Here is a 115,343-nt window from a genome sequence, read left to right as displayed (position 1 = left end):
AGAATCCGGTGGCGAGGGTCCGCGTGCCGTTGGGCGCCAGCAGCAGGGTTGCGGTCAGCTCATTGGTGATTGCCAGAAACACCAGCGCTGCACCTGCCGCCGCGCCGGGGGCCGCCAGGCGCACGGTGATCAGCCACAATGCGCGTATCGGCGAGCGGCCAAGGCTTTGTGCGATGTTTTCCAGCTCGACCGGGGCCTGCGCGAAACCGGCACGCATGCTGACCAGTGCTCGCGGCAAGAACATCAGCAGGTAAGCCAGCAGCACGGTGATGGTGGTCTGGTAGATCGGCCGGGCGAAATGGATGGTCACAGTGACCAACGCCAGCGCGACGACAATGCCGGGCAGGGAGCTGGTGATGTAGTTGCAGCCTTCCAGCAAGCGCTGCAGTTTGCCCGGCGAGCGGATCGACAGCCACGCGATGGGAATCGCCGCGACACTGGTCAGCAATGCGCCGGCCACTCCGTAAGACAAGGTCTGCAGCAGCGCCGGCAGCAACTCGTCACCTTCCCAGACCTGCACGCCACCGGCCAGCAGCCAGCGGCCCAGCGTGAGCAACGGCACACCGAGTGCCAGCAGGCAGGTCAAGGTTTGCAGCAATAAAGCCAGGGTTGTCACGCCTCGGCCCAGTTGCACGCTGCGCTGATCCCGGGCGCTGCCGGAACCGACTCGCGCATAGCGGGCGTTGCCACGGGCGGCAGATTCGGCGGTGAGCATCGCCAGACAGCACAGCGCCAGAACGCCAGCGAGCATGTTGGCCGCCGGGCCGTTAAACGTCGATTTGAACTGATCGAAGATCGCCGTGGTGAAGGTGTCGAAACGGATCATCGCGTACAAGCCGTACTCGGCCAGCAAATGCAGACCGACCAACAACGCGCCACCGCAGATTGCCAGGCGCAATTGCGGCAACACCACCCGAAAGAACACCGCCCACGGCTTGAGTCCCAAGGATTGCGCGACGTCTTCAATCGCCGGATCGAGACGGCGCAAGGTCGCGGCAATCGGCAAATACAGAAACGGGAAATAGGCGATCACCGACACCAGCACACCGGCCGGCAGACCGTGGATCGACGGAATCAGGCTGACCCACGCATAACTGTGGACGAACGCCGGCACCGCCAGCGGTGCGACCGCCAGCACTGACCACAAGCGTCGGCCGGGAAGATTGCTGCGCTCGGTCAGCCAGGCCAGGGTGGTTCCGAGCAGGATGCACAGCGGCAGGGTGATCAGCACCAGCAGAACGGTGTTGATCAGCAATTCGCCGACCCGCGGGCGAAATATCAGGGCTTCGATGGTTGCCCAACCGGTGTACCACGCCACGCCGATGACGAACGCAATCGGCAGCAGTGACAGCAATGACACCAGCACCGCCGAGCTCACCACCCACGAACTGCCACGCCCGGCCAGCGTACGGGGCGGGTGAAGGAGGCTGGCGGCGGCCGTCGCAACGGCCGGTGCAGGCAAGGTTTCGGGCATCACTTAGAGCAATCCGGCCTGGGTCATCAGCTCGACGGCTTTTTTGCTGTCGAGGGTCGACGCATCGACTTTCGGCGCGTCGAGGGTTTTCAGCGGAGTGAGCTTCGGATTGGACGGCGCGTCTTTACCCACGGCGTATTCGAAGGAGGTGCCGGTTTCGAGAACTACCTGACCTTCCTTGCTGGTGATGTATTTGACGAACTTCTGCGCTTCATCCTGATGCTTGCTCGAGGCCAGCACGCCGGCGCCGGAGGTACTGACGAACGCGCCCGGATCCTGATGTTTGAAGTAGTACAGCTTGGTGTTTTTGCTGTTTTCGCCGGTCTTGGACTGATCGACGAAGCTGTAATAGTGGTAGATCACACCGCTGTCGATCTGCCCGGCGTTCACCGCTTTGAGCACCGCACTGTTGCCGCGATAGATCGTGGCGTTGGTCTTCATGCCCTTGAGCCATTCCAGCGTGGCAGCTTCACCTTTCTGTTGCAGGACAGCGGCGACGATCGCCTGGAAGTCCGCGCCAGCCGGGGAGGCGGCCCAACGGCCTTTCCAGGCCGGGGTGGCGAGGTCGAGCAGGGATTTGGGCAGGTCTTTTTCAGTCAGTTTGCTTGGGTTGTAGACGAACACGGTGGAACGGGCGGCGATGCCGACCCAATTGCCGTGGGCCGGACGGTAGGCGGAATCGACTTGCTCAAGGGTAGCGGGCGCCAGAGGGGCGAACAGTTTGGCGTTGTCCACCAGCACCATCGCCGGCGAGTTTTCGGTGAGGAATACGTCTGCCGGCGAGGCGGCGCCTTCCTGCACGAGCTGGTTGCCCATCTCGGTGTCATCGCCGTTGCGAATGGTCACCGGAATGCCGGTTTCCTCGGTGAAGCCGGCCACCCAGGCCTTGGTCAGCGTTTCATGCTGCGCGTTGTAGACCACCAGACCCACCGAATCGGCGGCAAAAGCCTGCCCGGTGCCGAGCAACGCAGTGGCCAGCAATGCGCGCTTGAAGAAGGATGGAAAGCGTGGATTCATTCGGGCAGCTCCTGTTTTCAGACGTTATGAGCAAACCCTCGCAGGAAACAATGCGAACGATTTGCAAGTGTCGAGTCGCGGCAATGTAGGGTGGCAAATGAGAAAAAAACGTCAAAGAAGCCGTTAATACTTGTCATTGCCATTCAAATTTACCGCGACTCTCCACTTTTGTCTTAACGTCATTGCTCAGGAGTGGGGGATGTAAGCCACGCTCTGGTCTTCACGCCCGTGGAATAGCTGCTCGCCACGGGTCGGGGTGGTGGTGATGACCTGGTGATCAGCCTTCAGCGCATCCAGTGGCACGGCGTCACCGGAACGATATTGCGCGACGAAGATCGTGCGTTGCGGATCCCAATGTTCCCCGCTGGTCCTTTCCAGCCAGGCGATCAGCGTCGCTGTGTCGCCATTGTGCGGGAAGTCCTCGATCGTTTCCGGCACGTAGTAGAACGGTGCACCACCGGTTTGCAGATACATCGGTACTTTGTTGTCGACCTCGATCATGACCATGCGCCATTGATTCAATGGTGCCTGCTGACTGGCCTGTTCGCGAACCTGCTCGCCGAAGCGGATGACACCGCCGCCGCTGTTGGTCCATGGGTAAAGCACACCCAGTACCGCAGCGAGCAACATAGTAGTGACAGCGAAGCCGATCTTCAGCCCACGGCCTTCGCTGTTGCGGGCGGCCATGCGCCGGGTCACCCACCAGGCACCCAGCAATTGCGCGAAGGGCACCAGCGGCAAGACGTAGTAGCTGCGGCGACTGCCACTGGCGGTGAAGAACAGCATCAGCAGCGCGAGCCCTTGAATCAGCCAGCGGGTATCCGGTTCGATGTGCTTCCAGTGGCGCGCGGCCACCCACAAGGCGATCAACCAGCACGGCGCCCATGGCAGGGTGTAGACCGGCAGGTAGATCAAGTAGGTGTAAATCGGCCCGAACTGATCGAACGGCTGGAAAAACCGCACGACGTTTTCACGCAGCACCAGGCCGAGGCCGCTTTGTTCGTAGTTGGGCGCACCGTAGAGGTGAGACAACAGGAACGGCGCCATGTAAAACGCCCCGGCGATCAAGAGCGCGCCGAACAGTCGCAGGTTCAGGTGACGTTTCCAGCGGTGTTCGCTGAGCAGGTGCGGCAGCAGCACCAGCCCCGGCAGGATGAAACCGATCAGGCCTTTGAACAGCGAGGTCAGCGACAGCAGGCCGAAGAACACCACGTAGCGCCAGAAGCGGGTGTCATCCGGGCCGCGCCAATACCACCAGACGGCCGCCAGCACGCCGCAGACGGTGAGAATGTCGGCGGTGGCGACTCGCGCCCAGAACACGAAATAGAAGGTGGTCGCCAGCATCCAGCCGGCGATCAGCCCGGTGCCTTTGCGAAACAGTTGCTCGCCGAGCAGGTACACCAGCCACACGCTAAGCCACGCGGAAATCACCGAAGACAGGCGTAACGACCAATGTCCCAGTCCGCCAGTGAACCAGGAGGTGGCGGTGATCAGCCAGTACGACAGCAGCGGTTTGTCGTAATAAGGACTGCCCTTGAGATAGGGGTCGAAATAATCGCCGCTTTGCAGCATCTGCAAGGCGATGTTGGCCCAGCGGGTTTCCGGCCCCCACAGCTCGCGACTGCCCAGGCCGAGCAATAACAGCAGGGCAGTCGCCGTCAGCAGAAGCAGCAATTGCCTCCGTTCAGTCCTGGTCCGGGTCATGGCTGGCTCTGGCTGAAGATGAGGATTTCGATCTGGCCACGGCGGTAGTGCTTGCCGTCTATCGGCAACAGCTCCAGTTGCTGCTCGTCAGAGGTGCTGTTGACGCGCATCACCACGCCCACCGAGCCTTTTTTGCGCGCTTCGGTCATCCATTCGCCTACGCCGTCGAGGCTGACCTTGCGTGAGGCCATGGCCGGGTCATCGAGGCCGTACTTGAGCTCGCCAACGGTGTTGAACAGGTCGACTTGCGGGCGGCGTAAACGCCATGACAATGCGGAAGCGGCTCCCAGGTCGTTACTCAGCAACGAGCTGGTTTCGCTCAGTTCCTGCTGATGTTCGGCAATGAACTGATCCGGCATCTTGCTGTTGACGATGGTCGCCGGCATCGCCGCTGGCAGCAATGCGACGAGCAGGCCGATGCCCAACGCCGGCATCGCCCACAGCGCCAGAGGGCGCAAGGCTTGCAGCGATCCGGCAATCAGCCAGCCGAGCAGCACGATATAGCCCAGCGACAGGCTGAACATTTCGGTGTGTTCGTAAATTTCACGGGTCGCTTGCAGATAAATCAGCGCGATCAGTGCGGCGATGGCCAGCACTACGTTGACCACACCGTTGATGCGTAAGACGCGGCCGTTCTGGTCAGCTATCCAGTTCATCACGGTGTAGCCCATCAACAGAGCCAATGGCAGCAGGCACGGCATGATGTAAGTCGGCAGTTTGCCGCTGCTCGCACTGAAAAAAGCCAGCGGCAGCAGGAACCACAAGGCGAGGAAGGCGATTTTCGGATCACGCTTTTCGCGCCAGGTACGCAGCAGCGTCGAAGGCAACAGCAGTGCCCACGGCAAGGTGGACGCAAACAGCAGCGGCAGGTAGAACCACCATGGTCGTGCGTGCTGTGCGTCTTCACCGGCGGCGAAGCGGCGGATGTGTTCGTGCCAGAAGAAGAACCGCCAGAAATCCGGTTCACGGGCATGCACGGCCAGTGCCCATGGCACGCTGACCAGCGCGGCCACCGCCACGGCAACCAGTCCATAACGCACCAGTTCACCGAAGCGCCGTTGCCAGATCATGTAGGGCAGGGCGATCAGCACCGGCAGCATCAGGGCGAGGAAACCTTTGGTCATCAGGCCCATGCCGCAGGCAAATCCCAACAAAGCCCAGCCGCCCAGGCGCGCGCGCGGGGTGTTGCTGTCGATGGCAAACCAGATCGCCACCAGACTCAGGTTGACCCACAAGGTGAACTGCGGATCGAGGTTGGCATAGCCGGCTTGTCCTGCGATCAGGCCGAAGCTCATATAAAGGAGGGCGCACGCGGCGCTGATTCGCGGGTTGTTCCACAGGCGCCGGGCCAACAGGTAGGCCAGCCACACGCTAACCCCGGAGCTGAGTGCCGAGGCGATGCGCACGCCGAACAGGTTTTCACCGAAAATCGCCTGGCCGATGGCGATCATCCAGTAGCCGGCGATCGGTTTTTCGAAGTAGCGAATGCCCATGAAGTGCGGCGCCACCCAGTTGCCGCTCTGCAGCATTTCCTGGCTGATCTGCCCATAACGGGTTTCATCGGGAATCCACAGACCGTGAGTCATCAGCGGCAGCAGATAAAACACCACGAATGCCAGCACCAGACCGGGTATCGCAAAGCGTTCGATCAGGGAGCTCTGGTGGAGGCGCGGCAAATTCAGCGCTGCATGGTGCAGCGGTTTGTTCTCAGACGTCATGACTGGACCTTGGTGCAGTACAAAGTGTGCGTTTCAGTGACGGCCCGGCGATTTCCGTAGCAGGCGCGGCACTGGGTTGAATGAATGCAGAGGCGAGCATGGCCGAGGGGCGTGTCCTGCATTCAGAGAACGGGTCTGCTTCCAGCTTTAAGTTCTCCTCGGGAAGACAAGCTTTAAAATGAAATATTTCCAGTTTTTCAGTCTGAAAAACATTTCTTATTACAACTTCATGCGCGCCAATACCCTGCGCCAGAGCATTGGCCGAGCTGTTTAGTGCTTGATTAAGTTTGCTGGTTACTTGGTCAATCGCTGCCAGCCTTCGGGGTTCATGATGCCGATTACATCAAGTTTTCCTTGTGCATCTATCCGGGCCAAAACAGTGCTGCCATATTCGGCGGCGACCGCGCGCGGGTAACCGGTCTGCCGTTCAAAGTCGGCGATGCAGCCGCTGTGGGTTACCAGAATCATGTTCTGTCCCGGGGTCTTGTGCGCCACCAATTCATTGCGCATCGTCGGGCCACAGGTTTCCAGCCATTCCGCCGCCACTGCATCGTGGCCGAGCATGTAATGCGCAGTCTGCATGGTGCGCGTCAACGGGCTGCTGAAGAACTGGGTCTTTTCCAGACCCAGTTGCGTAAAGCCACGGCCGACGTCGGCTGCAGCAATGCTGCCAGCCTGGGTGATACCGTCTGCCGGCCCCAGACAGGGATTGGTCGAGCGGTCGCAACGTTCGGTATGTCGCACCAGTGCGACGACCTCACCGGCCTGCCAGGCCTTCACCCATTCCTGGGTAGCCGACGCACTCGCATAGCGCAGGTTGGGGGGCGAACGTTGCATCCAGACGAAGCCGCAAATCAGTGCGATCAGCAGCAAACCGACGGCAATGATTGCCCAAGTGCGCGGACGAGACAGGTCCCATCGCTTGGACGCTGATTGTACTTGTACTAATTCAACCACAACGTTGCCCCTTGTCATTCCCGAGTTCCATTCAGTCAACACGCAAAGTGCAACGTAAGCTCCAGGAGATTAGTTACTTTACGGGGATCTGCTTGAATGGCTGCTGAACACTACGTTCAGAGTCGTGGCGGGGCAGTGAAGAACATGTGAAAAATTTGCGAGAGAAGCGCAGGTATTAGCGGAAAAGTCTATTTGATAACTAAACTCAAATAGTCGTTTTGTTTGTTTTGGCCACTTAACAATGGCGCCAGTGGAGGCGAAGCTGCGACTTTGGATAACGTCGTGGCGCAGCTGCTTTCAGCCCCCGACATCAGCACTGGAGTCATTGAACCGGATGGACCTCAAGCAAAGCCTCGCCAATCGGATCGTGATTGTGTTCGCCTTGATGAGCGCGGTGGTGGCCGGTGTCTTCGCGATGGGCATTGTGGCTACCGTGCATGTCGTGGAGCACAAGTTGACCATGACCGCCCTCAGCGGTGGGCTGCGCCGGTTGTTGGCGATGGACGACATCAACCAGTGGCGCCACGAGCCGGAAAAGAGCGAACTGTTTTTTTTCGAGAACGGCCCGGGGCCCATGGCGCTGACGCCGCAACTGGCGGAACTGCCCGTGGGGTTTCAAGAGATCACGTTCAACGGCGACGACTTCTATGCGATGGTCGAGGCGGTCGGTGGCCGCAAATATGTGCTGTTGCGCAATCAGGAAAGCTTCGAACAGCGTGAACACCTGCTGTTCGTGGTGGTGATTGTCGGGTTCATCCTCAGCGTCATGCTGGCCGTCGCGCTCGGCAGGCTGCTGGCGCGGCAGGTCATGGCGCCGGTGATTCGCCTGGCAGGGCAGGTGCGGCATCGTGATCAGTTGATCGCGTTGGCGCCGGCCCTGCATCCGGATTACGCCGATGATGAAGTAGGGGAGCTGGCCCTGTCTTTCGACCAGACACTCGGCCGGTTACGCGAAACCCTGAACCGCGAAAAACTCTTCACCAGTGATGTCAGTCATGAACTGCGCACACCGTTGATGATTCTGGCCAGCTCCTGCGAGCTGTTGCTGGCCAACCCCTCGCTGGATCAGCGTTCCACTCAGCAGGTCACACGCATTGCCCGGGCCAGCGCTGAAATGCGCCAACTGGTCGAAACCTTCTTGATGCTGGCGCGCAAGCCGGAAGAGCTTGGCACCGAATCCACTTGCACACTCAAATCGATCGCCGACGCCCAGGTGGAAATCTGGGGGCGACTCATTCGTGAAAAGGGCCTGGAATTCATCTACGAGCCGCAACTGGCGGGCACCACGCGTTATGACCTGACGTTCTTGCAGTCGGTCATGGGCAATCTGTTGCGCAATGCCTGGCACTACACCGATCAGGGCTTTGTAAGGTTGACCCTGCTCAAGGGCAGCTTCGTGGTCGAGGACAGCGGCATCGGTATTCCGGAGGAGAAACGTCACGCGATGTTCCAGCCATTCGTGCGCGGTGACGAACAGCGCGGTGAAGGCCTTGGGCTGGGATTGTCGCTGGTGCAGCGGATTTGCAGCCATCAGCGCTGGCAGGTTCAGTTGGTGACTCGCGAACCCAACGGCTGCCGTTTCACCGTCACGCTGTCGGCGGCTCAGGAGGCCGAAGGGCAGACGCGAGAATTGCCCGCCGCCTGATTGATCAGAGCAGCCAGGCGCTTGACGTTGTTCTGTTGCGCGGCCACCAGTTCGTCGATGCTCGGGCCGGACGGAGTTTGCAAGGTTGAATGGCAGGTCAGCAGAGCATTGTCCGCCGCACCGCTGGGACGCAGGCGCCATTTGACGTCGATCAGCCCGTACTGGCCGGGGATCGAGTCGAAACGCTGCACATCGATGCGCACCGAGACGTTGCCGCGACTGCCGGTATTGCTCAGTTGATCGTTCAAGGCACTGCGCAGCTCATCCGCCAGACTCGCCCCCCACCACTGGGTTTCCAGAATCGCCAGGCCATTGTTGCCCTGACGGATGACGATTTGCGGGCGGTCGACCTGCGGCGGCACGCTGATCCCCTCGATCGGAATCTGCGCGCCCGAGCGGGACGGCGGCAGTTGCACCGGGGTCAGGGTGTGAAAGTTGATCGGCTCGCTGCGGCAGGCGCCCAGCAGCATGAACGCAGCGAGCACGGTGATCTTCAGCGGTAAAGCCATGGGGGAGCTCCTGTGCTCAATTGCGCGGCGGTCCTTTCAGATCAAGCGGCGCCGCGTTGTCGGGACGACCGCGAATCAGCGATTCCGGATGGCGACCGAGATAATCCGACAGCTCACGCAGCGAACGCGACATGCGCCCGAGTTCGTCGAGGGTCTCGGTGAGTTTCTCGCGCTGTGGCGAATCTTCGGCCAGGGTCGAGCTGGCGGACTGCAAGGTCTTGCTGACGTCGGCCAGGGTGGTCTGCACGCTTGGCAGGGTTTTCGCGTTGAACTGGGTCAGGCCTTTGCGCAGCTCGACGAGGTTGCTGTCGAGGTTGCCGGCAATCCGTTCGACCGGCAGTTTGTTGAGCTTGTCGACCACGGCTTCGAGTTTTTCCTGCAACTGTTCGAGGCTGCCGGGCACGGTTGGCAAGACCACCGGCCGAGCCGTCGCGTCGAACGCAACTTTCTCGGCTTTCGGGAAGAAATCCAGCGCAATGTACAGTTGCCCGGTCAGCAGGTTGCCGCTGCGGGCCTGGGCGCGCAGACCGTTGTCGACGAAGGTGCCGAGCAAACGAATGCCGGCGGCTTCGTCGTCGGGATCGTGCTTGAATTCGGTCAGCATCTTTTTGTAGGCCTGCCCCAGGCGCTGGGGGTAAATGACGATGCCGACGTTAAGCGGGAAGCTGCGTTTTTTCGCGTCGAAGTCCAGGTTGATCCCGACGACCCGGCCGATCTCCATGCCGAGAAACTCTACCGGTGCATCGACCTTGAGCCCGCGCAAGGACTGTTCGAAGCGCAGCACCATGTATTGCGCCTTGCCGTTGGGCGGGGCGAGGGCGGTCTGCTGATCGGCGAACAGTTCGAAATCCTTGTCGTCGGCGGCTGCCACATCGTTGGGGCTGTAATCCGGCGCACGGAAGGCAATGCCGCCGACCAGCATGGTCGACAGCGATTCGGTCTTCACTGCAAAGCCGTTGGCGCCGACATTGATGTCGATGCCGCTGGCGTTCCAGAACCGGGTGTTTTCGGTGACGAACGCGTCGTTCGGCGAATGGATGAACACCTCGATGTCCACGCCCTTGCCCTCGGGGTTGAGCGTGTAGGTCACCACCTGACCGACCGGAATCTTGCGGTAGTAAACCGGCGAACCAATGTCCAGCGAGCCGAGATCCGGCGCATGCAGCATGAAGCGCTTGCCCGGTTCGCCGTAAGTGATCGGGGGCGGGTTCTCCAGGCCCTTGAAGTGTTTGGCGCGGCTGTCGGACTGGCCGATGTCGGCGCCGATGTAGTCGCCGGAGAGCAGGGTGTCGATGCCCGACACACCACCTGCGCCGATGCGCGGGCGCACGACCCAGAAGTGCGAGTCTTCGCGGGTAAAGGTTTCGGCCTGCTTGGCCAGTTTGATCGTGGCGTCGACGCTCTTCTGATCGCCGCTCAACTCGACGTCAGTCACCTGACCGATCACCACATTGCGGTATTTGACCTCGGTCTTGTTGGCGGTCAGGCCACTGCCGGTCTTGAAGTTGACGACGATGGTCGGGCCTTCCTGCATCAGGTTGTGCACCACCAGCGAAATACCGACCAGCACCGCGACGATCGGCACGATCCACACCAGTGAAATACTGAAGCGACGCGTCTTGATCGGCGCTTGGCCCGGTGCTCGTGGCTCATCGGCGGCTGACGACTTCATCCATGTCCTCCTCGGTTTTGTGGATGCTGAGCGTCAGGAACGCAAAAGCACTTCATCAATATAGAAGTGCTTGGCGATAGAGCAAATAAGCGAGGAGATGGTTACGTGGTGGATGCCTCAGCCGAGGATTTCACGCAGGCGATACCAGAACATGCCCAGTGCCAGCAGCGGCGAACGCAGGGCCGGGCCGCCGGGGAAGGTCATGTGCGGCACCGCGCTGAACACATCCATGCCCTGACTGTGGCCGGCGTGAATCGCTTCGCCCAGCAGCTTGGCGCACCAGTGCGTGACGTTGAGGCCGTGCCCGGAGTAACCCTGAGCGTAGAACACGTTCGGCTGCTGCTGGAGCCGGCCGACCTGCGGGAAACGGTTGGCGGTGATGCCGATCTTGCCACCCCATTGATAGTCGATGCGCACGTCCGCCAGTTGCGGGAAGACCTTGAGCATCTTCGGCCGCATGTAGGCAGCGATGTCTGCCGGATCGCGTCCGGAATAATGACAGGCGCCGCCAAACAGCAGGCGTCGATCCGCCGAGAGCCGGTAGTAATCGAGGCCGACTTTCTGGTCGCACAACGCGAGGTTGTGCGGGATCAATTGCGCGGCACGTTCCTCGGACAGCGGCTCGGTGGCGATGATGTAACTGCCGGCGGGCAGGACCTTGCCGCTGAGTTGCTGTTCGAGTTCATCCAGATGCGCATTGCAACCGAGCACCAGACTGCCGGCGCGGACGCTGCCAGTGGCGCAGCGCACTTCAACGGTTTCGCCACGAATGATCTGCAGCACCGGGCTTTGCTCGAAGATTCGCACACCGAGGGACGCCGCCAGACGCGCTTCGCCTTGCACCAGATCCAGCGGGTGCAGATGACCGGACCCCATGTCGATCAGACCACCCGCGTAGATGTCGGCGTTGACCACTTGCTGACGGATCAGCTCCGGGCCGACCAGACGGGTCTGGTGTTGATAACCGAGTTTGTCGAGGCTGACCTGTTCGTCCTTGAACGCTGCGAATTGCGCCGGAGTGTTGGCCAGCTCGCAGAAGCCCCAACGCAGGTCGCACTCGATGGCGTTCTCGGTGATGCGCTGGCGCACCAGTTCCACCGAGTCGATCCCGGCGCGCTGCAAGTAACGCACGCCGTCATTGCCGACGTAACGGGCAAAGCCTTCGACCTCATGACCGATACCGCGAATCAACTGACCGCCGTTGCGCCCGCTGGCGCCCCAGCCAATGCGTCGGGCTTCAATCAACACCACCGACAGCCCGCGCTGCGCCAGTTCAATCGCGGTGTTGACCCCGGTGAAGCCGCCGCCGATCACGCAGACATCGGCGGTGAGGTCACCGTCGAGTGCCGGCCAGGGCGTACTGGCCCGGGCCGAAGCTGCGTAATAGGAGCGGGCGTGTTCTTTGCTGTACTGGTTCATTTGTTCGACTTCACTTTGCTCCAGGACCGGGTCATCAGACGCATGATCGACTGGGGCGGGGTAGAGGAGATGTAGAGCTTGTCCAGCACCGCCTGCGACGGGTAGACCTCGGGATTGTTCACCAGCGCCTGATCCATGTACTGCTTGGCGGCCGGGTTCGGGTTGGCGTAACCGACCGAAGCGCTGACCTTGGCGATCACTTGCGGATCGAGCAGGTAATTGATGAAGGCGTGGGCTTCCTTGGTGTTGCTGGCGTCGGCCGGGATCGCCAGCAGGTCGAACCACAGGTTGGCGCCTTCCTTCGGAATCGCATAAGCGATGTTCACCCCGTTCTTGGCTTCCTTGGCGCGGTTGGCCGCCTGGAACACATCGCCGGAGTAACCGAAGGCTACGCAGATATCGCCATTGGCCAGATCGGAAACGTATTTCGAGGAGTGGAAATAGGTGATGTACGGGCGAATGCTCAGCAGTTTCGCTTCAGCCTTTTTATAGTCTTCCGGGTTTTCGCTGCGTGGGTCCATGCCCATGTAGTTGAGGATCGCCGGAAACACTTCGTCCGCCGAGTCCATCATTGACACGCCGCACTGGGTGAGTTTCTTCAGGTTTTCCGGCTCGAACAGCACGGCCCAGGAGTCGATGTGATCGATGCCGAGCACAGCCTTGACCTTGTCGACGTTGTAGCCGATGCCGTTGGTGCCCCACAGGTATGGGACCGAGTGCTGATTGCCCGGGTCGTTCTTTTCGAGCAGTTCAAGCAGCTTGGGATCGAGATTTTTCCAGTTCGGCAACTGCTCGCGATCGAGTTTGAGGAACGCGCCGGCCTTCACCTGACGCGCGAGGAAGTGGTTGGACGGCACCACCACGTCATAGCCGGTACGGCCGGCGAGCAGCTTGCCTTCCAGGGTTTCATTGGAGTCGAAAACGTCGTAGATCACCTTGATCCCGGTCTTGGCCTGGAAGTCGGCGAGGGTGGTTTCACCGATGTAGTCGGTCCAGTTGTAGACGCTGACCTGTGGCTGGGCCAGGGCTGCGGTGCTGCACAGCAGCGCCAGTGCGGCGGGAACCATGGATTTCAATAGACGCATATCGACACCTCTTGGAATTATTGGAGTTTTTCAGGTGGTTCTGGATTTTCAGATGGATCATTGTTCCCCTGCTCTTTGTGGGAGGGGGCTTGCTCCCGAAGAGGCCGGTACCTCCAACATTACAGCTGGCTGATACACCGCTTTCGGGAGCAAGCCCCCTCCCACAAAAAGCCATGCCATGGAGGAAGGGGATTTGTGCTGGAGTCAGACGCTCAGCAGCAGAAACTCGCGCTCCCACGAACTGATCACGCGCTTGAAGTTTTCATGCTCGGCGCGTTTGACCGCGACGTAGCCGCGCACGAATTTGTTGCCCAGGTAACGCGCAACGGTGTCGCATTCTTCCATTTGCGTCAGCGCGTCTTCGATGGTGATCGGCAGGCGCAGGTTGCGGCGTTCGTAGGCGCGGCCTTCGACGGCGGCACTCGGTTCGATGCCTTCGACCATGCCGATGTAGCCACACAGCAGGCTCGCGGCGATCGCCAGATACGGGTTGGCATCGGCGCCCGGCAGGCGGTTTTCCACGCGCATGGCTTCCGGCCCGGAGGTCGGCACACGCAGGCCGACGGTGCGGTTTTCTTCGCCCCACTCGACGTTGACCGGTGCCGAAGTGTCCGGCAGGAAGCGGCGTAACGAGTTCACGTTCGGCGCGAACATCGGCAGCACTTTCGGGATGTACTTTTGCAGGCCGCCGATGTGATGGCGGAACAGCTCGCTCATCTTGCCGTCGGCATCGGCGAAAATCGGCTTGCCGGTGGCGATCTCCACCACGCTCTGGTGCAGGTGCATGGCGCTGCCGGGTTCGTCGCCAATTGGCTTGGCCATGAACGTGGCAGTGACGTTGTGCTTGAGCGCCGCTTCGCGCAGGGTGCGTTTGAACACGGTGATCTGGTCGGCCAGATCCAGTGCGTCGCCGTGCCGGAAGTTGATTTCCATCTGCGCCGGGCCGTCTTCATGGATCAGCGTGTCCAGATCCAGACCTTGCAGCTCGCACCAGTCGTAGACGTCTTCGAACAGCGGATCGAATTCGTTGGCGGCATCGATCGAGAACGATTGCCGACCGCTTTCAGCCCTGCCCGAACGCCCCAGTGGTGCCTTGAGTGGCAGGTCCGGGTCTTCGCAGCGCTGGGTCAGGTAGAACTCCATTTCCGGCGCCACGATCGGCTTCCAGCCCTTGTCGGTGTACAGCTGCAGGACTTTTTTCAGCACGTTGCGCGGCGACAGTTCGATCGGGTTGCCGAACTTGTCGAAGGTGTCGTGGATGACGATGGCGGTCGGCTCGATCGCCCATGGAATCACATACACGGCGTCGCTCACCGGTTTGCAGACCATGTCGATGTCGGCCGGGTCGAGCAGGTCGTAGTAGATATCGTCGTCGACAAAATCCCCGGTTACCGTTTGCAGCAGCACACTTTCCGGCAGGCGCATGCCTCGCTCATGCAGGAACTTGTTGGTCGGTGCGATCTTGCCGCGGGCGATGCCGGTCAGGTCGCTGACCACACATTCAACTTCGGTAATCTTGTGATCTTTCAGCCACGTGAACAGCTGATCGAAAGGGGCATTCATAAAGACCTCGTTATTGGTTTTATAGACGCCGGGGAGGGCGGGTTTCATCTTCCGCCCCTTCCCCTGTGGCGCGTTGACGACTATCTTGGGCGTGCCTTGCCGTTCCATCTATCCACTTTAAGCAGCACCAAAGCGCACCAAAAGAGTGCGCAAGGTCTCCCATGACAACGTGTAATCCGCTACAGGTTCAGGCTTTCAATACCGCTGATGTCACCGAGCAAATCCGCGCCACGCCGGGTTGGGTCCAGCATTACCAGCAGATGTCTCCCGGACATTTCGCCGGGCAGATTCGCTATCTGGACCTGGAGGGTGTGCAGGTCTACGAAGAACAGATGAACACTCGCGTCGAGCAGACATTCAGCGCGCCATCGGGGGCCTTGGCCTTCTGTTTCGATCGCAGTGACAACGCGCTGTATCTGCTCAACGAAGACAGCCGCAACATCTGGATCACCCCGGAGAACTACCAGGAAATTGCCGTGGTGTTCGGCCCGGAATTCGTCCGTCAGCACGGTCTGGATGTGGCGAGACTCGAAGGATTGTTCATGGCACCGCTTAACTGCGGGCAGAACGCCTTGTTCAGTCGCTGGTTAAGCTCAACTCTCACGAAGTTGTCGCAAGCTGTTGATCCGTTTGATAAAGACTCACTGACTCAGCAGTTACTCGAAGACTGCCTGTTCATCCTCGACAACGCACACACCCGTCTTGATCGCGGCGGATTACAGCGGCGTAGCGAAGAACGGATGATCATGAAGCGAGTAGGGGAGTGGGCGGCAGATTCGCCGGAAGACACCGTCAATCTGCTCGAACTGTCGAAGGTCGCAGGGGTGCCGTTGCGGCAACTACAGCAGGCGTTCAAGGCCTACACCGGGATGACCCCGAGTCACTGGTTGCGCCTGCGCCGGCTGAACAGTGCACACCGCGAATTGCTCAAGCGCCGGCCCACGGAAACCACCGTGGCTGAGGTGGCGATGCGCTGGTCGTTCTGGCATCTGGGGCGGTTTTCCAGCAGTTATCGGGCGCTGTTCAAAGAGCTGCCGAGCGAGACGCTGAAACGCTAGAGATTGCAGTAACGGGCAAAAAGATCTTTGTGTCCCAAGCGAAGTTAAATAGAATCAGTCTCATTTGAATCTAACTTCGCGCAGGGTCTCTTGAGATGATTGAAGCCGCCACGCCATCTGAGCAGAGCCTGCACGCGCTGTACCGCGATCACCGAGGCTGGCTGGAAACATGGCTGCGTCGACGCATGGGCAACGCGTGGGATGCGGCGGATCTGAGCCAGGACACCTTCATGCGCGTGCTGTGCAGCGCGCAACCGATTGCCGACATGCGTGAGCCCCGCGCCTATCTGCTGACCGTGGGCAAGCGTCTACTGAGCAACTTCTACAGCCGCCGCAGTCTGGAAAAAGCCTACCTCGAAGCCCTCGCGCAACTGCCGGACGAGTGCGTGCCATCGCCCGAGCAGCGTTGGCTGCTGCTGGAAACCCTGCAAGCGCTGGATGAATTGCTTGATGGTTTGCCGCGAGCAGTGCGCCGGGCGTTTTTGTGGAGTCAGCTTGAAGGCCTCGGTTACCGCGAAATCGCCGAGCGCCTGCAAGTGTCCGAGCGCACCGTCAAACGTTACATGGCGCAGGCCTACGAGCATTGTCTGCTGGTGGATCTTTGATGCGCGTTGCCCCCAGCGATGAAGCCCGCGAAGTCGCCCGCGCCGCCGCGCAATGGTTGGCGTTGATTGAGTCCGGCGAAGCGGGCGCTGACGATCATGCGCAATTGCAGGTCTGGCGCAACAGCGATAGCCGGCATGAACACGCGTGGCAGAAAATCCAGCGCTTGCGCGAACGGTTTTCCGCTCTGCCTTCTGCGCTGGCCATGGCTACGCTGGATCGTCCGGACGCTGCGCGTCGGGCCGCGCTGAAACGCGCGCTCGGCATCGCGGCACTGGTGCCGGCGGCCTGGCTGATCAGTCGGCAACTGCCGCTGGATGTCTGGCGCGCGGATTTGCACACCAGCACTGGTGAACACAAGCGATTGCGGCTCGCGGATGGCAGTTCGTTGCAGCTCAATACCGACAGCGCCGTCAATGTGGATCTTGCTGCCGGTCAGTTGACACTGGTGCGTGGCGAGATGGCGCTTGACGTGCCAGGCGACTCAGCCCTGATCATCAATGTGCCGTACGGGCGGATCATCGTCAGTCACAGTGAGATTTGCGTGCGTCTCAATGAGCGTGACTGCAATGTGTCGGTGGTCCGTGGCTCGGTGCAGTTGCAACCGTCAAGCGGGCTAGCGCTGTTACTCAATCAGGGACAGCAGATCAGGCTGCAGGCTTCTGGCGCGGGTTCTGTCCGAGCGTTTGACGCCTCGATGCCGAGCTGGCGCGACGGTGTACTGATGGCGCAAAACCAGCCGCTGGGGGATTTTCTGCGTGAATTGAGCCGTTACCGCCCAGGCGTGCTGCGCTGGGATCCGGAGCTGGAGGCGCTGCGCATCACCGGCAGTTTTCGCCTGGATAACACCGATCAAGTGCTCTCGCTATTGGCTGCCAGCCTGCCGATCGACGTGCAGAAACGCACGCGCTTTTGGGTCTCTCTCGTTCCGCGAAAATTGTCCCAGTCCAAAAAAACAGTCTGAGACCTGTCCCTTTTTTTCGCCTCGCTGGTCATTCCAGGCAAGTGAACCAAATCGAGAGCTTTTTCCTATGCCTGCAGTATTTCCAGGTCGTTTGCGTCCGTTGTTGCAGTTGAGCCTTTTGTTGAGCCTGAGTGCCAGCCCCCTGTTGATCCCCAGCAGTTGGGCGGAAAGCGCCGACCGCCGCGGTTATCAGGTGCCGGCCGGCAGTCTGGGTGCTGCGCTGACCCGTTTTGCCGGACTGGCCGGGGTCAATCTGTCGGTAGATCCGGCCTTGGTCAGCGGGCGCAACAGCAATGGTTTGTCGGGTGAGTTTGGCGTGGAGGAGGGCTTTACCCGGTTGTTGCTGGGGTCCGGTCTACAGCTGCAACCGGCGGGCGACCGCGCTTTCACAGTCATTCCTGCGCCGGACGGCGGCAGTCTGGAACTGGCACCCACTTCGATTCTTGGATCGACGGGTGGCACGGATTCAGAGGTTTTTGCCGGTGGCCAGGTGGCGCGCCGTGGTTCGCAAGGACTGCTGGGTTCCAGGGATTTCATGGAGACCCCGTTCAGCATGACCACCTACACCAGCGAAACGGTGAAAAACCAGCAGGCCCGCACTCTGGGCGACGTGATCGCCAGCGATCCCTCGGTGCGTGCGACCAACCCCGCAGGCGGCCGTTATGAGCAATTCACCATCCGCGGTTTCAGCCTGTTCAACAGTGATGTTTCCTACAACGGGCTCTACGGGGTTCTGCCCACTTACACGATCGACATGGAAATGGCCGAGCGCGTCGACATCCTCAAGGGCCCGAGCCAACTGATCAACGGCATTTCGCCGCGGGGCAGTGTAGGAGGGGGGATCAACGTGGTGCCCAAGCGCGCCGGCGATCAGCCAAATACATCGCTGACGGCCAGTTACGCCTCGAACAATCAGCTCGGCGGCGCCGTCGACATCGGCCGTCGCTTTGGTGAGGACAACCAGTTCGGCCTGCGTTTCAACGGCGTCAAACAAGCGGGTGACACTGAATGGGATCACCAGAGCGTCGATCGCGACATGGCAGTGCTGGGCCTGGATTTTCGCGGTGAGCGCCTGCGGCTTTCCACCGATATCGGTCACACCGAGCGCGATACCGATGCACCGCAAGAACGTGTGCAGGTCGGTGCAAACGCGAAAGTTCCGGATGCTGATGATGTGCGCGACAACTACGCGCAACCCTGGAGCCAGGCGCGAACCAAAGATACGTTTGGCACGCTCAATGGCGAGTTCGACGTCAGCGATTCGGTCATGTTGTATGGCGGCGTCGGCGCCCGTAAAAGTAACCACGATTTCCTTCGGCATGCGGTGTCGGTGACCAACGACGCCGGCGACTTCAGTGTTCAACCGCGGGATTTCACCCGTGACGAAAATGTCCGAACCGCCACGGCGGGTGTACGCAGCTGGTTCCACACCGGACCGGTCAGCCACGAGGTCAACCTGGCGGCCAGTTACTTCTACATGGATTTCGAAAATGGTGGCGCGCGGTATGCGGCAGGGCGCAGCAATCTGTATGACCCGGTGGAAACCGCAAAGCCGCGCACGCCTACACGCTACGACGCCAGGGTCTACACGGAAAACCGATTCAGCGGCGTCGCACTGTCCGATACGCTGGGGTTCTTCGATGATCGCCTGTTGCTGACCCTTGGCGCTCGCTGGCAAAGGGTTCAAGTCGACGACTGGAGCGATGATGTGAAGGGTGACACAGCCTATGACGAAGAAAAACTCTCGCCATCGGGCGGCATTCTGTTCAAGGCGACGGACAAGCTCTCGCTCTACGCCAACTACATGGAAGGCCTCAGCCAAGGGAAAATTGCGCCATCGACGTCGATCAACGAGGATGAAATCTTCCCGCCTTTTATCAGCCGACAAGTCGAAGTCGGGGCCAAATATGACGCGGGTTCGTATGCGCTTACAGCGTCTGTGTTCCGGATCAAACAACCTGCTTATGAAACCAACGCCTCGACACGAGTCTTCGGCCCGAACGGCAAACGACAGAACGATGGTGTGGAATTGAGTGTGTTCGGCGAGCCGTTCAAAGGGTTTCGATTGCTCGGCGGCGTGATGTATATCGACAGCGAACTGACCCAGACCACCAATGGAACCTTTGACGGTAACCGCGCGCCCGCGACACCCAAATACAACGTCAATCTTGGCGCAGAGTGGGATGTACCCAATGTGCAGGGGCTGACGCTGACAGGCCGTGGAATCTATTCGAGTTCGCAGTATCTGGATCAGTCCAACCAGAAGGAAATCGACTCATGGGAGCGATTCGACGTGGGGACGCGTTACGCCTTTAAACTGGACGACAAGACCATCACCGTACGCGCCAATGTCGAGAACGTATTGGATAAACGCTACTGGAGTTCCGCGGGCGCATCAGATGACAGTGAACCCGGTTTGACGCTTTCGACGCCACGGACTTATCTGCTATCGGCAACGGTGGATTTCTGAATTGCTTTCTTGAATAAAAGGGTCACTTAAAAGGAGGGTAAAATCTTCTAAATTCAGCGATCTACTGTTAACTACACTAAATAGCCGTTTAGTAGAGCTATCGTAAAATAAGCCGCCATCCACCGGAGCAGACCATGTCTCAACGCACAGTAAACGCACAGGCCTTGATTCAGGCGCTGGATCTGCAATCTCACGTGGAAGGCGGTTATTTTCGCAGAACCTATCAGGCCGATCATAGAGAGATGCTCGATACCGTCGGTGGCCCACGGTACCTGATGACATCGATTTACTACCTGTTGACCGAACAATCACCAGTGGGCCAGTTTCATTTCAATCATTCCGACATTGTGCATTTTTTCCATCTGGGCGATCCCATCGAGTACAGCATGATCCATGCTGACGGCTCGCTGGAAACGCTGGTAATGGGCAACGACATTCTGGCGGGACAGCATCTGCAAATGCACGTGCCTGGCGGAATCTGGAAAGCTTCGCGACTGCTCGAGGGAGAACATGGATTTGGCTTGATCAGCGAGGCCGTGTCGCCGGGATTTGATTTTGCGGATATGGAGATGGGTGATCGACGCAAACTGATTGCGCAATTTCCACAGCACCGGATGCTGATTGAAAAACTGACGCGGGATGCTGATTGAAGGTCGCCAATTGCAGGCAAGGCCGAGGTTTTGAAAAGAGGACTCAGGGTAAAACTCTGGATTGAAATCTGGCGTGCAACCGGGCTAACCCTGAAACATCTTGTTACGTGTAATGTATATTATGTTAAATCACGTATTACGCTACGCGCCTTCCTGCACCAACATCTGTCTCCACTCCAACAATCACCCCAGCACCCTATAAATCTCAGAAACCACCTGCATCGTAGTGTCTTCGATTGTTCCCTCATTACGGCACAGAACCCAACCGTGCTCCTTGACCGCTTGCTCGAACATCTCCGTACACGACAAATGCTCTGCGTACTTCTGAATCACAGTGCCGCCCAATCCTCGCGATCTTGTCGCAGCCCTTGCCCATGAAATATCCGGATCGGTGACGACGCCAACATGCAGATCCGGCACGCGCACATCTCGATCCAGGTTCAACTGGAGAATCTCGGCAAACGGGATAGATCGGCGAAACGCTGCATCAGACGGATACCAGCGATCAATCAGGATAATGCTGTCCAGCGGCTGCTGCGTCAGTACGTGTCGGGAAATCCAGCGCCGACTATCAGCCAGGCGCTGGCACACAGCCCATTCCAGATCCCGGGAAGGATTTCTGACAAGCGAGTTGATCAGGGCCATGGTTTCACCCCGGAAAGGATCGCTTTTTCTCTCGCAGAGCCGGATGACTTTCCTGTTGCCGGCCCTTAGCAGCTTCGTAACGGCCTCCAACAGCGTGGTTTTGCCGGTGCCTTTGGGCCCATCCAGAGAAACAAACAGCGGACGATTCATTGTTCACATAACGATGGATTTACGGAGGGGTACTCTAACCGCATTCCTGGCATTCCAATGGCTGAATTGTCATTTCCAATGGCATGGCCCTGCCCTCACCCTACTTCACCGCCCTCCTCAGCTTGTTGCTGGAGAAATGACTGGAGACTGTTGTGGCCGTCTACGATCAGTCCTCTAACAAGCGCCTCATAGTGTTCGGCAGTAGTGAGATCTTGCAGATCGAAGCTTGCAGACCAACGGATGAACGTCTTTGACTGTCCAGTCAGCGAGGCTAATTGAACGGTAGCTACATAGTTGTCCAACGGTAACGGAGCCTCCTCGAAGCGATAAGACAGCATCGTATTGCGATCATCTACCGACAAAAGACGCTCCCTGACCACCGCACCGTCGACCAACGTGAGTTTGCGAATACAGCCAACCAATCCATCGGGCTGGTTGTCCTCAATGCTGCTTTCCAAAATGGAGGGATGCCATTTACCAATCTCACCAAACCTCTTCAACACGCTCCAGGCGTGCGCTATATCGCTGTCCAGAACAGCGGAGAACTCAACTAGCGGCATCGTGTACACCCTCAAAATCAACTGCTTTCGAACCTGACCTCTGCGCACGTCAGGTGGATGAACTCCGGTCCCGGTATGGATCAACCGGGATCGGAAGACGCTCAACCTTCGAACTGGTGATAAACCTTGGCAATGACCTTCCAGGCCCCGTCGATTTTGATCAGGGTCAGGTAATCGTTGTAATCAGCGCCGATTGCATCCTGTTCCATATCGACACGAACCACGGCGGTGGTTGGCGTGATCGCCAGTACGTCGAGTCGGGTGATGATGTTCGGGGCATCGCCGTTCTTCTCTACGAAATCAAACAGATTCCTGATCGGGCCGCCCAGCAGTTCACCATTGGTGAATCCGTACATCACAGCGTCTTTATGAAACGCCTGCGCAACGCTCTGTGCACTGCCCACACGCAGCCCTTCAACATACTGATTGGCAATGGCGATGACAGCGTTGTACTCAGCGGTGGGTACTGCCTTGATGTTTTTCGACATGGGTCTGTTCTTCCAGTAAGGACGAGGCGCGACGCACCTCGCCAATTGCATTCAACGGCTTAGGCGCTTGGGTGGGTGTGGTAGATCTTGCTGACAATCGTCCACTGACCTTCAACCTTCAGCAGGTTGAAAAAATCGGTGAAACGAAATCCTGAAACATTGTCGGTGTCGACCCGGGCGCTGGCTGCCGAGCCTACGATGTCGATGCGAACGATCGCTGCTTGCGCTTCCGGAGATGGGCGGAACGCGTTATCGATGACGTCGTACAGGTTCTGGATCGCACCGCCGACGAGCTTGCCTTCGTCGACCCCGAACATGGTGGCCTGCTGGTTGAATGCGGGCTTCATCAAGGCGCTGTCAGCTTTGGTACCACCTTCGTTGTACTGGCTGAGCACGTCGACGATTGCGTTGTATTCCTGAACATAAGTTGAAGTGGACATGAGGTATTCCTGAGTTGGTAAATGGCTGAAGAAAGCAAGGAAGGTTTACGGACGAGGCTCGGTAAACAGTCACCAATCCTGGCGCGTCGGCGAGATGATCAAGTCGTTGACGGTGACGTTTTCCGGTTGGTTGAGCGCGTAAATCACGGCCCCCGCGATATCGTCGGGGGCGATGGCAACTCGGTTGAGCGCTTGGGCAGCCTTGCGCCCTTCAGGATCACTGACCTTGTCGGCCCAGCCGGTATTGATGACACCCGGGCTGACCGTGTTGACGCGGATGCCGTGCTGCACACCGAGCTCCTTGCGCATGGACTCGGTCATGGCCTGAACGAAAAATTTTGTTGCGCTGTAAACACCGGCCGCCGGTCCGACCTGATGACCGGCAACAGAGTCCATATTGAGAATCTGCCCGGACTTGCGCTCCAGCATGAAAGGCAGCACCGCCGCCGTAGTGTTGAGGTAGCCTTTGATATTCACGTCGATCATCTTTTCCCAGTCCTGTACCGCCAGGTCGACCCAGTTGGAAAAAAGCATCAGCCCGGCGTTGTTCACCAGAATGTCTACGGTGCCGTAGGTCTCATGCGCAAATTGCGCGAGCGCTTGGGTTTGATGCGCCTGAGTCACGTCGGTGGTAAAAGCGACCACTTCGTTACCGCCCGCCCGCAACTCGGCGACAAAGCTTTCCAGACCCTGTTCATCCAGTGCAGCGGCCACTACGCGCACGCCTTGGGCGACAAGCGCGCGGGTGGTGGCGGCGCCGATACCGGAAGACGCGCCGGTGACGATGGCTACCTTGTTTTGCAGATAATTCATGCTCATTACCTCTTATCGATAAATGCCGTCGTTCAGGCGTTCGCGGTTGGCCAGTCGATGTAACCCTTGGCACCGCCGCCGTAGTAACTCTCGCGTGGCGCGATGGTGAGCTCGATCCCGCGACGCAAGCGCTCCACGAGGTCGGGGTTGGCAATGAACAAACGACCAAACGCCACCGCATCGATCCGCCCCTGCGCACGACGCTCTAGCGCCATCGGCAGGTCGTAGTTGTTATTGCCAATGAATGGCCCTTCGAACTGCGCACTCAGCGCGTCCAGATCCACGCCTTCCGGGACCGTGCGGGAGGTCGCCGTGGCGCCTTCGACAAAATGCAGATAAGCCAGATTGAATTGATTGAGCTGCTGAATCAGGTAACCGTAAGTCGCCATGACATTGCTGTCGGGAGGTGTATTTCCGGCATCGGGTGTGACTGGCGAGAGGCGAATACCGACCCGATCGCTACCCCAGATCGAAATCACGGCGGCGGTGACTTCCAGCGTCAGTCGAGCCCGGTTCTCGATGGAGCCGCCATATGGGTCAGTGCGTTGATTGGTGGAGTCGCGCAGGAACTGGTCAAGCAGATAGCTGTTGGCGGAATGCACTTCCACACCATCGAAACCGGCTCGCCGGGCATTCTCTGCGGCCAGCTTGTACTGCTGGATGATTCCAGGGATCTCCGAGGTTTCCAGTGCGCGAGGCATCGACACCTCGACAAAGCCTTTCTCGGTGTAAGTGCTGCCTTCGGCCTTGATCGCCGAAGGCGCTACTGGCGCTTCGCCGTTGGGTTGTAGCTCGACACTCGAAAAGCGCCCCACGTGCCACAACTGACTGACGATTTTGCCGCCCGCCGCGTGCACCGCGTCAGTGACTTTTTTCCAGCCAGCTACCTGTGCCTCCGACCAGATACCCGGGGTCATGGCGTAACCCCGCCCCTGGGGAGAAATATTGGTCGCTTCGGCGATGATCAAGCCTGCACTGGCGCGCTGGGCGTAGTAAGTCGCGTGCATTTCATTCGGTACGCCGTCTTCGGCCATTCGGCTGCGTGTCACAGGTGCCATGACAATTCGGTTAGCCAATTGGAGTGCGCCCATTTGCATGGGCGAAAAAAGGTCGGTGTCAAACGTGTTAGCCGTCATAAAGTCCTCGATTGAATAGACCGGTCGTCTAGTGAAGGGTTAAAAAAATACGCCTCTTTGTCAGCAGGCGTTTGCTGGTGATGATGCTGTTTCAAAAGCTGCCATCGTGTTCACGACTGTTACCGGCAGCGTTGCACCTGGTCACACAGGTGGTCGTTTGTATGACCCGTTCGTGAAGGCTCTAGCGCGACTTTCTCCCACTTGCTGATAACCAGCGGCGCAATCGCATTGCCCAGTACATTGAGCGTGGTGGTGCCGCTGTCGATAATCCTGAAAATGCCGGCGATCAATGCCACACCTTCCAACGGAAGACCGGCAGAGGCCAAGGTGGCTGACAAGATCACGATTGCAAACCCAGGCACACCTGCGGCGCCCTTCGAGGTCAGTACCATCGTCACGACCAACAGAATCTGCTGTGACAGAGACAGGTCGATCCCATAGAGTTGCGCCACAAAAATGGTCGCCACACCGAGAAAAATCGATGCGCCATCGAGATTGAACGCATACCCCACCGGCACCACAAAACTGACGATCCGACGCGGTACACCGTAGCTTTCCAGTTTGGTCATCAGTTGCGGCATGACGGCGGCTGAGGCGGCACTGGAAAACGCCAGAATCAACTCATTACGGAAGTAGCGGATCAACTTGAAGATGTTTTCGCCAATCAAATAACAAATGCCACCCAGTACCACTAAAGCGAACACCATCAGCGCCAGATACACCACCCCAATCAACTTGAGCAGCGGCAGCAGCGAGGCAAAACCAAACGTCGCGACGGTCGCGCCGATCATGCCAAACACCCCTATCGGCGCGTAGGCCATCACAATGGAAACCACCTTGAACATCGCATCGGAAAGGCTCTGAACAACCGCAATAAATGGCGCGCTTTTGTCTTTGGGCAAAGCATTCAACGCCAGCCCCAACAGCACAGCGAAGAACAGTACCGACAGCAACTTCGCTTCTGACATTGCCACTATCACGTTGTCTGGAACGATGTTCTGCAAAATCACCAGCGCCCCTTTGGACGGCTCAAGCGTGATCGATGCAGCGCCATGCGAAAGGCCTGAAATATCGGTTCCTCGTCCTGGTTCGAAGAGGTTGGCAAAACACAGGCCTATGACGATGGCCAGCGCGGTAATCGCAAAGAAGTAGCCGAGCGACTTCACACCCATACGCCCGAACGATTTGCTGTCACCGCCGCCCGCGATCCCCAAAATCATGCAACAGAACACGATCGGAACAACCACCATCTTCATCATCTTGATAAAGATGTCACCGAGCGGTTTGAGGATCTCCGCACTCACCCATGTCTGATAGTGCGGATGCGTATTGAAGTACCAACCTGCAAGCACGCCAAGCAATAGCCCGGCAACGATTTGCCACACCAAGGGAATACGTTTCATGTCTAGCCTTCTTGTTGGAATGAAAGGTCTGCGTCTATTCGCAGTTGCTAGAGTCATGAGCTTCCAGCTCACTTGAGATCGAATGGCACAAACGGGTTGTGCCATGCGTGTTCCTATTTAGCGAAGAGCTGGCTCATATCCTTGAACGCCTTGAATTCAAGAGCGTTGCCGCACGGGTCAAAGAGAAACATGGTGGCTTGCTCGCCTACCTGGCCTTTAAACCGAATGTACGGTTCGATCACAAACTCGGTACCAAACGACTTCAGACGTTCGGCCAGCGCTTCCCATTGTTCCCAACCCAAAATGATGCCGAAGTGCGGAACCGGGACATCGTGTCCGTCGACCGGGTTGCTGTGAACGCTCTCTTGTGAGGCTGTTTTCGGATGTTCGTGGATCACCAGTTGGTGACCATAAAAATCGAAATCGACCCATTGCGTGCTGGAGCGCCCTTCTTCAAGACCAAAGACCTCACCGTAGAAGGTGCGCGCCGCAGCCAGGTCATAAACAGGGATCGCGAGGTGAAATGGCGAGAGGCTCATCAGAACTCCAAATATTTTTTGTTGGTTGGCGAACATTTCCACCGTCATCAGCTCTCTGGGTTCAGCCGGTGCCGGGGATGGAAAACATCCTAGGACGGAAAACCAAACATAAAAATCAATATATATTTCTCAGAAACACAATTAATATTTGTGAATGATCAAAGAACTGAAAACACTCATTGCGGTGGCGCGGGAAGGCACATTCGCCGCTGCCGGGAACAAAATCGGCCTGACCCAGGCCGCTGTCAGCGCGCAGATTCAGCGCCTGGAAACCGAACTCGGTTTTGAGATTTTCGACAGGAAAGGACGTTCGGCCCATCTGAACAAAATGGGTCACCAGATACTTCTGCAGGCGCAGGAGTTACTCAGGCTATACGACAATCTGGGTTCCACTGCGCAGGGCCAACCTACCAACATACTCATCAACATCGGTGCGATCGCATCCGTGCAACGTTCCTATTTGCCCGATGCGCTGACGAAGTTTCACCAGCAGTGTCCGCAATGCCGCACACGTGTCATTCCAGGGCTTTCAATGGAGATGGTGAACCTCGTAGACGCCGGCGAAATCGACATGGCTGTCATCATTCGACCGCCTTTCTCTCTTCAAAGTGACCTGCGCTGGACGACGCTGGCGCGAGAGCCCTACCGACTGATCGTGCCACGCGAGCTGGAGGGAGAAGACTGGTCGGAACTGCTGTCCAGCCAGCCATTCATTCGCTATGACCGATCATCTTTTGGCGGCCGGCAGGTTGATCGTTTCCTGCGACAGATGCATTTCACCTTGCAGGAAGTTTGCGAACTGGATGAACTGGAGGCCATCATCAAACTGGTGGAAAAAGGTGTAGGCATAGCGCTGGTGCCACAGACAGAGCCCCATCAGGAATGGCCCGAAGGTGTACGAGCGATCGATTTGGGACAACACACCTTTCACCGGGATATCGGGCTGGTACATCGGTCTCGACAGAGTTTCACCGAGCCTGTGCGAATTTTGGCTCAGCTTATAAGTGATCAGGTAACCGCCGTTGCAGAATAATAGTCGCCAAGCGCGGATCGAAATGCTGCGCAGCGACGACGCCAGCAATGCCAGAGCTTCGTCGCCGACATCACTTGGCTCGAAGTGCATCTTGCACGACTACTGCCAACACCTGCGACGTCTGCAATAATGCCGACCACAGCGGCGCGAAGGCATATCGAGTGCTCGTGCCCACATCTGCTTTTCGGGTTTGGAGGACTTCATGCAGGACATTATTGACGGCTTTCTGCGCTTTCAGCGCGAGGTTTATCCGCAACGCGTCGAGCTGTTCAAGCAGCTCGCGACAGAACAGAATCCAAAGGCGTTGTTCGTCACCTGCTCGGACAGCCGTGTGGTGCCGGAACTCCTTACGCAGCGCGAGCCGGGCGAACTGTTCGTGATTCGTAACGCCGGCAACATTGTGCCGTCTTACGGCCCTGAACCGGGTGGCGTGTCGGCGACCGTCGAGTATGCGGTCGCCGTGCTCGGGGTACAGGATATTGTGATCTGCGGCCACTCGGACTGCGGGGCGATGGGCGCGATTTCACGCTGCACGTGCCTGGACCATCTTCCGGCGGTCGCTAACTGGCTACGTCACTCGGACGCCGCGAAAGCGATTAACGCAGCACATGAGTTCGACACCCCCCGCGCCAAGCTTGATGGTCTGGTGCGGGAAAACGTGATCGCGCAACTGGCGAATCTGCGGACGCATCCATCGGTGGCCCTGGCGCTTGAGCAGGGACGCATGAATCTGCACGGCTGGGTCTACGACATCGAAGCGGGATGCATCGATGCTCTGGATGGCGCGACCCGCAAATTCGTGTCACTGGCTGATTCGCCGACCACCGTTGCGATCGCTGCGCGTAACGGCAAACAGATGTGATGGCGACAGATAAGTAAGGCAGAAGCCGCCTGGGGCGGCTTCTTGTCGACTCGCTTTCTTCATCAGTGACCGGCGCTTTGGCCGCCATCGACATGCAGGATTTCGCCAGTGACGAAGTTGGCGCTGTCCAGGTACAGCACCGCCGCAACGATGTCTTGCACCTCGCCCATGTGTCCGACCGGATGCAGGCTGCCCAGAGCGGCGTGATTTTCCTCGCCATGCATCGGGGTCTTGATGATGCCAGGCGATACGGCGTTAACGCGGATGCCGCGCTTGGCGTACTCGATCGCCAGGGATTTGGTCGCGGCGTTCATGCCACCTTTGGTCAGCGACGCCAGCACCGACGGCACCCCATCGATGGCATGATCGACCAGCGATGTGGTGATGCTGACCACGTGTCCACCCTCACCTTGTTTCTCCATCTGGGCAATCGCCTGCTGCGACATGTGGAAGAAGCTGCCCATGTTGGTGGCCACAGTATTTACATACTCTTCGCGGGTATAGGCTGTGAACGGTTTGGCGAGGAAGATCCCGGCGTTGTTCACCAACGTGTCAATGCGGCCGAAACGCGCTACGCCTTCGCGGATGATTTTCTCGGCAGTCACCGGATCGGCAATGTCACCGGCGACGGTCAGGATGTCCGGATCCGCTGACGGTTTGATGGAACGCGAAGTCGCCACCACTTGATAGCCGAGTTTGCGAAAACCTTCAACGATGCCTGCGCCCAGCCCTTGGGATGCGCCAGTGACCACAACGACTTTTTTTGAATGGCTCATGATAATTCCTCAATAGTTTACGAAAGGGGTTTCACACACAGACGAGCCTGATGGCGTCATTACTTGGGCTCCACCAGCGACTGGCGGTACTCGGTAGTGGTTATTCCTGCGTAGCCCCAGTTATCGGTATCGACTTCCTCGATCACGATGTGCGTCAGGTGCGGATCCTTGTTGAGCACCGTCTGCATGGTTTTGGTGATCTCGGCGATGACCTGGGCTTTCTGTTCTTTGGTAACGCCGTCGCGGGTGATACGAACGCTGATGAAAGGCACGGGAGAGTCTCCAGTTCGCGCCTCATCGGCATGAGGAGGCGGCAGTGGAGTGAACTCTAGGAGGTTGCCTTCAATGAATAAATACGGGTGCGGTTACTTCATTTGTGACGCGGTGTAATGAATCGATCCGCGATCCTCGCCACTGCATCATCGACATCGGTATGCTTTCGGGCACTTCGCAAATACCCGGTGTGATTAATATGAAACGCCATTTTGATGACCTGCAGTTAGGCAGCATCGAGCTGTTTTGCCTCGCCTCGGAAACCGGCAGTTTTACCGCAGCCGCGCAGGTCGCCGGTGTGACGCCTGCGGCAGTAAGCCGATCGATTTTGCGTCTTGAGGAGCGTTTGGGATCACGCCTGTTCGTGAGAACCACGCGCAGCATCCGGATGACTGAACCGGGGCGGGTGTTCTACGAACAATGCCGACAGGCCCTGACTCAATTGGTGGAAGCGCAGCAAGAAGTCATGGGCGCTCAATCGAAGCCTTCAGGGCGGCTGCGTATCAGTCTTCCGACCACCTATGGGCATCATCGGATCTTGCCGCTTCTGCCGAAGTTTCGAGCGCTTTATCCAGACGTCACCGTAGATATCCACTTGGGTAACCGAAATATCGACTTCGTGGCGGAGGGCTATGACCTGGCGATTCGGGTTCGCGCTCAACCGGACTCGACCCTGATTGCGCGCTTGCTCGAAGACGCACAACTGGTCGTGGTCGCAACACCTGAATACCTGAGCAAGGCCGGCACGCCAACGACAGTGGATGACCTCGTCGCTCACGAGTGCATTCAATTTGAACTGCCGAGCAGCGGTCGACGCATCTCATGGCTGTTCGACGTCGAGGGCAAACATCGGGAGATCTTCACTGAGGGCAGCTATTGCTGCTCGGATGATGTGCTGGGCGGCGTTACCCTGGCCAAACACAGTGCGGGTCTGTTCCAGACTTACAAATTCATTGTCGAGCGCGAACTGGCCGATGGCAGCCTCATCGAGGTACTCCAGCCCTACAATGGACGCTCCAGGCCTTACACCCTGCTCTACCCCCATGGCCGCTATGTTCCTCAGCGGGTTCGGGCATTCGTCGACTTCCTGTTGCAGTATCGAGCCGATTGGGCGGCGAACTGAGCGACGGGATGGATTGGGCGGCGCGCTCATCTTCCAGAACATCATCCACTATCACTGAGAAGAACACTGCATTTCCCGCGCATTGAGCGGGATGTCGTTGAATCCATAACGTCCATGAAAGGCCGGTTAAAAAAAAGAGCCCCTAAGGGCCCTTTCCTTTAATTCAATTTTCCTGTCTTTCAACGTCTGGTGAAAAACCCGGTCACTCACTCAGCGACGAAAAATTCGGTTTATCAGGATCAATGCCGCAGCACCTATCGCGATTGCAGCTATCGGTTTTTCTTTGACGAAGGTCGATACGTTATCCAGTGCATCGCCGTAGGATTTAGTCAGCTGTCCAGCTGCCTGATGTCCGGCACCTTCAGCTTCCATCTTCGAATCACCCATCAGTTTCCCGACCGCGCTCTGCGCCTTGCCAGCCAACTTTTCCGCTACGCCTTCTACCTGTTCACTCTTCATGATTCATAAACCTTCGTGTAAGTGGGAAGCTCTGAGTCTCGACAGAAAAGTTGACTGGTGGCTGTGAGTTGTAGTTCCACTTTTTATGGCTGCCGCTCGTCAGTGGTGCTCAAAAAGGTAATCGCCGCGCCCGCGGCACGCGTTTCATTCCATACACAATTTGGGGGTGACACGGATGTCTTGTGCTGGTTGCCTCCCGACGCTGGGCGCCGCGTCCCTCTGTGCCTTTAACTCGACGGGGTATGGACCGGTCTGCGCCAGAGCGGCTCGTACCTTGGTGATGAAGGCCTCATCGCTTTGCGTATAGAAGATCCACTCCCGCTGTTGCCCACCGGTGGCTGTGCATACCCACTTCGCCAGCCCGTTTTCCTGCACCGCCGCCATGATCAGCACCTGCATTTTCTCCATCTGCAGGGCGTCCCGGCGCTCTGGCTGGAGGCTCGGTGAAGAATATTTCCAGACTATCCGGGCTTTGAACGGCAGCGCTTGCTTTTCAGCCAGCGAAATCGAATCCACTCCCCTGTAGGACATGGGGATGGGCGTATCCGGGAAATCAGAAGATTGGTACTTGCTCTCGGGCATTTCGATGATTTGCAAGTGCTGCAGATGAGCCGGGTCATCGTCAAGCAGCGCTTCAAGTGCTTCCTTCCTTTGGCGATCCCGCTCAGCCACACAGTGATCGTACCCGAGACTGTTTACCGGGCCTGCGTCGAGGCAAGGGTCGCGCTCGACAGGTCGGGGCACCGTGTGGCTGGAGCAGCCGCTGAGAAGCACGCCGGCCAATGCCAAGATGCAACCTGTTGGCATGTGAAAAAAAGGAGTATGTCGCAGGCCCATTTACGCTTCCTTGGCGGGTCGGGAGAAAGGGTTGTGGGGGTCCTCAGCTTTGCAAAAGCTGTTTGGTCATCACCATCGACGTCTGCAGCGACTGCCCCGTGCGCTGCAGTTTGTTCAACAGACTCGCCCCCAACCAGAGTTGATACAGGGTTTCTGCCAGTTGCCGAGCGTCAGTCTGCGGCAAACTTTTATCCAGCTGCCCTTCTTCCAGGCACGTCGTAATTCGTGCAACGATGCGCTCGGCGCCGTCGCGCAAGGTCAGGCGCATCGACTCGGACAGGTCGGCGACTTCCGCGCTCAACTTCACCACCAGGCATTCATCACCATGGCCTTCCAGGGTGCAGCGGTTCTGCCAGCCCTGCCAGTAATCCATCAGCCGCTCATAGGCACTGAGCCCAGGCAGGGTCAGGCGTCGCTCCATGTCCGCGAGGTAGCCGACAAAGTAGTCCTCCAGCAGCGCCTGGCCGTAGAGTTCCTTGGATTTGAAGTAGTGATAGAACGAGCCCTTGGGCACACCGGCGGTCTGCAGGATCTCGCTCAGGCCAACGCTGGTGAAGCCCTTTTCGGCCATCATGCGGTGGCCGGTGTCGAGCAGGTGTTGGCGGGTATCGTCGTAGGTCGGTTTCATGGGGCGCAAAATACCAAACATTAGACCAGTCGTATATTTCTGATGAGCAGGAGTTTGCCACAGTGATGGCGCGGAAACACGAGCGTAAAAATTTACTAGACGACCGGTCTAATATGAATCTATTCTGTGGCCGTCACTCCTTCTGAGGTGTCGCAGACGAACCCGTCGAGGACACCAGACCAACACAGGGCGCTCTATGAAAATCTTGATGGTTCTGACTTCCCACGATCAACTTGGCAACACTGACAAGAAAACCGGCTTCTGGCTCGAAGAGTTCGCAGCTCCCTACTACGCCTTCAAGGATGCCGGTGCGCAAATCACCTTGGTATCGCCGGCCGGCGGCCAGCCACCGCTCGATCCGAAAAGCGATGAGCCCGATGCGCAAACCGCTGAAACCGACCGCTTCCGCCAGGACCCTGCTGCTCAGCAGGCGCTGGCCAATACCGGGCGCCTGGCGGATGTCAGCGCTGAGGATTTCGATGCCGTGTTTTATCCCGGTGGCCATGGCCCGCTGTGGGATCTGGCCGATGACAAACACTCGATTGCGCTGATCGAAGCGTTCGACCGCAGCAACAAACCTCACGGTTTCGTCTGCCATGCGCCGGGCGTTCTGCGTCGCGTGGTGGCTGCCGATGGCAAGCCGTTGATTCAAGGCCGGGACGTCACCGGTTTCACCAACGCTGAAGAAGCCGCGGTAGGCCTGACCGATGTCGTGCCGTTCCTGATCGAAGACGAATTCCAGCGTCTCGGCGGTCGCTACTCCAAGGTCGCTGACTGGCAGGTTCACGTGGTGACCGATGGCCAACTGGTGACGGGTCAAAACCCTGCCAGCTCGGCAGCCGTCGCCGAAAAACTGCTGAAACTGTTGGCCTGAGCCCTCCAGCGTCCAGACACCGTGCGCATCCCGCACGGTGTTTTTTTACCGCATTACTAGTCGACTGGTCTAATAAGGCCAAAACAGGAATCACATGAACAACAGCCCTTACTTCACCCCCGTCAAACTGGGCCTGCACACCCTGAAGAACCGCATCGTCCTGCCGCCCCTCACCCGCCAGCGCAGCACACAACCGGGCAATGTCGCCAACGCATTGATGGCCGAGTATTACCAGCAACGCGCCGGCGCCGGTCTGCTGGTCACCGAAGGCACGCAGATCGAGCCTCGCGGTCAGGGCTACGCCTGGACTCCCGGCATTCACACCCCTGAGCAAATTGCCGGATGGCGCACAGTCACCGAAGCGGTGCATGCACAGGACGGCGTGATATTCGCCCAGCTTTGGCACGTCGGCCGTGTGTCCCACACCGCGCTGCAGCCTGATGGGGCGGCACCGGTTTCAGCGTCCGCCATCGCCACCGAGCGAGTCAGCGTGTTCATCGAAACTGCGCCGGGCGCCGGCGAACTGGTTACGCCATCCGCGCCGCGAGCACTGAGCACCGATGAAGTCCAAGAACTGGTTCAGCTCTATATACAGGCGGCGCGCAATGCGATGGACGCCGGCTTCGACGGGATCGAACTGCACTGCGCCAATGGCTATCTGGTGAACCAGTTCATTTCTGCCCACAGCAATGTGCGCACCGATCAATACGGTGGCTCGCTGCACAATCGCCTGCGCTTTCTGCGCGAAGTGGTGTCGGGTGTCGCCGAGTGCATCGGCAAGGAGAAAGTCGGCGTGCGTTTCGCGCCGCTGTTCACCACCACCGATGAAGCGCGCACCTATCTGGGCATGGTCGAAGAGGACCCGCACACCACTTACATCGAAGCGATCAAAGTACTTGAGGATGTGGGCATCGCCTACCTGTCCATCGCCGAAGCGGACTGGGACGACGCGCCCGCGATGCCGCAAACCTTCCGCCGTGCGGTGCGCGATACCTTCAGTGGCGCGATCATCTACGCCGGGCGTTACAACGCTGACTCCGGTGCGCAGTTGCTTGAATCGGGACTGGCTGATCTGGTGGCTTTCGGCCGTCCGTTCATGGCTAACCCGGACCTGCCGGCGCGCATCGCCAATGACTGGCCGCTCAATCCACTGAATCCCGCGACGGTCTACGGCGGCAATGCCGAAGGCTATGTGGATTACCCGACCTACAGCGAATAATTCCGCGAATTCGCCCAGCGCTCCCACTCACCGGGAGCGCTTCCTCTTCTCCCCCGCTACACCCGCAACCTCGCGCGCTGCGCTGCGAGGTTTTCGCATCTGCACAAAAAAGATTGCCGATTGATTGTCAGGTTTATTTTTTCAGCCTATCTTGAATAAAACCTATACAAGACACTTCTTTACGTACAACTCTTGCGCTACGGATTGGCCCCCACGCACAGCACTGCCGCGAGCACCCTGAATGAACCCACTACTAGCCAGCCATCTAGCCAGCCATTACCGCGAAATCCTCGTCGGTGTCGGTGAAAATCCCGAACGCGAAGGTCTGCTCGACACGCCCCAACGTGCGGCCAAAGCAATGCAGTATCTGTGCAACGGCTACTCGATGAGCCTGGAAGACGTCACCAACGGTGCCCTGTTCGAATCGCAAAGCGATGAGATGGTCATCGTCAGTGACATCGAGCTCTATTCCTTGTGCGAGCACCATATGCTGCCTTTCATCGGCAAGGCACACGTGGCGTACATCCCCACCGGCAGGGTGCTGGGACTGTCGAAAGTAGCGCGCGTGGTGGACATGTTCGCCCGCCGTCTGCAGATCCAGGAAAACCTCACCCGGCAAATCGCCGAGGCGATCCAGCAGATCACCGATGCCGCCGGCGTGGCCGTGGTCATTGAAGCCAGGCACATGTGCATGATGATGCGCGGCGTCGAAAAGCAGAATTCGATCATGACCTCTTCGGTGATGCTCGGTGCTTTTCGCGACAGCTCCACGACGCGTCAGGAGTTCCTGCAATTGATCGGGCGGCGAAGTTGATTTCCGACCTTCGACAGGCGCGATAAACCTGTACACGATAAACCCACTGTACAAGCACGATATTCCCAACTTCACCCCCATACCTGTGCACTCAGGGAGAACGGCAATGGCCCGACTTGTGCTCTTACTGGCTCTGGCACTCGGCGTTGCAAGCTGCGGCAGCGTGGATGTCAGCCACTATGCCGATCAGCAACCGGCGCTGGATCTGCAACGCTTTTTCAGCAAACCCGTGAAAGCCTGGGGGATGTTTCAGAAGCGCTCCGGGGAAGTGGTCAAGCGCTTTGAGGTCAACATCGTCAGCCATCGTGAAGGCGACAACCTGATTCTCGATGAGCGCTTCCTGTACAGCGACGGCACGCGCCAACGCCGCGTCTGGACCCTGACGCCCGAGGGCCAGGGACGCTGGAGTGGGCGTGCGGGTGATGTGGTGGGTGTCGCTACAGGTCAGGTCGCTGGCAATGCGCTGCACTGGCGTTATCGCCTGAATCTGCCGGTCGACGGCTCAACCTATGAAATGAGCATGGACGACTGGATGTACCAGATGGACGAGGACACGCTGATCAACCGCACCAGCATGTCCAAACTCGGTGTTGAAGTCGGTCAGGTGACCTTGTTCTTCCGTCGCCAGGGCGCGGGGGAAAACCAATGAACAGTGCTGAATTGATAGGCAAGGAGTGAAGCATGAATCTGCAAACCCTGACCGAACGTGCGGCCAACAGCGAAATACGTGAGCTGGAGCTGCTGTCGCTTGAAGGTGGTTTTTATCTGGCCCGCATCCGTCTGGATCACGGCCAGTTCACCTTGCTCGACGATGCAGCCAAACCGATGCATCTGCGCTCGATCACCCATCTGCGTGACCTGCTACAGACTGTGCCGGCATTCCCCTGCGTGCTGGTGCAGCAATGCGTGCACGACGAAATGTGCGGGCGTGATAGCGGGCCCGTCGAAGAGCTGCGGATTCCGTTTTCCTTGGCCACATCGCTATGAAACGGATGCTGTGAATGAACCAGAACCGTCGGTTGTGCCTGGTACTGGGCGATCAGTTGTCCTTTGATCTGGCTTCATTGCAGACGCTTGATAGCGAGCGCGACAGCGTGCTGCTGGTCGAGGTCATGGAAGAAGCCAGCCATGTGCCGCACCATCCACAAAAGATTGCCCTGATCTTCAGTGCCATGCGCCATTTCGCTCAGACACTGCGAGACCAGGGTGTTCGTGTCGAATACGTGACCCTGGATGATCCGCACAATAGCGGCTCGGTGCCGGGGGAATTACGCCGCTGGCAACAGCGGTTGCAGGTCGAGGAAGTGCACGTCACCGAGTGCGGGGATTGGCGCCTGGAGCAATCGATCAGGGACTGTGGCCTGCCTATCCATTGGCACGCCGATACGCGTTTTCTGTGCAGTCGCAGCGAGTTCGCCGCCTGGGCCGCCGGCAAAAAGCAGTTGCGCATGGAGTTCTTCTATCGCGAGATGCGCCGCAAGAGTCGCCTGCTGCTCAATGGCGACGGCACGCCGGTGGGTGGTGCGTGGAATTTCGATGCAGAGAACCGCAAGTCCCTGCCCAAAGGCGTGAAAGCCCCCTACCCGATCCGTTTCGGTAATGACGCCATCACCCGCGAAGTGCTGGACCTGGTGAAGGCCCGTTTCAGTCAGCATTACGGCGCACTCGACGACTTCAACTACCCGGTCACCCATGCCGACGCGCAGGCGCTCTGGGAGTATTTTCTGGACTATGGCCTGGCAGGTTTCGGCGACTATCAGGACGCCATGGCCAGTGACGAACCGTTTCTGTTTCATGCGCGCATCAGCGCTGCGCTCAACATAGGCCTGCTGGATTTGCGGCAGTTGTGCAGCGACGTCGAGTCGGCCTATTGGGCCGGCAGGATTGCCCTGAATGCCGCCGAAGGCTTCATTCGGCAACTGATCGGCTGGCGGGAATATGTGCGCGGCGTGTACTGGCTGAAAATGCCGGACTACGCACTGGGCAATGTATTCGGCAACGACCGGCCACTGCCCGAGTTCTACTGGACCGGTGCGACGCAGATGAACTGCATGCGCCAGGCCATTGGCCAGAGTCTGCAGCACGCCTACGCGCATCACATCCAGCGGCTGATGGTCACCGGTAATTTTGCCCTGCTCGCCGGCATTGCGCCGAGCCAGATCTGTGAGTGGTACCTGGCGATCTATATGGACGCCTTCGACTGGGTCGAGCTGCCCAACACCTTGGGCATGGTCATGCATGCCGATGGCGGTTACCTCGGTTCCAAACCCTATTGCGCCAGTGGCCAATACATCAATCGCATGTCCGACTACTGCCGAAGCTGCGCCTACAAGGTCAGCGAAAGTACCGCGGACAATGCCTGCCCGTTCAATGCGTTGTATTGGCATTTTCTGATGCGCCACGGTGAACAACTGCGCGGCAATCAGCGCATGGCGATGATGTACAAGAACCTCGACCGCATGCCGCCAGCCAAGCAGGAGGCGCTGTGGCAACGCGGGCAGAACCTGTTGGCGCGCCTGGATAACGGCGAATCGATCTGAAATGAGCGTTCGCTTGCGCGGGTGGTGAAACTTAAGCACAGCGCGCCCGGTCAACGGATGATTGGCGCTCGAGTCCACTGCGAGCGCGACGTTCACTGCTCGCGTTGTGCCTACGCGCTCTATGAAGCCAGCCCCTGAACATTCAATAAAGCAGGTCACATGGATACCCTTGAACACCTTAGTCGCGAAGCGCTTGAGTCAGAGGTAAGGCGATTGCGCGCGGCGCTTCAGAGCACCCTGGTCGACACGCAGGACGTTGACCTCGATCGCGACATGGCGGCGCAACTGCAAGCCAGTCGGGATGCGCTCGCACGTAGCGAGGCACGCTTCATCACCATTCTGGAAACCATCGAATCGGCGTTCGCCATCGTCAAGGTCAAATTCGACGCTGACGATAAACCCGTCGATTACTACTTCGTCGAAGCCAACCCGGCGTTCGAACACCAGTGCGGGGTCAACCTGCGCGGCAAATGGGTCACCGAGTTCGCGCCCAATCTGGAAAGCTTCTGGTTCGAAACCTACGGCCATGTGGCCAAAACCGGAGAGCCGGCGAACTTCGAAAATTACGCCAACACCTTCGAACGCTGGTTCGACGTGCGCGCGGTACGGGTCGGCGATCCGGCCGACCGGCAGATCGCGATCCTGTTCAACGACGTCACCCAGCGGCGCGACGCCGAAGAGCGTTTGCGTGCCAGTGAAGCGCTGGCGCGGGAGAACGTCGAGCGTGTGCAACTGGCGCTCGCCGCCGGTGCGATCATCGGCACCTGGCACTGGGACCTGCTCACCGATCGTTTCGCCGTGGACGAAGCGTTCGCCCGGGTGTTTGATCTCAACCCGGCGCTGGGCCGCGAAGGGCTCAGCCTCGAACAAGTCATGGTGACCGTGCATCCCGAAGACCAGGATGGACTGACCACCGCGATCAACGAAGCCATAGGCCGTGGTGGCGCCTACTCCCACCAGTACCGTGTGCGCCGCACAGACGGCAAATATCAGTGGATCGAGGCCAACGGCCGTGTTGAGTGTGCCGATGATGGAACGCCGCTGCGCTTTCCCGGCGTGCTGATCGATGTCGAGGAACGGCGCAATGTCGAAGCGGAGCGCGACCGCGCCATCGCCGCGTTGCGCGCGCTCAACGATACGCTGGAGCAGCGCGTGTCATCGCGCACTTCAGAGCTGATGCAAGCCGAAGAGAAACTGCGTCAGTCGCAGAAAATGGAAGCCGTCGGCCAACTGACCGGGGGCCTGGCGCATGACTTCAACAATTTGCTGGCCGGCATTTCCGGCGCGCTGGAGTTGATGGGCGCGCGCATCAGCCAGGGCCGGCTGAATGAGGTCGACAAATACATGGTGACCGCCCAGGGCGCGGTCAAGCGCGCCGCCGCCCTGACCCACCGTCTGCTGGCGTTTTCCAGACGCCAGACCCTCGATCCGCGGCCGACCGATGTCAACACGCTGATGACCGGCATGACCGAGCTGATCCAGCGTACGGTCGGCCCCAGCATCGTTCTGGAAACCCGCGCCGCGCCGGGGCTCTGGCCAACGCTGGTGGACGCCAGCCAGTTGGAGAACGCCCTGCTCAACCTGTGCATCAACGCGCGCGATGCGATGCCGGATGGCGGGCGCATCACCATCGAAACAGCCAACCGTGCGCTGGACTGCGAGACGGCGCGCACCCTGGACATGCCCGAGGGCGAATACCTGTGCCTGTGCGTGACCGATACCGGCACCGGTATGACCGCCGATGTGATCGCCAAGGCCTTTGACCCGTTCTTCACCACCAAACCGCTGGGCCAGGGCACCGGGTTGGGGCTGTCGATGATCTACGGTTTCGCCAAGCAGTCCGGTGGCCAGGTGCGCGTGCATTCGCAGGTCGGTCAGGGCACCGAGATGTGCATTTATCTGCCGCGCTACCATGGCGAGCCCGTGCCTAACCAGGATCACAAGGACAACGCGCCGGCAGCCTTGCCCAAGTCTGGCGAGACGATTCTGGTGGTGGACGACGAGCCTACGGTGCGAGCGCTGCTGACTGACGTGCTCGGCGATCTCGGCTACACCTTGATAGAGGCCGCCGACAGTGTGGTCGGGCTGAAGATGTTGCGCTCGGACATACACATCGACTTGTTGATCACCGATGTCGGCTTGCCGGGTGGCATGAACGGTCGGCAACTGGCCGATGCCGGCCGGGAAATCCGCCAGAATCTGAAGACCCTGTTCATTACCGGGTACGCGGAAAACGCGGTGATTGGTGCCGGTCAATTGGGCCCGGACATGCAGGTGCTGACCAAGCCGTTTGCCGTCGACACGCTGGTGGCGCGGGTCAGCGACCTGATGGCGATGAAATCCGAATGAGCGACCGTTGCGGCGCTGTAATCCCAGAGAGAGTGGCTGCGGCCAAGGAGTGAAAAATGGTGACGTTTCTGATTTTTCTGATCGCGTGCGGCGCTGCGGCGACTACCGGGGTGATTTTCAAACCCGGGCCATGGTACGAAGGGCTCAATAAACCCGGATTTACGCCACCCAATTGGGCGTTTCCGGTGGCCTGGACAATAATCTATCTATTGCTGGCCTGGGCCGGTTATCGCTTGAGCCTGATTCCTGGCAGTCAGACGGTACTGGCGCTGTGGGCGGCGCAGATTGCGCTGAACACGTTGTGGACGCCGGTGTTCTTCGGCGCGCATCAGGTGGCCGCCGCCATGGTGATTCTGCTGCTGTTGTGGCTGGTGGTCGCGGTGATGGTGTTTATGGCGTTGCGCCTGGATTTGATCACCGGGTTGATCCTGTTTCCTTATCTGGCCTGGTTGTGTGTGGCGGCGGCGTTGAATTTCTCGATTCTGCGCAATAACCGTGGTTGATGACGGCAGCTGTCATAACTCCCATTTTTTCTGACAAAAAGGCTCTTTTTCAGGCATTCAAAATATCTTTCCAGGCCCTTGAAAGCGCAGGTCCCCGCTCAGGACGGGGATTTCGCAATGAACAACAGTTCATTACTGAATTAGTGATTTAACTAGGTAGTTACCTATCTATATAATGCACGCCTCATTTCAACGGGACATTCAACGTGAAGCAGAGTCAACGCCTCTCGGGCATATCAAAATTCATTCTGGTCGGGCTGGGGGTGATCATCGCCCTGCTCGGCCTGGCACTTGCGGCTGGCGGAGTGAAGCTGGTCAGCCTGGGAGGGTCGTGGTACTTCCTCGTGGGCGGTCTGGTGATGGCCGTTTCCGGTCTGCTGATCGCTCGCTTCAAGACGGCCGGCGCCTGGCTGTTTGCAGCGTTTCTGGTGGGGACAGCGATCTGGGCGGTGAGCGATGCCGGGCTGGTGTTCTGGCCGGTGTTCTCGCGTCTGTTCATGTTCAGCGCCGTGGGTCTGGCGGTGACGCTGGTCTATCCGCTGCTCAAGCGTGCCAACGGTGATGTTCCGGGTCGTGGCGCTTACGGCGTTGCCGCTGTCCTGGCCGTGGGACTGGCGGTGGCTGCCGGCAATATGTTCGTTGCGCACCCGACCGTCGCTGCCACCGGCACTGGCCCGGGCCTGACCCCGGTTGAGCCAGACAAGGCGCAAAAAGACTGGGCGCACTACGGCAATACCGAGGGCGGCAGCCGCTTTGCTGCGCTGGACCAGATCAACCGCAACAACGTCGACAAGCTGAAAGTAGCCTGGACCTACCACACCGGTGACGTCGCCGAGAGCGATGGCAACGGTGCCGAAGACCAGCTCACTCCGCTGCAGATCGGCAACAAAGTGTTCATCTGCACCCCGCACAACAACCTGATCGCGCTGGATGCCGACACCGGCAAAGAGCTGTGGAAGAACGCGATCAACGCCAAATCCAAAGTCTGGCAGCGTTGCCGTGGCATGGCCTATTTCGATGCGACCAAAAGCATCGCTCAACCAAGCAATTCGAGCATCATCGAAGCCAAGCCTGCGCCGGCCGCCAACTGCCAGCGCCGTCTGCTGACCAACACCATCGACGCCCGCCTGATCGCGGTCGATGCCGATACCGGCGAGTTCTGCCAGGGTTTCGGCAACAACGGTCAGGTTGACCTGAAGGCCGGTCTCGGTGACGTGCCGGACAGCTACTACCAGCTCTCCTCCGCGCCGCTGATGGCCGGCACCACTGTGGTGGTCGGTGGTCGTGTAGCCGACAACGTACAAACCGACATGCCGGGCGGCGTGATCCGTGGTTTCGACGTGATCACCGGCGCCATGCGTTGGGCCTTCGACCCGGGCAACCCGCAGGACAAAAAGGCCCCGGCCGACGGCAGCACGTATGTGCGCAGCACGCCGAACAGCTGGGCGCCGATGTCCTACGATCCGGCAACCAACACCGTGTTCCTGCCAATGGGCAGCTCGTCCACCGACATCTATGGTGTCGAGCGCAGCAAACTCGATCACACCTACGGCGCCTCGATCCTCGCGCTGGACGCCACCACCGGTGATGAACGCTGGGTGTTCCAGACCGTGCACAACGATCTCTGGGACTTCGACCTGCCGATGCAGCCGAGCCTGATCGACTTCACCAAGGACGGCAAAAGCGTTCCGGCGCTGGTCATCGGCACCAAGGCCGGGCAGATCTACGTGCTCGATCGTGCCACCGGCAAACCGTTGACCGAGGTTAAAGAAGTCCCGGTCAAAGCCGCGAACATCCCGAACGAACCGTACTCGCCAACCCAGCCAAAATCGGTGGGCATGCCGCAGATCGGTGCCCAGCATCTGACTGAGTCGGACATGTGGGGCGCCACCCCGTACGACCAGTTGCTGTGCCGGATTGATTTCAAATCGATGCGTTACGACGGCCTGTACACCGCGCCCGGTACCGATAAATCCCTGAGCTTCCCGGGTTCCCTGGGCGGCATGAACTGGGGCAGCATCTCCACTGACCCGGTGCACGGTTTCATCTTCGTCAACGACATGCGCCTGGGTCTGTGGATTCAGATGATCCCGTCGCAGAACAAGGCTCAAGCTTCCTCCGGTGGCGAAGCGTTGAACACCGGTATGGGCGCGGTACCGCTCAAAGGCACGCCTTACGCGGTCAACAAAAACCGCTTCCTGTCGGTGGCCGGCATTCCGTGCCAGGCTCCGCCGTTCGGCACTCTGACCGCGATCGACATGAAGACCCAGAAAGTCGCGTGGCAGGTTCCGGTCGGTACCGTTGAAGACACAGGTCCCTTGGGCATCCGCATGCACCTGCCGATCAAGATCGGTCTGCCGACCCTCGGCGGCACCCTGTCGACCCAAGGTGGCCTGATTTTTATCGCCGGCACCCAGGACTTCTACCTGCGCGCCTTCAACAGCGCCAATGGCGAAGAAGTGTGGAAAGCGCGTCTGCCGGTCGGCAGTCAGGGCGGCCCGATGACCTTCGTTTCGCCGAAGACCGGCAAGCAGTACATCGTCATCACCGCCGGTGGTGCGCGTCAGTCGACCGATCGCGGCGACTACGTGATGGCTTACGCCTTGCCGTAAGCCGCAGCGCCCGTGCTGACCACGGGCGCTTTCTTTTTGCGCGCGGCACCTGAGGGTGCCGCGCCGCTTTCCGATATCGCTACAGCTTTGAGCAGGAAGATCTCCATGTTTGGTTTTACTCGTAACGGCTGGGTCAACGGCGTGCTGTTGGGCCTGACCTGCACCACCCTGCCCGCCTTCGCCGATACCGATTCGAACCTGTTGACCCGCAACACCCTGACCGGTGACTGGGGTGGCCTGCGCCACCAGATGGACGAAGACGGCATCAAGTTCACCGGCGATTACACCGGCGAAATGGCTTACAACGCCGATGGCGGCCTGCATCGCTCCGGCCGTTACTCGCAGAACATCAAGCTCGGCGCGCAGTTCGACCTGAGCAAGTTGTATGGCGTAGAGAACGCCGGCAAGGTTCAGCTGACCATCAACGACCGCCGCGGCAACAGCGCCTCCGAAGATCTGGTTGGCAACCGTCTGCCGATCCAGGAAAACTACGGCGGCCTCTACACCCGCCTGACCGAACTGAGCTATGAGCGCAGTCTGTTCACCCCGGCGCTCAACGTGAAGCTGGGTTACATGGCAATGGGCAACGACCTCGGCGGCCTCGACAGCGGCATTCTGTGCAACTTCATGAACGCCGGTTTCTGCGGCCATCCGCTGAACATGTCCGGCGGCAGCGGCTGGACCAATTACCCGAACGCACACCTGGGCGTGCGGGTGAAATACGACTTGTCGCCGTCCTGGCAACTGCGCGTGGCCGCGTTCAACGTCGATCCGGAAAGCAACGGCAACTCCAGCCGTGCCTGGCATCTGGGCCCGAAACACACCACCGGCACCGTGGTGCCGATCGAGCTGGTGTACAAGCACGCGGGCCAATTGCCTGGCGAATACAAGCTCGGTTACTACTACGACAGCTCCGACGTGAAACGCGTCGGCAGCGACAAGGAAGTCTCCGGCCGTGGCGGTCACTACCTGCTGATCGATCAGGCCGTATGGAGTTCGCCAACGTCCGAGGGCCGCAGCCTGCATGCGTTCGGCCAATACTCGGCGGCCAGCGAAGCGGCTTCGCCATTCAGCAAGTGGTACGGCACCGGTCTGGTGCTGTACAAACCGTTCGAAGGTCGCCCGCGTGACACCGTCGCTCTGGGCTACGGCCGCGCCGTGCCTAACCCGCGCAGCCGCGACGTGCAACAGGACGCTGCCATGGCCAATGGCACGCAGTTCCCGAACCTGGACAGTGGCGAGCAGTTGATCGAACTCGGCTACGGCTATCAGGCCACGCCGTGGCTGACGCTGCGCCCGAACATGCAATACATCATCGAACCGGGCGCGTTTTCCGGGCAGGACATCGACAATGCGTTGGTGTTTGGCTTGCAGGTGAAAGCTTCGCTCTGACTTCTGGCAGAACTGCAGGCAATAAAAAACCCGGCGTAATGACCGGGTTTTTTATTGCCTGAAAATTGTCGTAACCAAGAAGCTCACTCGACACCGAACCTTTACCCCCGAACCAGCGTCGGAGCTAGGGCGTTAACGCTTACCGCTCGCCACGAGGTTTCCGTTTGAAAGCAGCCATCGTCAAAAAATACCGTTTGATCATCAAGACCATGGGCTACGTGGGCTGGTCGCTGTTCTGGTTGTTGCTCTGGGACATCGCCGTCACCGTCGACTTCATGTTGTTCCTCAACGCCAAGATCAACCTGCCGCTGATGCCTCTGACTTTGCTCGGTTCAGCGCTGGTGGTGCTGATCAGTTTCCGCAACAGCAGCGCCTACAACCGTTGGTGGGAGGCGCGCACGCTGTGGGGCATGATGATCAACAGCTCGCGCAGCTTTGCCCGGCAGGTGCTGACGCTGCTGGATGATCCCGATAACGAAGTGAACCCGGTGAAGGCGACGCTGTTGCGCCGCCATGTGGCGTACGTCAATTGCCTCGCGGCGCATCTGCAGGGTCAGCCTTGCCCGGAGGAAGTCCGCGCGTTCATCCCGGCAGATGAATTCGCCCGCAGCGGCACCACCAACAACTTTGCCAACGACATCCTCACCGGTTCCGCGGCGTTGCTGGCTCGGGAATACAAGGCCGGGCGCCTGGACAGCATTCGGCTGGCACGGCTGGAATCGACGATGGTCGATCTGTCCAACAGCCAGGGCGGCATGGAGCGGATCGCCAATACTCCGCTGCCCTACCCCTACGTGTATTTCCCGCGCCTGTTTATCTCGCTGTTCTGCCTGATTGTGCCGGTGGGGCTGGTGGAATCGCTGGGTTGGTTCACCCCGCTGGCCTCGACGGTGGTGGGCTTCATGCTGCTGGCCATCGAACGCATCGGTACTGACCTGCAAAGCCCGTTTCGCCATAGCGAGCATCAGATCCAGATGGAAGCCCTGTGCGAAACCATCGAGAAAAACCTGCAGTCGATGCAGCGTGATTCGTTGGGGGATGCGCGCAGGGTTGAAGAAACGGCTTGAGGAGCGATCTTAGGGACGCCAGGGCGTTAAGCCCTGGCGAGTCGCAGGTTTTACTTCTTCTTTTTCGCCGGCTTATCAGCCTTCTTTGAGTCCTTGGCCTTTTCCGGCTTGCTATCGGCTTTTTTCGCAGACTTTTTCGGTTCGGCGTCTTTCTTCTTGTCTTTCTTGTCGGAGGACTTGGAAAGCGCCGAAGCTGCCGCTGATTTCTTTTCCGGCGAAGACTTTTTGTCTTTCAAGTCCTTGCTGGCTTTCGAAGCATCGTCTTTTTTGCTTTTTTTCTCGTCTTTAGCCACGTTGACCACCTCTCGGAGTGTGCCGGTATTGGCACCGGGCCTGTGCGAATGAACACAAGCTGATCGTTAGGCGTGGGCGTTCGGGCGGGGTTCAGATTATTTGACTCTGATCCAGCGCCCATGGCGAAGACCGGCCGCTCAACAAGTTGTCAATAGCACAGTTGTGCGACTGTTCCATAGATAGCGCAGTGGTAGGCTTTTCTGGCGTGACATTACGCGAATGCCCGATCTGTTCAGAAGGCAGGTCGGGGCCTATGTATAAGCCCGCTGTCAGCTAACTGAAAGGATTCGAACATGAAAAAGTCCATGACTACTCTGGCCATCGCGGCGACGCTCGCTCTCGCCGCAACGGCCACAAACGCTGCCGTGCATCCAACCACCATCACTGCTCCACAGACGGTCAAGCAGGTGACCGCCTCGATCAACACGCCTTTCGCAACACATAGCAAAGCCGGAGAAATCCAGACGGCCAGCCTGGCCAGAAGTTGCTCCGATGAGCGCTATTCCTGGTGGGAATTCAGTGGCTGGGAAATAATCGCCTGCCTCGGAAGCGGTCAGTGGTAATTATTCAGAGGAGGCTGGTGCGTGACTTATGTGCTGAGCACGCACCACAGCCTGTTCTAACCAATGGCTTTGCACACCTGCTTAAAGGGTTCTACCACTGGCTTGCTCATAACTCGAAAGAAAATGCCGCCACTGCGACTCATCCCAGAAGGAATGCCGTCTGAGTTGAGGAATGTCGTGACGCGCCGCGCCCATTGCCGTAGCACGACCGCGAGATTTCTCCAGGTCAAGCAGCGCCAGTTCAAAATCGAAGTCTGTGTCGGTAATCGACGCCTTGATAAAGATGTGTTTGGAGCGCATGCAACCGTGCTGCCATTTGCCCGAATGCATCCGCGCCAGCATTTGCGCCAAACGTTCAAGAAGTCGCAGATGTTGTTCCGTGGTCAACAGACTTGCAGCGCCCTGGCTATACCAGGTATCCAGATCGATGAAGCCGCCCAGGTCTTTGGTAACCAAGACACCCTGCCATACGCCGTCGACTTTTCTCGCGCCATAAAATACCGGTCTTGGCGCATTCACGCCCAGTTGCTCCAATCTTGAAAGGGCAACGCCTTCACGCAATGCGGTGGGTCGGCCAGTGGGGTAACGGAGACTGCGGAACAAATGGCCGGTCTGGCGCTTTACAAAAAACGTCTTGTCACCTTGAACAATCAGCTGGACACCGCTGGTGCCGCTGCGGCGAACATTCGGGGGTTCCACCCACGACCCGGAAGTACCCCACCAGAAATCAAATTCATCGCCTGCCCTGCCCATTGTGCGCTCCTTTTATTGTAGAAATCGTTTCGTGCGACGTTTGCATGAGGGTCGCAACAGCAGCTCAGTCTGTTGGTGGACGTTAATAGTTCCCTCGGTTTTCGAGGATTTTAGGGCCAGCTTGGGGCTTTTACGCAACCACGTGACGAAAATTGGCTATTGAGGGGTGTTTATCCCTTCAGGTGTGTCCTTTTCGCCGATAGCCGACGACATCAAACACAGATGCCAACCGCGTCGCGAGGGTCCGCCCGACTGTTTTTTCGATTAACTTGAAAGCCGTTAAATTGACCCAGGTCATGATTCAATTCGATTGAGGCAAATAACGAGCAACGTCCTTGATCCGCATTTTCTTTGTGCTAAAAGTATTGCCGCCAGTGGCTCCTTACAGGGATGAGTAAGGGTTTGCTCATCCGCAGCCATTGCCCACGGATGCATACTTTCAACAAGGAAGTCATATGAAAATAGTTGGTCTGTCCGGGATTCTCCCGTCACGCATTATCAGCAATCAAGACGTTATAAACCTGGTCGAGGAACACTCTAAAGATACGTTCCAGGAAGACTTGCCAAAAACCTTGAAGACCATCAGCAAGTTGCTTGAAAAAAGCGGCAGCGGCACGCGTCACTGGTTGGGCGCCGACGAAACACCGATGGAACTGATGGAGGCAGCATTCAACTCGGCGCTCGCTCAGGCCAACATCGACAAGGCCGACCTGGACCTGTTGATCTATCCGAACGTCACGCGAGGCTTCATCGAGCCGGCCAACAGTACGTTCATCGCCAAGGCGCTGGGCCTGAGCTGCAGAAACTTCGATGTGGTCGACGCCTGCAACGGTTGGGTGACAGCCATGGATGTCATCAACAGTAAGATGCAGGCCGGCGAGATTCGCTACGCGGCGATCGTCAATATGGAATTTGGCATGTCTGCTGGCGGGCCGGTCATGCCCAAGAACTTCTCTTTGCAGTCGTCGGCGGAACTGGCTTACAAGTTTCCGAGTTTTACCATTGGCGAAGCCGTCACGGTCACCATCCTCAGTCATGAGGCCCCCGGCAACTTCAAGTTCTCGTACATCAACCGGCCGGACTTGAGTGACTTGTCGACCATTTCTCTACCGGACTGGAAGCTGTTCTGCAATGAGGAGGATATTCCCCGTATTGCACCGACCGGCGGGCAATATCAATTCAACTCCTACGCGGCAGCCTTGCATGAAGATGGTCGTAATGAAGCGATCAAAGTCTTCAATCTGCAAAACATCTCTGCAGCAGATGTTCATAAAGTGTTTATTCATACCGGTTCGCCAAAGATGTGGGAGCACATTGGGCAACTGATCGGTATTGATCACAAGCTGCACCACGTCGGGCATAAGACCGGCAACATCATTACCGCGTCCATCCCCTACGGCATCTTCGATGCGATGAGTCGGGGCGAAGCCGAGAAAGACCAGTTTTGCATGGGTTGGGCAGGCAGTGGCGGGATGGTCTTCTCTGCGTTGTCATTTACTCTGTAAGGCCTGAAGTAACTTGCCGTCGTGAGGCGGCAAGTTGCTTGTCCATGATCAAACTGTTGGTCGGTACCAAAACGAAAATCGCGCTTCGATCTCTAGGCCAGCGGCGGGTAGTCGGTATAGCCCTCTTCCGAACCACTGTAAAAAGTGGAGGCATCCGCAGTAGCCAGCGGCGCATCAAGGAAGAAGCGTTCCGGCAGATCAGGGTTGCTGATGAACAGCGTGCCAAATGTGACTGCATCGGCCAGGCCGGTTTGCAGGGCCTGTTCCGCAGACTTCCGGTCATAACCAACATTCAACACGAAAATCCCTGTGAACCGCTGGCGAGCCCCGGGCGCCAAGGGTTTCGCGCCTTCCGGCAGAGTCCCAGGTTCCATGAAATGCAGAATTCCAACGTTTCTACTTTCCAGCGCTTCTACCGCGTACATGTAGGTCTGCTCGAGATTGGAGTCGCCCATGTCATTGTACGGAATGCGCGGCGACAGCCTGACCGAGATACGGGCCGGCCCGAAGACTCTGATCGCGGCGTCCGTGGCTTCAAGCAAGAACCTCGCCCGCTTCTCAATGGTACCGCCGTACTCGTCGGTGCGTTTGTTTGAGCCGTCTTCCAGAAACTGCGCGGGCAGATAACCATTGGCACCGTGTATCTCTACACCATCAAAGCCCGCATCTTTCGCGGCCTGTGCAGCTTTTTCGTAGTCCGCAATGGTGGACTTGATTTCATCAATGGTCAGTTCGCGTGGGGTCACCGAGGGTTTGATGCCTTCTGGCGTGAACGCCTGGCTATTGAAGGGGACTGACGATGGCGCGACCGGGAGTTCTCCTCCATGAAAATCAGGATGAGATGCTCTACCGGTGTGCCAAAGCTGGGCGAAAATGAGGCCGCCGGCTTCATGAACTGCCTGAGTTACCTTCTTCCAGCCCGCAATCTGTTCAGGCGTATAGATCCCTGGGGTATTCGTCCAGCCGACGGCCTGGGCGCTGATCTGGGTGCCTTCGGTAAAAATAAGGCCCGCCGATGCGCGCTGTGCGTAATAGGTCGCAGTCAATTCGTTGGCCACCTGATCCTTGGATCGACCTCTTGTCATCGGCGCCATGAACACCCGATTTCTGAAAGTGAGTTCTTCGTTGTTCAAGGGGGTTAGAAGCTTAAAATTTCCCATACTTTCCTCAGAATAAATTTTATTGAATGTCCGCCCGTGCCTAACGATTTCTCAAGTGCGGCTCGACCAAAGAAATGCTTCTGTCGGATGCTCGATTGGCTGGCTGCAAGCCGCCGGCAAGAGTGGCGAACGAAGGGTCCGGTTCGGACCGCTTCCCTCAAATGAGGACAGTCGACAAGGTATCAATAATAAACCTGGCGTCAATTAGGCACCGTTCGTACACCTGGTAGGTCTGAGGATACCTACCGTCAGGAAATGGTCGGCGGCGTATGGGCTGGCGAGCCGTATACAGTGGCCTCGCGCGCAAGAGCAGGACGCTCCGCGTTCATGATCGAACGGCCTGAGCAATCGATGTGAAGGTTCGTTTGAAGCAGGTATCGAGAATGATTGCCCGCGGTTGAAAGGCAAAAACCAGCGCACTGCCAACAACAAAAAGTGTTGGCAGAGTTTCATGCTTACATGATCGCGCTGGTTTGATTGAGATCTTCGGTGTTTTTCAAGCCATCGGATGACAAGTTCCGAAGCGCAGCATGGGCGGCCGACAACGCGTTCAAGTAATCCAGTGAAGCAACCTTCCCTACGTACTGGTTGGTCCGATTGCAGCGGCGTCGAACTTCTGCCGGGCAGCATCAACCTCCGGCAACTTGGCGAGCGTCCATTCATGCAGTGCTCGAAAAGGTTGTTGCAGCGTGCGGCCCAGCGGCGTGATTTGGTACTGCACCGCGACTGGCGAAAGCGAAATCACCTCGCGCGATACCAGGCCGTTGCGCTCCAGCCGGCGCAGACATTGCGTGAGCGCTTTTTGGGTGACGCCTTGCAGGCGACGACGGATCGCGTTGAAACGTTGCGGACCGTCATCAAGCACGGCTAATACCATCATCGACCATTTATCAGCGATCTGCTCGAATAAAGCCCGGCTAGGGCAGTCGGACGAGAAGCACAGCGGTTCGAGTTCAAGCATGGCGGTTTCCTTCTGTATACCCAGGCGCTCTAAGGCGCGAGATTGACGCCAAGTTTACTGGATATACCGAGCCTGAGAACGCTTTCTACCGTTGTTTCGCCGGAACACTCTGACGCACATAATAATTGTCGAATTCACTGCTTTCGGTGAATTGGAAGCCATGGCGGGTATAAAAGCGATTCGAAGCACTTTCTTTGAGAGCGCCAACTTTAACAGGGAGCGCAGCCGCATCCGCCTCTTTGAAAATCTGAGTGAGAACAGCAGCCCCTACACCTGATCCTTGCGCGCTCGGTCTCACATACAAGTGGTCGAGCAAGAGTTCATTGTGGTGATGCTTGACCACTACAAAACCAACCCTCTCTCCAGATACCTCGATATAGCGTGTGTTGCGAGCGTCAAAACCGCCAAGAAACCGCTCACGCGCACGCACCGGATCAAATCGCCCGACACGCTCCAGACTTTCGCGCATGGCCTCAATTCGAATGGCTACAAGATTTTCCACGTCGCTTGGTTGAGCCGGGACCAAAATGACCGGGGAATTTTGATTGGGTGCGACGGGCATAGGTTGTGCTCTATTTACCATCCTGGAAGGCCAGTATAGAGAGCCTGACTTGTGGGGCCCAGTTTGGCTTCACCGTCGAATTCAGGCCCCATCTCAAAAACGAACATGACTTGGTCAATCTGGGTTTTGATTGCCAGAGCCTTGCGTGACCGACAGGTCTCCAATACGACCTGATGGTATTCACATGTCGATATCAGACACGATCATGGCGCAATCAGGCTATTGAATCGGCAGCAAGGCCGGCTAAGGTGCCGTGTCTTCCTATCAAAACAATCCCGGTCAGATCATGGGGTTGATAAGAACTGCGGCGGTTGGACGGGCTTCTTTCGGGAGTTTCAGCAGGCAACGATGGTGCTCGGTCGTGTGCCCGGTCAATTGCTTAAATGTCGATCAGCAGAGAATAAAAATACCGATGATCAGCCCGAACTCCATGGATTCGAGTAGCCAATTGGCGCAGGGCTTCAAGCCTCGTCACGTCACAATGTTGTCCATCGCCGGGATTATCGGCGCCGGTTTGTTCGTCGGTTCAGGACACGCGATTGCCGCAGCAGGGCCGGCGGTGCTGCTCGCCTATCTGTTTTCAGGTCTGCTCGTCGTGCTGGTCATGCGCATGCTCGGCGAGATGGCGGTGGCCAATCCGGACACCGGTTCGTTCTCCACCTACGCCGACCAGGCCATCGGCCGCTGGGCCGGTTTTACCATCGGTTGGCTGTACTGGTGGTTCTGGGTGTTGGTGATTCCCATCGAAGCACTGGCGGCCGGGCATGTGCTGCACCAATGGTTTCCGCAGGTCGATGCCTGGCTGTTCGCGTTGGGATCGATCATTGCGTTGGTGGTGACCAACCTGTTCAGCGTGTCCAAGTATGGTGAATTCGAGTTCTGGTTCGCCATGGCCAAGGTTGTGGCGATCATCGGCTTCATCGGGGTCGGTTTTGCCGTGTTGATGGGCTGGGTGCCCGACCGCGAAGTCAGCGGGTTGAGCGGCCTGATGGCCGAGCACGGCGGGTTTGCGCCCAACGGCTTGTCGGCGGTGGTCGGCGCTTTCATCACGATCATGTTCAGCTTCATCGGCACTGAAGCGGTGACCATCGCGGCCGCCGAATCGAATAACCCGGCGCAGAACATCGCCAAGGCCACCCGCTCGGTGATCTGGCGCATCGGCGTGTTCTACCTGCTGTCGATCTTCGTGGTCATCTCCGTGGTGCCCTGGAATGATCCGTTGCTGGCCTCGGTGGGCTCGTATCAGCGCGCCCTGGAAATCATGAACATTCCAAACGCCAAGTTCATGGTCGACGTTGTCGTGCTGATCGCCGTGGCCAGTTGCATGAACTCCTCGATCTACATTGCCTCGCGCATGCTGTACTCGCTTGGCCGTCGCGGCGATGCACCGAAAGCGCTGAAGGCGACTTCCGCGGCCGGCGTGCCACGGGCCGCCGTGATCGCCAGCACCGTGCTGGGTGCGTCGATCACCGTGTGGAGCTACTTCATGCCCGCCGGGCTGTTCGAGTTCCTGCTGGCCAGTTCCGGGGCGATTGCCTTGCTGGTGTACCTGGCGATTGCGGTGTCGCAGCTGCGCATGCGGCGGATATTGCAACAGCGCAAGGTCGAGCTGACCTTCCGCATGTGGCTGTTTCCATGGCTGACGTGGCTGGTGATCGGCTTCATCTGCGCGGCGCTGGCGGTCATGATGATCACCCCGCAGCACCGCACCGAAGTCACCACCACCATTGGCCTGGCGCTGGCAATCTCCTTTATCGGCCTGATGACGTCGCGTCACCCTGCCCCGACGGCACGCGCAACGTCGGTGGGCTAGGCGTTCACGCCGAAGCCGATATTCCCTTGGCGAAGACCAAGGGAATGACCGACGCCTGCATCTCAGACCGATTCCTGTGAGGACACGATGTCATCGACCCCCTCCGTGGCCGACGGTACGACCCAATCCGTCGGGTTTCTGCTGTTGGATAAATTCACCCTCATGTCGCTGGCATCCGCCGTCGAACCACTGCGCATGGCCAATCAATTGTCGGGGCGAACGCTGTATCGCTGGCATACCTTCAGCGCCAATGGTGCGGCTGTTTGGGCCAGCGACGGGGTCCCGATCACGCCGGATGCCTCGTGGAGCAACCCCGGCGTGGCGGACACGGTGATTGTTTGTGGCGGGGTCGGTATCCAGAGCGTGATCACCCGTGAGCACACATCCTGGTTGCAAGCCCTGGCCCGGCAATCCAGACGTTTGGGCGGTGTGTGCACCGGTAGCTGGGCACTCGCCAAAGCCGGATTGCTCGATGGCTATGAGTGCAGCGTGCATTGGGAGTTTCTGGCGGCCATGCAGGAAGCTTTCCCACGCGTAAACGTCAGCACCAGCCTCTTCACCCTCGACCGCAACCGCTTTACCAGTTCCGGAGGAACAGCGCCGCTGGACATGATGCTGCACCTGATCGCCCGTGATCATGGTCGTGAATTGTCCGCCGCCATCTCCGAGATGTTTGTTTACGAGCGCATCCGCAACGAGCAGGACCATCAACGCGTACCGCTCAAGCATGTGGTCGGTACGCATCAGCCTAAGCTGCAAGAAGTCGTTGCGTTGATGGAGGCCAATCTTGAGGAGCCGATCGAGCTGGACAACCTTGCCGAATACGTCGATCTGTCACGCCGACAGCTGGAGCGGTTGTTTCAGAAATACCTGCAATGCACGCCGTCACGCTACTACTTGAGGTTGCGGCTGATTCGCGCGCGACAACTGCTCAAGCAAACCTCCCTGTCGATCGTGGAACTGGCGTATGTCTGCGGATTTGCCTCCACACCGCATTTCTCAAAATGCTATCGCGAACACTTTGGGGTGCCGCCGAGCGACGAGCGTTCAGGTTCTGCAATGAGTCGTAAACGGGTAACGCCGCCGTCATCGATCAACACACTGACAACGCTTGATCAGGCGAGAAACGAATCGACGTTTGCCAGTGTTCGAATGATGGCGAGTGCCGATCTGGCTTGAGCAAGCCGAGGCAAATCGGCCGGGGATACCCAAGATGCCCCGGCCATGTGCCCTGCCCGTTTACGCCTGATCCAAAGCCTCCACCACGCCTTTGTCTTCTCCAAGAAATCCGCCGCTCTGATGCGCCCACAGCCGCGCATACACGCCGTTCTTCTCCAGCAACTCCGAATGGGTGCCCTGCTCGATGATGCGCCCGTCATCCATGACAATCAGCCGATCCATCGCCGCAATCGTCGACAGTCGATGCGCGATCGCAATCACGGTCTTGCCCTGCATCATGTCATCAAGGCTTTCCTGAATCGCCACTTCGACTTCCGAGTCCAGTGCACTGGTGGCTTCGTCCAGCAGCAGGATCGGCGCGTTCTTCAGCATCACCCGGGCAATCGCCACCCGTTGCCGCTGGCCGCCGGACAGCTTGATCCCGCGCTCGCCTACCAGAGTGTCGTAGCCGGTATGGCCCTGGCGGTCGCTGAGTTGGCTGATGAACTCGTCAGCCTGCGCATTGGCAGCGGCGCGGCGGATCTGTGCGTCGGTGGCATCGGGCCGGCCGTAGGCGATGTTGTCGCGAATCGAACGGTGCAGCAGCGAAGTGTCCTGGGTGACCATACCAATCGCGCTGCGCAGGCTGTCCTGGGTCACGTGCGCAATGTTCTGGCCATCGATACGAATCTCGCCGCTGTCGACGTCATAGAAACGCAGCAGCAGGTTGATCAGCGTCGATTTGCCCGCACCTGAGCGCCCTACCAGACCGATTTTTTCACCGGGACGAATGCTCAGGCTCAGGCCATCGAGCACCTGACGCTCGCCACCGTAGTTGAACTTGACCTTGTCGAACGTCACCGCGCCGCCAGAAGTGACCAGCACGCCGGCATCCGGCGCGTCTTGCACTTTGGTGCCTTGGGTCAGCGTCGCCATGCCGTCCTGAACGGTGCCGATGCTTTCGAACAGCGAGGTCATTTGCCACATGATCCAGTTCGACATGCCATTGATCCGCAACGCCATGGCGGTAATCGCCGCCACCGCACCGGCGCCGACGTCACCCTGATGCCACAGCCACAGGGCATAGCCGCCGGCGGACATGATCAACCCCACCACTAACGCCTGATTAACGATTTCGAACAGACTGACCAGACGCATCTGACGAAAGCCGGTCTGCTTGAAATCTTCCATCGCCGCCCGCGCAAAGTGCGCTTCGCGGTTGGAGTGGGAAAACAGCTTCACGGTGGTGATGTTGGTGTACGCGTCGGCGATACGCCCGGTCATCATCGACCGCGCATTGGCCTGCTCCTGACCGACCTTGCCCAGGCGCGGCACGAAGTACCACATGGCCAGACCGAACAGCACGACCCAAGCAAGGAACGGCAACATCAGCTTCAGCGCAAAACCGCCAGCCAGGGCAATGATCGCGATGAAGTACACGCCAATCCCCGGCAAGATCTCGATCATGGTGAACAGCACGTCGCGCACGGCAAGCGCCGTCTGCATGACCTTGGTCGTGACCCGGCCGGAGAACTCGTCGGAGAAAAACGAAAGGCTCTGCCGCAGCATCAGCCGATGGAAATCCCAGCGCAGGCGCAGCGGCAGGTTAATCGCCAGAATCTGGTGCTGGACCATGGTGCGCAACGCCACCAGACCGACACTCAAGACCATGACAATGCCCATGCCCCACAACACGCGGCTCTCCTGCACCGCCGCTTCGCCGCCGGCCTGCCACGTCGAGAGCAGATCGACGACCTGGCCGAGGAAGGAAAACAGCCAGGCTTCATAGACCGATACGGCGGCGCTGAGCAACGCCAATGCCAGAATGTAGCCGCGAGCCCCCCGCGTGCAGGCCCAGAGAAATTTAGCCAGACCGTTGGGTGGCGGTGGCACCTCGTCAGGCGGGAAAGGGTCGAGTCTTCGTTCAAACACACGAAGCATGATGTTCTCCTGAACGTTCAAGTCAGGGAGATTCTGCCATCGATTGGATCCCGGGAGGTCTTTGTGAAAAAGTGTGTGCTCGTCAGTAAAGGTGCTGGCTGAGAACGAACAATTGGATTCGTTTACAACCTGAGCACTTCCTGAAGTGGCGATCAGGCTGTCCGGGCACTTGCCCTTATCAGTTGTATCGATATGCTCTGTTCGCTCCGCAGCTCACTTCAATCCGGATAAAGACAATGCTTCAGTTGATTGGCCAGACTACCGATATCAAATCAGCAATCAATGCGTTCAACGCCTCTTACCATGCTGATTTTGCTCACGTACGCAAAATTTCCAGTCGGTACCTTGCCGCTGATGTTTCAATAGAGCGTGCTGGCGAGCTCGCTGAGGCCTTATACGCCGCATTGGCCAACTGGGGAGCGTGTACGCGCAAGGCTCCGATACTCCGTCCAACTCAGCACATCGCTGCAGCGCTGAGCAGCAAGGCGCTGCATTCCAGGCTTGTGTGCCTCGACCGCATCGGACTGGATGCTTTGGATCTAGACCCTGCGGGCGGTCGAAACTTCATCCGAGAGACACCCTTCAGCTCGCTCAACCAATTTGATACTGAATTGCTAAGTATCCTCGAGGCGTTGGCGCATGCGCTCTTCATCAACAATACCAACGTCACTTATCCAATGAAGGCTTTACTACTGATCACTGGATTCATGCCCGCGTTTGACAGCCAGGTCAGAAAGGGTTTGCAACGTGCAGGAATATCCGGGTTCAGCGGCACACAGTACCTTCTACCAAAAAACGCCTATAGAGCCGCTGGCCAGCGCATTTGCCATCTACCATTTTCCTTGGGCCAATGCTGGCGCGACAATAAAGCGCTGCTGACCGAGGCAATTCTCCAGAGCAACTATCCTGAACTCAGTACAGAGCCAGGTCGAATCTTCGACGTCATCCTGTTTATGCAAAGATCCCCTGAGCGGCGTCTGATTTTGTCGGCTGGATAAAGAGCGTCTACTGCGTCACCACCACCTTCCCAATCATCTGCGGATGCAACACGCAAAAATACTCAAACTCCCCCGGCATATCGAACACCCAGGAAAAGCTGTCATTGGTATCCAGCGCCCCTGAGCGAAATACCTTGTGGGTTTCCGCCACCGTGTGCGGAATCTGATCGTCATTGACCCACGTCACCTTGGTGCCGACGGCCACGGTCAGGTCCTTGGGAGCGAACATGAATTCCTTGATGTCGATCTTCACTTCCGCGGCCCACAGCGGCATCGCCAGCAACAGGCCCATCAGCGCCAACAGTCGCGTTTTCATCGGTTCGCCCTCGGTTACACCAGTGTCGAATCAATCAGTGCCAGCGGATGATCGCCCTGAGTCGCGCGCACGTCGGTGATCCCCAGGTAATTGCGCAATTGATCGGCCGCCACCGTCATCGGCCCCGGCGACGGTGCAGCACCCGGTGCCGGCTGCGGATACGCGGTGCCACGGGCGGTGTGGAAGGTGATATTGCCTTCGACTTTCTGGATCACCTGATGGATGTGCCCGTTCAGCACCGTCACCGAACCGTACTTGCGCAGCATCGCAATCGCCTGATCACCGTCCTCGGTGCCCCAGCCCCACGGCTGATAAATGGTCCATAGCGGGATGTGCGTGAACACGACGATGGGCGTGCTGCTGCTGACCGCGCGCAAGTCATCCGCCAGCCAGGCCAGTTGATCGGCGCCGAGGGTGGCTTCGTGGCCGGCCTGGAAGTTGAAGACGTTGATCAGCCCGATGAAGTGCACGCCATGGTCATCGAAGCTGTACCAGCCGTTGCCTTTGGTGCCCTTGCCGTAGCGCTCCAGATAAAGCTTGCCGCCGCCCTCGTCGAGGGTGTCGTGTTCGCCGGGCACGTAATGCACGGTGGACGGCAGGCCTTTGAGCAACTGTGCGGCGGTGTCGAATTCTTCAGGCTTGGACAGGTGGGTGATGTCGCCGGTGTGCAGAATCAGTGCGGGACGTTTGGGCAGCGCGATGACCTTGTCGATCGCCACCTGCAGGGTCTTCACCGGCTCCGGATTGGCTTCCTTGTTGAAGCCGATGTGCGAGTCGCTGATCTGTACGAAGTGAAAGGTGCTGGCCAGCGCTTTTGGATCATTGACGTTGCCCGCCTCGTCCAGCGCAAAGGCTTTGGGAATCCCGCCGCTCAAGGCCCAAAGGACTCCTGCCCCGGCCCACGCCGAGCATTTGAGCAGGGTGCGCCGGTCCGGATTGAGCGGGCCGTCGGTACGCAGCGGATGTTTTGCTTGAATGTCCATCGGTATGTCCTCGCGGGCGAACTACAGTGAGGTAGCTGACACGAGGTAAACCTGGCCGCGCGAGGCTTTATTCCACGGCAAAAAATAAATCTTTTGGCGCGAATAAAACCCGCCGCAGCATGGTTATAGGGGTGTGACGGTGCGGAACCGACCATGAAGCGATTTGAGGAACTGATTGCGCCCCATCTGGACGCGGCCTACAACCTTGCGCGCTGGCTCACCGGCAACGACAGCGCCGCGCGCGACGTCGTGCAGGAAAGCGCCCTGCGCGCCTTCCGGTTTTTGCAGCGTTTCGCCGATGGCAACGCCAAGGCGTGGTTTCTGACCATTGTGCGCAACGAAAGCTACACCTGGCTCAAGGCCTCGGCCGGACGCCATTGGGTCGCCATCGATGACGACATGGCGACTGACGACGGCCACCTGAGCCATAGCCAGACCCCGGAATTGCTGGCCATTCACACGGAAAACGCCGCGCTGCTGCAGCAAGCGCTGTGCGCCCTGCCGCCGGCGTTTCGCGAGGTGATTGTGCTCAAGGAACTCGAAGACCTGCCCTACAAGGACATCGCTCTGGTGGTCGATATTCCCATCGGCACCGTGATGTCCAGGTTGGCCCGGGCGCGGGCCCTGCTCAAGCTCGAACTACTGAAGTTGCACGATCATGAATGAACTCGACTGCACGGTTTGCCAGACACAGCTGCACGGCTATCTGGATCAGGAACTTGATCCGGCGACAGCTACGCAGGTGGCAGCGCACTTGAGCGCCTGCGCCGAGTGCGCGCGGCTGCATGATCAAGCGAAGTTGCTCAAGGTCAGCGTGAAGCGCCATGCGCCGTACTACCCCGCCCCCGCCTCATTGGCGGCCAGCGTATTCGCAGCCGACACACCTGCGCCGGGGGGCATCCGGCGCTGGCAAAAATGGCTGGCTCCGGGCTTTTCCGCCGCAGCGCTGGCCCTGGCGATGGTGCTGTATGTCGCCACTCCGGGCAGCGAGCAACCCTTGATCGACGAGGCCGTGTCCAGCCATGTGCGCTCGTTGATGGGCGAACACCTCAACGACGTGGTGTCCTCCGACCGCCACACCGTCAAGCCCTGGTTCACCGGCAAACTCGACTTCTCGCCCCCGGTTTCCGACTACTCGGCGCAGGGCTTTCCCTTGCTCGGCGGGCGCCTGGATTACCTGCAACACCAGACCACCGCTGCCCTGAGCTATGGGCATGGCAAACACATCATCAACGTGTTCATCCTGCCGACGAGCGAGGCTGATAAAGCCGTGCAAAGCCAAAGCTTGCGCGGCTTCAATGTGGTGTCGTGGCAGGCCAGTTATATGCGTTTCGTGCTGGTGTCGGATGTGGAGAAAGCTGAGCTGCAGGCGTTGGGGCAGTTGCTCAGAGCGCAATAGCGTGGCCTCAAAGGCAAAATCCCCGCGCATTCACTACGCTTGAGAAATCCGCCGCAGCGCAATCGTCAGCAAGAGACTGAACATTGCGCTCGGGCCGCTGTTCCAGATGAGCAAACCCAAGCTACCAAGGACGAGCATATGGACAGTTTCGCTCCTGCCACGCCGGTTCCGCCTCAGCAAAGCGCAATCACCCGCCGCCTGGCGTTTGCGGTCGGCACGCTGTTTATCGTCGGGGTGATTGCCGCTATCGGCACCCTGCTCGGCATTGCCGCTCGCCTGGATCGCGAGGATGTCGAGCAGAACCGTTTCTACACGGCCCGCGCCCTGGAAAACCGCATCAGCAGCTCAAAGAGCTACATCACCAGTTACGCTGACTGGACCACCGCCTATGAGCACCTGCACACCCAAGTCGATACCGACTGGGCCTACACCCAGCAGAACATCGGCAAGACGCTGTTCACCACTGACGGTTATGACGGCGTGTTCGTGCTGGATCGGCAGCGCACCAAATACGCCGTGGTGCAGGGACAGCAGGAAGACGCGGACATCGCGCACTGGCTCGCGGTGCCTGCCGCGTCGTTGATTGATCAGGTGCAAAACCAGTCTGATCTGACTGTGCCTGTCAGTACTTACTCGCTGTTCGACGGCTGGCCGGCGCTGGTCACGGCGGCGGCCATTCTGCCCAACGATGAGCGTCCGGTGGGCGATCCGCAACAGACATCGGTGCTGGTATTCGTCGACAAGCTGACGCCGGCCAAACTGCAAGCGCTTGGCGTGGCCTATGGACTGAACAACCTGACGCTGATTCCGGATGAACAGCTCAGCGGGGAGCAACCACGCGTGCCGCTGGACAGTACCGGTTTCAGCTTGACGGCAGATCTGAAGCGACCCGGGCAGCAATTGTTGTGGTCATTGCTGCCAACACTCGGCAGCGTGCTGGCAGTGCTGATGCTGTTGACCGCCTATTTCCTGCGTCACGCCGTGCGATCGTCGACCTACGTCGATCAGAGTTTCAGCACGTTGAAGACCTCGAATCAGGCGCTGGAGGCGGCCAACCACGCGCTGGAAGCCAGTGAAGAACGCTTTCGCGCGGTGGCCGAAGCCGCATCGGACTGGATCTGGGAAGTCGACAATCAGCTGCGCCTGACCTATCTCTCGGCGCGCTTCAGCGAGGTGACCGGTTACCCGCAAACCGAGTGGCTGGGGCAAGGCATCGGGCAACTGGTGTCCTGCGATACCACGCCGCTGGAGCTGTGGCTGAAAAAACTCACCGAAGACAGCAATGCCAGCGACCTGCGCTGCACCTACCGCGATCACGCCGGGCAGCAACGCCACTGCCGGCTATCAGCGCGGCCGATCATCGAGAAGCAAAGCGTGGTCGGCTATCGCGGCACCGCCAGTGACATCACCGACGAAGTCGCTGCCCATGCGCAGATCCAGCACCTGTCGATGCACGACGCCTTGACCGGCCTGCCCAATCGCAATCAGTTGTCGCGTTATCTGGATGACGCGCTGCTGCTCAAAGAGCATGCCCCGCCACTGTCGTTGCTGGTGATCGATCTGGACAACTTCAAGCCGATCAACGACTCGCTCGGCCATCCGGCCGGTGATGCGGTGTTGCAGGAAGTCGCCAGTCGCCTGCGCGAATGCACCCGTGAGCTCGACATCGTCGCCCGCCTGGGCGGTGACGAATTCGTCGTGGTGCTCAATGGTATGGACACTCGGCAAGAGGTCGACCGCTTTTGTACCCGGCTGGTCGAGAGCCTGCATCAACCGATGGTCTTCGAGCACCATCCGCTGCACGTCGGGGCCAGCATCGGTATCGCTCTGAGCCGCCGCCAGGGCTTCGTGCCCAGCGAGTTGATCCGTTGCGCCGACATCGCGCTGTATCAGGCCAAGTCCGAGGGCAAGAACACCTGGTGCTACTTCGAAGCGCACATGAACGACCAGATCCAGACCCGCCGGCAAATGGAAAGCGATTTGCGCGGTGCGCTGAAAAACGATGAATTCATCCTGCATTACCAGCCGCGCTACACCGTCGACGGCAAGCACATCGTCTCGGTCGAGGCATTGGTACGCTGGCAACACCCGACCAAGGGCCTGCTGGGGCCGGACGTGTTCATCGGCCTGGCGGAACAGACCGACCTGATCGTGGCGCTGGGGCGCTGGGTATTGCGTGAAGCCTGTGAAACCGCACTGAGCTGGCCGTCGGACATTCTGCTCTCGGTCAATCTGTCCCCGGCACAGTTTGCCCTCAGCGATGTCGTCGAAGACGTGCGCGAAGCGCTGATCCAGACCCGTTTCCCGGCCAGTCGCCTGGAACTGGAAATCACCGAAAACGTGATGCTCGTCGACACCGACGGCGCGCTGGCCACGATGAATGCGCTGAAGCAACTCGGGGTGCGGCTGAACATGGACGACTTCGGCACCGGCTATTCGTCGCTCGGCTACCTGCGCGCCTACCCGTTCGACGGGATCAAGATCGACAAACGCTTCATCGCCTCGATCAGCAACGGCGCCAACGATCGCGCCGTGGTTCAGGCGATCATCGGCCTGGGCAAAGCCATGGGCCTGACCGTCACCGCCGAAGGCGTGGAAACCGAGGAGCAACTGGAGATTCTCGGCAAGGATCAATGCAATGAGGTGCAGGGTTATTTCATGAGTCGACCAATAGACAAAACGGCGTTCGCCCGGTTGTTGCAAACCGCCAGAACCGGGCCGGCCGATCATTCGCCGTCGAAGAAAGGTCGCGTCATCTAGCTGGCCTTGCATCGCTGGCAATAATCCATCGTAGAAATGCACAAAGCCCGGCTCGACACTCTTCGTTAATACGGTGTTCCTGTTGACTTCAATTGGTTTTGTTCAGGGTGTGTTTAGGGCCGTCATGGTTGAATAGTCCTCGCCGCGGGCCAGGCTCAACGTCAATCTCGCACCCCACACAAGTTCAATGCAGGCGTCACCGGACTGTCAGGATTGCGGTCAAAAGAACAACTTCACTAAAGGGTTACCGATGGATCGATATGAGGCCCCGCTTGTTGTAGAGCGCACTTGGCGGGCAGTGTTGTTGAAAGGACTGATTACAAGAAATCCATGCCTGAGCATTTTTTTCATGACACTGGCCGTGTTCATGGCATTGCAGTACAAACCCGCTGTCCTGAACTACACAACACGTTTTGTCGACTTTGCCGAGTACATGTTGCTGCACGGCATCACACTGTTCCCGATTGCCGACGACCTCAAGCCTTATCCCGACTATACGGTTCTCAATACCCTGTTGGTCTATCTGGTTTCCTTGCCGTTCGGCCGGGTGTCCATTCTTTCAATGGGTTTTCCGTCCTGCGTGGCCGCTTCGCTGATGCTGGTATTCATTTATCGGCTGGGCGCGTTGCACAGCAAGAAATGGGGCGCGTATGGCGTTCTTTTCAGCCTGCTCACCTGGGCTTTTCTTGACGGCGTCAACTCGCTGGCACTGGATATCTATCCGGCGCTGTTAACGGTGATGTGCTTCTACTTTGCCTATTCGGCCGATATAAAAAAGGACCCGCGTCGCCTTGCATTGCTGTACCTCGGGTTGGCACTGGGTTTCGCGTTTCGGGGGCCTATTGGCTTGATCGGACCCGCGACTGTCATTGGCGCCTATTACTTGCTGAGCCGGCAGTGGCGCATGTTGCTGCTGTATTCATTGCTCTCGGGCGTGATTCTGACTCTTGGCGTTGCGCTGCTGGCATGGGCGGCCTACTTGCAAGGCGGGCAAGCGTTCCTCGAGGAAGTGCTGAACATGCAGGGCATCGGACGCTTCGGTTCCGACCACGCGCCACGCTATTACTTCTACTTCTCCGCAGGCTTGTTGACCTACGGCATCACGGTGTTTTACGCCATTAATGTAATTCTCAAGAAGTACAAACTGTTCTTCCGCTCGACCCGCGATAAAGACATCGACCTACTGCTGTATCTGACCGGGTGGCTGTTGGTGCTGCTGGTGCTGTTCACTATTCCCAGCTCGAAGAAAGCGCGCTACATCCTCGCAATCACCCCGGCCATTTCGCTGCTGGCCGCCTACCTTTTCGTCAGCAAGGAAGCCGCCTTGGTCCGCGCCAAAAACAGCCTGATGAATTTCTGCCTGAAGTTGCCTCTGCTTGGGTTGGGGATGCTGGTGGCGGTGCTGGTCTACAACAACTTCGCCGATGTTCCGTTACTGCCCAACTACCTGGGCGTAGTCTTGGGATTGTCTGCGCTGCTGAGCTTCTACCATGGCAAACACCAGTACTTCGCCGAGCATCCCTATCGCGAGTTCATGACGCTGTCGTTTGGCGTAGCGGCATTTCTGATACTGGATATGTTTTTCTTCAACCCGATCACCTACCACCTGGAACTCATGATCGAACCCACACCGAAGTTTTTGCCGTATTGGTTTTGGTGAAGCCTCTTCCTGATTCATGAGTAAGCAACACGACTATTCAGTATCCACATGTTGATATCTGACAGGGTCATGACGCATTCAGGGTACTGAATCGGCGGCGGGCCCTGCGCAAAAGCAGTTGCTTGGAGCAGTAAAAAAATAAAGGTGGCGCCCGCTTTCGCGAGCGACACCTTCATCCACTGCCCGCTAATCAGGCCTTCTTGTCCGCTTCTTCCAGCGCTTTTTCAGCGTTGAACCCGTCGAAGTTCTCGAATACGCCCAGAAAGCCCGGCACGGTCACTTCTCGCGCCCAGTCGCGCTGTAGTTCGCAGTACATTTGCACCCGGCTGATGAGCTTCGCGCCCGCCTGTTCCATTCTGCGCAACGCCGCCTCATGCGCGGCGAGCGATGTGCCGCCGACCGCATCGACCGGCACATAAACCTCATAACCTTCCTGGATCGCGTCGAGCACCGGGAATGTCAGGCACGCTTCGGTCCAGAGTGCAGTCATGATCAGCTTCTTGCGCCCGAGCGCCTTGACTGCCTGCTTGAATTGCGTGTCCTCCCAACTGTTGATCGATGTGCGGTCATAGGTCGGCAGATGACCGAGCACCTGTTGCAGCTCCTGGATCGGCGGCTTGTTGCGGCCGGTCGCGACATTGACTGTCGAGTGGATGATCGGAAGGTTGTAGTTGACCGCCGCCTTCGCGACGCTGGTTATGTTGAAGACGAGTTCATCACGCGGCATCGAGCGGATCGAAGAAACCTGAACAGGCTGATAATCGATGATGATCAACGCCGAGTTTTCCGGGGTCAGTAGCTGATCGGTATGGGGGTTGCGGAGAGTCTCGCTTGCCATTGGCAAATCCTTTTCATGGGTGACGCACGTTTGTGAATCAGGCCGGAGCCTGTGCGGGTGATGGATTCCGAGACACGTGCGAATGACGCCATGCCCGGAAAATCCATTGTGCTGTTCCCATGTTTGACGCAGTAGTAGCATTGCGCGACGTGCTGTGTCGCGAAAAGAGGAACGCAAGCGTGGACATCGAAGAACTGCAGACCTTCGTGGAAGTGGCTGATGCCGGGGGCATTTCGCAGGCTGCCCTGCGTCTTGGCGTGTCGAAATCGATCGTCAGCCGCCGCCTGGCTCGGCTTGAAACCGAATTGGGTGTGCAATTGCTGGCACGCTCCACGCGCGGGGCGGCGCTTACCGAGGCCGGTGCGACGTTCCGGGGGGCCGTCCGCAAGGTCGCTTCAAGGCCGACAACGGCATCGCCCTAGTCGCCGCCGCGACCGCAGGCCTGGGTGTCGCCTACCTGCCCGACTGCCTCACCCATGAACACGTGGCATCCGGCGCATTGGTGCCGATCATGACAAACCATCCTCCCCCTCCGGCCGGTGCCTACATCATCCGCCCGCCGGGTCCGCACCCTGCGCGCAAAATTCGTGTGCTCACTGAACTGCTGATCGAGTTCTTCGGCGAAACGCCACACCTGGCGGTGCAGCCGCTGTCACATCAGGATGATGCGCTGGTGTGAGGTTGGGCTAAGCGAGAGCGACAGACTTCCTCTTTATCCGCCGTTCGCGCAGGGCCGCTATGGGAAAGCGGTCACTCGCGAGTGTCGCCTTCTGACCGGAAGTTGCCCGATAAAAACTCCAAAGCCAGCTCGGATGATTAAAAATCGCCCCAAACACGCATTGCCGCATCTGTCCGGCGTCAGTAGGATTCGGTCATCGCTGACATAAATGGATGTGTATATGGAAAGCATGCCGAGACTGGAAATTGAGCGCGTTGCGTATCAAGAGTTTTTAACTCTTTGGGAACGCGGTGTATTCGATAATCAGCGCTTAGGCCAAGCGTTCTATAACCATTTTCGGCTTCATCGTCTGAGCGACCAAACGCGCCTGTTCGGTCTCTATGAAACTGACGGAGACAAGGCCATAACCGCGATCTCCCGCCTGTTCCAAATCAGATAACTTCGACCCCGCGTTTCGCGAGAGCAGGGTCAGCCTTGAAGACCGAGAGGAGATCTAGCGTTTTTACACACTCTGGGCCAGAAGCGGACGTATTAGCATTTGTGTAGTATCTGCCTCTGTTCCAACCTATATGAGATACCCGACGTCTAGTCGACACCCCCATCCCCTACAAGAGCTGTCCTAGACCTGAAATACGCCCTTTACTCGATGGAGCGCCCATCACGGTAAGGTCATGTTTGTATGACGTACACGAGCAACCACAATCCCTTGATATTTTACAATAAACCCTTCCATTTACCTGAAGCCTATGTCATGTAGCCATAACTGCCGCGAGTTTCGGATGTTTATTTTGATAATACAGCTCCACCTCAGCATCATTCTCCAGGAATTGCCATACCTCTTTTGAACGCATGGAGTATAAAACGATAACTGCAAACACTCCCAGATACAGCCATACCAGACTCGTCGTGCCGAATTTAGACATGATAGCGCCAGTTATCACGAATGAAACCGAGCTTCCCAACTGACTAATAACCAACGTGGACGCCATCAATCTTACGCGTGCACCCGAAGGTATAGACACAACTCTTTTATCCATTCCGATCAAGGTAATACAAGCACTGGCCGCCCCCGCGAAAAATAGCCAAGGAATCAATAGCCAAACTTCGTCGCTTTGCGTCGTCGCGCAAAGTGAAAAAGTCAGTAACGACCAACATCCAAGATACTTTTTGCGCTGATTTTGTCTTTTAGCAATAATTGGGCTCAAAATTAACAAGCCTGCAATAGCTCCACTCGCGAAGACAGCATTCAACAGGCCTGCACTGCCTTCCGCAAGATTGCGAGTATGTATAAGTGTTGGAACCAGCATCGGCACGATCGCCGTGACGGTCAAACCAAGTAGCAGCCCAGAACAGGTCAAAAATTGTTCTGGCGGAAGAATGCATTTAAGTTTAAGCCCAAGAAATATGTCATTAATACGATGTGATGTTGATCTCGGCTTTGTGGGGGCTTCACTTATCGGTAGAGCCATTGCTATTACTACGGCTACCAGTCCCAGTATTGAAGAAAAAAGTAGCGAGATATCCAATGAATACACCGCAATTACAATGCCCGCTAACAAAGGCCCCGCAACCCTACCCACGGTAACAACGATACGCCGAATGCGAAATGCAGCACTCGTTTGATGTTTATCAACAGTTTCAGCAGGATAGATGCCAAAAAGAGGCTGGACCACTCCAAATGCTGCTACGGCGATAACGTCGATGAGAATCAGGGCGTCAAGCGAATACCAGTTAGAAGCAAATAAGTACCGCAATGCACTGGCAAACAAGATTACAATACAACCTGCCTTAAGAGCAGTACTACGGCGCATCGACTCAACGCGTGGCGCAAAGCACAACATTGAAATTATCGCTGCGAATGCGAGTGCTGTTTCGTAGACAGCCAGTTCAAACAGGCTGCCCCGCTGTACAATAATCAGAGGCAGCGTTGTGTTCCAACATCCGAGGTAGATCCAGAGCAATAACTCCAGGCATAGATACGTTCGAAATGTACTCAATTCATAATTTCCTTCTTCGTATGAACGCCGCTATAGCTCCCTGCCATGGCGACCCCTTCACACGAATCAGCCTGCTACAAAATGATTGACTTTAAAGCTTTCTGCGCTCACACCAAACTTAGAAAAGAGGTGGCCGTGCATTTTATTCTTGTATATATCTCGATTCTTTTCGAAATACTCTCGATCATACCATCTTACGCCGAAAAACATGGTCAACCCCCTTAGCACAGTCGCAAGCTGCCAATCGTAGAAACGGCCTCAACCGGTCGAGCGCCCAATCGCTCATACTGGTCAATACGAAGTAGCAACCCTTAAACACGAACCGTAGCAGAGTGTGTTTCACATTCCAGTTGAGCGCCCTGATAATTAATGTTCAACCGAACTGCGCTGTCAAACTATTTTTTATGCACCATTTTGGCAAATAAACCACGACCAACGGAGCCTTTAATTGTGGAGATGCGGCTGCAACAGCATCAAAAAGGAGCGCATATGAATTATTTGGTGCACCTCCATAAAGCAAAAGAAGTGTGAAGAAATAATAGTTAGAGACTGACAACCATCCTTTGAATGACCCCTTCTGGCCGATAGCTGCCAGCCAAAGTCAACTATTTCCAACTCAGCGCGGACACCGCATGGGATGGCGTTGGATTTTCTCCAGACGTCATTCAAGCCGTTATTTCGCCATCCTCACGCCCGGTGTTCAAAATACCTCGTGGATCGCTCATCGCGGCCCCTGCACCCGATTCACGTGGTGTGCTGAACCAGTGATCACAAATACCAGCGATACTCCCGCGCGCTGATCTCCTGCATGAATGCCAGGTGATCCTGACGTTTGTTCTCGCAATACACGTCGACAAACTCGGCGCCCAGTCCCGCACGCAGTTGTGGCTGATGCTGCAAGGCGCGCACCGCGTCGAGGATTTCCGTGGGGAAAGCGATGCCGCTGTTGCGGTCATCGTTGAGCGGCGGAATCGGCTCCTTACCGGTTTCCAGGCCATGTTCCAGACCCACCAGAATCGCCGCCAGCACCAGATACGGGTTGGCGTCGGCGCCGGCCAGTCGGTATTCGATGCGCAGGTTTTTCGTGTCCGATTCGGGAATGCGCAGGCAGGCGTCACGATCCTCGTAACCCCAGCTCGCCTGGGTCGCGGTGTTCACCGTGCCGCTCAGGCGGCGCATGGCGTTCTGGTTTGGAGCGAAGATCGGCATGCTGTGCGGCAGCAGATCCAGGCAGCCGGCCACCGCATGGCGCAGCGCTTGCTGGTGATTGGCGGCCAGCAGGTTATTGCCAGCGGCGTCATACAGGCTGACATGCACATGCATGCCGCTGCCCGGATGCTCCACGTACGGTTTGGCCATGAAGCTGGCGCGATAGCCATGCTTGAGCGCGACTCCACGGGTGCTGCGACAGAACAGCGCCGCCCAGTCGGCGGCACGCAAGCCGTCGTCCAGATGGCCGAAATTGATTTCGAACTGCCCCGGCCCCAGCTCGGCGGTAATCACCGTGGCGTCGATACCCTGCGCACGCGTTGCTTCAACCATTTCGTCGAGCACCGGGGCGAAACGTGACAGACGTTCGATGTGCATGTTTGGCTGATCATCGGCATCGTCGGTCAGTTCGTCCCGAGGGAATTGCGGCAGGCCGTCGCGCAGTTTTTTGTCGAACAGATAGAACTCCAGTTCGAAGGCCACCACCGGGTGAATGCCTTTGCCCGCCAATCGATCCAGCACTTTCGCCAATACCTCGCGGGGTTCGAATTCAATCGGTTTGGCGGTGCCATCGGAGGTAATCAGCATCTGCCCCAGCGGCTGCGCTTCCCAGATCACCGGTTTGAGCGTGCCCGGCACCAAGCGGCGCACGGCGTCCGGGTCGCCGTCGTTGAAACAGTAATCGCCAATCTTGAACAGACCGCCTTGCACGCCCAGCAGCACGCAGTTCTGCGGCAGCTTCAGTGCGCTGCCCGCCGCGACTTTTTCGAGCATGTCCACCGGATAACGCTTGCCGTAAAAATGCCCCGGAATGTCCAGGGAAATCAGGTCGACATAACGCACCTCGGGGTAACGTTGGCGAAACGCGCGCACTTCGGCGAGCAGGTCAGAGCAGACAGCGTCCATCGTGTTCATCCTTTGTTGTTATCAGGTGTAGACCCAGAGCACGCGGGTGAGCTGCCCGGTGCGGTTGCCGTAGCGGCAATGGGTGTGACTGTCGAATTGAAAGCTGTCACCGGCCTTTAAGGTCACCGGCTCGTCGTCGTTGCCCAGCCACAAGGTCAGTTCGCCTTCAAGGACGTAGCCGCCCTGCTCCGAGCTGTCGCTCATGTGCCGGTCGCCGCTGCTCGCGCCCGGCTCCAGATGACTTTCGAGCATGGAGAACGAGGCACGCATCTGCGGCGACACCAGAATGTCGGTGATGCCGTTGGCGTAATACAGCGTGCGTCGTTCGTCCGGACGGGTGACCCACGGCACTTGTTTGGCTTTGGGCAGGCTGTAGAAATAGGTGGTCGGCACACCGAGGGTTTCGCTGATCGCGGTGAGGTCGGCCACGGTCGGGCGCGACAAGCCGCGTTCGACTTGCGAGAGAAAGCCCACCGAACGTCCGATCTTGTCGGCCAGCTCTTTGAGGGTGTATTTCTTGTGCTTGCGCAGGTCGTGGATCAGGATCGCCAGCGCAGCGATTTCTTCTTGCTTGTTCATGGTCAAAATCTCATCAAATGCTGTCGCGCAGCCGATACCAGGCCTTGCCGATAGCCTCCAGCGGTGCTGCGAAGTGCTTGCCGCCGGGGAAACGGCCATTGCTCAGGCCCTGGTACAACGCCAATTCATCCGCCTCGCCGAGAATCGCATCGGACACCGCACGGGCGGCGGCCAGCGTCGGCAACACGCCGTGCCCCGAATAACCCTGAAGCCAATAACGATTGCCCTCGCCGCCGACATCCGGCGTGCGGTTCATGGTCAGATCGATATGCCCGCCCCAAGCGAATTCCACCTCTACACCTTTAAGCTGCGGAAACACGCGTTCGAGAAACGGCCGAGTCGCCGCCGCAATGTCCTTGGGCATACCGCCCAGATAAGTGCAGCCACCGCCGAACAACAAGCGGTTGTCCGGCGTGCGACGGAAGTAATCGAGAACAAACTGGTTGTCGGTCACACAGACGTTGCTCGGCAGCAGCGCGGTGGCTTGCTCCGGTGTCAGCGGTGCGGTGGCGACTTGATAGGTGCCAACCGGCAGGATGCAGCTGGAGAGTTGCGGGTCGAGTTGATCGAGATAGGCGTTGCAGGCCAGCACCAGCACATCGGCCTTCACCGAACCGCGCTTGGTATTGACCCGGAAGCCATTGCCCTCCTGCTGATAACTCGACGCTTTGCTTTGCTCATGAATACGCCCGCCGGCACGCTCGATGGCGGCGGCCAGCCCCAGGGCAAGCTTCAACGGATTGAGGTGTGCGCCCTCGGCGTCAAAGAGGCCGGCCTGATAACGATCACTGGCGACCCATTGCGGCAAATCTTTGCGAGGGATGAACTGCAGACCGTCGTGGCCCCACTTGTGACTGGCTTCGTGTTGCCACTCAGTCAGCAGGCTGACTCGACGCGGCATCACCGACGTCCACAAATGGCCCGGGCGATAGTCGCAATCGAAACCATGCCGCCCGGGCAATTCACGCAGCTCCTGCGCGGCCCAACGCATGGCGTCCCACAGACGCCTGGCGCACTCATATCCAAGCGCAGCCTCCAGCGGCGGCATGTCGCACGACCAGCCCAAAATCGCCTGCCCGCCATTACGCCCGGACGCGGCCCACGCCACGCGACTGGCTTCGAGTACGGTGACGCGCTTGCCGGCCAGGGCCAGGCGCAACGCGGTGTGCAGCCCACTGAAACCGGCACCGATGATCACCACGTCGGTGTCGTGCGCACCTTCCAGCGCCGGCCGTGTGCTGAGAATATCGGCGCAACTGTGGGCGTAATAACTGGCGACATGCTGTTGGGATTGCTGAAACATTCGGCGCCTCATGAAATTTATTTCTTATAATTTCATGAAAATCTACAGAACAAATTTCATATCGGCAACCGACAACTGTTTCACCCACGCAGATCAATGCTCCAGCGCATAACGCCGGCAATGCTCCAAATAACCTTTCTCATGTTTGCCAACCAACTGCACAACACTGGTCCACAGCCACGACGGCGCATCCAGTGTCTTCGAGCGGCACGCTTGCAGTTCACGCATCCATGACGCCCGAGTGCTCATGTCCATCTGCCGGGCATGGGCCAGCCCCACGACGCGGGCCAGATAACCGGCGGCGAGCATCGCGTCGGTCTGGCTCAACTGATCCAGTTCCAGTTTCATGTCTTGAGGCAGCAGTTCGCGGATGAAGAAGCCATGGTCGAGCACGCGGGTGGCGATCATCCGGTTGCCCAGGCCTGGCGAGAGAAAACGCGCACCTTCGACCACACGTTTGCCGTTGTCGCGCGGCATCGCGGCTCGCGCCACTCGTGGCGCGGCGGCAGCAACTGCCTCTTTGATATCCAGCAGGCAATATTCCTGATCGTCGCCCTCGCCCACCCCCAGCAACACCGCATAACGCTTGAGCCCCAGCGAACTGCAGCCTTTGACCCAATAGGCTGAGTCGAGCATTTTCACCCGGTCGTCCTTGTTGCGGCCCTTCAATGAGGTCACCAGCGTGTGCAGGTCTGGCGTGGCGCAAAGGGTCTTCAGCGCACTGCGTTCTTCCCGTGACAGCGACCAGAAATGCTTGCCCAGCGGAATAGTTGGTTTGGTGCTCTCGATGCGCTCCTGGGCCAGATGCTTCCAGGTGCGCTGCACCGCGCTGCGCATGCCGGCCTTGACTTGCGCGGGTCTTGGCGGCTCTTTGTCGACGTCGTCTTCGAATGCTTGTTCATAGCCGCGCATCATCTCTTCAAGCATGCGCGCGGTGGCGACGCCGGGCAGGTCCGAACCTCGGGCGGCGGTGGCCAAGGAAAGCGCCAGACGCACCAGATCATGCGCAGGGTTGCCGATAACGGTTTGGTCGAGGTCGCGGATGTGTATGTCGATGCGCCCTTTCAGGTCGCCGGTCGGTCCGAGATTGCCGGCGTGACAATCGCCGCAGATCCACACCGCCGGCCCCTTCGGTAAGTTGCGGCCCGGTTGGCTGTGCAGCCACTCATAAAACTGCACCGTACTGCCACGGACATAGGCGTGGGCGGAGCGAGCCATTTTCAGATTGCGCAGTTGCGACAGGGGTTCAAGACGTGCGGAGGGCCGTGGGGTTTTCATGGACGCTTCTTGCAGTGAATGTGTCCTGTTGACCGCCGGCCGCTCGCAAATGTTTCAAAGTATTACAAAGGCAACTCAACCCGCGCCCGCAAGCCACCGCTGCTGCGATTGCTCAAACTCAGTTCGCCGCCCTGCTCGCGCACAATCGCCCGCGCCGCCGACAGCCCGAGCCCGACACCACCGGTTTCCCGGTTGCGCGAGGTTTCCAGGCGGAAAAACGGGTCGAACACCCGCTGCAACGACGCTTCGGGAATTCCCGGCCCGTTGTCACTGACGTCGATGCACACGCTGTAACCGTCGCTGCTCAGCGCGATTGCCGGCTGCTGCGCGTACTTTTCGGCGTTTTCCAGCAGATTGACGATCACCCGTTTGATCCCCAGCGGCCGGCCCTCGTAGACCAGATGCGCCGGGCCGTTGAAATCGATGGCAATGTTCTGGTCGCGGTAGTCGTCGATGATCGTCTGCAACAGTTCCGACAGGTCGAACGCGGTGCTTTGCTCCGGCTGAGTGTCTTCCCGAAAGAACGCCAGTGCCGCGTTGATCATCGACTGCATTTCTTCGATGTCGCGGATCAGTTTGCTCTGGTGATCGAGATCCTCCATGAACTCGCTGCGCAGGCGCATGCGGGTCAACGGTGCGCGCAAATCGTGGGAAATCGACGCCAACATGTGCGTGCGCTCGCTGATGTAGTGCTGAATCTGCGCCTGCATGGTGTTGAAGGCGATGATCGCCTGGCGGATCTCGTCGGGGCCTTCGACTTTGATCGGCGGCGCACGCAGATCACCGCCAAAACGCCGGGCGGCGCTGGCAAAGCGTTGCAGTGGCTTGGCCAGTTGCTGCGTGGCCAGCCAGGCCACCAGCACGGTGGCGATCAGGCCGAGGGCGATGATGATCGCGATGCGCGTGCCGATGTCCAGGCCCCAGGAGCGCTCGGGCGAAGAGAACAACAGCCAACTGGAATCCGGCAGTTGAATCAGCGCCGCATAGCGCGCCAGCGGACTGCCGCTCGGCCAGTCAGCGGGATTGAACACCCGAATGTCTCGCTCATCGCCCAACAACTGATGCAACCCCGACGTCTTGTTGGCGATGAGCTGCGTACCACCTGCTGGCAATCCAAGTTCGTCGCGTTGCGCACTCCACGTCACCTCCTGCGTCGGGCCGGTTGCCGCGTGCGCCAGTTTCGGGCGTAAAGGCGCTGGTGCAGCCTCGATCACTTTGACGGTCGCGGCAATCTGCTCCAGCAACCCGGTACGTTCAATCGGTGGTCGCGCCCAGGTCCCGGCAACCTCCACGAACAGGAAATTGAGTGCCAGCGACGCGAGCATGGCCGCGACGATGGTCAGGGCGATCCGCCGACTCAGCGGATCACGGCGCAGGAATCGACGGATCATGAACGAGTGACCTTGGCGGTAAACATGTAACCGCCGTTGCGCACGGTGCGGATCAGGTCCGGGCGCTTACTGTCCGGCTCGATCTTGCGGCGCAAGCGGCTGACCTGCACGTCGATGCTGCGATCGAAGGCGTCGTGGCCCTGACCACGAGACAGGTCGATCAGTTGCTCGCGGGTGAGGATGCGCTGCGGGTGTTCGAGAAACACCACCAGCAGATCGAACTCGCCACCGGACAGCGGAATCATCACGTTTTCCGGGGAGCGCAGCTCGCGACAGGTGATGTCCAGATGCCAACCGGCGAAGGCGATCACCGGCCGTGACGGCTCGCTCGCGGGGCTGACCTGCTCACCGGCGCGGCGCTGCACGGCGCGCAGGCGAGCCAGCAATTCACGCGGGGCGAACGGTTTGGTGACGTAGTCATCGGCGCCCAGTTCGAGGCCAACGATCCGGTCGCTCAATTCGCCCATGGCGGTCAACATGATGATCGGAATGCCCATCTGCGCGCGCACTTTCTGGCACAGGCTCAGGCCACCTTCGCCGGGCAGCATCAGGTCGAGAATGATCGTGTCCGGGCGCTGCTGCGCAATTGCCGCCCACATCGCTGCGCCGTCGGCGGCGACATCGACCTCGTAGGCGTGCTGGACGAAGAACTTCTTCAGCAGGGCGAGAATTTCCACGTCATCGTCGACGATCAGCAGTCTGCTCACGGGCACAGGATCCTCAGGCCAAAAAGAACGCATCTAAAACTATTCTGGCGGGCGGGTCATATATTTCAATCGAGCAACATTCCGTCGCCCCGGACATCAAGCGGACATTCTGCGGCAAAACCCCTCAGGCACCCTGCACGCCATCGACAACCGGGGGGCTTTCAATGAGCGCATTGCACAACCGTTATACCGCCGAGGGCCACGACGCCCGCTATCCGTTGATTCTCAGCCAGCGCACCAGCGCGCCTGAGCAGGATACGCCGCTGTTATTTCAGGAGTTCTGCCTGGGCCTGTCAGATGACCAAAGCCGTATCGTCCTGCGCCGCTATTTCGAGCAGTACGGCCCCGGCGATTCGCAATGGGTCGAGTACGTGCATTCGATTCCGGCTGCCGACCTGATCCAATGGATCATGAGCCACGGCCAACTGCACATCGAATGCTCGGACAACACCCCGCCGCTCTCCTCCCCAATCACTGCCCGCGCTTGAACGACGCGGGGCAACAGCGCAAAACAAGGATTCGCATGATCAGAAGCCATTGCTTGATGTCGGTGCTGTGTACGGCGTCCCTGAGCCTTTCGGCCTGCAGCAACAAAACCGTCGAACCGCAGAAGTACACCGGATTTCTGCACGATTACAGCGTGCTCAGCGAGCGCCAGTCGCCATCTGGGCAGACGGTGCTGGGTTGGGTCAGCCCGGCGCTGGCGCGGGGGCGTTACACCCAGGCCTATCTGGCGCCCAGCCAGTTCTACCCGAGCGCCGCGCCGACCGAGCGGATCCCGCTGAGCACGCTGTCTGGCGTCACCGACTACTACGACGCCGCGCTCAGGCTGGAACTGGGCAAGGTCATGCGCCTGATGCCGCAACCCGGCCCGAACACCCTGACCATCAGACCGGCGATCACCCGCGTCGCCGCCAGCACCCAAGGCTTGCGCTTCTATGAATGGCTACCGGTGACGCTGGTTGCCGCCGGCGTGAGCACCGCCACCGGCATCCGCGATCAGGACAGCGAAATCACCACCGAAGTCTCGTTCGAGGACGGCTCCACCGGCGAAGTGGTCGCCGAAGTCGTGCGCAAGGGCATCGGACTACCGCTGGAAAACGACAAACAGGTGCTGACCGCCGATGACGTCAAGGCTGTTCTCGATGGTTGGGCCGGCGACCTGGGCCAGTCATACCTGGCGATCCGCCGCTAGACATTTTGTGGCGAGGGAGCTTGCTCCCGCTGGACTGCACAGCAGTCCTCCCCAACAGCGGGGCCGCTTCGCGCCCCAGCGGGAGCAAGCTCCCTCGCCACAGTTCATTCGTTGGGTCGGGAGTATTTTTCAGGTGTTTGCAATCGCTGAATCCACTCATGCTCGGGATGCAACCGAACCAGATGTTGCATCAGCCATCGCCGCTCTTCGCGAGATAAATCCGGCAATGCCTGACTGAAATCGGTTTGATCCTTGGGACGCGTGTATTTGGCCTTGAACAGCAGAATCGCCGCAGGCCTGAGATAGGGAATCCCCGTATCACTCAGTGCCACCATCGCGGCGCGTGGATGGACAATCGACGGGTCTCTTTTATAGACCCACGTATCCGTCGTGCCGGTTTCAAGCATCAGATCGACTCGCCAGGCATGGGCAACGGCATCAAATCCCCACACCTGGAAAATATTCTCGCCTGGCGTTTGCCCCACCGGCAAAAACGTCAGTTCACCGTCCCGCACGGTATAGAAGTCCAGCTCGGCCAGCGCTTGCCGGAAGCGCTGAAAGTCGTCCCGCAGGAGGGTGAACTCCAGATCGCTGTGCGCACGGGTTGGCCGGCCCAGCCATAAATCCAGCGCCCATCCGCCCACCACGCACCACGGGCGCGAGATGTGTTTCAGCCGTTGCGCCAGTTCTTCCGGCGTCCACGGTTGCCATTCTTGCTGATCAGGAACGGTCATGCGCTCTGCTTCTCGTCACTTGGCTTTCGATTCCGCGCCGTTGCTCAAAATGCCGTGGCAGATCAAACCCAACACACTGCGCATATGCCGGGCATGCGCTTGCCGATTGGGTGCCGCCTCGGTCGCCAGCCGAATAAACGCCATATTCGCGTACTGGTTGAACAACGTCGCCGCCACATCGAGATCGACTGACGCCCGCACCTTGCCCTGCGCCTGAAAATGCCCGAGCAGCGCCTTGGTCTCTTCGATCACCGCCGCATTCCACGGGCTCAACGCCAGCGCCAACTCACCGGTCAGCAGAAACGGCGCCAATTCACGCCACAACGAGGCCGGCATCGCTTGCAGTTGATAGTCGGTCATTAGGCCTTCGAACTCGCACAGCGCCTCCAGCGGATCACTGTCGTCGTCCAGATTGGCCCGCGCATCGCGCATCGCCTGCTCGTCCGGCTGTTTGAGCAAGGCCAGCAGAATCTCCTGTTTGCCACCGAAATAATTGACCACCGTCGGCGCGGACACCCCGGCCTGGACCGCGATCTGGTCCAGCGTGGTGGCCGCAAAACCATTGGTCTTGAACAGCTCCAGCGCTGCCTGCGCGATGACTTCCCTGCGCTGTTCCTTTTGCCGTTCTCTGAGCCCGCTCATGGTGCTGATGTCCTGTCTTGCTGATCGGCGTCAGCCTACGGATTTCTTTTTTCACCGACAAATATTTTCTTTACAAAAATATTTTTAAGTGACAAATATTAACCGTGCACCGCTGGAATGAACGCGCACCCACTTGCCCCGTTTCTCTGGAGAACCGCCATGTCCGCCGAATTCGATCCGACCCGTAGCACCCGCGATTACCAGGCCGCCGACGCCGCCCACCACATTCACGCGTTCGTCGATCAGAAAGCCCTCAACGAGGAAGGCCCGCGGGTGATGGTCAGCGGTGATCGCCTGGCACTGTGGGACAACGACGGTAATCGCTACCTGGACGGCATGTCCGGCCTGTGGTGCACCAACCTCGGTTACGGGCGCAAGGATCTGGCCGCCGCTGCCACCGCGCAGCTGCAACAACTGCCCTACTACAACATGTTCTTCCACACCACTCACCCGCAGGTGATCGAGCTCTCCGAGCTGTTGTTCAGCCTGCTGCCCCAGCACTACAGCCACGCGATCTATACCAACTCCGGTTCCGAAGCCAACGAAGTGCTGATCCGCACCGTGCGCAAGTTCTGGCAGGTGATGGGCCAGCCCGAGAAGAAAATCATGATCGGCCGCTGGAACGGCTACCACGGCTCGACCCTCGCTGCGACGGCGCTGGGCGGCATGAAATTCATGCACGAAATGGGCGGCACCATCCCTGACGTCGCGCACATCGACGAGCCGTACTGGTTCGCCCACGAAGGCAACCTCAGCCCGGAAGAATTCGGCCTGCGCGCCGCACGGCAACTGGAAGACAAGATCCTCGAACTGGGCGCCGACAAGGTCGCCGCGTTCGTCGCCGAACCATTCCAGGGTGCCGGCGGCATGATCATTCCGCCCGCCACTTACTGGCCGGAAATCCAGCGCATCTGCCGCAAATATGATGTGCTGCTGTGCGCCGACGAAGTCATCGGCGGTTTCGGTCGCACCGGCGAATGGTTCGCGCACCAGGCCTTCGGTTTTGAACCGGACACGCTGTCGATCGCCAAAGGCCTGACCTCCGGCTACATCCCCATGGGCGGGCTGATCCTGTCGCGACGTATGGCCGAAGCACTGGTGGAAAAAGGCGGCGTGTTCGCCCACGGCCTGACCTACTCCGGGCACCCGGTGGCGGCTGCGGTGGCGATTGCCAACCTCAAGGCGTTGCGCGATGAAGGCGTGGTCACTCAGGTGAAAAACGACACCGGTCCTTATCTGCAGAACTGCCTGCGTGAGGTGTTCGACAACCATCCGCTGGTGGGTGAGGTTCAGGGCGTGGGGCTGGTGGCGGCATTGCAGTTCGCCGAAGACAAAGCCACCCGCAAGCGTTTCGCCAACGAGAACGACATCGCCTGGCGCTGCCGCACCATTGGTTTTGAGGAAGGCCTGATCATTCGCTCGACGCTGGGCCGGATGATCATGGCCCCCGCATTGATCGCCACGCGCGCGGAGCTGGATGAATTGGTCGACAAGACACGCATCGCCGTAGATCGCACGGCTAGCGAATATGGCGTGCTGTAACACATACCCCTTGTAGGAGTGAGCCTGCTCGCGATAGCGGTGTGTCATTAACATCGATCTAAACTGATCGACCGCTATCGCGAGCAGGCTCACTCCTACAACGGAATCAGGTATGCCTTGAACTCAGCACATCGGCTCAATCAAGCCCAATTGATCCTGCCCATTATCAGCAGACCTTCCCTGATTGTCGGTCTCTCTCGATGGCTTCCTCAACATCACACTTTGCATTGTTGGCACTGCTTTGCGCAGCGAGCGACAGTGCTTTGGCCAATGACTTCTTCGACGACGCCAAAACCGAAGTGCTCAGCCGCAACTTCTTCCTGAGCAACGACTACCGCTCGCCCTCTCCCTCCGGCAAAAACTATAAACAGGAATGGGCCCAGGGTTTTATCGGCACGTTCACCTCTGGCTACACGCCAGGCACTGTCGGATTCGGCATCGATGCCCACGCCTTTCTCGGCCTGAAACTCGATGGCGGCAAAGGACATTCCGGCACGGGTCTGTTGCCGGTCGACAGCAATGGTCGTAGTGAACCGAACTACTCCAGCGCTGGCGGCGCGTTCAAACTGAAAGCTTCGCGCACCACCCTCGCGTTCGGCGAGATGACCGTGGAAACGCCGGTGTTCGACACCTCGGACAAACGCCTGCAACCGGAATACGCCACAGGTTTGCTAGTGAACAGTCGTGAAATCGACAACGTTAACTTCACGGCCGGACACTTCACCGCATTCAAGAATCAGGACAGCTCTTCGAGCCACGGCGACTTTTCCGGTTACGGCGCCACCACCGAGGCTGGCGGAATCAGTTTTCTCGGCGCCGATCTGTTCGGCGACAGTCCGGTGGGTGGATCGCTTTACGCCTCGGACCTGACTGACACCTGGCATCAGTACTACGCCAATCTGCACTTCAAACAGTCCGGCCTGTTGCTCGATGCCAACCTCTACCACACCCGCGATACCGGTCGGGCGCTGGCCGGCGCAATCGACAACACCGCGTTCAGCCTGTCCGGCAAGTACAGCTTCGGCCCGCACGCGGTCATGCTCGGCTGGCAACGCGTCAATGGCGACACGTCGTTCGATTTCGTGGGCGGCGACTCGATCTACCTCGCCAACTCGATCAAATACGCCGATTTCAACGGCGCTGGCGAACGGTCCTGGCAAGCACGCTACGACCTTGACCTCGGCGCCTTCGGCATCCCTGGCCTGACCTTCATGACCCGCTACGTCTCCGGCGACTACATCGACGGCACTCACGCGCCCAAGGGCGGCGCGTACAACCCGTTCGATGCCGAGACTGGCGATTATCAGCCGCAGCAAGGCGCTGGCGGCAAGCATTGGGAACGGGATATCGATCTGAAATACATCGTGCAATCGGGCACGGCGAAGGACCTGTCGGTACAGCTGTCGCACGTCTCGCACCGGGCCAACGAGGCACAGGCCGGGGATGATATCGACCGAATTTATGTGGTGATTCAGTACCCGCTAGGGTTCTGATGGCCCGTGATTAAACCCGGACTCAGACCCGAGGTCGCCCTACGAATCCATCGACTGGAAAAACTCCACGAAGCCGCCGACAACGAAGCCCTGCTGGGCATTCAGCAAGTCGTGATGCTCGGCGAACTGACCGTCAACCGCGCCCTCGACAACCTCGACCCGCCCGCCTGAAAACCCGATCCCCTGTGGGAGCGAGCCTGCTCGCGAAAGCGGCCGATAAGCCGACTTTGAGGTTAATGACACACCGGCCATCACCAGCAGGCTGGCTCCAACCAGGGGATCGAGTGACATTTTGAACATTGCGTGATTCGCGGACGGAAGCCGACCTGCGTTATTGGCTAGCAAAATGCCACCACATCACTTAGTCTGCGCGCCCCGCAAAAACGTTTGGCCAGGAAGGCTTTGATTGGCCTTCGCAACTGAACGTCATCAATCACGCAGATTCAGGGATGTTCATGTTTCATGTCTTCAAAATAGCGGTCGCCGGCCTGCTGGCCTCGCTGCTCAGTGGTTGTATCACCGAAAGCGCGTCATGGGTCAGCGAACCATTGCAGGCCAAGGCCAATGAGCCTGTGGCTTATCTGATCGGGTCTATCGGGCCGCGCTCGCTCAAACTGTCTCCGGCGGATAACCAACGCCTGTTTATACGCAAACGTGGCTCCCAGTACGGCGCTGCCGGTATCTGGAAAATGGCCGGTGCCTATTCAACGCCGCAGGATATTCAGGACGCTAACGGTGCCGCGAGTGTCTTCGTCCTTGCTTTGAAACCGGGCGACTACGAGTTCTACGATTTCCAGTTCTTCTCTGCGCGATACACACCGGGGCTTGGCACCGTTTACAGTTCGATGGAAGCGCGTGAGAAATTCAACCTTCCGCTACGTCTTGAAGCCGGAAAAGCCTATTACATGGGCGAATATCGCTCGCTCTGCCTCAACGGCATCGGCTGCACCTTCCTCTGGCGCGATCAGCGCGCCCGCGACGCCGTGATCGCCCAGCGCCAGGTTCCCGGACTACCACCTCTGCAATCACTGAAGCTCGATCTGAAAAGCGCCGAACCCTATATTTTTGCCGATACCCCGCCGGGTGTTGCCGCGGACATCAAACCATGAAAAAAATCACCACGCTTGCCACCGTCGCTCTGCTGGCCGGTTGTACCGCCACCAACACCTTGCCAGAGCGCACACTGGCCGACGGACAGGATTATCTGGCACCGATCCACGTCATGATCGACGACCCTCTGCAGTCTTCGTCGTTGCGCAATCATCTGCGCGAAACTGGCGTATTTCGCAACGTCGAAACCGGGTCCGGCCAAAACGATGCGTACAACGTCCAAGTCAAATTGAACATGCAACGCGAGTTCCCGCCGTTCCCGGTGGTGTTGTTGAGTTGCGCCACACTGTTCATGCTGCCGCTTTCGAAGGAATACGACACGCAGGCCGAGTTCTCGGTGTATCAAGGCGACAAGCGCCTCAAGCAGTACACCTATCGCAATAACACCCAGAAATACACCTGGTTGCTCGACCAGGGTGGCGAGCTGGAAGGACAGAACCTCAGCCGTATTGCACGGGCCTTTGCCCAGGACGTTCAACATGACCGGTTGATCCCTGTCGTGGGAAGTGCCCAATGAAGCTGGCCTTGATCAAGAACGGCGCCATGCTCAGTGCGCTAATGGCACTCGGCGGTTGCGCCAACACCCTGCCGCCTCTCGATTATCACGCTACGCAAGCCTATGTGCCGGTGACGTTGAGCCTGGGCCCGGCCAATACCCGGCACGAAGAATATCGTCAGCGTGAAACCATTTCTGCATTGAAAGACTCCGGTGCGTTTTCCATGCTCGACGGCGGTTACACCCGCAACGGCTACAGCCTGCTGATTACCCAGCCGTGGTCGGGCGAAACCCATTATCTGGCCATGTTCAATGTTCTGACCCTGTTCACCCTCCCAGTGCCTTATCACTACCAGGACAACTTGCGCAGCTCGGTCTTCAAGGACGGTAAACTGCTCAAGACCTATAACTATTCCCGCGAAGGCTGGAGCGTGATGGCGTGGTACGTGCCGATCCCGAACAACAAAAACAAGCAGCAGATGCTGGATCAGTTTCTGGGAGAGTTGGAGAAGGACAAGCTGATTCCCTATCAGCCTTGACCGTTGCGCCGCGACAGCAAGCATCAAAGCGGCGAGGACGGGAATAATTGGCGGAAGGCAGCCGGAGTCGAACCTGCCCGGGAACGGATGCCGTCCCCAACCGGGTTTGAAGCCCGGCCGCGCCACCGGGCGCGATTGCCTTCCTTTGAACTCAGGGTGCGTCGGCACTGGCCAGCGCGTTGTCGTGGCGGATCACCCGGGATTCGCCGATGCGCCGGGTCAGGCCGAGGCGGTCGAAGTATTCCAGGTACTGAATACAGCGTTTGCGTCCCAAGCCTAGCGCATCACGGAAGGTTGTCACCTGGATCGACGGATTTTCCTGTTCCAGTTGCAACAGAATGTCGGCCATGCGCCGCAGTTGCCCGTCAGACAGAAACAGATCGCGCACCACTTGGTGCATCAATCCCAAGCGCGCCAGTTTGCGCAACAGCAGGCGCACCATCGCATCTTCCACGCCCAACACGTTGGCGACATCACGTACCCACGGCGGATCAAACCCGGCCTGTTCGAACAGCGGCTGCATGCGCTGCCACAGGGTTTCGTCTTCGGCATTCAAACGCACCTGATGATCGGGCAAATGCAACCACGGCCCGCTGGCGTTGATCGATCCGGCGGCGCGCAGTTCTTCCAGCAGGCTGACGAAGGTCGAACGTTCCAGCGCCAAACCGCTGAAGCGGCGCAGGCGGTCGCGATCCGGTCCCATCTGGTCCGGTTCCAGCTCATGCAATTTCGCCAGTTGCTCCAGCAGGGTGAACTTCAACTGCCCCCAGCGCTGCACGTTGAACAGCACCGGGCCTTGGCGGGTGTCGATCAGGCGCACGTTGGCCGGTAGCGCCCAGTCTTCACGCGGGCGATTGAACTGGCGCTCAATTCGTTGCGGATCGAGGCCGCCAGCGCTGTGGTCGAGCAACAGCGGCAGCGCTTGTTCAAGACTATCGCTGCCCACCAGCGCTTGCAGTTGTGCCAGCCGCTCCGGGCTGCGACGGCGACGGGCCGGGGCGAACGGGTCAAGCACCTGGCCACCGCCGAGGGTGCGTTGCGCGCTCTGGTCACGCAGGATCAGGCGATCGCCCTTCACCGCGTGCACCGGGGCGTTGATCAGCAGTTGCGCGAACATGCGTTCGCCTGCACGCAAACGCGGGCCTTCGAGCAACGCCACGCGGGCGATGACGTCTTGCGTACCGAGGTGCACGTGCACCGGGTGAAAGTGTTCGAAGGTGCGCTCACCGGGCAACAGTTGAAATTCGATATCGACCCGTTGCGTCGGTGCGTGCAGCCATTCGGCCAACAGCCATTGGCCGCGATGGATCTGCTCCAGGGTCAATCGATCGCCACTGATGTTCAGCGCCACCCGTTGCCCGGCGAAGGCCTGCTCGGCGGCCTGATTTTGCGCGTGCAGTCCTCGCACCCGCACCGATTTCCCGGACGGCCCGAGGGCCAGTTTGTCCCCGACTGACACCGTTCCCGACAACGCCGTGCCAGTCACCACAATCCCGGCGCCCGCCACGCTGAAAGCGCGGTCGATGGCCAGGCGCAAACCACCGTCGCGACTGCGCTCATGCACTTCGCCTTGGATCTGCAGCAAGCTCTGGCGCAGTTCATCGACGCCCTGCCCGGTCACGCTCGACACCGCCAGCGTCGTCGCATCGGCGAATGGCCCGGCTTCGAGCAGATCGAGAACCTGGCGCTGCACCTCCTCCACCCTGCCCGCTTCAACCCGATCGCATTTGGTGATCGCCACCAGCGCCCGGGGAATGCCCAGCAATTGGACAATCGCCAGATGCTCGCGGGTCTGCGGCATCACCCCGTCATCCGCCGCCACCACCAGCAACACCAGATCGATGCCCTGCGCGCCGGCGAGCATGTTGTGGGTGAATTTCTCGTGGCCCGGCACGTCGATGAATCCGGTCAGCCCGGCACCGGCTTCCAGTTCCGCGTAGAGATAACCGAGGTCGATGGTCATTCCGCGCTCGCGCTCCTGCGGGCGGCGGTCGCCGGTTTGGCCGGTCAGGGCTTGCAACAGCGAGGTCTTGCCGTGGTCGATGTGCCCGGCGGTGCCGACGATCACGACTCGACCTGCAACTGCGGCAATTGCGCCAACCACGCCGATTCATCGTCGAGCTGCCGCAGGTCCAGCCACAGCGCATCGTCGTCAATGCGCCCGAGCACAGGGATTGGCAACGCACGCAACGCCGCTTCCAGATTCAGCAGACAACGCCCGCGCATGCGTTTCGACACCTGCGGGCGCAAACACAGCGCCGCACTCGGCAACCGCGCCACCGGTTGGCTGCCGCTGCCGATCATGCCCAGCGCTTTCACTGCACTGACATTCCACGGTTCGCCGATAACCTGTAACAGTGCCGGTAGCAGGCGCTCGGCTTGGGCGAGGATCTCGGCTTGCGGGCGAGTCAACAGCCGCAGGCTCGGCAGACGTTCAGCGAGGCGATCCGGATCGCGATACAAACCCAGCACCGCCTCCAGTGCCGCCAGGGTCAACTTGTCGACCCGCAAGGCGCGCTTCAGCGGGTTCTTCTTGATCTTCGCGATCAAGTCTCTGCGCCCGACTATCAACCCGGCCTGCGGCCCGCCGAGCAATTTGTCGCCGCTGAAGGTGACGATGTCCGCACCGTCGAGCAGCGCCTGCCTTACCGTCGGTTCCGCCGGCAGACCCCAGCGGGTCAAGTCCAGCAGACTGCCGCTGCCCAGATCCTCCAGCAGCGGCAAGCCGTGCCGATGGGCCAGTTCGGCCAGTTCGGCGGTGGGCACCCGGGCGGTAAAGCCTTCGATGCTGTAGTTGCTCGCATGCACGCGCATGATCAAACCACTGCGCGGGCTGATCGCTGCTTCGTAGTCGCGGGCGTGGGTGCGGTTAGTGGTGCCAACTTCATGCAGGCGCACGCCGGCGCGGGCCATGATGTCGGGGATGCGGAACGCGCCGCCGATTTCGATCAGCTCGCCGCGCGAGATGATGCCTTCCTTGCGCGCGCCGAGGCTGTTCAGCGTCAGCAACACCGCAGCGGCATTGTTGTTGACCACGGTGACGGCTTCGGCGCCGGTCAGTTCGCGGATCAGGCCTTCGATCAGATCATCGCGATCACCGCGCTTGCCGCTGGCCAGATCGAATTCCAGATTGAGCGGGTAACGTGCGGCCATCTGCACCGCTTCGATGGCCTCTTCGGGCAGCAAGGCGCGACCGAGGTTGGTGTGCAGCAACGTGCCGGTCAGGTTGAACACTCGCCGAACGTTGCTGCGCTGTTGCTGGGTCAGGCGCTCGCCGACGCGGCCGGCGAGCACTTCGGGGCTGATTTCAATGGCAGACAGTTGACCTTGCAACACGCTGAGCCGCAGCTCATCAAGCAACTGCCGCAAGCCGCTCAGCAACGCCTCACGGCCATAACGCTCGGCCAGCGGCAGACAGGCCGGGTGACGCAACAAACCATCAATGGAAGGCAACCGCAGGGCAACACTCGAAGACATCAGCCACTCCCGAAAACAAGACTCTCCGGCATGACCTGACGCAACGCGTCTAAATACAGCACACCGGCCCCCAATTGTGGGAGCGGGCTTGCTCGCGAATGCGGTGAGTCAGCCACAAATGATCTGACTGACACGGCCCCTTCGGGAGCAAGCCCCCTCCTACAGGTTTTTCAGGAGTGTAGACGCTCTGGTCATTCGTCTCCCGGCGCCAGCAACAGATTCGGTGCCAGACGCTGGTAGCCGTCCTGCGCCAGACGCATGTCGAGCAGCAGGCTGCTGAGATCGGCGGACAACGCTTCGCCTTCGGCATCGTTCTCCAGATAAACCAGTTTCAGGTAGCTGTTGCAACTGGGGCACACCTCCGCACGAATCGGCGCCTGATTGGCGGCGTGGCGATCGTCCTCCAGGCTCAGGTAATCCAGGCCCTTGCTCGACTCGCAATACACGCACTTGACCCGCACCACATGCCATTCGCAGGCGCACAACGAACACACCAGATAACGCAGACCGTTGTGTTTGCCGCGATGGCGGATCACCCCGGCCATCGCTGGTGAACCACAGCCCGGGCACTGGCTGAGGCTGTCGCCGGGTTTCAGTTGCAGGTTCGGTGCGCTGAGCAGCCAATGGCTCCACGCCGCTTGCAGCCCGGCGCCGAGGAACGGCACCAGCGCCGCCGGCACCATTGAATACTGACCGCTGACCAGCGCCACGGCCCACGCGCGCAATTGCCCGACACTGGCACCGCGCAATGTGGCGAGCGCGTCGACTACGGCGGGTTGATCGGGCGCCACGTAACGTTGCAATAAAGCATCCAGATAAGCCCGCCAAGCGTCTTCGCGAACCAGTGTGTCGGCAGCAAACGGCGGCAAACCATGCAACTGACAGGCTTCGATCCTTTGCTGATCAAACGGTACCGTCAGCGGTGGATCGTCGAAAACCTGCTGCTGAGCCCGGCACAATCCGGCGATCAGACGCAGGTAATCGGCCAACGGATGCCCGTGAGCCAATTGCTCCAGGCGCTGGGCGCGCAAGGTGAATAGGTTGTGCGGCGGCAGGTGCAGAAACGGCGGCGAACTGGCCGCCGCTTCGATTTCCCCGGGTTCAAGAATGGTTGCCAAAAGTCAGCCCTTTTTGGTGATCGGTCGCTCCGGCACGTCCGGATTGCGTTCATCGCGGGTGATGTCGCGATACCACAGTTCGTGGTGTTTCCTGGCCCAGGCGCGGCTGACCCAGCCATGCAGCATCGCGTCCACCGAACCCTTGATCCACAGGCCGGCGTAGATGTGCACGATGATGCTGAGGATCAGCACAAACCCGGCCAGCGCATGCAGGAGCATGGCCCAGCGGATCACGGTGATGCCGAAGTACGCGCTGAAATACGCACGCCAGATCACCAGCCCGGTGAACAGCAAACCGAGCATGCACAGCAGTAAAGTCCAGAACAGCATCTTCTGCCCGGCGTTGTACTTGCCCACCGGCGGTACGCTTTCTTCGTCGTTGACCAGCACCCGATCGATGCGGCGCATCCACTTCCAGTCGTTGTCGATGAAGAAGTTCGCGCGCCAGAAGCGGAACACCAGGCCGAGGAACAACACGAACATCAGCACGCCCATGAACGGGTGCAGAATCCGCGTCCACGGCCCGCCGCCGAACAGGTGGGTCAGCCAGAACATCGACGGATGAAACAACGCCAGCCCGGACAGCCCGGCCATGAAGAACAGAATCGCCACCAGCCAGTGATTGGTGCGCTGGTTGGCGGTGTAGCGCAGGATCGTCTTGTTGCTCATGGCCGGTCCTCCCCGCGTGGATCGAAGGTGTGCACCGCCGGATCGACGACATGCACCGAGGTATCGGGCGGCGTCGGATGTTCATCTTCCTCGACGCGATTCGGCCCGATGCGCACATAGTGGAAGAAACCGGCGAGCACCGCCGCACCCATCGCCAGCAGGCCCAACGGTTTGCTGATGCCTTTCCACAAGCCCACCAGCGGGCTGATGGCCGGTGCCTCTGGCAACCCGGCGTAGATCTTCGGCGTATCGGCGTGGTGCAACACATACATCACGTGAGTGCCGCCGACGCCTTCCGGGTCATACAGCCCGGCGTTGTCGAAGCCCCGGCTTTTCAGGTCGACGATGCGTTCGGCGGCGTGCTCCTTCATGTCTTCTTTGGTGCCGAAGACAATGGCGCCGGTCGGACAGGTTTTCACGCAGGCCGGTTCCAGCCCTACCGCGACGCGGTCGGAACACAAGGTGCATTTGTAGGCCTTGTGATCCTTCTGCGAAATCCGCGGAATATTGAACGGGCAACCGGTGATGCAGTAGCCGCAACCGATGCAGTGATCCTGATCGAAATCGACGATGCCGTTGGCGTGCTTGATGATCGCCCCGGGACTTGGGCATGCCGCGAGGCACCCCGGTTCGGCGCAATGCATGCAGCCGTCCTTGCGGATCAGCCACTCGAGGTTGCCGGCGTCGGTTTCGTGTTCGGTGAAGCGCATCAAGGTCCAGGTTTCTGCGCTCAGGTCCTGCGGGTTGTCGTAGGTGCCATGGTTGTGGCCGACCTCGTCGCGCAGCTCGTTCCATTCCGAGCAGGCGACCTGGCAGGCCTTGCAGCCAATGCATTTGGTGGTGTCGATCAGCTTGGCGACTTCCTGCTGATTCCGCACCGAAGGCGGCACCGTGGTGGTGGCCGAGCGGGCAATGATGTCTTGGCTGGCCATTTACAGTTTCTCCACGTTGACCAGGAATGACTTGGATTCCGGGGTCTGTGTGTTGCCATCGCCGAGGAACGGCACCAGGGTGTTGGTCAGGTAGCCGTGGCGCGTCTGGCCGGTGAATCCCCAGTGCAGCGGGATACCGATCTGATGCACCACCTGGCCGTTGACCTGCAGCGGCCGGATGCGTTTGGTCACCACCGCCACCGCCTCGATGAACCCGCGTTTGCAGCTGACCCGCACCCGATCTCCCGCCGCAATGCCTTTCTCCTTCGCCAGCACTTCGCCGATTTCGACGAACTGCTCGGGCTGGGCAATCGCATTCAACTTGCAATGCTTGCTCCAGAAGTGGAAGTGCTCGGTCAGCCGGTAACTGGTACCGGCGTATGGGAAGTCCTTGGCTTCGCCGAGGCTTTCCCAGACCGAATCGAAGATCCGCGCCGCCGGGTTGCTGGTGGCTTTCTTGTTTTGCGGGTGCAGCGGGTTGATGCCGATCGGCGTTTCGAACGGCTCGTAGTGCTCGGGGAAAGGCCCTTCGTTCATCTTGTCGACGGCGAAGAACCGCGCCACGCCTTCGGGGTTCATGATGAACGGGTTCATCCCCGCTTCCGGCGGCACATCGGCCTTGTAGTCCGGCACGTCGGTGCCGCCCCAGGCCTTGCCGTTCCACCATACGAGGCGTTTTTTCGGATCCCACGGTTTGCCCGCGACGTCCGCCGAAGCGCGGTTGTAGAGAATCCGCCGGTTGGCCGGCCACGCCCAGGCCCAGCCCTGATGCTGATGCATGCCATACGGGTCGGCATTGTCACGCCGGGCCATCTGGTTGCCGGCCTCGGTCCAGCTGCCGGCGAAGATCCAGCAACCGGACGCGGTGCTGCCGTCGTCCTTGAGCAGGCCGAACCCGGCCAGTTGCGATCCGGCCTTGACCGCCACGCCGCTGGCATCGGTGAAGTCGGCCATGGCGCTGCCGTTGATCTCTTTGGCCAGCTCCTCCGGCGATGGCTCGTCGGGGATCTTATACGGCCACGACAGGTTCAGCAGCGGATCGGGGAACTTGCCGCCCTCGGCCTGATAGCGCTTGCGCAGGCGCAGGAACAGTTCGCTCATGATGCGAATGTCGGTCTGCGCTTCGCCGGGGCCGTCGGCGCCTTTCCAGTGCCATTGCAGCCAGCGGCTGCTGTTGACCAGCGAGCCGTCCTCCTCGGCAAAGCAGGTGGTCGGCAGGCGAATCACTTCGGTCTGGATCTCGGCGCTTTTCACATCGTTGTACGGCCCGACGTTTTGCCAGAACTCCGAGGTTTCGGTGGCCAGCGGATCCATCACCACCAGCCATTTGAGCTTGGCTAGCGCGCCCATCACCCGGTTCTTGTCCGGCAACGCGGCGATCGGGTTGAAACCCTGGCACATGTAGCCGTTGACCTTGCCCTGGCTCATCAGGTCGAACATCTTCAGGACGTCGTAGTTGGGGATATCCAGTTTCGGCAGGTAGTCGTAATTCCAGTTGTTCTCCAGCGTCGCGTTGGCGCCGTACCAGGACTTCATCAGGCTGACGTGGAATTTGCTGTAGTTCTGCCAGTAGGACAGCTGCCCCGGACGCAACGGCATTTGCGTACGCTTTTTGATAAAGGCGTTGTAGTCCTGCTCGCCATCGCCACCCAGAGTCAGATAGCCCGGCAGCGAGTTGGACAACAACCCGAGGTCGGTCAGGCCCTGAATGTTCGAGTGCCCACGCAAGGCATTGACCCCGCCGCCCGGCATGCCGACGTTGCCCAGCAGCAGTTGCACCATCGCCGCACTGCGGATGATCTGTGCGCCGATCGAATGTTGCGTCCAGCCGAGTGCATAGAGGATGGTCATGGTTTTGCCCGGCGTGGAGCACGTGGCAATCTCATCCCAGATTTTCTGCATCGCATCGACCGGCATCCCGCAGATCTGGCTCGCCAGATCAATGTTGTAGCGGCTGTAATGCTGCTTCATCAATTGATAGACGCAGCGCGGGTCCTGCAGGGTCGGGTCGACCTTGACGAAGCCGTCCTCGCCCAACTCGTAACCCCAGCCGGATTTGTCGGTGTAGCTGCGTTTGGCCGCGTCGTAGCCGCTGAAGATGCCGTCTTCAAAGCCATAGCCGGCTTTGACGATGAACGAGACGTCGGTGTAGTTGCGCACGTATTCGTGCTGGATCTTGTCCTGAGTCAGGAGGTAATTGATCAATCCGCCCATGAAGGCGATGTCGGTACCGGTACGGATCGGCGCGTAATAGTCGGCCACTGAAGCGGTCCGGGTAAAACGCGGGTCGACCACGATCAGCCGGGCAGCGTTGTGCGCCTTGGCCTCGGTCACCCATTTGAAGCCGCACGGATGCGCTTCTGCTGCGTTGCCACCCATCACCAGGATCAGATTCGCGTTGGCGATATCGGTCCAGGTGTTGGTCATGGCTCCACGGCCGTACGTCGGGGCAAGACTTGCCACCGTCGGGCCGTGTCAGACACGCGCCTGGTTATCGAACCCCAGCATGCCAAGACTGCGAATCACCTTCTGGGTGATGTAACCGGCTTCGTTGGACGCTGCGGACGCTGCGAGGAATCCGGTGGTCAGCCAGCGATTCACCGTTTGCCCAGTGGAATTTTTCTCGATGAAGTTGGCGTCGCGGTCGGCCTTCATCAGGTCGGCGATGCGATCCAGTGCTTCATCCCAGCTGATCCGGGTCCATTCGCTGCTGCCGGGCTTGCGCATTTGCGGGTATTGCAGGCGGCCCGGGCTGTGAATGAAGTCCAGCAGGCCCGCGCCTTTCGGGCACAGGGTGCCGCGGTTGACCGGGTGGTCGGCATCGCCCTCGATGTGAATGATATTTTGCGCGACGTTCTTCGCGGCATCGCCCTGGCTGTACATGATCAACCCGCAACCGACCGAGCAATACGGGCAGGTGTTGCGGGTTTCATGGGTGTGGGCAAGCTTGAAGTGACGCACCTGCTCGGCGAAGGCCAGCGTCGGGGCCATGCCCAACGCGCCCAGGCTAGAGCCTGCAAGGCCGATACCGGCGACCTTGAAGAATTGACGACGGCTGAGATCCATCGTGCACTCCTGATCAGGTGGAACCCGGTACTTGAGCCGGGCTTTTTCTGGACAAACACGGTTACGGCAGAATGCCTGCCGGCTTTTTCACTGTAGACAATGACCACACACTCTGTGTGAAAACCGACCGTCGGCCGTTTGTCGGTCTATTCGCCAACGAACACAAAACCCTGTGGGAGCTGGCTTGCCAGCGAAAGCGGCGGATCAGTCAACACTAATAGCGACAGTGACGACGCCATCGCTGGCAAGCCAGCTCCCACAGGGGTCGCGTTGGGCTTAGAATGGCGCCCAGGATCCATCCCGCCTTCACGAGACCGCGCATGACTTTCGATTTTGATCAGGTATTCGACCGCCACAACACCGGCAGCACCAAGTGGAGCCGCTACCCGGCCGATGTGTTGCCGATGTGGGTCGCTGATATGGATTTCGCCGCGCCACCGGTGATCATCGAGGCGTTGCAGCAGCGTCTGCTGCACCCGCTGGTGGGTTACAGCGTGGCGCAGGACAACTTGCGTGAAGCCATCGTCGCCGACCTGTGGGACAAGTTCGCCTGGAAGGTCAAACCGCAGGAGCTGATCTTCCTGCCGGGTGTTGAATCGGGTTTCAACATGGCTTTGAAAGCCCTGGTGCAGCCGCAGCAGAATGTTGTGGTGCAGGTGCCGAACTACCCGCCGCTGCGGCATGCGCCGGGGCATTGGGGGCTGAACAAGGTCGAGCTGGAATTCGTCGCCCAGGCCGATGGCACCTACGCCACCCCGCTGGAGACCCTGCGCGAATCGCTGAACGGTGGCGGCGCCCTGCTCCTGAGCAACCCGCACAACCCGATCGGCAAGGTGTTTGGCCGTGAGGAGCTGCAAGCCGTAGCGGATATCTGTGCGGCACAGGACGCCTGGATCATCTCCGACGAGATCCACGCCGAGCTGTGCTTCGACGGCCGCGTGCACATTCCGACCGCGTCCCTCAGCCCGGAAATCGCCAAGCGCACCATCACCCTGATGTCGGCGAGCAAGGCCTACAACATCGCCGGCCTCAAAACCTCGTTCATGATCATCCAGGACGCCGCCCTGCGCGAGCGCGTCAACCACGCCCGTTGCGGCATGGTCGACAGCGTCAACCCGTTGGGCATGGAAGCCACCCGTGTCGCCTACAGCGAAGGCGCGCCGTGGCTGGCCGAACTGAAAACCTATCTGCAGGCCAACCGCGACTGGCTGGTGGACGCGGTGCGCGGCCGCTTGCCGGGCGTGACGATCAATGTGCCGCAGGGAACCTATCTGGCGTGGCTCGATTGCTCGGCGCTGGACCTGGACAATCCGCAGCAGTTCTTCCTTGAACAGGCCAGGGTCGGTCTGAGCGCCGGGCTGGATTTCGGCGATCAGCACCAACAGTTCGTGCGCCTGAACTTCGGCTGCCCGCGGTCGTTGCTCGAAGAAGGCATCAGCCGCATGGAACGCGCCCTGAACAACCGCAATACCTGAAAACACCACCAATCTGTAGGAGTGAGCCTGCTCGCGATAGCTGACTGACATTCAACATCAATGTCGGCTGATACACCGCTATCGCGAGCAGGCTCACTCCTACAATGGTTTTGTGGTCATCCAAAATCCGATCGAACTCACGGCAAACCGTCCAGGTCAACCACCCATACCTGCCCTGAGAACCTCGGAGATCTGTGATGACCGACTATCCAAAACCACCCTTCCCCGCACAAGCCCAAGCCGTCCCCGGTGCGCAAAGCAAAATGCAGCCGTACCCCGACTGCGGCGAGCAAAGCTACGTCGGCTCCGGGCGGCTGGCTGGCAAGATTGCGCTGATTACCGGTGCCGACAGCGGCATTGGCCGCGCGGTGGCGATTGCCTTCGCCCGTGAAGGCGCTGACGTGGTCGTGGCTTATCTGAATGAACACGACGATGCCAAAGAGACCGCACGCTGGGTTGAACAGGCAGGCCGCCAGTGCCTGTTGCTGTCCGGCGATCTCGCGCACAAGGCCCATTGTCAGGAACTGGTGGATAAGACCGTCGAACGCTTCGGGCGCATCGACATTCTGGTGAACAACGCCGCGTTCCAGATGACCCACGAAAACTTCGAAGAAATCCCCGATGACGAATGGGTGATGACTTTCGACGTCAACATCACGGCGATTTTTCGGTTGTGCCAGGCAGCGATCAAACACATGTGCCCCGGCGCGTCGATCATCAACACCAGCTCGGTCAACTCGGACATGCCCAAACCGACCCTGCTGGCCTACGCCACCACCAAGGGCGCGATCGCCAACTTCACCGGCGGACTGGCACAGATACTCGGGCCAAAAGAAATCCGCGTGAACTGCGTGGCCCCCGGACCAATCTGGACGCCACTGATCGTCTCGACCATGCCCGATGAAGAGGTGCAGAACTTCGGCAGCGAAACCCCGCTCGGGCGCCCCGGACAACCGGTGGAAGTGGCGCCAATCTATGTGCTGCTCGCCTCCGATGAAGCCAGTTACATCACCGGTCAGCGCTATGGCGTCACCGGCGGCAAGCCGATGTTGTAAGCCTCCATGAGCTTTGTCATCTGGGTCGCGGTGCTTGGCGCGGTGTTGCTGACCCTCGCGCTGACCTCGTCGTACCTGCGCTGGATGCCGGTCACCACTTCGGCGGTTTGTCTGTTGCTGGGGATCGGCATCGGCCCCAGCGGTCTGGATCTGCTGAAGCTGTCACTGGAAAACGCCTCGGTGTGGATGGAGCATCTCACGGAAGTGGCGGTGCTGTTTTCGCTGTTTGTCTGCGGGCTGAAGTTGCGTCTGCCGCTGCGCGACAAGCGTTGGCGGATTGCGTTCGGGCTGGCCGGCCCGGTGATGGTCTTGACCATCGCCGGGGTCAGCGTGTTGCTGCACTGGGGCCTGCAACTGTCGTGGGGGCCGTCGCTGCTGATCGGGGCGATGCTGGCGCCGACCGACCCGGTACTGGCCGCGCTGGTGCAGGTCAACGATGCGCGGGATGTCGACAGCGTGCGCTTCGGTCTGTCCGGTGAAGCCGGGCTCAACGACGGCATCGCGTTCCCGTTCGTGATTCTCGGCTTGCTGCTGTTGCAGGCCGATGCGCAACCCGGCGCCTTGACCGATTGGGTACTGCACGGATTACTCTGGGCGGTGCCGGTCGGTTTGCTGACCGGTTACTGGATGGGTCGCGGCATCGGTCGGTTGACGCTGTCGTTGCGCATCCGCAACGACGACAGCACCCTGAGCCCGAATGATTATTTGGCGCTGTCGCTGATTGCTCTGGCTTACGTCGGCGCGGATGCAATTGGCGGTTATGGTTTTCTGTCGGTATTCGCCGCCGGCCTCGGCTTGCGTCAGGAAGAAGTCAAATCCACCGGCGCCAGCCAGCCGCCCGCCGAACATCTGGTGCAACCGGTGGTCGGCCACCAGAACATCGAACCGCAGCACGCGGTGCACGGCGATACCGAACGACTGGAAAGCAGCCAGGTCGCGGCCGGGATCATGATGGGCGACATGCTCTCGTTCGGCAGTCTGGTGGAACGGGCCATGGAAGTGTTTCTGGTGACCCTGCTCGGTGTGGTACTGGTGCCGCATTGGGACTGGCGCGCACTGGTCATTGGCGCGGTGCTGTTCTGCGTGGTGCGTCCGGCCTGCGTCGCGTTGATGCCTTGGGGCACTTTGCTCGACGGTGGTCAGCGGCTGTTGATCGGTTGGTTCGGCATTCGCGGGATCGGCAGTCTGTTCTATCTGTTTTATGCCTTGAACCATGGCCTCAGTCCTTCAGTCGCGACGTTGTGCACCAACATCACCCTGTCCGTGGTAGCGCTGAGCATTTTACTGCATGGCATCAGCACCCAGCCGCTGCTGGCGCGCTACGAACAACGGCAAAAACGAAAAAACTGATTTTTCCGGCGGCAATATGTCGGGAAATCCATCGAAGTTTTTTCTGAAAATAAATGGATCCCTCGGCCAAAACCGACAGTCACAACCATAACCCCTCGCTGGATGCACTCGGCGGGGTCCGGCAGGTTCGGTTCCCCTGCGGCTTGCAGCCCATGAAGAGGAATCTTTGGATAACAAGGTCACGGTCATGAAAGAATGCTCGACTCCGGCACAAATCAAGGCTTGCAGGGCTTTGGCCCTGGAACGCAATCGTCAACTGTTCGAAGATGCCCACGCCCTCAACCGAGCGGCTTACGAGCTGCTGGAAGCGGACAATCTGGACCTCGAACAGTTTGAGCACTATCGAGCACTGCGCCGCAAAGCCGATGCGAAGTTCGAGGAAGCCATCGATCACTTGTGCGTCCTCAACGAAGACTTCCCGCCGATTCCAATGTCACCGCATCACTCGCAGGAATTGCGTCGGCAACTTGAAACCGTCGAATAAAGCACACAAGAAAAAGCCCGGCAGCGATGTCCGGGCTTTTTCTTTGGGCGGCGTTCAGCCCCCGGGGTTGGTCACCTGAATGAACACTGCATAAGCTCCGAGCAGGATCCAGAACGTGGCGAAGATCCATGGCGTGCGCACCGAAAACAACAGCGACTTGCGATAGCCCTTGTGGCTCGACTCCATTTCACTGAACAGCGGCGACTCGTCGTAAGCCATGCCCATGATCGGCTCGCTGCGCAACAACTCGCTCTGCTTGTAGTGCCAGTGATCGATGATGTCGTACGCCGCACGAATCCCCGGCCAGGCGTTGAGCGAACTGAGCAGCCCGAGCAGTGCGAGAAACGGCGGCACCACCAGCGTGAACAGCTTGCCCCACTCGGGGTTGAGGTTGGCCATGCACGAAGCGAAGGCAATCACCAGAAACGACTGCGCCGCGAGATAGGCATCGGTGCGATTGGCGAGGATGCTGGTTTCGTACTGGATTTCCTTGCGATAGAAATCCAGCCGTTCCTTAGGTGAGCCGAACATCTTGGCATCGTGTTCGGTCAGGTGCTCTTCAGCGCTGGGCTGAGTCAGTATGCGGGGCAAGGGACGCGCACTCCGTGGCGGGGAAACCTTTTAGAAGGCCCTCGCCACTGACAAGTTCAGGCGGATTCACTTCATCGACTGCGCGATGATTTCCACCAGGTTGAGCTGGGTGAATGGCTTGGGCAGACGCGGCAATTGCGCGGCAAAGCCTTCCAGACGTTCGGCGTAACCGGTGGCCAGAATGATCGGCAGATCCGGCTTGAGCAAACGCACCGCATGCGCCAGTTGCGCGCCGCTCATCTGCGGCATGGCCATGTCGGTGATCATCAGGTCGATGACTTCGCCCTGCTCGAACAACGCCAGCGCCTTGGCACCGGACGTGGCGCTGATCACGCGATGGCCAAGGTCTTCGAGCAGCAGCGTGGTGCTGGTCATCACCAGCGAATCGTCGTCCACCACCAGCACGCTGAGGCGCGGCACCAACACCGGTTTGACCGCCGGGTAGAGGTTTTTTGCCGTCTCCCCGGCCAGCGCCACCGGTATCCACATTTCAGCGCGGGTGCCATGGCCTTTTTCGCTCTTGAGAATGAAACGGCCGCCCAGTTGCTCGATAAAGCCATGCACCATCGACAGGCCCAGCCCGGTGCCCTTGCCCACGCCCTTGGTGGTGAAAAACGGATCCCTGGCCGAACCCAGCGTGGCTTCGTCCATGCCCTCACCCGTGTCGATCACGCTCAGGCACACATAGCGTCCCGCCGCCATTGACGAATGGCTTTGCTCAAGCACGACTTCCGGCTGCGCGCAAATGCACAGGCTGCCACCGTCGGCCATGGCGTCGCGGGCGTTGGTCGCCAGATTGAGCAACGCCAGTTCCAGTTGGTTGCTGTCGGCCAGCACCGGTTGCAGATCCTCGGGAAAGCGTGTCTCGATGCGAATCCCGGGGCCGATCGAGCTGCGCAACAGCCCAGTGATGCCTTGCACCAGTTGCGGGATATCGACCGGCTCGGTCTTGAGTTCCTGACGGCGGGCGAAGGCCAGCATGCGTTGGGTCAGCGATACGCCACGCAATGCACCCTGCGTGGCGTTTTCCAGCAGACGACTGTTTTTCGGGTCGTCACCGATGCGTTTTTGCAGAATCTCCAGATTGCCCAGAATCACCGTCAGCAGATTGTTGAAGTCATGGGCGATGCCGCCGCTGAGCTGACCGATGGCCTGCATCTTCTGCGCCTGAAACAGCGCTTCGCGGGTCTTTTCCAGCGCCACTTGCGACTCATGGGCTTCGGTGACATCGCGGGTGATCTTGGCAAACCCGAGCAGCGTGCCGGTTTCGCCGCGAATGGCATCGACCACCACGTGGGCCAGAAACCGCGTGCCATCCTTGCGCATGCGCCAGCTCTTGTTCTCGAAACGGCCCTCGCGGGTGGCAATCTCCAGCGCCCGTTGCGGTTCGCCGGCCACACGGTCTTCCGGGGTGTAGAAAATCGAAAAATGCTGGCCGATGATTTCTTCCGGCTGGTACCCCTTGATCCGCTGGGCGCCCTGATTCCAGTTGCTCACACGACCTTCGGGGCTGAGCATGTAGATCGCATAATCGGTGACACCCTGCACCAGCAGGCGAAACTGCTGTTCGCTTTGCTTGAGGGTTTCCTCGGCCATCTTGCGGTCGGTCAGGTCACGGGTGATCTTGGCATAGCCGAGCACTTTGCCGTTGGGATCAATGATCGGATCGATGACCACATGGCACCAGAAACTGGTGCCATCCTTGCGCACCCGCCAGCCTTCGCCTTCGAACCGTCCTTCGTGCAGCGCCGTGTCGAGCGCACGTTGCGGCAGGCCAGCCGCACGATCATCGGCGGTATAGAAGCGCGAGAAATGCTCGCCGAGAATTTCCGCCTCTTCGTAGCCCTTGAAGCGTTTGGCGCCGGAGTTCCAGCTGGTGATGATGCCGTCCGGGTCGATCATGTAAATCGCATAATCGACCACCGCATCGATCAGCAGACGAAAACGCATCTGCTCGATCGCGGCAGTTTTGCTCGGGTTGTCACTCATCAGATTCACCGCTGGTTTTCATTAGCGCAAGTATGCGGCAATCCGGCGCCATGGGAAGGTGCAAACGCGCCTCTATTCACGGCATGATCAATGGGTTGATTGAGGACGAGTCGGTGCCGAGCGACCACCAGCGTGGCAGCAGTTGCTGAATGCGCGGTTCGGCGAAGCGGTCATCGATCAGCATCACCACGCCACGATCTTCACGGGTGCGGATCACCCGCCCGGCGGCCTGCACCACTTTCTGCACGCCCGGATACAGATAGGTGTAGTCGTAACCGGCGCCGAAAATCGCCGCCATGCGCCGTTTCAACTGTTCGTTGACCGGGTTGAGCTGGGCCAGCCCCAGGGTCGCAATGAACGCGCCGATCAGCCGTGCTCCGGGCAAGTCGATGCCCTCGCCAAACGCACCGCCCAACACGGCGAAGCCAATGCCCTGACTGTCGGCGGTGAACTGATCGAGAAACGCCTGCCGCTGTCCTTCGGCCATGCCCCGGGACTGCTGCCACAGATTGATCTGCGGATGGCGTTCGGCGAGCAGCGTCAGCACTTGTTGCAGGTAATCGAAGCTGCTGAAGAACGCCAGGTAATTGCCCGGGCGCTCGCTGAACTGGCGGGCGATCAGCTCGACGATCGGTTCCAGCGACGCCTGGCGATGATTGAAGCGCGTGGAGATACGGCTGACGATCTGCACTTGCAGCTGTTCGGCGCTGAAGGGTGATTCGACGTCTATGCATACCGTGTCGGCGGGCGTGCCGAGCAGATCGGCGTAATAGCGTCGCGGGCTCAGCGTCGCCGAGAACAACACGCTGCTGCGCGCCGCTTTCAGGCGCGGGCCGATGAACGCCGCCGGCACCACGTTGCGCAGGCACAACTGCGACAGCGGCCGCTTGCGCTCAAGGTCGCGCTTGCTGATGTCGAACAGGTAATGCTCGTCGAACAGCTCCGCCACCCGGCCGAACTGCAGCATGTCGAAGTAGAAGGTTTGCAGTGCGCTGTCGAGTCCCTGCGGATGATCATTGAGGTAGTCGCCGATGGCCGCACTGCACAGCGACACCGCTTGCAGCAGCTTCTCCGGGGCCTTGTCGTAGGCCTGATACGGCGCCAGTTGCGGCTGATGCAGCGCGTTCCATTCACGGTTGACCCGTTGCAGGGATTTTTTCAGCACTTCGGGGGCAGTCTTGCGCACACTGGCCAGCGCGGCCTGATCGAGACTGGCGCTGTACATCGAACGCCCACGTTCGACCAGGTTGTGCGCTTCATCCGCCAGCACCGCAACCTTCCACTGGTTAAGCTGAGCGAGGCCGAACAGCAGCGCGCTGAAATCGAAGTAATAGTTGTAGTCCGCCACCACCACATCGGCCCAGCGGGCCATTTCCTGGCTCAGGTAGTACGGGCAAACCGTGTGCTCACGGGCCACTTCGCGCATCGCCGCCTGATCGAGCAGATTGATCCGGCTGGCCGCTTGCCGGGCGGCGGGCAGGCGATCATAAAAGCCCTGGGCCAACGGGCAGGACTCACCGTGACAGGCTTTGTCCGGGTGTTCGCAGGCCTTGTCGCGGGCGACCATCTCCAGCACCCGCAGCGGCAAGCGTTCAGACTGATCGAACAACACCTGACTGGCATCCAGCGCCAGTTTGCGCCCCGGGGTCTTGGCGGTCAGGAAGAACACCTTGTCCAGTTGCTGCGGCGCCAGCGCCTTGAGCATCGGGAACAGCGTGCCGAGGGTTTTACCGATCCCGGTGGGCGCCTGGGCCATCAGGCAGCGGCCGGTGCTGACCGCTTTGAACACCGATTCGGCCAGATGCCGCTGGCCGGGGCGAAAGTCGGCGTGGGGAAAGCTCAATTGCTGCGCGGCCAGATTGCGCGCCTCGCGATGGGCCATTTCTTGCTCGGCCCAGTTCAGGAACAACCGGCATTGCTGTTCGAAAAAATCCTGCAAGGCTGGAGCATTGAAGGACTCGACCAGACAGGTTTCCTTTTCGCTGACGATGTCGAAATACACCAGCGCCAGATTGATCTGCGCAAGCTCCAGCTTGCGACACATCAGCCAGCCGTAGATTTTCGCCTGCGCCCAATGCAACTGCCGATGGTTGGCCGGTTGCCTGCTCAGGTCACCGCGATAGGTTTTGACTTCTTCCAGACAGTTCTGCGCCGGGTCATAGCCGTCCGCCCTGCCCCTGACCTTCAACTGCAGAAACTCGCCTTCCAGTGCCACCTCGCTTTGGTATTTGTCGTTGCGCCGCGAGGCCACGGTGCGGTGCCCGAGCATGCCTTCGAGGGCTGTCGGCGAAGGGGTAAAACGCAGGTCGAGGTCGCCGGTCTTGGCGGTGAACTCGCACAGCGCGCGGACGGCAATGCTGTAGCTCAAGCGCTCTGCTCCGCCCATTGCACGTAGCACACGGCGACCGGCATCTGGTGTTGGTGGCAAAATTCCAGCCAGCGCAGTTGGTTGTCCTGCAAGCGGTCACCGGGGCCTTTGACTTCGATCATGCGGTAGGTCTTGTGCTGCGGCCAGAACTGGATCAGATCCGGCATGCCGGCGCGATTGGCCTTGATGTCGAGCAGCAGGCGATTGAACCATTGCTTGAGGTGTTCCGCCGGCAAACACGCCAGCGCCTGCTCCAGCAGTTGCTCATTCAACGCGCCCCAGAACACGAACGGCGACTGCACGCCCCATTTGGCGGCGAAGCGCTCACGAATGGTCGCCGCATAACGGCCGTCGTCGAGTTGGTCGAGGCAAGCCTGAAACAGTTCGGCGCGGCGTTGCTGAAAGTCTTCGTTGAGCAGATCCACCGGCCCGCGCTGAAACGGATGAAAGAACGCTCCCGGCAGCGGCGCAAAAATCGCCGGCCAGCACAACAGGCCGAACAGCGAGTTGATCAGGCTGTTCTCGACGTAGTGCACCGGGCCGCTGTCTTCGTGCAAATGCGCCTGCACGTAAAACTCCACTGACAATCCCGGATCAGTGCGCGGCAGTTGCAGATCAAGGCGCTCGACCGGGCGTGGCGTTGCCCGTTTGAGCGGTGGCCCGCCGAGTTTGCGTCGCAGCCGTGGCAGCATCCGTTGCAGACTCTGCTGCTCCGCAGCGCTTTCCGGCGCCTGTTCGGCGAGGCTGGCGAGCTCCAGCGCCAGTGCGTATTCGCCACAGCGCTCCAGCACGCGGATCATTCGCTGACGGGCGCCGGGGTAGGCGCAATCGCGGTAAATGCTCAGCGCCAGGGCGAACTCAGTGATGCGCTCGCAATACTGGCCGATCTGGAACAGCACCTTGCCACGCCGCCGTTGCAGCCACGGGTTGTCGAACTGCAGCGCGCTGACCTGCTCGACAATGGGCTCCAACGGTTCACCGGCTTCGAAACGCTGTTGACACTGATGCAGGAACAGGCAGGCGTCAACGTCCTCTCGACTGCGCAGACCACGGGAGTCGGCGCAGAACTCGACTTTTTCGTAGGTAAAGATCCCGAGGTCGGCGAGGACGAATTCCGACCAGTCCTGATACAGGTTGCCGAAGAACATCAGACGCAGGCGGTCGCACAGGTCCATGATGGTCAGGCTGAGCAAGCGGTCGCCGAGCGTCGGTGCCCAATCGGAGAGGCTGCGCGACTCGCTGAATTGCTCGGCGAGCGCCGGCAGCCAGTCGTCCTTGCGGCCCTTGGGTTGCTCGATAAAGCTGCCGAACGCCTGCAGCAGTTCAGCCTTGAGCAACACGTCGAAAACTTCGGGCATGCTCAACAAAGCCTGATCGTCGAGCCAGCCGTGACGCAACAACGGCTGCGCGGCGTTGCTGATGTCCCCGATTTCCGGGTAGTTGAGTTTGCCGAAGCGGAAATGCACGCCCTTGCGCATTATCATGCGCACCAGCAAACCCTGCGAAGCGCGTGACAAGGCCTTGAAGTCGCGGATAAAGCCGTGCTCGGATTCGCTCATCACATCGGCATAGCGAAGTTCAAGCCAATCAAGCACTTGCCGGAAGTTGTTGAGGTAATAGAACGGATTGTCGAGCGGGTTGGCAGTCACGGGAATTCAGGGCCATGGCGAGCGAATACTGGTTATGCGTACAGATACCAGCTCTGCCCCGTCGCGTGCAAACGGAAAAAGATCAGTGGCAGCGGCAATCGGGATTTTTTCAGGGTGCCATCGAACTTTTCCCGGTTCGATGGCACCAACCGCGTTAGAGACCGAAGTCGGTCAATTGATATGGAATGAGGTATTTGAGGTGGGTATGAACATCAAGACTCTGGGTCTTCCCCTGGCGGTAGCGGCCCTGCTGACATTGGGCGGCTGCTCGACGCCGACGGTGGTCACCTTGCAGAACGGCACCCAGTATTTGACCAAGGACATGCCGAAAACCAAGAACAAGGACGGGTTCTATGAGTTCGAGGATATTTCCGGAACCAAGGTGAAAGTCCGCGGCGACGAGGTCGCGACGGTGCGCAAAGAAGACTGACCACCCGATAACCCTGTAGGAGCTGCCGAAGGCTGCGATCTTTTGACTTTGTTTTTCAAGATCAAAATCAAAAGATCGCAGCCTGCGGCAGCTCCTACAGGGGAAGTTTTATCCGCCTGGGTTATTCGAAAGCAGGCAGACCCACAATGCTGTGATCACAGCTGAAATACTGCTCACCGCGCCGCGCCAGCTCCGCTTGCAGACGCCGGCAGCGCTCCAGATCCTGTTGGGTCATGCGGTCAATGCTCAGATTGCCAGTGGCTTGCGCTTGTTTGTCATCACCGCGCCGAAACGTCACGAACGGCTGTTCGGGCTGAATCTGAAACAGGCTTTTCTCTTCCATCGGCTCGACCACTTCAGTCTTTTCCGGTTTCGGCAGTTGATCGCTGCTGATGCCGTAGCGGCTCAGAATCGAGGTTTGAGGCAGATCGGCCCAGGCATTGGCCGATAACAGCGCCAGTCCGACAATCCCGACATACCCCTTGAACCTTTTCACGTGTGCATCTCCTGTACTCGATGGCGGCTGGCTATAGAACGTGTGTGCACGTGCTGGCTTTAGGCCGCTTTTGCTGTTTGCAGAGCTTTTGAGTCAGGGTGTGGCTGTTGAGTCACTTTTGATACCGAGTTGTGGCGAGGGAGCTTGCTCCCGCTTGAGCGCGTAGCGCTCACAAAATCTTCAGGGCCGCTTCGCGACCCAGCGGGAGCAAGCTCCCTCGCCACAGGTTACGGATGCATCAGGCGATCACAATTCCATCGGCACTGAGGCTATTCAGCGCCACCCCAACCAATGTCACCGAATCCCCGCCAAACTTCAGCACCGTGTCCTGCCCCACCATCGAGGCATGCGCGCGGAAGTCATCATTGGGCAACACACCCTGGACGCCAAGGAACACCAGTTTGTCGTTCGACGTAAAACCCACCACCCGATCCTGACCGAACGCGCCGTTGAACAGGAACGTATCCGCCCCGCCCCCCGATTCCATCAGGTCATTACCGGCGCCACCGACAAACACATCATTGCCGACGCCGCCAATCAAATGATCGTTGCCATCCAGACCAAACAACCAGTCACCGCCGGCATGCGCCTTGAGCGTATCGGCGCCATTGGTGCCCTTCACGCTGGACTCATACTGAGTGACGTTGCTGCCGACCTTCAGACCGCTGGCCGTGACGCTGTGGGTCACGTCGTCCTTGAACAGCCCCCAGAGAAAGCCCGGCTCCTTGGTGACGATGCTACCGATGTCGCGGGTGATGCTGATCCCGCCGTTGGCGTCGCGCACGTACAGATTGCCGGCGCCGTCGTTGGCGAAGTCGAAGGTGTTCACCGACTTCTGCAAATCGAGGGTGTTGTTGCCGGCGCCACCGAGAATCACGTTGTAGCCACCACCGTCACGGAAAGTGTCATTGCCGGCGCGACCTTCGAGGTAGTCGTTGCCGCTGCCGCCCTGGATCAGGTCATTACTGTCACTGCCGATGATGAACGTGCTGCCCTTGTGGGTTTCGGCGTTGCGGTTCAGATCCTGCACCCAGGTGTTGGCCCGCGCCGGGTCCGACAGGTTGGCGACGATGATCGTCGAGTCCTTGCTGGTCAGGTCGTAGAACTTCGACTCGATGATGCGGTTCATGCCGTCGCCGTAAGCGGTCGGCAGATGCGAGATCCAGGTCGGGATATTGAGAATCGAGAACGGCAGCAGATTCCACGCGGTCGAGGCGTAGTGATCGTTGAAGCTGACGATGTTGTCGGTGGCCGATTCCTTGGGCGCGTCGTGCACGCCGACCGAGGCGCCGGTGAAGGTCGAGCCGTCGAGGGCGCGGAACACCGGATCGTTTTCGTAACCGACGTTGAGCACTTTGTCGGTGCTGCTCTGGGTCGGCGAGGCGTAGGCGATGTAGTTGGAATCGGCGAAGAATCCGCCCCACTTGCCGCCACTCAGGTCAGCCATGCTGTTGACCGCCAACCCGCCGAGGCTGTGGCCGCTGACCAGCACGTCCTTGCCGCTGAGGCCGTTGGCCTTGGCGAACGCCACCACGTCATTCAGTAGATTGCCGAACGCTTCGCCGACGTAATTCTTGGCGTAGTCCTTGGGACCGAACGCTGCCAGCAGGTCGTTGATCACGTCGCCGATGGAATCGAGGATCAGGTTTTCCCGCGGGCCGCTGGTGCCGCGAAAGGCGATGCCGATTTCCGTGAGATGGCCCTGGGCGTCGTACTTGCCGAGGATTTCCACCTGAGCGGTGGTGTAACCGGCCTTCTCACCGAAGAAGGTTCCGCGCGCGTCGGTCTTGCCGTCGTAGCCCAGTTGCGAGGCGGTGATCGGTGTCCAGCCAGCTTTTTTCACGGCGTCAAGGGCGAGTTTTTCCGAGTCGGGGTTCCACGGAATACCGGGAATCACCCCTTGCGAATCAGTACCGCCGAGCAGTGCGGTGACCAACGTGGCCGGCAGGCCGAGGCCGAAGCCGTTGTGCTGATAACCGGCGGCAAAGCCGTTATCGAGGTTGTGGTAGGAATACAGCGTGATCGCCATGGCATCGCTGAACAGCGCCTTGGAATCGGCTGTGCCGAAGTTCTTGTAGTCATACACACCCATTGCTATTGCCTCTCTTTTGTTGGAATTGTCAGAGATAGCTCACAGCCAGGGCGCCCCTCACGGGCACGCCCCGGAGCATTTCAGTACTACTTGCATTGCTTTTAACTGTAGGAGTGAGCCTGCTCGCGATGAGACCGTGTCAGGCAACATGGATGGAGACTGACTGACCGCGATCGCGAGCAGGCTCACTCCTACAGGGTTTGTCTTAACAAGGAGCTAGGCGAACACGAACGCCGAGTCCGACAGGTTAGCCACTCCCACCCCGACCAGGGTCACGGCATATTCGCCAATCTTCAGCACGGTATCGGCCCCCGACTGCACAGCATGCTGCTTGTAGTCGTAGCCCTGCCCCGCGCCTTCGACGCCCATGAACACCAGTTTGTCGCTGCCCTGGTAACCATTGATTGCATCAAAACCGAACGCGCCGCTGAACAGGAAGGTGTTGTTGCCACCCACCGCCGTCATCACGTCGTTGCCGGCGCCGCCGACGAAGGTTACGTGGCCCTTGTCGCTGATCAGCTTGTCATCGCCACCCAGCCCGAACAGCCAGTCACCCTCGGCGCTGGCGTGTAATGCGTTGCCATACGCATGGCCGTTGAGCGAATGGGTGTACTGGGTCAGTTCGCTGCCATTGGTCAAACCCTTGGCCGTGACACCCCAGGTGATTTCCTTGCTGCCCCACCACGAACCCGACTCCTTGCTCACCAGCGCGCCGATGTCGCGGGTCATGCTGATGCCGCCGTAGGCGTCGCGCACGTACAGCGTGCCGTCACCGTCGTTGGCGAAGCTGAAGTTCTGCAGCGGTTTCTGCAGCTCGAAGGTGTTGTGGCCCTGGCCACCGAGGAGGATGTTGAAACCACCGTCATCGCGGAAGCGGTCATCGCCGCCCAGGCCTTCGAGGAAGTCGTTACCCGCCCCGCCCTTGAGCCAGTCGTTGCTGTTGGTACCGATGATGAAGGTGCTACCGGTGTGCGGCTCGCCGCTGCGCCCCAGATCCTCGACCCAGGTCTTGCCCCGGGACGATTCCTCAAGGTTGGAGACGATGAGGGTCGAGTCCTTGAGCGTGAGGTTGTAGAACTTCGAATCGATCACCCGGTTCAAGCCATCGGCATACCCGAGCGAGCTATGGGCCGACCAGTTCAGCGGATTGACGATGCTGAACGGCACCAGGTTCTGCGCGGTGGACGCATAGTTGTCGGTGAAGTTGACGATGTTGTCGGTGGTCGACTCATGCGCCCCGTCGTGCTTGCCCAGCGACCCGCTGCTGAACGTGGTGCCGTCCAACGCACGGAACACCGGATCGTTTTCGTAACCGATGTTCAGCACGTTATTGCCGGTGCTGCTCTGGGTCGGCGAAGCGAACGCGATGTAGTTGGCATCCTTGAAGAAACCGCCCCAGTTGCTGGCACTCAACTCGGCCACGCTGTTGACCCCTAGCCCGCCGAGGCTGTGGCCGCTGAACAGCACGTCCTTGGCGGCGATGCCGTTGGCGATGGCAAACGCGGCAACGGACTTGAGCAGGTTGTCGAAGGCATTTTTCGCGTAGTTGCTCGCGTAATCCGACGGCCCGATGGCGGCCAGCAGGTTGTTCTTCATGTCGCCGAAGGTGTCGCTGTAACCCAGCCCGCCGGTGCCGCGAAAGGCCACGCCGATGCCGATCAGCTTGCCGCCGGCGTCGTACTTGCCGAGCACCTCGGCCTCGGCGCTGGTGAAGCCGTCCTTCTCGCCGAAGAACGTGCCTTGGGCGCCGACCTTGCCCTGATAACCCAGCGCCGCGGTGCTGAGCGGTTTCCAGGCGGTGGCCGGCAACGGCTGGCCGGTTGGCGTGTAGGCATACAGCGTCAGTGCGATGGCATCGCTGTACAACGCTTTGCCGTCGGCATTTTTATAATCGAACAATCCCATGTTGTGCTCTCTCTTCCTTCAAAACCGGCAGCCCCCAAGGGACTGCCGGCACGCTTTTAGAACTGCCAGTCGAGGGTCAGACCCACACCGTGGTCCTTCTCGTTGTTACCGATCAGTCCGTTGTAGTCCAGGTTGACCCGGACATCGCGATTGAGCGCCAGCCCGGCGCGTACGCCGACCACCGCCGCATCACGATCCATCGACACACTCTGCACAGTGAAGGCGCTGTTGCCATTGGCGAAGGCCAGGTGGCTGTCAGCATCGACACTGCTCAGGTTGTGCTGCCAGCCGAGGGTCGCGCCCAGTTCCAACCGATGTTTGTCCGACAGCGCGAAGCTGCGCTTGGCACGCACACCAAGGGTCGACAGCACCACGTCGCGGTTGTCTTCGCCGCTCTTGAGCGCCGCAGCATCACCCTTCTCGGTGAAGCTGTCGGTGTTCAAGTGCACGTACGACAGGTTGGCGAACGGCTCCAGATTCAACGGTTGCAGGCGCAGATCGTAAGCCGCTTCGGTGAACACCTGAGTGGTCGCCGCATCGTGCTTGGTTTTCTCTTTGCCATTGACGCCCGCGAACTGCAGATCACGCTTCACATCCACGCGATGCCAGCTGTAAGCCGCACCGGCGGTCAGACGCAGCGCATCAATCTGATGCCCCAGGTACGCACCCAGGTGGTAGCTGTCGACCGAGGCCGACGAATGCGTGTCGCTGCCCATGTTCAACGAGCTGTCGCTATAACCGGTAACGAAACCCAGACGCGTATCTTCAGCAATCAAACCGTCGACACCGGCCAGCAGCCCGCCAATGGAGCTGTTGGAGTCGGCGTTTTCATGGCCGCCATCGCTCTTGCCCCACGACCCCAGCACCTTGACCCAGGCGTTGCTGCGGTCGTCGGTCGGTGCGTCGGCATTGAACAGATCACGCTCACGCAGACGCTCGCCCACCGCTTCACGCAGGTAGCGACTGTCGTTGATCAGCATCGTCCCAATGGCGGGATGAATCTCGCCGGACAGTTGCTGGAAGGCTTGTTGCGCCGAGGCCGCATTCGGCGAAAGCAGCAGGGTTTCGAACAGCGCATTGCCCGCGCCCAGACCCTCGGCAGCCGCGCCAACCGCACGCTGGTTCGGCGTCAGGCCGACACTGGCGAACGACGCGCCGTTGCGCCCGACGTCCAGTTGCACGCCGTTTGCCGAGTACGCCAGGGTGCCGCCGAGGAACGCGTAGTTCGGCAGCACTTGCCCGAACTGTCCTTGGATGCCACCGGCCGCTTGCAGGATGTTGAACTGCGAACCCAGCAGGCTCTTCACTTCAGTCGTCGTCAGCAAGGTCGGGCTGTTTTCCAGCGACAGACTGACCGTGGCGCCATCGATCACCGCTTTGCCACCAGCAACGATCTTGTCGCTGCTGGTCGGCGAGACTTCCACCGCGTAGGTCGAACCGCGCTCGAAGGTCACGTCACCGGCGACGTTCAGCGTGCCGATCGAGTTGCCCGGGGCGACGGTACCGCCGCTTTTCGCGGTCAGTGCACCGATGCGGCCGTTACCGCCGAGGATGCCGCTGTCGTTGACCGTGACCGCCGAAGCCAGCGAGCCATTGATCGCCAGACGCCCCTGATTGACCAGAGTCGGGCCGCTGTAGGTGTTGTTGCCGGTCAGCACCAGCGTGCCGATGCCCTGCTTGGTCAGGCCGCCGTGACCGGAAATGTCGTTGCGCCAGGTGTCGAGGCCGCAAGTGATGTCGGTGCACAGGCGCTCGGTCGGTTTGCCCTTGTCGATGATCGCGCCGATGCCCGGCAAGTCCGCGACAAACTGCCCGGAACCGTAGGCCCCCTGAATGCGGAACTCTTCCGGGATGTCCTGCTCGGTGACGAACATCGCCGGGCCGTCGATGCCTTTGCGCAGGTTGATCATGCCCCAGCCGTACAAGGCGTCGACGCCCGGTGCGCCGAGGTCGGTGGCGGTGGTACGCAGCACCGTGGCGACCTGATCGCCCGTCATGTACGGGAAGCGCTCCATCAACACCGCCATCGAGCCCGCCACATGCGGTGCGGCCATCGAGGTGCCGTTGTAGTTCTTGTAGCCGGTGGTCAGGTTATCGGCGTTGGTGCCGCTGATGATCGAGCTGTAGATCTGCGTGCCCGGCGCCGAGACGCAGAAGCTCGCGGTGTAGCCGCAGCGCGAGGAAAACGTACTCATGATGTACGGATTGGCGCTGGCCAGATCCGGGTTCTTCTGCAACGCGGCGACGGTGATCCAGTTCGGCGCGATGTCCGGCACGAAGTAGCCGAGGCCGGCGATGGCGTCCGGGTTGTTCAGGTTGTAATCGTTACCGGCGGCGAAGATCGTCACGATGCCGCTGCGGGCGGCGGCGATGGCGCCGTCGTAGGCGCCGCCGGGCTTGGTGCCGAGCAGTGTGCGGATCTCGTTGAACTGCACTTGCGCGTCGTTGACGGTGAAGTGCGGATACGCCGGGTCGCGGCCGCCGAGGTCGAAACGGTCAGTGATGCCGATGCCCCAGCTGTTGTTGATGATCCGCGCGCCACTGGCGATCAGCGCATCCCAACCGGCCTTGTACACCGCGCCGTCGTTGCCACGGACGATGCCGTCTTCCGGGCCCGGGTCGCCGTTATCCGCGCTGATGATCTGCGCACCGAACGCCACGCCGTGCATCGGCCCGCCGTCACGGCTGCCGGCAGCGATGCCACCGACGTGGGTGCCGTGGGCACCGAGCTTGCCGTCGGAACCGACCGAAGGCGAACCGTCATAGCGGAACGCGTCCCCGGCTTTGACCGGGATGTACGGGTCGGTGTATTCGCGGATCCCGCTGGTGACCAGGGTGATGACTTTATTGGCACCGGAGAACTCCGGGTGCGCGGCGTACACCGGCTGGTCAAAGATCCCCTGCTTCACGCCTTTACCGGTGTAACCGGCGGCGTAGGCGTAATCCGCGCCGATGGCGCCCAGGCCCCAGTCAGCCTTGAATTCGGCACTGCGCCAACTGGCGGGATCGCCAGTGCGGCCGCTTTCCACGTAAGGCGCCGCGTGCGCGGTGCCCCAGGTGGTCAGTGCGCAGAGCATGGCGCAATTGAGGGTTTTCATGGCGAAGCGACCGCCCGTTTGCGCGGGGGTTTTGTTGTTATTCATCCAGCGACCTTCCTTAGTGTTGTTGCGAAAAATCCGTGTACCAGGCCCACACCTGGGCATGGGAAATAACGCTTGTGGTGAGGGGATTTATCCCCGATGGGTCGCGAAGCGACCCCGAGCAGTTTCCAGTAACCGAGTTGTCCGGGTGAGCGACTGCTGCGCAGTCGATCGGGGATAAATCCCCTCGCCACAAGTGTGCGTTCACCTGACCTGCGGGGTTTGTTTCAGAACTGCCAATTCAGGCTCAACCCAACCCCATGACTCTTCTCGCGGTTAGCCAGTTGTCCGTTGTAATCGAGGTTGACCCGCACGTCCTTGCTCAACGCCAGGCTGGCTTGTACGCCGACCAGCGCCGCGTCACGCACCAATGCCGAACTCTCGACCGCGTACGGTGTGCTACCGCTGGCAAAGCGCAGATGCTGTTCGGCGTCGATGTCGCTGAGGCTGTGCTGCCAGCCGAGGTGGCCGCTGACGTCCAGTGCCTGTTGCGCCGACAAATTGAAGCGCTTAACCGCACGCACACCGAGGGTGCTGAGGACCGCATCACGCTGGTCGCCGGAGCTTTTCAGCGCCGCCGCGTCGCCCTTTTCCGTGAAGCCTTCGGTATCCAGATGCACGTAAGCGAGGTTGGCGAACGGCTCCAGTGCCAGCGGCTGCAGGTTCAGCCGGTAAGCCGCTTCACCGAAAACCTGCGTGGTCGCCGCATCGACCTTGGCTTTCTGTTTGGCGCTGACGTCACCGTATTGCAGATCGCGCTTCACATCGGCGCGATGCCAGCTGTAGGCCGCGCCAGTGCTCAGGCGCCAGGCGCCGATGTCATGACCGGCGTAAGCGCCGAGGTGATAGCTGTCGACCTTGGCCGACGAATGCGTGTCCGAGCCCATGTTCAGCGAGCTGTCGCTGTAACCGGTGACCAGACCGATGCGCGTCTGCTCGTCCAGCGCGCCGTCAACACCGGCGAGCAAACCGCCGATTGAGGTGCTGTAGCGCGAGGTGTCGTTACCTGAGTTGGTCGAACCCCAGGCGCCGAGGGCCTTGATCCAGCCATTGCTTTGCGTGGCGTTGGCATCGTGCAGACGCTCACCGACCGCGTCGCGCAACTGGCGGCTGTCATTGATCAGCATCGAGCCGAGCGCCGGGTAGATTTCGCCGCTCAATTGCTGGAAGGCTTGCTGCGCCGAGGCGGCAGACGCCGACAGCAGCAGGCTTTCGTACACCGAATTGCCGGCGCCGAGGCCTTCGACGGCGGCCGCCACCGCACGCTGATTCGGGGTCTGCCCGACGCTGGCGAACGAGGTGGCGTTGCGCTGAATGTCGAGCTGAATGGCGTTGGCCGTGTAGTCGAGGTTGCCGCCGATGAACAGGTAATCCGGCAGCACCGCGCCGAACTGGCCCTGAATGCCGCCGGCCGCTTGCAGAATGTCGTACGAATGGCCGAGCAGGCTGCGGGTTTCAGTGGTGCTGAGCAGGGTCGGACTGTTTTCCAGCGAAAGGCTGACCGTGGCACCGCTGATGCTCGCGACGCCGCCGGCGACGATGCGGTCGCTGCTGATCGGTGACAGCTCCACCGCGTAGGTCGAGCCCGGGGCGAAGGTCACGTCGCCGGCCACGTTCAAGGTGCCGATGGAGTTGCCCGGCGCTACGCGGCCGCCGCTGTTGGCGAGCAACGAGGCGATCCGCCCGGAACCGCCGAGGGTGCCGCTGTCGTTGACGGTCACCGCCGAGGCCAGCGAGCCATTGACGCTGAGCACGCCGCCATTGACCGTGGTCGGGCCACGGAAAGTGTTGTCGCCGGTCAGCAGCAAGCGCCCTGCCCCGGACTTGATCAGGCTGCCCTGATAGACCCGGGTCGCCGCTGCGGCATCACGCGCCATGCCCACCGCGTAGTCAGTCTGATCCTGCTGACTGGCGCCGGCCGGAATACCGTTCTGCCAGCCCTTGTCCTGCAGGGTTTGCTGCCAGGCGCTGTGTTCGGCGAGGTCTTCGCGCTGACGCTGAATCAATGCCTTGTCGGAGATGTCATTGCTCCAGACATCGCTTTGCCCGGCCGCCAGGTTGGCATCGAACGCGCCGAGCAATTGTCCCGGCCCGTGCATCGCCCGATTGAGGTTGGCCACGCCCCAGCCGACCCGCTCGGTCGGCGCATCGGTAACCGAGCCGTCGAGTTGCGTGGCGGTGGTCAGCAGCACTTCGAGCGCCTGCTGATTATTCATGTACGGGTAGCGTTCCATCACCAGCGCCAGTGCCCCGGTAGCGTGCGGCGCGGCCATCGAGGTGCCGGACTTGATTGCGTAATCGCCACCCGGAATGGTGCTGTCGATCTTCGCCCCCGGCGTGGTGATGCACCAGTATTTGGCGATGCCGCACTGGTTGTACTTCTGCTGATTGCTTTGGTCCAGCCCGGAGACTGCCAGCCAGTGGCCTTCGAGGTCCGGCTGAAAGTACGGCATCGCCGAGCGCACGCTGGCGTTCGGGTAGCCGCTGTTGCCGGCACTGAACACGTTGATCACGCCACGACGCGAGACGTCCGCCGCCGCGTCGAGCCAGGTGCCCTGATTCCAGTGCTGGGCGTAAGCGGCATGCAGATCGGCCAGGGTGCGATAGCTGACATCCGGCGGCTGACTGCCCCAACTGTTGTTGATTGCGCGCACGCCGGCAGCGGCCAGGGCGTCATACGCGGCTTTGAAATAACGCGGATCGGGTTTGGGGCCGAACAGAAAGCTGTCGTTGTTGTTGGTGTTGCCGACGAAGATCTGCGCGTTGTACGCCAAGCCGTGCATGCCGTTGCCGTCCCGGCTGGCGCCCATGGTGCCGACCACGTGGGTGCCGTGGGAATCGTTGTTGGGGTTGAGGGTGCCATTGACGTTGAACAGCGAGCCGTCGACGTAACTGCCGGAGGCCATTACCGGGTGATAGCGGTCACTGGCGAACTCGGGATGGGCGGCATCGAAGCCGGAGTCGAGAGCGCCGATCTTCACGCCTTTGCCGGTGATGCCGGCAGCGTAGGCCTGATCCGCCTGCATCCGCGCAAGGCCCCAGTCACGCTGGAATTCGGCGCTGCGCCAACTGGCGGGATCGCCGGGCTTGCCGGTTTCAAGGTACTGCGCATTGGCTTGCGCAATGGAAACTGCGAGCAACAGAGTGCCGACCGCTGCCGGCTTGATGCGTACTTCCATGTTCACCACTCACTTTTATTGTTTTATGCAGGTTCTTCTGCGGTGTAAAACCCTCACCCCAGCCCTCTCCCAGAGGGAGAGGGAGCCAATCCGGGTGTCTTGAGCCATGCATCGACCTGAGAAACCGAGTCGATTATGGATTCAGCACAGCTCACTCATATCGGTGCCCATCTGGAACATCCCCCATTCAGTCCCCTCTCCCTCTGGGAGAGGGAGCCAATCCGGGTGTCTTGAGCCATGCATCGACCTGAGAAACCGAGTCGATTATGGATTCAGCACCGCTCACTCATATCGGTGCCCATCTGGAACATCCCCCATTCAGTCCCCTCTCCCTCTGGGAGAGGGAGCCAATCCGGGTGTCTTGAGCCATG

99 protein-coding genes, 1 tRNA gene and 1 pseudogene (1 of these 101 running past the window's edge) are annotated in these 115,343 nt (G+C 59.5%); 44 read left to right on the top strand and 57 right to left on the bottom strand.

Annotated features, from left to right (window positions below; translation table 11 throughout):
* From J1G18_RS08505 to J1G18_RS08485, 5 genes are all read right to left on the bottom strand, one after another.
* Positions 1-1,474, bottom strand: the 5' portion of a protein-coding gene (locus tag J1G18_RS08505; RefSeq protein ID WP_223007465.1) for an ABC transporter permease. It extends 122 nt beyond the left edge of the window; the window shows 1,474 of its 1,596 coding nt (coding positions 1-1,474); it begins with the start codon at positions 1,472-1,474; its stop codon lies off the left edge, out of view.
* A gap of 3 nt (positions 1,475-1,477) precedes the next feature.
* Positions 1,478-2,491, bottom strand: coding sequence for an iron ABC transporter substrate-binding protein (locus tag J1G18_RS08500; protein ID WP_223007464.1), 1,014 nt, complete (start codon positions 2,489-2,491; stop codon positions 1,478-1,480).
* A 186-nt stretch (positions 2,492-2,677) separates the two neighbouring features.
* Positions 2,678-4,195 carry an ArnT family glycosyltransferase gene (locus J1G18_RS08495; RefSeq protein ID WP_223007463.1) on the bottom strand — a complete coding sequence of 506 codons (1,518 nt, stop codon included), beginning with the start codon at positions 4,193-4,195 and terminating at the stop codon, positions 2,678-2,680.
* Entirely contained in the window at positions 4,192-5,913 is a 1,722-nt protein-coding gene (gene arnT / locus J1G18_RS08490) for a lipid IV(A) 4-amino-4-deoxy-L-arabinosyltransferase (protein WP_202368132.1), read from the bottom strand. Before arnT ends, J1G18_RS08495 begins: the two co-directional genes overlap by 4 nt.
* A gap of 294 nt (positions 5,914-6,207) precedes the next feature.
* Entirely contained in the window at positions 6,208-6,750 is a 543-nt protein-coding gene (locus tag J1G18_RS08485) for a histidine phosphatase family protein (protein WP_262415545.1), read from the bottom strand.
* 454 nt (positions 6,751-7,204) lie between these two features.
* Here J1G18_RS08485 and J1G18_RS08480 point away from each other — a divergent pair, with 454 nt between their 5' ends.
* Positions 7,205-8,515 carry a sensor histidine kinase gene (locus J1G18_RS08480; protein ID WP_223007461.1) on the top strand — a complete coding sequence of 437 codons (1,311 nt, stop codon included), beginning with the start codon at positions 7,205-7,207 and terminating at the stop codon, positions 8,513-8,515.
* Here J1G18_RS08480 and J1G18_RS08475 read toward each other — a convergent pair.
* From J1G18_RS08475 to J1G18_RS08455, 5 genes are all read right to left on the bottom strand, one after another.
* Entirely contained in the window at positions 8,473-9,024 is a 552-nt protein-coding gene (locus tag J1G18_RS08475) for a membrane integrity-associated transporter subunit PqiC (RefSeq protein WP_223007460.1), read from the bottom strand. The genes J1G18_RS08480 and J1G18_RS08475 overlap by 43 nt on opposite strands.
* Before the next feature lie 16 nt (positions 9,025-9,040).
* Positions 9,041-10,696, bottom strand: coding sequence for an intermembrane transport protein PqiB (locus tag J1G18_RS08470; RefSeq protein WP_115989804.1), 1,656 nt, complete (start codon positions 10,694-10,696; stop codon positions 9,041-9,043).
* Positions 10,697-10,813: 117 nt separating this feature from the next.
* A complete protein-coding gene (locus J1G18_RS08465) occupies positions 10,814-12,115 on the bottom strand; it encodes an NAD(P)/FAD-dependent oxidoreductase (RefSeq protein WP_223007459.1) in 1,302 nt (433 codons plus the stop codon).
* Entirely contained in the window at positions 12,112-13,200 is a 1,089-nt protein-coding gene (locus J1G18_RS08460) for a polyamine ABC transporter substrate-binding protein (protein ID WP_041063835.1), read from the bottom strand. Before J1G18_RS08460 ends, J1G18_RS08465 begins: the two co-directional genes overlap by 4 nt.
* A gap of 204 nt (positions 13,201-13,404) precedes the next feature.
* Positions 13,405-14,763 (bottom strand): glutamine synthetase family protein, encoded by a 1,359-nt coding sequence (locus tag J1G18_RS08455; protein WP_223007458.1) that lies wholly within the window; start codon positions 14,761-14,763, stop codon positions 13,405-13,407.
* Between the two features lie 161 nt (positions 14,764-14,924).
* Between J1G18_RS08455 and J1G18_RS08450 the strand changes: the two genes are divergently transcribed.
* The 5 genes from J1G18_RS08450 to J1G18_RS08430 all read left to right on the top strand — a co-directional run bounded on the left by J1G18_RS08450 (position 14,925) and on the right by J1G18_RS08430 (position 20,508).
* The gene (locus tag J1G18_RS08450; protein WP_223007457.1) at positions 14,925-15,821 is read left to right on the top strand and encodes a helix-turn-helix domain-containing protein; all 897 of its coding nucleotides are present in this window, start codon (positions 14,925-14,927) and stop codon (positions 15,819-15,821) included.
* Positions 15,822-15,916: 95 nt separating this feature from the next.
* Positions 15,917-16,426 carry a sigma-70 family RNA polymerase sigma factor gene (locus tag J1G18_RS08445; protein WP_223007456.1) on the top strand — a complete coding sequence of 170 codons (510 nt, stop codon included), beginning with the start codon at positions 15,917-15,919 and terminating at the stop codon, positions 16,424-16,426.
* Positions 16,426-17,388, top strand: a complete 963-nt coding sequence (locus tag J1G18_RS08440) for a FecR domain-containing protein (protein WP_223007455.1) — start codon at positions 16,426-16,428, stop codon at positions 17,386-17,388. The genes J1G18_RS08445 and J1G18_RS08440 overlap by 1 nt, the downstream gene beginning before the upstream one ends.
* Positions 17,389-17,455: 67 nt before the next feature.
* Complete coding sequence (locus J1G18_RS08435) at positions 17,456-19,858, top strand: TonB-dependent receptor (protein ID WP_223007454.1); 2,403 nt, start codon at positions 17,456-17,458, stop codon at positions 19,856-19,858.
* Between the two features lie 134 nt (positions 19,859-19,992).
* Positions 19,993-20,508, top strand: coding sequence for a cupin domain-containing protein (locus J1G18_RS08430; RefSeq protein ID WP_027611930.1), 516 nt, complete (start codon positions 19,993-19,995; stop codon positions 20,506-20,508).
* Positions 20,509-20,691: 183 nt separating this feature from the next.
* Here J1G18_RS08430 and J1G18_RS08425 read toward each other — a convergent pair whose 3' ends face one another.
* The 8 genes from J1G18_RS08425 to J1G18_RS08390 form a co-directional block, all read right to left on the bottom strand.
* On the bottom strand, positions 20,692-21,303 hold the full coding sequence (locus J1G18_RS08425; RefSeq protein ID WP_223007453.1) for a dTMP kinase: 612 nt from the start codon (positions 21,301-21,303) through the stop codon (positions 20,692-20,694).
* A gap of 95 nt (positions 21,304-21,398) precedes the next feature.
* Complete coding sequence (locus J1G18_RS08420) at positions 21,399-21,863, bottom strand: SRPBCC family protein (RefSeq protein WP_135295796.1); 465 nt, start codon at positions 21,861-21,863, stop codon at positions 21,399-21,401.
* 101 nt (positions 21,864-21,964) lie between these two features.
* Complete coding sequence (locus J1G18_RS08415) at positions 21,965-22,351, bottom strand: nuclear transport factor 2 family protein (RefSeq protein WP_096796037.1); 387 nt, start codon at positions 22,349-22,351, stop codon at positions 21,965-21,967.
* Between the two features lie 59 nt (positions 22,352-22,410).
* The gene (locus tag J1G18_RS08410) at positions 22,411-22,791 is read right to left on the bottom strand and encodes a nuclear transport factor 2 family protein (RefSeq protein ID WP_098964013.1); all 381 of its coding nucleotides are present in this window, start codon (positions 22,789-22,791) and stop codon (positions 22,411-22,413) included.
* Between the two features lie 69 nt (positions 22,792-22,860).
* A complete protein-coding gene (locus J1G18_RS08405; protein ID WP_223007452.1) occupies positions 22,861-23,604 on the bottom strand; it encodes an SDR family oxidoreductase in 744 nt (247 codons plus the stop codon).
* A 32-nt stretch (positions 23,605-23,636) separates the two neighbouring features.
* Positions 23,637-24,740: an alkene reductase gene (locus J1G18_RS08400; RefSeq protein ID WP_223007451.1), complete on the bottom strand. Its 1,104-nt coding sequence runs from the start codon at positions 24,738-24,740 to the stop codon at positions 23,637-23,639.
* 119 nt (positions 24,741-24,859) lie between these two features.
* On the bottom strand, positions 24,860-26,143 hold the full coding sequence (locus J1G18_RS08395) for a cation:dicarboxylate symporter family transporter (protein ID WP_134786392.1): 1,284 nt from the start codon (positions 26,141-26,143) through the stop codon (positions 24,860-24,862).
* A gap of 113 nt (positions 26,144-26,256) precedes the next feature.
* Entirely contained in the window at positions 26,257-26,682 is a 426-nt protein-coding gene (locus J1G18_RS08390) for a VOC family protein (protein WP_039762906.1), read from the bottom strand.
* Between the two features lie 154 nt (positions 26,683-26,836).
* Here J1G18_RS08390 and J1G18_RS08385 point away from each other — a divergent pair, with 154 nt between their 5' ends.
* A complete protein-coding gene (locus tag J1G18_RS08385; RefSeq protein ID WP_223007450.1) occupies positions 26,837-27,715 on the top strand; it encodes a LysR substrate-binding domain-containing protein in 879 nt (292 codons plus the stop codon).
* Between the two features lie 202 nt (positions 27,716-27,917).
* Positions 27,918-28,577, top strand: a complete 660-nt coding sequence (locus tag J1G18_RS08380; RefSeq protein WP_095135815.1) for a carbonic anhydrase — start codon at positions 27,918-27,920, stop codon at positions 28,575-28,577.
* 62 nt (positions 28,578-28,639) lie between these two features.
* On the opposite strand, the gene J1G18_RS08375 is transcribed toward J1G18_RS08380, so the two are convergent.
* Positions 28,640-29,353 (bottom strand): SDR family NAD(P)-dependent oxidoreductase, encoded by a 714-nt coding sequence (locus J1G18_RS08375; protein WP_098964016.1) that lies wholly within the window; start codon positions 29,351-29,353, stop codon positions 28,640-28,642.
* A gap of 59 nt (positions 29,354-29,412) precedes the next feature.
* A complete protein-coding gene (locus J1G18_RS08370; RefSeq protein WP_095135811.1) occupies positions 29,413-29,625 on the bottom strand; it encodes a tautomerase family protein in 213 nt (70 codons plus the stop codon).
* Positions 29,626-29,825: 200 nt separating this feature from the next.
* Here J1G18_RS08370 and J1G18_RS08365 point away from each other — a divergent pair, with 200 nt between their 5' ends.
* Positions 29,826-30,749 carry a LysR family transcriptional regulator gene (locus J1G18_RS08365; protein ID WP_098964017.1) on the top strand — a complete coding sequence of 308 codons (924 nt, stop codon included), beginning with the start codon at positions 29,826-29,828 and terminating at the stop codon, positions 30,747-30,749.
* Between the two features lie 210 nt (positions 30,750-30,959).
* Here J1G18_RS08365 and J1G18_RS08360 read toward each other — a convergent pair whose 3' ends face one another.
* The 3 genes from J1G18_RS08360 to J1G18_RS08350 all read right to left on the bottom strand — a co-directional run bounded on the left by J1G18_RS08360 (position 30,960) and on the right by J1G18_RS08350 (position 32,673).
* On the bottom strand, positions 30,960-31,208 hold the full coding sequence (locus J1G18_RS08360; protein WP_098964018.1) for a CsbD family protein: 249 nt from the start codon (positions 31,206-31,208) through the stop codon (positions 30,960-30,962).
* 144 nt (positions 31,209-31,352) lie between these two features.
* Positions 31,353-32,045: a DUF695 domain-containing protein gene (locus J1G18_RS08355; protein ID WP_227698825.1), complete on the bottom strand. Its 693-nt coding sequence runs from the start codon at positions 32,043-32,045 to the stop codon at positions 31,353-31,355.
* Between the two features lie 43 nt (positions 32,046-32,088).
* Positions 32,089-32,673: a TetR/AcrR family transcriptional regulator gene (locus tag J1G18_RS08350; protein WP_007967154.1), complete on the bottom strand. Its 585-nt coding sequence runs from the start codon at positions 32,671-32,673 to the stop codon at positions 32,089-32,091.
* A 196-nt stretch (positions 32,674-32,869) separates the two neighbouring features.
* On the opposite strand from J1G18_RS08350, the gene J1G18_RS08345 reads away from it, so the two are divergent.
* The 11 genes from J1G18_RS08345 to J1G18_RS08295 all read left to right on the top strand — a co-directional run bounded on the left by J1G18_RS08345 (position 32,870) and on the right by J1G18_RS08295 (position 46,043).
* A complete protein-coding gene (locus J1G18_RS08345) occupies positions 32,870-33,547 on the top strand; it encodes a type 1 glutamine amidotransferase domain-containing protein (RefSeq protein ID WP_223007449.1) in 678 nt (225 codons plus the stop codon).
* A gap of 94 nt (positions 33,548-33,641) precedes the next feature.
* Entirely contained in the window at positions 33,642-34,766 is a 1,125-nt protein-coding gene (locus J1G18_RS08340) for an alkene reductase (RefSeq protein WP_223007448.1), read from the top strand.
* A gap of 241 nt (positions 34,767-35,007) precedes the next feature.
* On the top strand, positions 35,008-35,580 hold the full coding sequence (gene folE / locus J1G18_RS08335; RefSeq protein WP_223007447.1) for a GTP cyclohydrolase I FolE: 573 nt from the start codon (positions 35,008-35,010) through the stop codon (positions 35,578-35,580).
* Between the two features lie 106 nt (positions 35,581-35,686).
* Entirely contained in the window at positions 35,687-36,229 is a 543-nt protein-coding gene (locus tag J1G18_RS08330) for a DUF3833 domain-containing protein (protein ID WP_150370620.1), read from the top strand.
* 32 nt (positions 36,230-36,261) lie between these two features.
* The gene (locus tag J1G18_RS08325) at positions 36,262-36,567 is read left to right on the top strand and encodes a DUF6482 family protein (RefSeq protein ID WP_027611785.1); all 306 of its coding nucleotides are present in this window, start codon (positions 36,262-36,264) and stop codon (positions 36,565-36,567) included.
* Between the two features lie 14 nt (positions 36,568-36,581).
* Positions 36,582-38,120 (top strand): cryptochrome/photolyase family protein, encoded by a 1,539-nt coding sequence (locus J1G18_RS08320; protein ID WP_223007446.1) that lies wholly within the window; start codon positions 36,582-36,584, stop codon positions 38,118-38,120.
* A gap of 159 nt (positions 38,121-38,279) precedes the next feature.
* Entirely contained in the window at positions 38,280-40,469 is a 2,190-nt protein-coding gene (locus J1G18_RS08315; protein ID WP_223007445.1) for an ATP-binding protein, read from the top strand.
* 59 nt (positions 40,470-40,528) lie between these two features.
* Entirely contained in the window at positions 40,529-40,972 is a 444-nt protein-coding gene (gene tspO, locus J1G18_RS08310) for a tryptophan-rich sensory protein TspO (protein WP_027611782.1), read from the top strand.
* Between the two features lie 206 nt (positions 40,973-41,178).
* The gene (locus J1G18_RS08305) at positions 41,179-43,584 is read left to right on the top strand and encodes a glucose/quinate/shikimate family membrane-bound PQQ-dependent dehydrogenase (protein ID WP_223007444.1); all 2,406 of its coding nucleotides are present in this window, start codon (positions 41,179-41,181) and stop codon (positions 43,582-43,584) included.
* 105 nt (positions 43,585-43,689) lie between these two features.
* A complete protein-coding gene (locus J1G18_RS08300; RefSeq protein ID WP_223007443.1) occupies positions 43,690-44,976 on the top strand; it encodes a carbohydrate porin in 1,287 nt (428 codons plus the stop codon).
* Positions 44,977-45,140: 164 nt separating this feature from the next.
* The gene (locus J1G18_RS08295) at positions 45,141-46,043 is read left to right on the top strand and encodes a bestrophin family protein (protein ID WP_007967141.1); all 903 of its coding nucleotides are present in this window, start codon (positions 45,141-45,143) and stop codon (positions 46,041-46,043) included.
* A 50-nt stretch (positions 46,044-46,093) separates the two neighbouring features.
* Here J1G18_RS08295 and J1G18_RS08290 read toward each other — a convergent pair whose 3' ends face one another.
* Positions 46,094-46,336, bottom strand: a complete 243-nt coding sequence (locus J1G18_RS08290; protein WP_007967139.1) for a hypothetical protein — start codon at positions 46,334-46,336, stop codon at positions 46,094-46,096.
* 294 nt (positions 46,337-46,630) lie between these two features.
* Here J1G18_RS08290 and J1G18_RS08285 point away from each other — a divergent pair, with 294 nt between their 5' ends.
* Entirely contained in the window at positions 46,631-46,900 is a 270-nt protein-coding gene (locus J1G18_RS08285; RefSeq protein ID WP_098964028.1) for a hypothetical protein, read from the top strand.
* A gap of 81 nt (positions 46,901-46,981) precedes the next feature.
* On the opposite strand, the gene J1G18_RS08280 is transcribed toward J1G18_RS08285, so the two are convergent.
* On the bottom strand, positions 46,982-47,653 hold the full coding sequence (locus tag J1G18_RS08280; RefSeq protein ID WP_223007442.1) for a lipopolysaccharide kinase InaA family protein: 672 nt from the start codon (positions 47,651-47,653) through the stop codon (positions 46,982-46,984).
* A gap of 455 nt (positions 47,654-48,108) precedes the next feature.
* Here J1G18_RS08280 and J1G18_RS08275 point away from each other — a divergent pair, with 455 nt between their 5' ends.
* Positions 48,109-49,158 (top strand): 3-oxoacyl-[acyl-carrier-protein] synthase III C-terminal domain-containing protein, encoded by a 1,050-nt coding sequence (locus J1G18_RS08275; RefSeq protein WP_223007441.1) that lies wholly within the window; start codon positions 48,109-48,111, stop codon positions 49,156-49,158.
* A gap of 92 nt (positions 49,159-49,250) precedes the next feature.
* Here J1G18_RS08275 and J1G18_RS08270 read toward each other — a convergent pair whose 3' ends face one another.
* From J1G18_RS08270 to J1G18_RS08260, 3 genes are all read right to left on the bottom strand, one after another.
* Positions 49,251-50,318: an alkene reductase gene (locus tag J1G18_RS08270; protein ID WP_223007440.1), complete on the bottom strand. Its 1,068-nt coding sequence runs from the start codon at positions 50,316-50,318 to the stop codon at positions 49,251-49,253.
* Between the two features lie 577 nt (positions 50,319-50,895).
* The gene (locus J1G18_RS08265) at positions 50,896-51,279 is read right to left on the bottom strand and encodes a winged helix-turn-helix transcriptional regulator (RefSeq protein WP_027611764.1); all 384 of its coding nucleotides are present in this window, start codon (positions 51,277-51,279) and stop codon (positions 50,896-50,898) included.
* Between the two features lie 85 nt (positions 51,280-51,364).
* Positions 51,365-51,841, bottom strand: coding sequence for a GNAT family N-acetyltransferase (locus J1G18_RS08260; protein ID WP_134786407.1), 477 nt, complete (start codon positions 51,839-51,841; stop codon positions 51,365-51,367).
* Positions 51,842-52,253: 412 nt separating this feature from the next.
* Here J1G18_RS08260 and gabP point away from each other — a divergent pair, with 412 nt between their 5' ends.
* Together gabP and J1G18_RS08250 are read left to right on the top strand one after the other, a co-directional pair.
* On the top strand, positions 52,254-53,654 hold the full coding sequence (gabP, locus tag J1G18_RS08255) for a GABA permease (RefSeq protein ID WP_223007439.1): 1,401 nt from the start codon (positions 52,254-52,256) through the stop codon (positions 53,652-53,654).
* 87 nt (positions 53,655-53,741) lie between these two features.
* Positions 53,742-54,833, top strand: coding sequence for a GlxA family transcriptional regulator (locus J1G18_RS08250; RefSeq protein ID WP_223007438.1), 1,092 nt, complete (start codon positions 53,742-53,744; stop codon positions 54,831-54,833).
* Positions 54,834-54,893: 60 nt separating this feature from the next.
* Here the strand turns inward: J1G18_RS08250 and J1G18_RS08245 are convergent, their stop codons facing one another.
* Positions 54,894-56,753: an ABC transporter ATP-binding protein gene (locus J1G18_RS08245; RefSeq protein ID WP_210557146.1), complete on the bottom strand. Its 1,860-nt coding sequence runs from the start codon at positions 56,751-56,753 to the stop codon at positions 54,894-54,896.
* 236 nt (positions 56,754-56,989) lie between these two features.
* On the opposite strand from J1G18_RS08245, the gene J1G18_RS08240 reads away from it, so the two are divergent.
* Positions 56,990-57,751, top strand: coding sequence for a hypothetical protein (locus J1G18_RS08240; protein WP_134786410.1), 762 nt, complete (start codon positions 56,990-56,992; stop codon positions 57,749-57,751).
* Positions 57,752-57,758: 7 nt separating this feature from the next.
* Here J1G18_RS08240 and J1G18_RS08235 read toward each other — a convergent pair whose 3' ends face one another.
* Both J1G18_RS08235 and J1G18_RS08230 read right to left on the bottom strand, forming a co-directional pair.
* Entirely contained in the window at positions 57,759-58,067 is a 309-nt protein-coding gene (locus tag J1G18_RS08235) for a plastocyanin/azurin family copper-binding protein (RefSeq protein ID WP_223007437.1), read from the bottom strand.
* 14 nt (positions 58,068-58,081) lie between these two features.
* Entirely contained in the window at positions 58,082-59,050 is a 969-nt protein-coding gene (locus tag J1G18_RS08230) for a metallophosphoesterase family protein (protein ID WP_223007436.1), read from the bottom strand.
* 153 nt (positions 59,051-59,203) lie between these two features.
* Here J1G18_RS08230 and J1G18_RS08225 point away from each other — a divergent pair, with 153 nt between their 5' ends.
* From J1G18_RS08225 to J1G18_RS08210, 4 genes are all read left to right on the top strand, one after another.
* Positions 59,204-59,716: a sigma-70 family RNA polymerase sigma factor gene (locus tag J1G18_RS08225; protein WP_134786412.1), complete on the top strand. Its 513-nt coding sequence runs from the start codon at positions 59,204-59,206 to the stop codon at positions 59,714-59,716.
* Positions 59,709-60,449, top strand: a complete 741-nt coding sequence (locus J1G18_RS08220; RefSeq protein ID WP_134786413.1) for an anti-sigma factor family protein — start codon at positions 59,709-59,711, stop codon at positions 60,447-60,449. The genes J1G18_RS08225 and J1G18_RS08220 overlap by 8 nt, the downstream gene beginning before the upstream one ends.
* A gap of 138 nt (positions 60,450-60,587) precedes the next feature.
* A complete protein-coding gene (locus J1G18_RS08215) occupies positions 60,588-63,209 on the top strand; it encodes an EAL domain-containing protein (RefSeq protein ID WP_223007435.1) in 2,622 nt (873 codons plus the stop codon).
* 349 nt (positions 63,210-63,558) lie between these two features.
* Positions 63,559-64,869, top strand: a complete 1,311-nt coding sequence (locus J1G18_RS08210; RefSeq protein WP_223007517.1) for an ArnT family glycosyltransferase — start codon at positions 63,559-63,561, stop codon at positions 64,867-64,869.
* 190 nt (positions 64,870-65,059) lie between these two features.
* Here J1G18_RS08210 and J1G18_RS08205 read toward each other — a convergent pair whose 3' ends face one another.
* Positions 65,060-65,707 (bottom strand): hydrolase, encoded by a 648-nt coding sequence (locus tag J1G18_RS08205; RefSeq protein WP_223007434.1) that lies wholly within the window; start codon positions 65,705-65,707, stop codon positions 65,060-65,062.
* Positions 65,708-65,886: 179 nt separating this feature from the next.
* Here J1G18_RS08205 and J1G18_RS08200 point away from each other — a divergent pair.
* Together J1G18_RS08200 and J1G18_RS08195 are read left to right on the top strand one after the other, a co-directional pair.
* Positions 65,887-66,386, top strand: a pseudogene (locus J1G18_RS08200) (LysR family transcriptional regulator).
* Positions 66,387-66,606: 220 nt separating this feature from the next.
* Positions 66,607-66,825 carry a hypothetical protein gene (locus J1G18_RS08195; RefSeq protein WP_134786422.1) on the top strand — a complete coding sequence of 73 codons (219 nt, stop codon included), beginning with the start codon at positions 66,607-66,609 and terminating at the stop codon, positions 66,823-66,825.
* A 310-nt stretch (positions 66,826-67,135) separates the two neighbouring features.
* Here the strand turns inward: J1G18_RS08195 and J1G18_RS08190 are convergent, their stop codons facing one another.
* From J1G18_RS08190 to J1G18_RS08160, 7 genes are all read right to left on the bottom strand, one after another.
* Positions 67,136-68,383 (bottom strand): MFS transporter, encoded by a 1,248-nt coding sequence (locus J1G18_RS08190; RefSeq protein WP_223007433.1) that lies wholly within the window; start codon positions 68,381-68,383, stop codon positions 67,136-67,138.
* A gap of 768 nt (positions 68,384-69,151) precedes the next feature.
* Complete coding sequence (locus J1G18_RS08185; RefSeq protein ID WP_223007432.1) at positions 69,152-70,498, bottom strand: glutamine synthetase family protein; 1,347 nt, start codon at positions 70,496-70,498, stop codon at positions 69,152-69,154.
* Between the two features lie 21 nt (positions 70,499-70,519).
* On the bottom strand, positions 70,520-71,077 hold the full coding sequence (locus J1G18_RS08180) for a helix-turn-helix domain-containing protein (protein WP_134786425.1): 558 nt from the start codon (positions 71,075-71,077) through the stop codon (positions 70,520-70,522).
* Between the two features lie 13 nt (positions 71,078-71,090).
* Positions 71,091-72,380, bottom strand: a complete 1,290-nt coding sequence (locus tag J1G18_RS08175) for an NAD(P)/FAD-dependent oxidoreductase (RefSeq protein ID WP_223007431.1) — start codon at positions 72,378-72,380, stop codon at positions 71,091-71,093.
* A 93-nt stretch (positions 72,381-72,473) separates the two neighbouring features.
* Entirely contained in the window at positions 72,474-73,658 is a 1,185-nt protein-coding gene (locus tag J1G18_RS08170) for a DUF2252 family protein (protein WP_223007430.1), read from the bottom strand.
* 62 nt (positions 73,659-73,720) lie between these two features.
* The gene (locus tag J1G18_RS08165; protein ID WP_223007429.1) at positions 73,721-75,049 is read right to left on the bottom strand and encodes an ATP-binding protein; all 1,329 of its coding nucleotides are present in this window, start codon (positions 75,047-75,049) and stop codon (positions 73,721-73,723) included.
* Positions 75,046-75,789: a response regulator gene (locus J1G18_RS08160; RefSeq protein WP_098964057.1), complete on the bottom strand. Its 744-nt coding sequence runs from the start codon at positions 75,787-75,789 to the stop codon at positions 75,046-75,048. The genes J1G18_RS08165 and J1G18_RS08160 overlap by 4 nt, the downstream gene beginning before the upstream one ends.
* 131 nt (positions 75,790-75,920) lie before the next feature.
* Here J1G18_RS08160 and J1G18_RS08155 point away from each other — a divergent pair, with 131 nt between their 5' ends.
* Positions 75,921-76,244 (top strand): hypothetical protein, encoded by a 324-nt coding sequence (locus tag J1G18_RS08155; RefSeq protein ID WP_150368318.1) that lies wholly within the window; start codon positions 75,921-75,923, stop codon positions 76,242-76,244.
* 35 nt (positions 76,245-76,279) lie between these two features.
* Positions 76,280-76,951, top strand: a complete 672-nt coding sequence (locus J1G18_RS08150) for a DUF3313 domain-containing protein (protein WP_223007428.1) — start codon at positions 76,280-76,282, stop codon at positions 76,949-76,951.
* Positions 76,952-77,055: 104 nt separating this feature from the next.
* On the opposite strand, the gene J1G18_RS08145 is transcribed toward J1G18_RS08150, so the two are convergent.
* Together J1G18_RS08145 and J1G18_RS08140 are read right to left on the bottom strand one after the other, a co-directional pair.
* Entirely contained in the window at positions 77,056-77,685 is a 630-nt protein-coding gene (locus J1G18_RS08145; protein WP_223007427.1) for a nucleotidyltransferase domain-containing protein, read from the bottom strand.
* Between the two features lie 15 nt (positions 77,686-77,700).
* Positions 77,701-78,327 (bottom strand): TetR/AcrR family transcriptional regulator, encoded by a 627-nt coding sequence (locus tag J1G18_RS08140; RefSeq protein WP_223007426.1) that lies wholly within the window; start codon positions 78,325-78,327, stop codon positions 77,701-77,703.
* A 159-nt stretch (positions 78,328-78,486) separates the two neighbouring features.
* On the opposite strand from J1G18_RS08140, the gene J1G18_RS08135 reads away from it, so the two are divergent.
* The 6 genes from J1G18_RS08135 (at position 78,487) to J1G18_RS08110 (ending at position 83,507) form a co-directional block, all read left to right on the top strand.
* Complete coding sequence (locus tag J1G18_RS08135; RefSeq protein WP_223007425.1) at positions 78,487-79,869, top strand: aspartate aminotransferase family protein; 1,383 nt, start codon at positions 78,487-78,489, stop codon at positions 79,867-79,869.
* A gap of 200 nt (positions 79,870-80,069) precedes the next feature.
* The gene (locus tag J1G18_RS08130; RefSeq protein WP_223007424.1) at positions 80,070-81,362 is read left to right on the top strand and encodes an OprD family porin; all 1,293 of its coding nucleotides are present in this window, start codon (positions 80,070-80,072) and stop codon (positions 81,360-81,362) included.
* Between the two features lie 6 nt (positions 81,363-81,368).
* Positions 81,369-81,533, top strand: coding sequence for a hypothetical protein (locus J1G18_RS08125; RefSeq protein ID WP_171061831.1), 165 nt, complete (start codon positions 81,369-81,371; stop codon positions 81,531-81,533).
* 284 nt (positions 81,534-81,817) lie between these two features.
* Positions 81,818-82,471: a hypothetical protein gene (locus J1G18_RS08120; RefSeq protein ID WP_223007423.1), complete on the top strand. Its 654-nt coding sequence runs from the start codon at positions 81,818-81,820 to the stop codon at positions 82,469-82,471.
* Entirely contained in the window at positions 82,468-82,989 is a 522-nt protein-coding gene (locus J1G18_RS08115) for a hypothetical protein (protein ID WP_098964065.1), read from the top strand. The genes J1G18_RS08120 and J1G18_RS08115 overlap by 4 nt, the downstream gene beginning before the upstream one ends.
* A complete protein-coding gene (locus J1G18_RS08110; RefSeq protein WP_098964066.1) occupies positions 82,986-83,507 on the top strand; it encodes a hypothetical protein in 522 nt (173 codons plus the stop codon). The genes J1G18_RS08115 and J1G18_RS08110 overlap by 4 nt, the downstream gene beginning before the upstream one ends.
* Positions 83,508-83,555: 48 nt before the next feature.
* Here the strand turns inward: J1G18_RS08110 and J1G18_RS08105 are convergent.
* The 7 genes from J1G18_RS08105 to fdnG all read right to left on the bottom strand — a co-directional run bounded on the left by J1G18_RS08105 (position 83,556) and on the right by fdnG (position 92,769).
* Positions 83,556-83,651, bottom strand: a tRNA-Sec gene (locus J1G18_RS08105).
* A gap of 7 nt (positions 83,652-83,658) precedes the next feature.
* Positions 83,659-85,575 carry a selenocysteine-specific translation elongation factor gene (selB, locus tag J1G18_RS08100; protein WP_223007422.1) on the bottom strand — a complete coding sequence of 639 codons (1,917 nt, stop codon included), beginning with the start codon at positions 85,573-85,575 and terminating at the stop codon, positions 83,659-83,661.
* A complete protein-coding gene (gene selA, locus J1G18_RS08095; protein ID WP_223007421.1) occupies positions 85,572-86,984 on the bottom strand; it encodes an L-seryl-tRNA(Sec) selenium transferase in 1,413 nt (470 codons plus the stop codon). Before selA ends, selB begins: the two co-directional genes overlap by 4 nt.
* 191 nt (positions 86,985-87,175) lie before the next feature.
* A complete protein-coding gene (gene fdhE, locus J1G18_RS08090) occupies positions 87,176-88,102 on the bottom strand; it encodes a formate dehydrogenase accessory protein FdhE (protein ID WP_223007420.1) in 927 nt (308 codons plus the stop codon).
* A gap of 3 nt (positions 88,103-88,105) precedes the next feature.
* The gene (locus J1G18_RS08085; protein ID WP_003224974.1) at positions 88,106-88,771 is read right to left on the bottom strand and encodes a formate dehydrogenase subunit gamma; all 666 of its coding nucleotides are present in this window, start codon (positions 88,769-88,771) and stop codon (positions 88,106-88,108) included.
* Entirely contained in the window at positions 88,768-89,703 is a 936-nt protein-coding gene (gene fdxH / locus J1G18_RS08080; RefSeq protein WP_135295846.1) for a formate dehydrogenase subunit beta, read from the bottom strand. Before fdxH ends, J1G18_RS08085 begins: the two co-directional genes overlap by 4 nt.
* On the bottom strand, positions 89,704-92,769 hold the full coding sequence (gene fdnG, locus J1G18_RS08075) for a formate dehydrogenase-N subunit alpha (RefSeq protein ID WP_223007419.1): 3,066 nt from the start codon (positions 92,767-92,769) through the stop codon (positions 89,704-89,706). It abuts the gene before it with no gap.
* A gap of 320 nt (positions 92,770-93,089) precedes the next feature.
* Here fdnG and J1G18_RS08070 point away from each other — a divergent pair, with 320 nt between their 5' ends.
* The 4 genes from J1G18_RS08070 to J1G18_RS08055 all read left to right on the top strand — a co-directional run bounded on the left by J1G18_RS08070 (position 93,090) and on the right by J1G18_RS08055 (position 97,133).
* Positions 93,090-94,244: a MalY/PatB family protein gene (locus tag J1G18_RS08070; RefSeq protein WP_223007418.1), complete on the top strand. Its 1,155-nt coding sequence runs from the start codon at positions 93,090-93,092 to the stop codon at positions 94,242-94,244.
* Between the two features lie 197 nt (positions 94,245-94,441).
* Complete coding sequence (locus J1G18_RS08065) at positions 94,442-95,299, top strand: glucose 1-dehydrogenase (protein WP_223007417.1); 858 nt, start codon at positions 94,442-94,444, stop codon at positions 95,297-95,299.
* A gap of 6 nt (positions 95,300-95,305) precedes the next feature.
* Positions 95,306-96,649 carry a cation:proton antiporter gene (locus J1G18_RS08060; RefSeq protein ID WP_027612796.1) on the top strand — a complete coding sequence of 448 codons (1,344 nt, stop codon included), beginning with the start codon at positions 95,306-95,308 and terminating at the stop codon, positions 96,647-96,649.
* 187 nt (positions 96,650-96,836) lie between these two features.
* Positions 96,837-97,133 carry a hypothetical protein gene (locus J1G18_RS08055; RefSeq protein WP_007967009.1) on the top strand — a complete coding sequence of 99 codons (297 nt, stop codon included), beginning with the start codon at positions 96,837-96,839 and terminating at the stop codon, positions 97,131-97,133.
* 54 nt (positions 97,134-97,187) lie between these two features.
* On the opposite strand, the gene J1G18_RS08050 is transcribed toward J1G18_RS08055, so the two are convergent.
* The 4 genes from J1G18_RS08050 to J1G18_RS08035 all read right to left on the bottom strand — a co-directional run bounded on the left by J1G18_RS08050 (position 97,188) and on the right by J1G18_RS08035 (position 103,730).
* On the bottom strand, positions 97,188-97,724 hold the full coding sequence (locus J1G18_RS08050) for a hypothetical protein (RefSeq protein WP_047597231.1): 537 nt from the start codon (positions 97,722-97,724) through the stop codon (positions 97,188-97,190).
* Between the two features lie 66 nt (positions 97,725-97,790).
* Positions 97,791-99,713 carry a PAS domain-containing sensor histidine kinase gene (locus J1G18_RS08045; protein WP_135295852.1) on the bottom strand — a complete coding sequence of 641 codons (1,923 nt, stop codon included), beginning with the start codon at positions 99,711-99,713 and terminating at the stop codon, positions 97,791-97,793.
* 76 nt (positions 99,714-99,789) lie between these two features.
* Positions 99,790-102,081: an ATP-dependent DNA helicase gene (locus J1G18_RS08040; protein WP_223007416.1), complete on the bottom strand. Its 2,292-nt coding sequence runs from the start codon at positions 102,079-102,081 to the stop codon at positions 99,790-99,792.
* On the bottom strand, positions 102,078-103,730 hold the full coding sequence (locus J1G18_RS08035) for a VRR-NUC domain-containing protein (protein WP_223007415.1): 1,653 nt from the start codon (positions 103,728-103,730) through the stop codon (positions 102,078-102,080). Before J1G18_RS08035 ends, J1G18_RS08040 begins: the two co-directional genes overlap by 4 nt.
* A 205-nt stretch (positions 103,731-103,935) precedes the next feature.
* Between J1G18_RS08035 and J1G18_RS08030 the strand changes: the two genes are divergently transcribed.
* Entirely contained in the window at positions 103,936-104,160 is a 225-nt protein-coding gene (locus tag J1G18_RS08030) for a YgdI/YgdR family lipoprotein (RefSeq protein WP_223007414.1), read from the top strand.
* Positions 104,161-104,281: 121 nt separating this feature from the next.
* Here J1G18_RS08030 and J1G18_RS08025 read toward each other — a convergent pair whose 3' ends face one another.
* From J1G18_RS08025 to J1G18_RS08005, 5 genes are all read right to left on the bottom strand, one after another.
* Complete coding sequence (locus J1G18_RS08025) at positions 104,282-104,656, bottom strand: hypothetical protein (RefSeq protein WP_223007413.1); 375 nt, start codon at positions 104,654-104,656, stop codon at positions 104,282-104,284.
* A 238-nt stretch (positions 104,657-104,894) separates the two neighbouring features.
* Positions 104,895-106,748: a polyurethanase gene (locus J1G18_RS08020; protein ID WP_223007412.1), complete on the bottom strand. Its 1,854-nt coding sequence runs from the start codon at positions 106,746-106,748 to the stop codon at positions 104,895-104,897.
* Between the two features lie 216 nt (positions 106,749-106,964).
* A complete protein-coding gene (locus J1G18_RS08015) occupies positions 106,965-108,653 on the bottom strand; it encodes a polyurethanase (RefSeq protein WP_223007411.1) in 1,689 nt (562 codons plus the stop codon).
* A 56-nt stretch (positions 108,654-108,709) separates the two neighbouring features.
* The gene (locus J1G18_RS08010; RefSeq protein ID WP_223007410.1) at positions 108,710-111,796 is read right to left on the bottom strand and encodes an autotransporter serine protease; all 3,087 of its coding nucleotides are present in this window, start codon (positions 111,794-111,796) and stop codon (positions 108,710-108,712) included.
* A 224-nt stretch (positions 111,797-112,020) separates the two neighbouring features.
* The gene (locus J1G18_RS08005; RefSeq protein WP_223007409.1) at positions 112,021-114,972 is read right to left on the bottom strand and encodes an autotransporter serine protease; all 2,952 of its coding nucleotides are present in this window, start codon (positions 114,970-114,972) and stop codon (positions 112,021-112,023) included.
* Positions 114,973-115,343 lie beyond the last annotated feature (371 nt).

Source organism: Pseudomonas sp. MIS38 (assembly GCF_019891575.1).
GTDB classification, from domain to species: domain Bacteria; phylum Pseudomonadota; class Gammaproteobacteria; order Pseudomonadales; family Pseudomonadaceae; genus Aquipseudomonas; species Aquipseudomonas putida_A.
Note: the sequence above shows the minus strand (reverse complement) of the source record. Positions and strands in the feature narration are given on the sequence as shown.

Coding starts and splice junctions, on each gene's coding strand:
- J1G18_RS08500 (WP_223007464.1), bottom strand. CDS start 2,491: ATGAATCCACGCTTTCCATCCTTCTTCAAGCGCGCATTGCTGGCCACT.
- J1G18_RS08495 (WP_223007463.1), bottom strand. CDS start 4,195: ATGACCCGGACCAGGACTGAACGGAGGCAATTGCTGCTTCTGCTGACG.
- arnT (WP_202368132.1), bottom strand. CDS start 5,913: ATGACGTCTGAGAACAAACCGCTGCACCATGCAGCGCTGAATTTGCCG.
- J1G18_RS08485 (WP_262415545.1), bottom strand. CDS start 6,750: ATGCAACGTTCGCCCCCCAACCTGCGCTATGCGAGTGCGTCGGCTACC.
- J1G18_RS08480 (WP_223007461.1), top strand. CDS start 7,205: ATGGACCTCAAGCAAAGCCTCGCCAATCGGATCGTGATTGTGTTCGCC.
- J1G18_RS08475 (WP_223007460.1), bottom strand. CDS start 9,024: ATGGCTTTACCGCTGAAGATCACCGTGCTCGCTGCGTTCATGCTGCTG.
- J1G18_RS08470 (WP_115989804.1), bottom strand. CDS start 10,696: ATGAAGTCGTCAGCCGCCGATGAGCCACGAGCACCGGGCCAAGCGCCG.
- J1G18_RS08465 (WP_223007459.1), bottom strand. CDS start 12,115: ATGAACCAGTACAGCAAAGAACACGCCCGCTCCTATTACGCAGCTTCG.
- J1G18_RS08460 (WP_041063835.1), bottom strand. CDS start 13,200: ATGCGTCTATTGAAATCCATGGTTCCCGCCGCACTGGCGCTGCTGTGC.
- J1G18_RS08455 (WP_223007458.1), bottom strand. CDS start 14,763: ATGAATGCCCCTTTCGATCAGCTGTTCACGTGGCTGAAAGATCACAAG.
- J1G18_RS08450 (WP_223007457.1), top strand. CDS start 14,925: ATGACAACGTGTAATCCGCTACAGGTTCAGGCTTTCAATACCGCTGAT.
- J1G18_RS08445 (WP_223007456.1), top strand. CDS start 15,917: ATGATTGAAGCCGCCACGCCATCTGAGCAGAGCCTGCACGCGCTGTAC.
- J1G18_RS08440 (WP_223007455.1), top strand. CDS start 16,426: ATGCGCGTTGCCCCCAGCGATGAAGCCCGCGAAGTCGCCCGCGCCGCC.
- J1G18_RS08435 (WP_223007454.1), top strand. CDS start 17,456: ATGCCTGCAGTATTTCCAGGTCGTTTGCGTCCGTTGTTGCAGTTGAGC.
- J1G18_RS08430 (WP_027611930.1), top strand. CDS start 19,993: ATGTCTCAACGCACAGTAAACGCACAGGCCTTGATTCAGGCGCTGGAT.
- J1G18_RS08425 (WP_223007453.1), bottom strand. CDS start 21,303: ATGAATCGTCCGCTGTTTGTTTCTCTGGATGGGCCCAAAGGCACCGGC.
- J1G18_RS08420 (WP_135295796.1), bottom strand. CDS start 21,863: ATGCCGCTAGTTGAGTTCTCCGCTGTTCTGGACAGCGATATAGCGCAC.
- J1G18_RS08415 (WP_096796037.1), bottom strand. CDS start 22,351: ATGTCGAAAAACATCAAGGCAGTACCCACCGCTGAGTACAACGCTGTC.
- J1G18_RS08410 (WP_098964013.1), bottom strand. CDS start 22,791: ATGTCCACTTCAACTTATGTTCAGGAATACAACGCAATCGTCGACGTG.
- J1G18_RS08405 (WP_223007452.1), bottom strand. CDS start 23,604: ATGAATTATCTGCAAAACAAGGTAGCCATCGTCACCGGCGCGTCTTCC.
- J1G18_RS08400 (WP_223007451.1), bottom strand. CDS start 24,740: ATGACGGCTAACACGTTTGACACCGACCTTTTTTCGCCCATGCAAATG.
- J1G18_RS08395 (WP_134786392.1), bottom strand. CDS start 26,143: ATGAAACGTATTCCCTTGGTGTGGCAAATCGTTGCCGGGCTATTGCTT.
- J1G18_RS08390 (WP_039762906.1), bottom strand. CDS start 26,682: ATGAGCCTCTCGCCATTTCACCTCGCGATCCCTGTTTATGACCTGGCT.
- J1G18_RS08385 (WP_223007450.1), top strand. CDS start 26,837: ATGATCAAAGAACTGAAAACACTCATTGCGGTGGCGCGGGAAGGCACA.
- J1G18_RS08380 (WP_095135815.1), top strand. CDS start 27,918: ATGCAGGACATTATTGACGGCTTTCTGCGCTTTCAGCGCGAGGTTTAT.
- J1G18_RS08375 (WP_098964016.1), bottom strand. CDS start 29,353: ATGAGCCATTCAAAAAAAGTCGTTGTGGTCACTGGCGCATCCCAAGGG.
- J1G18_RS08365 (WP_098964017.1), top strand. CDS start 29,826: ATGAAACGCCATTTTGATGACCTGCAGTTAGGCAGCATCGAGCTGTTT.
- J1G18_RS08360 (WP_098964018.1), bottom strand. CDS start 31,208: ATGAAGAGTGAACAGGTAGAAGGCGTAGCGGAAAAGTTGGCTGGCAAG.
- J1G18_RS08355 (WP_227698825.1), bottom strand. CDS start 32,045: ATGGGCCTGCGACATACTCCTTTTTTTCACATGCCAACAGGTTGCATC.
- J1G18_RS08350 (WP_007967154.1), bottom strand. CDS start 32,673: ATGAAACCGACCTACGACGATACCCGCCAACACCTGCTCGACACCGGC.
- J1G18_RS08345 (WP_223007449.1), top strand. CDS start 32,870: ATGAAAATCTTGATGGTTCTGACTTCCCACGATCAACTTGGCAACACT.
- J1G18_RS08340 (WP_223007448.1), top strand. CDS start 33,642: ATGAACAACAGCCCTTACTTCACCCCCGTCAAACTGGGCCTGCACACC.
- folE (WP_223007447.1), top strand. CDS start 35,008: ATGAACCCACTACTAGCCAGCCATCTAGCCAGCCATTACCGCGAAATC.
- J1G18_RS08330 (WP_150370620.1), top strand. CDS start 35,687: ATGGCCCGACTTGTGCTCTTACTGGCTCTGGCACTCGGCGTTGCAAGC.
- J1G18_RS08325 (WP_027611785.1), top strand. CDS start 36,262: ATGAATCTGCAAACCCTGACCGAACGTGCGGCCAACAGCGAAATACGT.
- J1G18_RS08320 (WP_223007446.1), top strand. CDS start 36,582: ATGAACCAGAACCGTCGGTTGTGCCTGGTACTGGGCGATCAGTTGTCC.
- J1G18_RS08315 (WP_223007445.1), top strand. CDS start 38,280: ATGGATACCCTTGAACACCTTAGTCGCGAAGCGCTTGAGTCAGAGGTA.
- J1G18_RS08300 (WP_223007443.1), top strand. CDS start 43,690: ATGTTTGGTTTTACTCGTAACGGCTGGGTCAACGGCGTGCTGTTGGGC.
- J1G18_RS08285 (WP_098964028.1), top strand. CDS start 46,631: ATGAAAAAGTCCATGACTACTCTGGCCATCGCGGCGACGCTCGCTCTC.
- J1G18_RS08280 (WP_223007442.1), bottom strand. CDS start 47,653: ATGGGCAGGGCAGGCGATGAATTTGATTTCTGGTGGGGTACTTCCGGG.
- J1G18_RS08275 (WP_223007441.1), top strand. CDS start 48,109: ATGAAAATAGTTGGTCTGTCCGGGATTCTCCCGTCACGCATTATCAGC.
- J1G18_RS08270 (WP_223007440.1), bottom strand. CDS start 50,318: ATGGGAAATTTTAAGCTTCTAACCCCCTTGAACAACGAAGAACTCACT.
- J1G18_RS08265 (WP_027611764.1), bottom strand. CDS start 51,279: ATGCTTGAACTCGAACCGCTGTGCTTCTCGTCCGACTGCCCTAGCCGG.
- J1G18_RS08260 (WP_134786407.1), bottom strand. CDS start 51,841: ATGCCCGTCGCACCCAATCAAAATTCCCCGGTCATTTTGGTCCCGGCT.
- gabP (WP_223007439.1), top strand. CDS start 52,254: ATGATCAGCCCGAACTCCATGGATTCGAGTAGCCAATTGGCGCAGGGC.
- J1G18_RS08250 (WP_223007438.1), top strand. CDS start 53,742: ATGTCATCGACCCCCTCCGTGGCCGACGGTACGACCCAATCCGTCGGG.
- J1G18_RS08245 (WP_210557146.1), bottom strand. CDS start 56,753: ATGCTTCGTGTGTTTGAACGAAGACTCGACCCTTTCCCGCCTGACGAG.
- J1G18_RS08240 (WP_134786410.1), top strand. CDS start 56,990: ATGCTTCAGTTGATTGGCCAGACTACCGATATCAAATCAGCAATCAAT.
- J1G18_RS08235 (WP_223007437.1), bottom strand. CDS start 58,067: ATGAAAACGCGACTGTTGGCGCTGATGGGCCTGTTGCTGGCGATGCCG.
- J1G18_RS08230 (WP_223007436.1), bottom strand. CDS start 59,050: ATGGACATTCAAGCAAAACATCCGCTGCGTACCGACGGCCCGCTCAAT.
- J1G18_RS08225 (WP_134786412.1), top strand. CDS start 59,204: ATGAAGCGATTTGAGGAACTGATTGCGCCCCATCTGGACGCGGCCTAC.
- J1G18_RS08220 (WP_134786413.1), top strand. CDS start 59,709: ATGAATGAACTCGACTGCACGGTTTGCCAGACACAGCTGCACGGCTAT.
- J1G18_RS08215 (WP_223007435.1), top strand. CDS start 60,588: ATGGACAGTTTCGCTCCTGCCACGCCGGTTCCGCCTCAGCAAAGCGCA.
- J1G18_RS08210 (WP_223007517.1), top strand. CDS start 63,559: ATGACACTGGCCGTGTTCATGGCATTGCAGTACAAACCCGCTGTCCTG.
- J1G18_RS08205 (WP_223007434.1), bottom strand. CDS start 65,707: ATGGCAAGCGAGACTCTCCGCAACCCCCATACCGATCAGCTACTGACC.
- J1G18_RS08195 (WP_134786422.1), top strand. CDS start 66,607: ATGGAAAGCATGCCGAGACTGGAAATTGAGCGCGTTGCGTATCAAGAG.
- J1G18_RS08185 (WP_223007432.1), bottom strand. CDS start 70,498: ATGGACGCTGTCTGCTCTGACCTGCTCGCCGAAGTGCGCGCGTTTCGC.
- J1G18_RS08180 (WP_134786425.1), bottom strand. CDS start 71,077: ATGAACAAGCAAGAAGAAATCGCTGCGCTGGCGATCCTGATCCACGAC.
- J1G18_RS08175 (WP_223007431.1), bottom strand. CDS start 72,380: ATGTTTCAGCAATCCCAACAGCATGTCGCCAGTTATTACGCCCACAGT.
- J1G18_RS08170 (WP_223007430.1), bottom strand. CDS start 73,658: ATGAAAACCCCACGGCCCTCCGCACGTCTTGAACCCCTGTCGCAACTG.
- J1G18_RS08165 (WP_223007429.1), bottom strand. CDS start 75,049: ATGATCCGTCGATTCCTGCGCCGTGATCCGCTGAGTCGGCGGATCGCC.
- J1G18_RS08160 (WP_098964057.1), bottom strand. CDS start 75,789: ATGCGTTCTTTTTGGCCTGAGGATCCTGTGCCCGTGAGCAGACTGCTG.
- J1G18_RS08155 (WP_150368318.1), top strand. CDS start 75,921: ATGAGCGCATTGCACAACCGTTATACCGCCGAGGGCCACGACGCCCGC.
- J1G18_RS08150 (WP_223007428.1), top strand. CDS start 76,280: ATGATCAGAAGCCATTGCTTGATGTCGGTGCTGTGTACGGCGTCCCTG.
- J1G18_RS08145 (WP_223007427.1), bottom strand. CDS start 77,685: ATGACCGTTCCTGATCAGCAAGAATGGCAACCGTGGACGCCGGAAGAA.
- J1G18_RS08140 (WP_223007426.1), bottom strand. CDS start 78,327: ATGAGCGGGCTCAGAGAACGGCAAAAGGAACAGCGCAGGGAAGTCATC.
- J1G18_RS08135 (WP_223007425.1), top strand. CDS start 78,487: ATGTCCGCCGAATTCGATCCGACCCGTAGCACCCGCGATTACCAGGCC.
- J1G18_RS08130 (WP_223007424.1), top strand. CDS start 80,070: ATGGCTTCCTCAACATCACACTTTGCATTGTTGGCACTGCTTTGCGCA.
- J1G18_RS08120 (WP_223007423.1), top strand. CDS start 81,818: ATGTTTCATGTCTTCAAAATAGCGGTCGCCGGCCTGCTGGCCTCGCTG.
- J1G18_RS08115 (WP_098964065.1), top strand. CDS start 82,468: ATGAAAAAAATCACCACGCTTGCCACCGTCGCTCTGCTGGCCGGTTGT.
- J1G18_RS08110 (WP_098964066.1), top strand. CDS start 82,986: ATGAAGCTGGCCTTGATCAAGAACGGCGCCATGCTCAGTGCGCTAATG.
- selA (WP_223007421.1), bottom strand. CDS start 86,984: ATGTCTTCGAGTGTTGCCCTGCGGTTGCCTTCCATTGATGGTTTGTTG.
- J1G18_RS08085 (WP_003224974.1), bottom strand. CDS start 88,771: ATGAGCAACAAGACGATCCTGCGCTACACCGCCAACCAGCGCACCAAT.
- fdxH (WP_135295846.1), bottom strand. CDS start 89,703: ATGGCCAGCCAAGACATCATTGCCCGCTCGGCCACCACCACGGTGCCG.
- J1G18_RS08070 (WP_223007418.1), top strand. CDS start 93,090: ATGACTTTCGATTTTGATCAGGTATTCGACCGCCACAACACCGGCAGC.
- J1G18_RS08065 (WP_223007417.1), top strand. CDS start 94,442: ATGACCGACTATCCAAAACCACCCTTCCCCGCACAAGCCCAAGCCGTC.
- J1G18_RS08060 (WP_027612796.1), top strand. CDS start 95,306: ATGAGCTTTGTCATCTGGGTCGCGGTGCTTGGCGCGGTGTTGCTGACC.
- J1G18_RS08055 (WP_007967009.1), top strand. CDS start 96,837: ATGAAAGAATGCTCGACTCCGGCACAAATCAAGGCTTGCAGGGCTTTG.
- J1G18_RS08045 (WP_135295852.1), bottom strand. CDS start 99,713: ATGAGTGACAACCCGAGCAAAACTGCCGCGATCGAGCAGATGCGTTTT.
- J1G18_RS08030 (WP_223007414.1), top strand. CDS start 103,936: ATGAACATCAAGACTCTGGGTCTTCCCCTGGCGGTAGCGGCCCTGCTG.
- J1G18_RS08020 (WP_223007412.1), bottom strand. CDS start 106,748: ATGGGTGTGTATGACTACAAGAACTTCGGCACAGCCGATTCCAAGGCG.
- J1G18_RS08015 (WP_223007411.1), bottom strand. CDS start 108,653: ATGGGATTGTTCGATTATAAAAATGCCGACGGCAAAGCGTTGTACAGC.
- J1G18_RS08010 (WP_223007410.1), bottom strand. CDS start 111,796: ATGAATAACAACAAAACCCCCGCGCAAACGGGCGGTCGCTTCGCCATG.
- J1G18_RS08005 (WP_223007409.1), bottom strand. CDS start 114,972: ATGGAAGTACGCATCAAGCCGGCAGCGGTCGGCACTCTGTTGCTCGCA.